The organism is Massilia sp. DJPM01 (assembly GCF_030348125.1).
Taxonomy (GTDB): domain Bacteria; phylum Pseudomonadota; class Gammaproteobacteria; order Burkholderiales; family Burkholderiaceae_D; genus Telluria_A; species Telluria_A frigida.
In genome coordinates this window covers 173,014-288,356 of record NZ_JAQOZV010000001.1, presented here as the reverse complement: position 1 = coordinate 288,356, position 115,343 = coordinate 173,014, and the positions used below count along the sequence as shown (strand labels likewise).

The 115,343-nt window shown below is 64.6% G+C and carries 94 protein-coding genes, 5 tRNA genes and 1 pseudogene (2 of these 100 only partly in view); 72 read left to right on the top strand and 28 right to left on the bottom strand.

Annotated elements, in window-relative coordinates; all coding sequences use genetic code 11:
* The 3 genes from PO883_RS01225 to PO883_RS01215 form a co-directional block, all read right to left on the bottom strand.
* Positions 1-343, bottom strand: partial view of a VapC toxin family PIN domain ribonuclease gene (locus tag PO883_RS01225; RefSeq protein WP_289308151.1) — the 5' portion only. The gene continues 89 nt to the left of window position 1, outside the view; 343 of the gene's 432 nt are visible here — the first part of the coding sequence; it begins with the start codon at positions 341-343; its stop codon lies off the left edge, out of view.
* Positions 334-798, bottom strand: coding sequence for a hypothetical protein (locus PO883_RS01220; protein ID WP_289308150.1), 465 nt, complete (start codon positions 796-798; stop codon positions 334-336). The genes PO883_RS01225 and PO883_RS01220 overlap by 10 nt, the downstream gene beginning before the upstream one ends.
* A gap of 182 nt (positions 799-980) precedes the next feature.
* Positions 981-4,028: a PAS domain S-box protein gene (locus tag PO883_RS01215; protein WP_289308149.1), complete on the bottom strand. Its 3,048-nt coding sequence runs from the start codon at positions 4,026-4,028 to the stop codon at positions 981-983.
* A 402-nt stretch (positions 4,029-4,430) separates the two neighbouring features.
* Between PO883_RS01215 and PO883_RS01210 the strand changes: the two genes are divergently transcribed.
* The 5 genes from PO883_RS01210 to yiaA all read left to right on the top strand — a co-directional run bounded on the left by PO883_RS01210 (position 4,431) and on the right by yiaA (position 9,132).
* A complete protein-coding gene (locus PO883_RS01210; RefSeq protein ID WP_289308148.1) occupies positions 4,431-5,045 on the top strand; it encodes a hypothetical protein in 615 nt (204 codons plus the stop codon).
* Between the two features lie 231 nt (positions 5,046-5,276).
* Complete coding sequence (locus PO883_RS01205) at positions 5,277-7,835, top strand: DUF349 domain-containing protein (protein ID WP_289308147.1); 2,559 nt, start codon at positions 5,277-5,279, stop codon at positions 7,833-7,835.
* Positions 7,835-8,302: a molybdopterin synthase catalytic subunit MoaE gene (moaE, locus tag PO883_RS01200; RefSeq protein WP_289308169.1), complete on the top strand. Its 468-nt coding sequence runs from the start codon at positions 7,835-7,837 to the stop codon at positions 8,300-8,302. Before PO883_RS01205 ends, moaE begins: the two co-directional genes overlap by 1 nt.
* Positions 8,299-8,673 carry a fluoride efflux transporter CrcB gene (gene crcB, locus PO883_RS01195; RefSeq protein WP_289308146.1) on the top strand — a complete coding sequence of 125 codons (375 nt, stop codon included), beginning with the start codon at positions 8,299-8,301 and terminating at the stop codon, positions 8,671-8,673. The genes moaE and crcB overlap by 4 nt, the downstream gene beginning before the upstream one ends.
* Positions 8,674-8,694: 21 nt before the next feature.
* Positions 8,695-9,132, top strand: a complete 438-nt coding sequence (gene yiaA, locus PO883_RS01190; protein ID WP_289308145.1) for an inner membrane protein YiaA — start codon at positions 8,695-8,697, stop codon at positions 9,130-9,132.
* A 38-nt stretch (positions 9,133-9,170) separates the two neighbouring features.
* Here the strand turns inward: yiaA and pepN are convergent, their stop codons facing one another.
* Entirely contained in the window at positions 9,171-11,807 is a 2,637-nt protein-coding gene (gene pepN, locus PO883_RS01185) for an aminopeptidase N (protein WP_289308144.1), read from the bottom strand.
* A 137-nt stretch (positions 11,808-11,944) separates the two neighbouring features.
* Between pepN and clpB the strand changes: the two genes are divergently transcribed.
* Entirely contained in the window at positions 11,945-14,527 is a 2,583-nt protein-coding gene (gene clpB, locus PO883_RS01180; protein ID WP_289308143.1) for an ATP-dependent chaperone ClpB, read from the top strand.
* A 62-nt stretch (positions 14,528-14,589) separates the two neighbouring features.
* Here the strand turns inward: clpB and PO883_RS01175 are convergent, their stop codons facing one another.
* Both PO883_RS01175 and PO883_RS01170 read right to left on the bottom strand, forming a co-directional pair.
* The gene (locus tag PO883_RS01175) at positions 14,590-15,636 is read right to left on the bottom strand and encodes an NF038122 family metalloprotease (protein ID WP_289308142.1); all 1,047 of its coding nucleotides are present in this window, start codon (positions 15,634-15,636) and stop codon (positions 14,590-14,592) included.
* A gap of 340 nt (positions 15,637-15,976) precedes the next feature.
* Positions 15,977-16,513 (bottom strand): response regulator, encoded by a 537-nt coding sequence (locus tag PO883_RS01170; RefSeq protein WP_289308141.1) that lies wholly within the window; start codon positions 16,511-16,513, stop codon positions 15,977-15,979.
* Positions 16,514-16,537: 24 nt separating this feature from the next.
* Here PO883_RS01170 and PO883_RS01165 point away from each other — a divergent pair, with 24 nt between their 5' ends.
* Positions 16,538-17,770, top strand: a complete 1,233-nt coding sequence (locus tag PO883_RS01165) for a hypothetical protein (RefSeq protein WP_289308140.1) — start codon at positions 16,538-16,540, stop codon at positions 17,768-17,770.
* Positions 17,771-18,117: 347 nt separating this feature from the next.
* On the opposite strand, the pseudogene PO883_RS01160 reads toward PO883_RS01165, so the two are convergent.
* Positions 18,118-20,531: pseudogene (locus PO883_RS01160) on the bottom strand (catalase).
* A gap of 182 nt (positions 20,532-20,713) precedes the next feature.
* Between PO883_RS01160 and PO883_RS01155 the strand changes: the two are divergent.
* Positions 20,714-21,682 carry a questin oxidase family protein gene (locus PO883_RS01155; RefSeq protein ID WP_289308139.1) on the top strand — a complete coding sequence of 323 codons (969 nt, stop codon included), beginning with the start codon at positions 20,714-20,716 and terminating at the stop codon, positions 21,680-21,682.
* Between the two features lie 66 nt (positions 21,683-21,748).
* Here PO883_RS01155 and PO883_RS01150 read toward each other — a convergent pair whose 3' ends face one another.
* A complete protein-coding gene (locus PO883_RS01150) occupies positions 21,749-23,014 on the bottom strand; it encodes a hypothetical protein (RefSeq protein WP_289308138.1) in 1,266 nt (421 codons plus the stop codon).
* A 90-nt stretch (positions 23,015-23,104) separates the two neighbouring features.
* Entirely contained in the window at positions 23,105-23,896 is a 792-nt protein-coding gene (locus PO883_RS01145; protein WP_289308137.1) for a helix-turn-helix transcriptional regulator, read from the bottom strand.
* A gap of 101 nt (positions 23,897-23,997) precedes the next feature.
* Here PO883_RS01145 and PO883_RS01140 point away from each other — a divergent pair, with 101 nt between their 5' ends.
* Positions 23,998-25,206 carry an MFS transporter gene (locus PO883_RS01140; RefSeq protein WP_289308136.1) on the top strand — a complete coding sequence of 403 codons (1,209 nt, stop codon included), beginning with the start codon at positions 23,998-24,000 and terminating at the stop codon, positions 25,204-25,206.
* A gap of 949 nt (positions 25,207-26,155) precedes the next feature.
* Positions 26,156-26,650: a ribonuclease E activity regulator RraA gene (gene rraA / locus PO883_RS01135; RefSeq protein ID WP_289308135.1), complete on the top strand. Its 495-nt coding sequence runs from the start codon at positions 26,156-26,158 to the stop codon at positions 26,648-26,650.
* A gap of 66 nt (positions 26,651-26,716) precedes the next feature.
* On the opposite strand, the gene PO883_RS01130 is transcribed toward rraA, so the two are convergent.
* Both PO883_RS01130 and PO883_RS01125 read right to left on the bottom strand, forming a co-directional pair.
* Positions 26,717-27,307: a hypothetical protein gene (locus PO883_RS01130; RefSeq protein ID WP_167084770.1), complete on the bottom strand. Its 591-nt coding sequence runs from the start codon at positions 27,305-27,307 to the stop codon at positions 26,717-26,719.
* 21 nt (positions 27,308-27,328) lie between these two features.
* Positions 27,329-28,405, bottom strand: a complete 1,077-nt coding sequence (locus PO883_RS01125; protein WP_289308134.1) for a cache and HAMP domain-containing protein — start codon at positions 28,403-28,405, stop codon at positions 27,329-27,331.
* A gap of 715 nt (positions 28,406-29,120) precedes the next feature.
* Here PO883_RS01125 and aceA point away from each other — a divergent pair.
* The 3 genes from aceA to PO883_RS01110 all read left to right on the top strand — a co-directional run bounded on the left by aceA (position 29,121) and on the right by PO883_RS01110 (position 33,255).
* On the top strand, positions 29,121-30,419 hold the full coding sequence (gene aceA, locus PO883_RS01120; protein WP_054267231.1) for an isocitrate lyase: 1,299 nt from the start codon (positions 29,121-29,123) through the stop codon (positions 30,417-30,419).
* Positions 30,420-30,656: 237 nt separating this feature from the next.
* Complete coding sequence (gene rlmJ, locus PO883_RS01115) at positions 30,657-31,937, top strand: 23S rRNA (adenine(2030)-N(6))-methyltransferase RlmJ (RefSeq protein ID WP_289308133.1); 1,281 nt, start codon at positions 30,657-30,659, stop codon at positions 31,935-31,937.
* Between the two features lie 67 nt (positions 31,938-32,004).
* Positions 32,005-33,255: an EAL and HDOD domain-containing protein gene (locus PO883_RS01110; RefSeq protein WP_289308132.1), complete on the top strand. Its 1,251-nt coding sequence runs from the start codon at positions 32,005-32,007 to the stop codon at positions 33,253-33,255.
* A gap of 13 nt (positions 33,256-33,268) precedes the next feature.
* Here PO883_RS01110 and PO883_RS01105 read toward each other — a convergent pair whose 3' ends face one another.
* On the bottom strand, positions 33,269-33,952 hold the full coding sequence (locus PO883_RS01105) for a DUF6445 family protein (RefSeq protein ID WP_289308131.1): 684 nt from the start codon (positions 33,950-33,952) through the stop codon (positions 33,269-33,271).
* A gap of 137 nt (positions 33,953-34,089) precedes the next feature.
* Here PO883_RS01105 and PO883_RS01100 point away from each other — a divergent pair, with 137 nt between their 5' ends.
* Complete coding sequence (locus tag PO883_RS01100; protein ID WP_289308130.1) at positions 34,090-35,310, top strand: chemotaxis protein CheB; 1,221 nt, start codon at positions 34,090-34,092, stop codon at positions 35,308-35,310.
* A gap of 112 nt (positions 35,311-35,422) precedes the next feature.
* On the opposite strand, the gene PO883_RS01095 is transcribed toward PO883_RS01100, so the two are convergent.
* The 3 genes from PO883_RS01095 to PO883_RS01085 all read right to left on the bottom strand — a co-directional run bounded on the left by PO883_RS01095 (position 35,423) and on the right by PO883_RS01085 (position 37,445).
* Complete coding sequence (locus PO883_RS01095) at positions 35,423-35,881, bottom strand: nuclear transport factor 2 family protein (RefSeq protein WP_289308129.1); 459 nt, start codon at positions 35,879-35,881, stop codon at positions 35,423-35,425.
* 209 nt (positions 35,882-36,090) lie between these two features.
* The gene (locus PO883_RS01090; protein ID WP_167084754.1) at positions 36,091-36,837 is read right to left on the bottom strand and encodes an SAM-dependent methyltransferase; all 747 of its coding nucleotides are present in this window, start codon (positions 36,835-36,837) and stop codon (positions 36,091-36,093) included.
* Between the two features lie 5 nt (positions 36,838-36,842).
* Positions 36,843-37,445: a Maf family nucleotide pyrophosphatase gene (locus PO883_RS01085; protein ID WP_289308128.1), complete on the bottom strand. Its 603-nt coding sequence runs from the start codon at positions 37,443-37,445 to the stop codon at positions 36,843-36,845.
* A gap of 180 nt (positions 37,446-37,625) precedes the next feature.
* Between PO883_RS01085 and PO883_RS01080 the strand changes: the two genes are divergently transcribed.
* From PO883_RS01080 to PO883_RS00925, 32 genes are all read left to right on the top strand, one after another.
* Positions 37,626-38,123, top strand: coding sequence for a DUF177 domain-containing protein (locus PO883_RS01080; RefSeq protein ID WP_289308127.1), 498 nt, complete (start codon positions 37,626-37,628; stop codon positions 38,121-38,123).
* A gap of 211 nt (positions 38,124-38,334) precedes the next feature.
* Positions 38,335-38,517, top strand: coding sequence for a 50S ribosomal protein L32 (gene rpmF, locus PO883_RS01075; RefSeq protein WP_008449924.1), 183 nt, complete (start codon positions 38,335-38,337; stop codon positions 38,515-38,517).
* Positions 38,518-38,713: 196 nt separating this feature from the next.
* Entirely contained in the window at positions 38,714-39,775 is a 1,062-nt protein-coding gene (gene plsX / locus PO883_RS01070) for a phosphate acyltransferase PlsX (RefSeq protein ID WP_289308126.1), read from the top strand.
* A gap of 11 nt (positions 39,776-39,786) precedes the next feature.
* On the top strand, positions 39,787-40,773 hold the full coding sequence (locus PO883_RS01065) for a beta-ketoacyl-ACP synthase III (RefSeq protein ID WP_289308125.1): 987 nt from the start codon (positions 39,787-39,789) through the stop codon (positions 40,771-40,773).
* A 144-nt stretch (positions 40,774-40,917) separates the two neighbouring features.
* A complete protein-coding gene (fabD, locus tag PO883_RS01060; protein ID WP_289308124.1) occupies positions 40,918-41,865 on the top strand; it encodes an ACP S-malonyltransferase in 948 nt (315 codons plus the stop codon).
* Between the two features lie 55 nt (positions 41,866-41,920).
* Positions 41,921-42,658, top strand: a complete 738-nt coding sequence (gene fabG, locus PO883_RS01055; RefSeq protein WP_289308123.1) for a 3-oxoacyl-ACP reductase FabG — start codon at positions 41,921-41,923, stop codon at positions 42,656-42,658.
* A gap of 177 nt (positions 42,659-42,835) precedes the next feature.
* Positions 42,836-43,075: an acyl carrier protein gene (acpP, locus tag PO883_RS01050; RefSeq protein ID WP_018059410.1), complete on the top strand. Its 240-nt coding sequence runs from the start codon at positions 42,836-42,838 to the stop codon at positions 43,073-43,075.
* Between the two features lie 27 nt (positions 43,076-43,102).
* On the top strand, positions 43,103-44,350 hold the full coding sequence (gene fabF / locus PO883_RS01045; protein ID WP_289308122.1) for a beta-ketoacyl-ACP synthase II: 1,248 nt from the start codon (positions 43,103-43,105) through the stop codon (positions 44,348-44,350).
* Between the two features lie 180 nt (positions 44,351-44,530).
* Positions 44,531-45,028: a protein YgfX gene (locus PO883_RS01040; RefSeq protein WP_289308121.1), complete on the top strand. Its 498-nt coding sequence runs from the start codon at positions 44,531-44,533 to the stop codon at positions 45,026-45,028.
* A 69-nt stretch (positions 45,029-45,097) separates the two neighbouring features.
* A complete protein-coding gene (rpoE, locus tag PO883_RS01035) occupies positions 45,098-45,700 on the top strand; it encodes an RNA polymerase sigma factor RpoE (protein ID WP_054267245.1) in 603 nt (200 codons plus the stop codon).
* Between the two features lie 63 nt (positions 45,701-45,763).
* A complete protein-coding gene (locus PO883_RS01030; protein ID WP_289308120.1) occupies positions 45,764-46,303 on the top strand; it encodes a sigma-E factor negative regulatory protein in 540 nt (179 codons plus the stop codon).
* 250 nt (positions 46,304-46,553) lie between these two features.
* Entirely contained in the window at positions 46,554-48,014 is a 1,461-nt protein-coding gene (locus PO883_RS01025) for a DegQ family serine endoprotease (protein ID WP_289308119.1), read from the top strand.
* 73 nt (positions 48,015-48,087) lie between these two features.
* On the top strand, positions 48,088-48,348 hold the full coding sequence (locus PO883_RS01020) for a glutaredoxin family protein (RefSeq protein WP_167084734.1): 261 nt from the start codon (positions 48,088-48,090) through the stop codon (positions 48,346-48,348).
* A 323-nt stretch (positions 48,349-48,671) separates the two neighbouring features.
* Positions 48,672-50,465 (top strand): translation elongation factor 4, encoded by a 1,794-nt coding sequence (gene lepA, locus PO883_RS01015; protein WP_167084732.1) that lies wholly within the window; start codon positions 48,672-48,674, stop codon positions 50,463-50,465.
* Positions 50,462-51,376, top strand: a complete 915-nt coding sequence (gene lepB, locus PO883_RS01010; RefSeq protein WP_167084730.1) for a signal peptidase I — start codon at positions 50,462-50,464, stop codon at positions 51,374-51,376. Before lepA ends, lepB begins: the two co-directional genes overlap by 4 nt.
* A gap of 17 nt (positions 51,377-51,393) precedes the next feature.
* Positions 51,394-51,801, top strand: a complete 408-nt coding sequence (locus PO883_RS01005) for a DUF4845 domain-containing protein (RefSeq protein ID WP_167084728.1) — start codon at positions 51,394-51,396, stop codon at positions 51,799-51,801.
* A 26-nt stretch (positions 51,802-51,827) separates the two neighbouring features.
* Positions 51,828-52,670, top strand: coding sequence for a ribonuclease III (rnc, locus tag PO883_RS01000; RefSeq protein WP_289308118.1), 843 nt, complete (start codon positions 51,828-51,830; stop codon positions 52,668-52,670).
* Positions 52,667-53,569 carry a GTPase Era gene (gene era, locus PO883_RS00995; RefSeq protein WP_167084726.1) on the top strand — a complete coding sequence of 301 codons (903 nt, stop codon included), beginning with the start codon at positions 52,667-52,669 and terminating at the stop codon, positions 53,567-53,569. Before rnc ends, era begins: the two co-directional genes overlap by 4 nt.
* A 23-nt stretch (positions 53,570-53,592) precedes the next feature.
* Entirely contained in the window at positions 53,593-54,396 is an 804-nt protein-coding gene (gene recO / locus PO883_RS00990; protein WP_289308117.1) for a DNA repair protein RecO, read from the top strand.
* A gap of 34 nt (positions 54,397-54,430) precedes the next feature.
* A complete protein-coding gene (gene pdxJ / locus PO883_RS00985; RefSeq protein WP_289308116.1) occupies positions 54,431-55,186 on the top strand; it encodes a pyridoxine 5'-phosphate synthase in 756 nt (251 codons plus the stop codon).
* A 16-nt stretch (positions 55,187-55,202) separates the two neighbouring features.
* Complete coding sequence (acpS, locus tag PO883_RS00980; RefSeq protein ID WP_289308115.1) at positions 55,203-55,595, top strand: holo-ACP synthase; 393 nt, start codon at positions 55,203-55,205, stop codon at positions 55,593-55,595.
* Positions 55,596-55,621: 26 nt separating this feature from the next.
* Complete coding sequence (gene uvrC, locus PO883_RS00975) at positions 55,622-57,511, top strand: excinuclease ABC subunit UvrC (protein WP_289308114.1); 1,890 nt, start codon at positions 55,622-55,624, stop codon at positions 57,509-57,511.
* 121 nt (positions 57,512-57,632) lie between these two features.
* Positions 57,633-58,217 (top strand): CDP-diacylglycerol--glycerol-3-phosphate 3-phosphatidyltransferase, encoded by a 585-nt coding sequence (pgsA, locus tag PO883_RS00970; RefSeq protein WP_289308113.1) that lies wholly within the window; start codon positions 57,633-57,635, stop codon positions 58,215-58,217.
* Between the two features lie 79 nt (positions 58,218-58,296).
* Positions 58,297-58,372 (top strand) — tRNA-Gly (locus PO883_RS00965).
* A gap of 77 nt (positions 58,373-58,449) precedes the next feature.
* Positions 58,450-58,525 (top strand) — tRNA-Gly (locus tag PO883_RS00960).
* Between the two features lie 53 nt (positions 58,526-58,578).
* Positions 58,579-58,654 (top strand) — tRNA-Gly (locus PO883_RS00955).
* Between the two features lie 54 nt (positions 58,655-58,708).
* Positions 58,709-58,784, top strand: a tRNA-Gly gene (locus tag PO883_RS00950).
* Between the two features lie 64 nt (positions 58,785-58,848).
* A tRNA-Cys gene (locus tag PO883_RS00945) sits at positions 58,849-58,922 on the top strand.
* Between the two features lie 428 nt (positions 58,923-59,350).
* The gene (gene udk / locus PO883_RS00940; protein ID WP_289308112.1) at positions 59,351-59,992 is read left to right on the top strand and encodes a uridine kinase; all 642 of its coding nucleotides are present in this window, start codon (positions 59,351-59,353) and stop codon (positions 59,990-59,992) included.
* A gap of 405 nt (positions 59,993-60,397) precedes the next feature.
* Positions 60,398-60,646: a hypothetical protein gene (locus PO883_RS00935; protein WP_289308111.1), complete on the top strand. Its 249-nt coding sequence runs from the start codon at positions 60,398-60,400 to the stop codon at positions 60,644-60,646.
* 484 nt (positions 60,647-61,130) lie between these two features.
* The gene (locus tag PO883_RS00930) at positions 61,131-62,249 is read left to right on the top strand and encodes an alpha/beta hydrolase (protein WP_289308110.1); all 1,119 of its coding nucleotides are present in this window, start codon (positions 61,131-61,133) and stop codon (positions 62,247-62,249) included.
* A gap of 30 nt (positions 62,250-62,279) precedes the next feature.
* Positions 62,280-63,671, top strand: coding sequence for a hypothetical protein (locus PO883_RS00925; protein WP_289308109.1), 1,392 nt, complete (start codon positions 62,280-62,282; stop codon positions 63,669-63,671).
* Here the strand turns inward: PO883_RS00925 and PO883_RS00920 are convergent.
* Complete coding sequence (locus tag PO883_RS00920; protein ID WP_289308108.1) at positions 63,620-64,009, bottom strand: RNA polymerase sigma factor; 390 nt, start codon at positions 64,007-64,009, stop codon at positions 63,620-63,622. The genes PO883_RS00925 and PO883_RS00920 overlap by 52 nt on opposite strands.
* Before the next feature lie 160 nt (positions 64,010-64,169).
* Entirely contained in the window at positions 64,170-65,153 is a 984-nt protein-coding gene (locus tag PO883_RS00915; RefSeq protein WP_289308107.1) for a triacylglycerol lipase, read from the bottom strand.
* A gap of 336 nt (positions 65,154-65,489) precedes the next feature.
* Here PO883_RS00915 and PO883_RS00910 point away from each other — a divergent pair, with 336 nt between their 5' ends.
* Positions 65,490-66,197, top strand: a complete 708-nt coding sequence (locus tag PO883_RS00910; protein ID WP_289308106.1) for a transporter substrate-binding domain-containing protein — start codon at positions 65,490-65,492, stop codon at positions 66,195-66,197.
* Here the strand turns inward: PO883_RS00910 and PO883_RS00905 are convergent.
* From PO883_RS00905 to PO883_RS00890, 4 genes are all read right to left on the bottom strand, one after another.
* The gene (locus PO883_RS00905) at positions 66,194-67,084 is read right to left on the bottom strand and encodes a diguanylate cyclase (RefSeq protein WP_289308105.1); all 891 of its coding nucleotides are present in this window, start codon (positions 67,082-67,084) and stop codon (positions 66,194-66,196) included. The two genes, PO883_RS00910 and PO883_RS00905, sit on opposite strands and share 4 nt — an antisense overlap.
* A complete protein-coding gene (locus tag PO883_RS00900) occupies positions 67,081-72,675 on the bottom strand; it encodes a PAS domain S-box protein (protein WP_289308104.1) in 5,595 nt (1,864 codons plus the stop codon). The genes PO883_RS00905 and PO883_RS00900 overlap by 4 nt, the downstream gene beginning before the upstream one ends.
* Before the next feature lie 192 nt (positions 72,676-72,867).
* The gene (locus tag PO883_RS00895; RefSeq protein WP_289308103.1) at positions 72,868-73,026 is read right to left on the bottom strand and encodes a hypothetical protein; all 159 of its coding nucleotides are present in this window, start codon (positions 73,024-73,026) and stop codon (positions 72,868-72,870) included.
* A gap of 409 nt (positions 73,027-73,435) precedes the next feature.
* Positions 73,436-73,867 (bottom strand): hypothetical protein, encoded by a 432-nt coding sequence (locus tag PO883_RS00890; RefSeq protein WP_289308102.1) that lies wholly within the window; start codon positions 73,865-73,867, stop codon positions 73,436-73,438.
* A gap of 216 nt (positions 73,868-74,083) precedes the next feature.
* Here PO883_RS00890 and PO883_RS00885 point away from each other — a divergent pair, with 216 nt between their 5' ends.
* On the top strand, positions 74,084-75,013 hold the full coding sequence (locus tag PO883_RS00885) for a putative adhesin (protein ID WP_289308101.1): 930 nt from the start codon (positions 74,084-74,086) through the stop codon (positions 75,011-75,013).
* Between the two features lie 144 nt (positions 75,014-75,157).
* Here the strand turns inward: PO883_RS00885 and PO883_RS00880 are convergent, their stop codons facing one another.
* The 3 genes from PO883_RS00880 to PO883_RS00870 form a co-directional block, all read right to left on the bottom strand.
* Complete coding sequence (locus PO883_RS00880; RefSeq protein WP_289308100.1) at positions 75,158-77,041, bottom strand: DUF3857 and transglutaminase domain-containing protein; 1,884 nt, start codon at positions 77,039-77,041, stop codon at positions 75,158-75,160.
* A gap of 169 nt (positions 77,042-77,210) precedes the next feature.
* Positions 77,211-77,771, bottom strand: coding sequence for a hypothetical protein (locus PO883_RS00875; RefSeq protein ID WP_289308099.1), 561 nt, complete (start codon positions 77,769-77,771; stop codon positions 77,211-77,213).
* An 81-nt stretch (positions 77,772-77,852) separates the two neighbouring features.
* Positions 77,853-81,539, bottom strand: a complete 3,687-nt coding sequence (locus PO883_RS00870; RefSeq protein ID WP_289308098.1) for a DUF4157 domain-containing protein — start codon at positions 81,537-81,539, stop codon at positions 77,853-77,855.
* Positions 81,540-81,974: 435 nt separating this feature from the next.
* Between PO883_RS00870 and PO883_RS00865 the strand changes: the two genes are divergently transcribed.
* From PO883_RS00865 to PO883_RS00835, 7 genes are all read left to right on the top strand, one after another.
* Entirely contained in the window at positions 81,975-84,293 is a 2,319-nt protein-coding gene (locus tag PO883_RS00865) for a TonB-dependent receptor (protein ID WP_289308097.1), read from the top strand.
* Positions 84,294-84,372: 79 nt separating this feature from the next.
* Positions 84,373-85,356 carry a fatty acid desaturase gene (locus PO883_RS00860; protein WP_289308096.1) on the top strand — a complete coding sequence of 328 codons (984 nt, stop codon included), beginning with the start codon at positions 84,373-84,375 and terminating at the stop codon, positions 85,354-85,356.
* Positions 85,353-86,156, top strand: coding sequence for a phosphate/phosphite/phosphonate ABC transporter substrate-binding protein (locus PO883_RS00855; protein ID WP_289308095.1), 804 nt, complete (start codon positions 85,353-85,355; stop codon positions 86,154-86,156). The genes PO883_RS00860 and PO883_RS00855 overlap by 4 nt, the downstream gene beginning before the upstream one ends.
* Before the next feature lie 36 nt (positions 86,157-86,192).
* The gene (locus tag PO883_RS00850; RefSeq protein ID WP_289308094.1) at positions 86,193-86,642 is read left to right on the top strand and encodes a hypothetical protein; all 450 of its coding nucleotides are present in this window, start codon (positions 86,193-86,195) and stop codon (positions 86,640-86,642) included.
* A gap of 7 nt (positions 86,643-86,649) precedes the next feature.
* On the top strand, positions 86,650-88,782 hold the full coding sequence (locus tag PO883_RS00845; protein WP_289308093.1) for a DUF362 domain-containing protein: 2,133 nt from the start codon (positions 86,650-86,652) through the stop codon (positions 88,780-88,782).
* A gap of 11 nt (positions 88,783-88,793) precedes the next feature.
* The gene (locus PO883_RS00840) at positions 88,794-89,864 is read left to right on the top strand and encodes an NAD-dependent epimerase/dehydratase family protein (RefSeq protein WP_289308092.1); all 1,071 of its coding nucleotides are present in this window, start codon (positions 88,794-88,796) and stop codon (positions 89,862-89,864) included.
* Positions 89,861-90,430 carry a hypothetical protein gene (locus PO883_RS00835; protein ID WP_289308091.1) on the top strand — a complete coding sequence of 190 codons (570 nt, stop codon included), beginning with the start codon at positions 89,861-89,863 and terminating at the stop codon, positions 90,428-90,430. The genes PO883_RS00840 and PO883_RS00835 overlap by 4 nt, the downstream gene beginning before the upstream one ends.
* On the opposite strand, the gene PO883_RS00830 is transcribed toward PO883_RS00835, so the two are convergent.
* Positions 90,422-91,714, bottom strand: coding sequence for a hypothetical protein (locus PO883_RS00830; protein ID WP_289308090.1), 1,293 nt, complete (start codon positions 91,712-91,714; stop codon positions 90,422-90,424). The two genes, PO883_RS00835 and PO883_RS00830, sit on opposite strands and share 9 nt — an antisense overlap.
* A gap of 49 nt (positions 91,715-91,763) precedes the next feature.
* Here PO883_RS00830 and PO883_RS00825 point away from each other — a divergent pair, with 49 nt between their 5' ends.
* From PO883_RS00825 to PO883_RS00755, 15 genes are all read left to right on the top strand, one after another.
* Complete coding sequence (locus tag PO883_RS00825; RefSeq protein WP_289308089.1) at positions 91,764-92,318, top strand: phosphatase PAP2 family protein; 555 nt, start codon at positions 91,764-91,766, stop codon at positions 92,316-92,318.
* An 86-nt stretch (positions 92,319-92,404) separates the two neighbouring features.
* Positions 92,405-93,091 carry a hypothetical protein gene (locus PO883_RS00820; protein ID WP_289308088.1) on the top strand — a complete coding sequence of 229 codons (687 nt, stop codon included), beginning with the start codon at positions 92,405-92,407 and terminating at the stop codon, positions 93,089-93,091.
* A 214-nt stretch (positions 93,092-93,305) separates the two neighbouring features.
* Positions 93,306-95,726, top strand: a complete 2,421-nt coding sequence (locus PO883_RS00815; protein ID WP_289308087.1) for a S9 family peptidase — start codon at positions 93,306-93,308, stop codon at positions 95,724-95,726.
* Entirely contained in the window at positions 95,723-96,802 is a 1,080-nt protein-coding gene (locus PO883_RS00810; protein WP_289308086.1) for a dehydrogenase, read from the top strand. Before PO883_RS00815 ends, PO883_RS00810 begins: the two co-directional genes overlap by 4 nt.
* Positions 96,803-96,935: 133 nt before the next feature.
* Positions 96,936-97,106 (top strand): hypothetical protein, encoded by a 171-nt coding sequence (locus PO883_RS00805; protein ID WP_289308085.1) that lies wholly within the window; start codon positions 96,936-96,938, stop codon positions 97,104-97,106.
* 234 nt (positions 97,107-97,340) lie between these two features.
* A complete protein-coding gene (locus PO883_RS00800; RefSeq protein WP_289308084.1) occupies positions 97,341-97,514 on the top strand; it encodes a hypothetical protein in 174 nt (57 codons plus the stop codon).
* 302 nt (positions 97,515-97,816) lie between these two features.
* The gene (locus tag PO883_RS00795; protein ID WP_289308083.1) at positions 97,817-99,460 is read left to right on the top strand and encodes a hypothetical protein; all 1,644 of its coding nucleotides are present in this window, start codon (positions 97,817-97,819) and stop codon (positions 99,458-99,460) included.
* 126 nt (positions 99,461-99,586) lie between these two features.
* On the top strand, positions 99,587-101,071 hold the full coding sequence (locus tag PO883_RS00790; RefSeq protein WP_289308082.1) for a glycosyltransferase family 4 protein: 1,485 nt from the start codon (positions 99,587-99,589) through the stop codon (positions 101,069-101,071).
* Between the two features lie 8 nt (positions 101,072-101,079).
* The gene (locus tag PO883_RS00785; protein WP_289308081.1) at positions 101,080-101,880 is read left to right on the top strand and encodes a galactosyltransferase-related protein; all 801 of its coding nucleotides are present in this window, start codon (positions 101,080-101,082) and stop codon (positions 101,878-101,880) included.
* Between the two features lie 26 nt (positions 101,881-101,906).
* A complete protein-coding gene (locus tag PO883_RS00780) occupies positions 101,907-102,956 on the top strand; it encodes an LLM class flavin-dependent oxidoreductase (RefSeq protein WP_289308080.1) in 1,050 nt (349 codons plus the stop codon).
* Positions 102,953-104,242, top strand: coding sequence for a UDP-N-acetylglucosamine 2-epimerase (locus tag PO883_RS00775; RefSeq protein ID WP_289308079.1), 1,290 nt, complete (start codon positions 102,953-102,955; stop codon positions 104,240-104,242). The genes PO883_RS00780 and PO883_RS00775 overlap by 4 nt, the downstream gene beginning before the upstream one ends.
* Positions 104,243-104,309: 67 nt before the next feature.
* Positions 104,310-106,520, top strand: a complete 2,211-nt coding sequence (locus tag PO883_RS00770; protein ID WP_289308078.1) for a TonB-dependent siderophore receptor — start codon at positions 104,310-104,312, stop codon at positions 106,518-106,520.
* A 33-nt stretch (positions 106,521-106,553) separates the two neighbouring features.
* Positions 106,554-107,054 carry a hypothetical protein gene (locus PO883_RS00765; RefSeq protein ID WP_289308077.1) on the top strand — a complete coding sequence of 167 codons (501 nt, stop codon included), beginning with the start codon at positions 106,554-106,556 and terminating at the stop codon, positions 107,052-107,054.
* Complete coding sequence (locus PO883_RS00760) at positions 107,051-109,153, top strand: peptidase domain-containing ABC transporter (protein ID WP_289308076.1); 2,103 nt, start codon at positions 107,051-107,053, stop codon at positions 109,151-109,153. Before PO883_RS00765 ends, PO883_RS00760 begins: the two co-directional genes overlap by 4 nt.
* A complete protein-coding gene (locus PO883_RS00755; RefSeq protein ID WP_289308075.1) occupies positions 109,150-109,866 on the top strand; it encodes a nucleotidyltransferase family protein in 717 nt (238 codons plus the stop codon). The genes PO883_RS00760 and PO883_RS00755 overlap by 4 nt, the downstream gene beginning before the upstream one ends.
* A gap of 8 nt (positions 109,867-109,874) precedes the next feature.
* Here PO883_RS00755 and PO883_RS00750 read toward each other — a convergent pair whose 3' ends face one another.
* The 3 genes from PO883_RS00750 to PO883_RS00740 all read right to left on the bottom strand — a co-directional run bounded on the left by PO883_RS00750 (position 109,875) and on the right by PO883_RS00740 (position 114,288).
* A complete protein-coding gene (locus PO883_RS00750; RefSeq protein ID WP_289308074.1) occupies positions 109,875-110,477 on the bottom strand; it encodes an HAD family hydrolase in 603 nt (200 codons plus the stop codon).
* Positions 110,474-111,400: a radical SAM protein gene (locus PO883_RS00745; protein WP_289308073.1), complete on the bottom strand. Its 927-nt coding sequence runs from the start codon at positions 111,398-111,400 to the stop codon at positions 110,474-110,476. Before PO883_RS00745 ends, PO883_RS00750 begins: the two co-directional genes overlap by 4 nt.
* Before the next feature lie 134 nt (positions 111,401-111,534).
* Complete coding sequence (locus PO883_RS00740; protein WP_289308072.1) at positions 111,535-114,288, bottom strand: TonB-dependent receptor; 2,754 nt, start codon at positions 114,286-114,288, stop codon at positions 111,535-111,537.
* Between the two features lie 492 nt (positions 114,289-114,780).
* Here PO883_RS00740 and PO883_RS00735 point away from each other — a divergent pair, with 492 nt between their 5' ends.
* Positions 114,781-115,095 carry a YbjQ family protein gene (locus PO883_RS00735; RefSeq protein ID WP_167090228.1) on the top strand — a complete coding sequence of 105 codons (315 nt, stop codon included), beginning with the start codon at positions 114,781-114,783 and terminating at the stop codon, positions 115,093-115,095.
* A 4-nt stretch (positions 115,096-115,099) separates the two neighbouring features.
* Positions 115,100-115,343, top strand: partial view of a YbjQ family protein gene (locus PO883_RS00730; protein WP_289308071.1) — the 5' portion only. Its footprint extends 212 nt past the window's final position; the window shows 244 of its 456 coding nt (coding positions 1-244); the start codon lies at positions 115,100-115,102; its stop codon lies off the right edge, out of view.

Here is a 115,343-nt window from a genome sequence, read left to right as displayed (position 1 = left end):
AATCCTTTTTGTTCCGGGTGATGATCAGCCGCCGCGTTATATTTCCGGTTGCGCGGATGATGGCGTCCAGTAACGGGATCTTCGGCAGACTGCGCATACTCGCGCCACGGATCGCCGCAGCCTCGTGCATGATTGCTTCGTCTGTTTGAATGACTTCGAATCCGCCGCTCACCAGGAATGCGCGCGTGCCCGGCTGCTCCGAAGGCGGCGTCCCCGCAATCAGCTTCATCCAGGTGACGCTGCTGATGGCAGGATTGGTGTAATGACCCAATTCCTGGGGGGCTTCAGGAATGCCATTGAGCGCGTCGATGAGGATGTTGGTGTCAAATAGGACTAGCGCCATTCAGCCCTCGACTCTATTTGGTATTGAAGACCGTCTTTGGGCGTGTCGTCACGATCCTTCCACATGCCGAACGCGGCATTGAGTGCGGCAAGGCGCCTGGCTCGCTCGCTTTGCAACGCGTCATCGGCGGCCTGCGGCCCGCCTGGCGCATCTTGGGGAGGACGTGTGGACGCCAGCGCTTCTTCCGACGCGCCCTGGTCAACGTCCGGATGCGACGCTTCGCTTTCACCGTTGACGTCAATGTCGCAGTTGACCGATGTGCACGCCGGCGCAACAGGCGCACCCGGCGCGGGCGTACCGGAACAACTGAATTGAAGGACATGCTTGTTCTCGACGCTGTTCCCGGTTCCACGGAACGTTGTGACGCAGGTCAAATGGAAATGCGCCGAGAACGATGGCGCCGGCGAGGTACGAGGCCCGCTCCCGGCCAGCCGCTCCTGGCCGTCGTCGTCCAAGGGACCGGCGGCGCAAGCCTGCTCCGTCGCCGGCGTGAAAGCGCAGTCATTTTCGTAAAGTGAGCTCATCTTTTGCTCCCGTTTGTCGATGCGTGCCGACCCAGTCTAGCGCAATTCGGCCAGCACGACCCGGCGCTTCGCGACAAAATTTGAGGGGATTGCCGACGGAGAAAACAAGCCGCTCAGGCCGCCGCGCGCCAGGTATTGCGCCCGGCCTGCTTGGCCTGGTACAGCTGCATGTCGGCCTGCTGCAGCAGCGCGTCCGGTTCGAGCGTGCCGCCGCTGAAGTAGGCCAGCCCGATACTGGCCGAGACCGACACCGTGACCGCGCCCAGTTCGAACGGCGCCCGCATCGCGCTGACGATCTTGGCCGCGATGGCCTGCGCATCTTCCGGGCGCGCCAGCTTTTCCATGATGATGGTGAATTCGTCGCCGCCCAGGCGTGCCACGGTATCGCTGGCGCGCAGGGTCTGCGTCAGGCGCGCCGAGAATGCCTTGAGCAGGGCATCGCCCACATGGTGTCCGTAGGTGTCGTTGACCGGCTTGAAATGGTCGACGTCCATGTACATCAGCGCCATCAGGTGGCCGTCGTCGGCGCTCTCGCGCATGGCCATGCTGAGCTTGTGCAGGAAGCCGGCGCGGTTGGCCAGCCCGGTGAGGGCGTCGACCTGGGCCAGTTTCAGCAAGCGCTTCTTCTCGCGCTTTTGCGAGGTGATGTCCTGGCGCATGACGTGAAAGCCGACCACCGTCACCCCATCCTCGCCCAGTTGCGGAATGTAGGTCACTTCGAGCGCGCGTTCCGCGCGTTCCGCGCCTTCGGCGCCGTCGTGTTCCTCGAACACCAGCGTTTCGCCCTTGAGCGCGCGCAGGATGTACGGTTCGAGCGTGGCGAAACGCTGCTCGCCGACGGTCTGGCGCACCGTCATGCCCGGCACGGCCACGCCGTCGCGTCCGAACTCGCGGTGGTAAGCCAGGTTGTGGAAGCGATAGACCTGGTTGGCGTCGATATAGGCCACCATGGCCGGCAGCGTATCGGCGATGGTGCGCAGGCGCGCCTCGCTTTCGCGCAGCGCCAGTTCGGCTTCGCGCAGGGTGGTGATGTCGTCGATGGTGCCGACAAAACCTTCGATGCGCTCGCCGATGCGCACCGCCGCCACCTTGACCGACGCCCATACCAGGCTGCCGTCGGGACGCAGGCAGCGCACCATTTTCTTGAACGGTTCGGGGTTCCGGCGCTGGTGCAGGAAGATCCCGTTGAGGCTGTCGCGTTCCTCCGGATGGAGCGCATCCTTCCAGCCGCCGCCCAGCGCCTGCTCGCGCGTCAGGCCGCTGATGGTTTCGAACATGCGGTTGACGTAGGTGCAGTTGCCGCGCAGGTCGGCGCGGACCAGGCCGAGCGGGGAGGCGTTGGTGATCGCGGTCAGCTGCGCTTCGCTGTTGCGCAGGTTCTGTTCCTGCTCATGGCGCCGGGTCACGTCTTCGGCGATGCACAAGATGTATTCGATGGCGCCGTCGTTGTCGAACAGCGGCACCGACACCGTGTGCAGGTAGCGCAATTCGCCGTCGGGCCGGCGCAGCGGTTTTTCGGGCAGGTCCAGCGCCGCCGGACTGGCCATCATGGCGCGGTCTTCTTCAGGGCTGAAGAGGGCGAAATCGGGGGCGAAGGCGAGGCAGTCGGTCTTGCCGATCACGTCTTCGGCGGCGTAGCCGGTGGCCGCTTCGGCCGCCTTGTTCCATACCACCATGGTGCCGAAGCTGGCCGGGCGCACGCTCTTGACGTAAATGAGCAGCGGCAGGTGTTCGATGAGCGATTGCAGAAAGCCGCGGTTGCCGCTGATTTCGAGTTCGGCCAGCTTGCGCGCGCTGATGTCGCGCCAGCTGACCGCCACGCCATCCGGAATCGGCACGATCTGGTGGCGGATCCACAGCGCCCGTTCGCCGGGGGCGCGCAGCTCGACTTCTTCTTCGAGCGGGTGCGATTCGAGCAGCACCCGGGCGTAGCGTTTGAGGAATGGCGGGTCGACCTCGCGCGGCAGCAGCGGCAGGATGCCCTGGCCGGTGACGGCGGCGCGCGTGTGCCCCAGCATGGCCGCGCCCTTGTCGTTGATGTCGGCCACGACGAAGTCGCTGATCCTGCCGTCGGCGTCGCGCCGGGCCTTGAGGAACATCACGCCATCGAGGCTGCCCTCGGCGGCCGCGCGCGAGGTGGCCTGGGCGTCGCGCGCGGCGCGCATGCTGGCGCGCAGGCGCGCGCTCTGGCGCATCAGCAGCATCGTCACCGCAGCGATCGCCAGCGTTGCGGCCAGCGCCATCCACAGGTAGCGGATGCGGTGGCGTTCGAATTTTTCCATCGCGGAGCGCTCGGTGATGCCCACCACCGCCACCAGCGCGTAGCGGTCCATGTCGCTGTAGCTGTAGATGCGCGCGATGCGGTCCGGCGGCGCGCTCGGTTCCAGTTCATCGGCAAAGGCGCCGGCCGCCTTGCGCGCACGGAATCCGAGGCGTTCGCCCACGAACAGGCGCTCGCCCACGCGCCCGATGGTGAGCCGGGCGTCGTGCGCCCACAGGAACAGGGCCGCTTCGTCGTCCACGCTGACGCGGTCGTAGTCGTCGACGAAGTAAAGCGGGTCGATCATGATCACGATGGCGCCGCTGAATGCGCCGCTGCCATCGTTGAGGCGGCGCGCGATCTGGATCAGCCACTTGCCGCTGCGCGGCTCGACCACCGGGGTCGCGAACCGGGAGGCGTCGCCGGCGCCGCCCGCGAGCGCCTGGAACCAGGAGGTGGCGGCGATCGGGCCGGGGCCGGCGCGGAAGCCGTTGGCGCTGTCGAGCAGCATGCCGTGGCGGTCGATCAGGGCCATCGGCAGGTTGAGCTTGGCCGGCAGCACGCTGTCGAGCAAGCCGTTGCGCTGGGAGAACTCGGGCAGGCGCAGGGCGCCGTCGGTTTCCTCGTACTTGAGCTTGAAGAGCTGGGTCGCGTGGTCGCTCTGGCGCAGGATGTGGCTGACATGCTCGGACAGCACGCGCGCCAGCGCCTGGCTGGACAGCACCGCGTCGTGATGGGCGGCGCCGCGCTCGACCCCCATCTGGTGAAACAGGGTGATCCACATGGCCGCCACCAGCGACAGCGCGAAGCACGGGAGCAGCAGGACCCGGAACAGGCGCCTGGCTGATCGGCGAAATACGCTGGCGGAAGGAATAGGCGTCCCCAGATGGTTGCTTGGCATCGAAAGAAATGATGTGCGAGGCTGAAAATGCTTGAAATTCGGCCGCACCGTAACTTACATTCTGCGCGCAAATGGCGGCGTTTTGGTTGGCGCACTCAAAAAAATCTTGGGTGCAAGAACAAAGCGTGACGTTTCGTTACTAAATCGGCGCGCCGCCGGTGCCTTGCGCGGGCATCAGGCGGCGACACGTTGCGGATGTGCCTATAAGAAATCACTGATGGGGCACGCCTTGCGCTAGATCAAAGCTGTGGTGTCGGAGTTCTTTACACTGATTTCTCCGGGCTGATGAAAAAGTTCATAAAGAACAACTCCAAGCCTGCCAAAATATACGACTCCAGCCAGGCTCCCCGGCGCTTCCAGCGTGCGGGTCTTGCGCATGCGGGCAACTTTTGAGGAGACCGAATGTTAACGGCGACATATACCCTGGTTGCACTGTCTGTCGAACAAGCGAAGATTCGTACGCAGGTGCAGGAGGTGCAAAAGCTGCTTCACTCGACGTTCGCGCATCAGAATGCGCTTGCCGCCGCGCAGGTGAGTGCCGCCTGCGAGACCGTCAAGCGTTTGTACGAAAATTGCCACTGGCGCAAGATCGACATGTTCCTGGTGCCGGCCATCCGCAAGGCCAGTCCCGCCGCCGACCGCCTGCTGCTTGACCTGGAAGAACTGGGCCGGGCCGCCGGCGACGCGGTGGGCGTGCTGGTGGTGCGGCTCGGCTTCCAGGCGCTTGACAGCTATGCCAGCGTGGCCCAGTTCTGCGCCGCGCTGGAAGCATTTTGCAGCGCCACCCTCAAGCGCCTGGAGCGCGAGGAACACGAACTGTTTCCCATCGCGCGGTCCGTGATTTCCGGCGAAGCGTGGTTTTCCATCGCCAACGAAATGCTCTTGCACGATGCTTACGTGCAAGAACGCAAACCGTCGCGCCAGGCCATCGTCCTGTCCCGGCGCGGGCATGGCGGCGAACACGAGCGCGTGGACGACGGGCGCGAGCGCCGCTTCGCACCGCATTTCGCGCATTAAACGCCATCCACCCGGCCGGCGCAGGCGCGGGTTCCCGGGCCGGCGGGCCTTCAACGTGCCCGCGCCGGGGCAGGATGGCCTGGATTGTTGCTGCCAGGCCCGGTCCGCGCTGATCACCTTGCCCCGGCGGCGCAAGCCACCTGCGGTATCGTGCATGAATACTCCTCCCGATCGCGTGCTTTCCGCGCCATTCTTGCTATGATGGTGGTTTTGAATGGTTGATATCACGTCATGTTCGAATTCCTTTTCAAGCGACCGGCCGACAAGTCCGATACCCCTGCCGGGAAGTCCGTGCAGGCGAGCCCGAATCCAGCTCCGGCAGCCGCGCAGACCAGCGCGCTGCGTGCCCAGCAGGCCGAAAAGGTAGCCGCGCTGGCCGGCGATGAAGCCGCCGCCGTCGAGTTCATCCTGCAATCCGATTTTTCCGAACTGCGCCTTGCCGCCGCCGAGCACGTGCATTCGGCCGCCGCGCTCGAACGCGTGCATGCGGCCATGCGCAATACCGACCGCCGCGTCGCCAAGCTGATGCAGTCTCGCCTGGATGCGCTGCGCCACCACCTGGCCGAGCTTGCGCGCGGCCAGGCCTGCATCGAGCAGGCGCAAACCCTGCTCAAGGACGAGAAGCTCTCGCCCAACCAGGTGGCCGACCTGGACCGCCGCTGGTCGGTGATCGCCGCGCCGGAACTGGCCGCCCAGTTCGATGCCATCCGCGCCCAGCTGGCGCAGCGCCTCGAAGCCCAGATGAGCTTGCAGCGCGCCATGATCGACAGCCTGACTGCCTTGCGCGCCTTGGGCAGCAGCGAGCTGCGCGCCGCCGAGCTTGCGGAGCGCCTGGAACAGATGGCGCAGGCCCACGCCGCCGCGCTGGCCGCGCCGGAACACGGCTCGCTGCCGCGCAGCCTGACCAATGAATTCGCTTCCGAGCACGCGCGCCTGTCCGCCTCGCTGGGCGCGCTGGAGCAGGGCCAGTCGGCCGTGATCGCGCGCGAAACCGCGCTGGCCGAATGGCGCGCCACGCCGCCCGGCGCATTCAACCAGGACCAGCTGAAAAAAGCCTGGCAGCAGTTGCCGCCAGCACCAAAGGACGCCGGCGCCGACCTGCAGCAGCGCTTCGAGGTGCTGCTTGCCTCGCTGCCGGCCGCGGTCCCCTCGGCGCACAAGCCGAAAGAAGCGCGCAAGAACGCGCCCGCGCAAGCGCCCGACCAGCATGTCATCGACACGCTCGACGCCATGGAAGCGGCCCTGCAGCAAGGCTCGCTCGGCAGCGCGGCCGACATGGACAAGATCCTCAAGGACAGCAAGGGCACGCGCCTGACGCCCGCCATGGCCGATCGCCTGGCGCACGCGCGCGCCGAACTCAAACGCCTGTCGGACTGGGCGCGCTGGGGCGGCAACGTCTCGCGCGAGGAATTGATCAAGGCGGTCGAGCAGCTCACCACGCAAAAACTGGCGATGAGCGAACTGGCCAAGAAAGTCGGCAGCATGCGCGAACGCTGGAAGTCGCTCGACACCCTGTCCGGCGCCGCGCCGAAAAGCCTGTGGGAGCGCTTTGACGCCGCCTGCAGCGCCGCCTACGCGCCTGCCGCCGCCCACTTCAAGCACCTGGCAGACGAACGCCACACCAACGCGGCCAAGGCGCAAGCCCTGATCGCCGAAGCGGCGCTCGAAACAGCCAAGCTGGCCGAAGGCGAGAGCGTCGACTGGAAGCACATGGCGGCGACCGTGCAGCGCATGCGCCTGGCGTGGAGCCACCTGGGTGCGATCGACCGCAAGGAAAAGAAGCGCCTCGACCACGAATTCACCGATGCGCTCAACACCTTGCAGGCGCCGCTGGAACAGCAGCGCAAGAACGAAGTGGCCGAACGCGAATCGATGATCGCCCAGGTGGGCGCGCTCGACGCCCATGACCGCCACGCGCTCGACACCTTGCGCTCGCTGCAGGAACGCTGGCAGGAACATGCGCGCGCGGTGCCGCTCGAACGCAAGTCCGAGCAGGCGCTGTGGCAGAAATTCCGCGCCGCCTGCGATGCCGTCTTCGCGCGCCGCAAGGAAAGCGCCAACGCGGCCGACGCCGAACGGCGCAGCCACCAGGAAGCGAAAGACGCCATCAGTGCGCGCCTCGAACACGCCGCCGGCGAGCCTGGCGCCGCCGCCCACGCCGCCAAACTGCTGCGCGACGCGGCCGCCGAATGGAACACCATCGGCGCCGTCCCGCGCGCCAACGAAGCGAAGGTCGAGAAGCGCTACCACGCAGCCATCGGCGCGTTGCAGCACCATGTGGACGCCGCCAAGCGCGACGCCAGCCGTGCCCAGGCCAGCGCCCTGCGCGACAAGCTGCGCCTGTGCCAGGAACTCGAAGCGCAGGTTGCCGCCGGCGGCGTGGATGCCGACAGCGCCGACAGCACCGGCTGGGCCGCGCGCTGGAGCGCCTTGCCGGCGCTGGACGCCAGTTACGAACGCACGCTCAAGGCACGCTTCGATGCGGCGCTGGCGGCGCGTGGCGAAGGCCGGGCCGCCTTCGCCGCGCTGCTCGAAAAGAACCGCGCGCCGCTGCTGCACGAAATCCTGCGCCTCGAAATCGGGGCCGGCATCGACAGCGGCAGCGAGTTCGCGCGCGAGCGCCTGAAACTGCAGGTCGAGACCTTGCAGTCCTCGCTCAAGTCGGGCCAGAAGCCGGGCAACCAGGCGGCCCGGTTCCTGCAACTGTGCGCCACCCCGGCCCTGGTCGACGACCGCACGGCGTCGCGCATCGAGCACCTGTTCACGCGCATCGCCAAGGACGGCAAATGATGGCGGTGCGGGTCCAGACCGCCGACTTCGACCTGAGCACCGAAATGGCGGCCCTGCGCGCGCAGGATGCGCGCATCGGCGCGGTCGTCACCTTTGTCGGCACCGTGCGCGACATGAACGACGGCGCCAGCGTGGCCGCCATGGAGCTCGAACACTATCCCGGCATGACCGAGCAGGCGCTGGAACAGATCGTGGCGCAGGCTGGTCAACGCTGGCCTCTGTACGGCGCGCTGGTGGTGCACCGGGTCGGGCCGCTCGCGCCGCTCGACCAGATCGTGCTGGTGGCGTGCACCGCGGCGCACCGTGGCGAAGCGTTCGCCGCCTGCGAATTCATCATCGATTACCTCAAGACCGACGCCCCGTTCTGGAAGAAGGAGCAAACACCCGATGGTGCGCGCTGGGTCGACGCGCGCGTCACCGACGACGCCGCGCTGGCCAAGTGGACCGCGCATCGGGCTGACAAGTGAATTTTGTCGCCGTCGGCGTGGGAGCCGCGCTCGGTGCGTGGCTGCGCTGGGGGCTGGGACTGTGGCTCGGTGCCCTGCACCCGAAACTGCAGCTCGGCACCCTGGCCGTGAACCTCGGCGGCGGCTATCTGATTGGCGTGGCGCTCGGCTTTTTCGCGGCGCATCCGCAACTGCCGCCCGAGTGGCGCCTGTTCGCGGTGACCGGCTTCCTGGGCGGGCTGACGACATTCTCCACTTTTTCCGGCGAAGCGATGGTGCTGCTCGAACGCGGCGACTATGGCTGGGCGCTGGCCCATTCGGCGCTGCACCTGGCCGGATCGATTACCTGCTGTATCGCCGGCTATGCAAGCTGGCGCGCATTATCAACGTGATGTCAAACCAAGGAGAATTGAATGTCCAAGCAACTGCCGCAACGTCCTACCGGTGCCTTTATCGGCGCGTCCTGGGCGGCCCTGTTCGTCGGCGCCGGTACCTTCCTCATCGGACTGTGGAACTCGACGATGCAGCTCAATGAGCGCGGCTATTACTTCACCCTGCTGATGTACGGGCTGTTCGCCGCCGTGTCGCTGCAAAAATCGGTGCGCGACCGCCTCGAAGGCGTGAAGGTCACGGGCATTTACTTTGCGCTGTGCTGGGTGTCCTTGCTGCTGTCGGTGCTGCTGCTGACGGTGGGCTTGTGGAATGCCACGCTGGCGCAGAGCGAGAAGGGCTTCTATGCGATGTCCTTCGTCCTGAGCCTGTTCGCCGCGGTGGCCGTGCAAAAGAACGTGCGCGACGTCGCGCTGTCGGAAGACACGAAAGACGTGTACTTCGATTCCGACAAACAGTAAAACCACGCCGGGCCGCGTAGCGCGGCCCGGCAGCCGCATCACTGCTGCGGGAACTTCATCGCCTTCCTGACCGCCAGGCAGCGCCGCTCGTTTTCATGCTGGTCGCGCAGCGCGCGCAGGGTCCCTTCCGACAATCCCTTCAACTGCCTGCCGGCCTTTGCCAGGCGCTCGACGCTGGCCGGCGTGCAGTCCTTGGGGATCAGCGTTGCGGCCCAGGTGCGCATGTAGACCGGGCCGGCCGCCTTGTCGAGCGCCGGTAGCTGGCGCAGGCGCTGCGCCGCGCTCATTTCGCTCAGGGCCCGCTGCGCCGGCGGATACAGGTTTTCCATGGCCGTGCGCACGCGCGAAAACGGCAGCGCCGTTTTCAGGTCCATGATCGTGGCCAGCCATTCCTGCTTGACGGCGGCATCGGGCCGGATCACGGCGGCGCGCAGCGCGGCCGCCTGGCCGGTATCGGAATTGTCGCGCGCCTGTTCGGCGGCGAGCAAGGCCCCGCTGCCGGCATAACCGGCGCGGCTGAGCGCTTCGACGATTTTCCAGCGCAGGTCCTGGTCCAGCGGCACGCCGTCGAGCACGGTGCTGCCGTCCAGGACCGATACCAGCCGCTGCTGCGCTTGCGCGGTGGTGGCGGCGTCCAGGTAGGCGTTGATCCAGCGGTGCGTGAAGTTGGCGTTGCCCTTGCTGGCCAATACGCCGCTCCAGGTCATCTCTTCCAGCGCGGCGATGGTCTTTTGCGCGTAGCGCGGCGGCGCGTGCATCACGTCGATATAGTATTTGGCGCCCGCCACCTTGGTCAGCACATCGCCGAGCAGGTTGTAGTTCTTTTCGAGCGGCGCATTGCTTAGTGCCGTCTGGATGAAGCTTTCCAGCGGCAGTTCGCCATCGCGCACGCCGTCCCACAGGCTTTGCCACATCATCGCGCGCAGCAGCGGCTCCTCGATGGCGCCCAGCTGGCTGCTGGCCGTTGCAAACGAGCGCTTGTCCAGCTTGACCTTGACGTAGCCCCAGTCCTGGTAGTTCGGATACACCAGGTCGGGGCAGGCGCTGCCCACCAGCGCCGGCACCGCTGTCACGGCGCCGCTGTAGGTGACCGGCACGGTCTTGCCGGGAACGAGCTTGCCGCCATCGAGAATGAAGGTCGCGACCTGCACGCGCTGCTCGCGCAGGGTCGGCAGCGCTGCCGTGGCGCCCTGGCGCAAGGTGAAGCTGGCGACCTTGCCGGCCTGGCAGCGGTACTCGGCCGCCAGCGTGTTCACGCCGGCCTTGTACAGCCATTGCCTGGTCCACGGCTTGAGGTCGCGCCCGGCGGCGTCGCCCAGGCTGCCGATGAAGTCATCGAGCTGCGCGTTCTTGTACTGGTACTTCACGAGGTAATTGTGCACGCCCTTGCGGAACACTTCCTCGCCCAGCAAATGGCGCAGCTGCTTGAGGGTCGACGCGCCTTTCGAGTAGGTGATCGCATCGATGTTGTCGAACGCGTTTGCGCTCGACGCCACCGGCACCTCGATCGGGTGCGTGGCCGGGCTCTGGTCCTGCACATAGGCTTCCTGCTTGCCTTCGGAATAGAAGGTTTGCCAGGCGCCGGTGAACTCGGTCGATTCGGCCGTCGCCATGGTGGCCATGAAGGAGGCGAAGCTTTCGTTGAGCCACAGGCCATTCCACCATTTCATGGTCACCAGGTCGCCGAACCACTGGTGCGCCATTTCGTGCAGGATCACTTCGGCCAGGCTTTCGCGCTGGGCGTCGGTCATGGCCGCCTTGTACAGGAAGCCGTCTTCGGCGAAGGTCACCGCCGCCGCGTTTTCCATGGCGCCGTACAGGAAGTCCGGCACCATCAGCTGGTCGTACTTTTCAAACTGGTAGGGAATGCCGAAGTAATTGTCGAAGTAGGCCAGACCCTGTTTGGTGTACTTGAACCAGTCGGCGGGCGACACCTGCGCGGCTACCGACTGGCGTGCGAACAGGCGCATCGGATACGGGCCGCTGTTGTCTTCCCAGACCTTGTACGGTCCCGCGTGCATCGAAAAATTGTAGGCGCTCAGCTGTTTGGTGGCCGGGAAGGTCCAGCGCCGCGTGGCGCCGCGCTCCTCGATGGCGCTTTCGCGCCTGGTGGAGACCACCTGCCAGTCGGCCGGCGCGGTCACGGTCAGTTGATAAGTCGCTTTCAGGTCGGGCTGGTCGAACAGGGCAAACATCTGGCTCGCCGCCGCCGGCTCGAAATGCGAGTAGGTGTAGACCTTGCCGTCGACCGAGTCGAGCATGCGGTGCAGCCCTTCGCCATTGGTGCTGTGGGCGCGCTGGTAGCTCACCGCGATGCTGTTGCGGCCCGCCTTGAGGTGGCGCGCTGCAATCGTGATGTAGGCCTTGTTGTACTGGGGCGCTAGCGTCACGCCGTTGACGCTGAGGGCGGTGATGCTGGCCTTGTCCAGGTCGACGGTAATGGGTGCGCGCGCATCGGTCAGGTCGAACTGCAGGGTGCTGCTGCCGCTGAAGGACTCCTGGCCGCTCAGCGTAAAGTCGAGCACATACGCGACATTGGCGATGCGCTTCGAGCGCGCCGCCGCGTCGGCCTCGGTGAGCGCGTCGGCACGCACGGGCGCCGGCGCCGGGGCGGCGGTACAGGCGGCGCTGGCCAGGAGGAGGGCGCCGAGGGCGCGCAAGCGAGGAATAGACAAGGCGGCACCTCAATATAAGTTTCAAGATCGCAAGAGTATCACGGGCAATCGCCTCGATCGGCTTGCGTGCCTTGAAAAAGGCGCGCGCGGCCCAATCTTTCAATCAAGTTAATCGCACTTTTTTGTGGAGCTCGACCATGCGCCAAGACAAAATGACCACCAAACTGCAGGAAGCGCTGTCCGATGCGCAAAGCCTCGCGGTGGGCAATGACAATCAGTATATCGAACCGGTCCACCTGCTGTCGGCCCTGTTGAACCAGGACGACGGCGCCGCGCGCTCGCTGCTGCAGCGCGCCGGCGTGAACGTGGGCAGCCTGACCACGGCCCTGCGCAGTTCCCTGGAGCGCCTGCCCAAGGTGTCCGGCAACGGCGGCCAGGTGCAGGCGGGGCGCGAGTTCGTGGGCGTGCTCAATCTGGCCGACAAGGAAGCGCAGAAGCGCGGCGACCAGTTCCTGTCCAGCGAAATGGTGCTGCTGGCGCTGACCGAAGACAAGTCCGACGCCGGTACCCTGGCGCGCGAAAGCGGCCTGACTCGCAAGGCCCTGGAGACCGCGATCCAGGCCGTGCGCGGCGGCGAGGGCGTGAAGTCGGCCGACGCCGAAGGCCAGCGCGAATCGCTGAAAAAATATACGCTCGACCTGACCGAGCGCGCCCGCCTCGGCAAGCTCGATCCGGTGATCGGGCGCGATGATGAAATCCGGCGCGCGATCCAGGTGCTGCAGCGCCGCACCAAGAACAACCCGGTGCTGATCGGCGAGCCTGGCGTGGGCAAGACCGCCATCGTCGAAGGCCTGGCGCAGCGCATCATCAATGGCGAGGTGCCCGATTCGCTCAAGGGCAAGCGCGTGCTCTCGCTCGACATGGCGGCCCTGCTGGCGGGCGCCAAGTACCGCGGCGAGTTCGAGGAACGCCTCAAGTCGGTGCTCAAGGAACTGGCGCAGGACGAGGGCCAGACCATCGTCTTCATCGACGAAATGCACACGATGGTCGGCGCCGGCAAGGCCGAAGGCGCCATGGATGCGGGCAATATGCTCAAACCCGCGCTGGCGCGCGGCGAACTGCATTGCGTCGGCGCGACCACGCTCGACGAATACCGCAAGTACATCGAGAAGGATGCCGCGCTGGAGCGCCGCTTCCAGAAGATCATCGTGGACGAGCCGAGCGTGGAAGCGACCATTGCCATCCTGCGCGGCCTGCAAGACAAATACGAGCTGCATCACAAGGTGGAGATCACCGACGCGGCCATCATCGCGGCGGCCGAACTGTCGCACCGCTACATCACCGACCGCTTCCTGCCCGACAAGGCGATCGACCTGATCGACGAAGCGGCCTCGAAGATCAAGATCGAGATCGATTCCAAGCCGGAGGTGATGGACAAGCTGGAACGCCGCATCATCCAGCTGAAAATCGAACGCGAAGCGGTCAAGAAGGAAAAGGACGAGGCCTCGCGCAAGCGGCTTGACCTGATCGACGAGGAAATCGTGCGCCTGGAACGCGAGTACAACGATTTCGAGGAAATCCTCAAGTCCGAGAAGGCCATCGTGCAGGGCACCACGCACATCAAGGAAGAAATCGAGCGTGTGCGCCTGCAGATGGAAGAAGCGACGCGCAGCAGCAACTGGCAGAAAGTGTCGGAGCTCCAGTACGGCAAGCTGCCCGAACTCGAAGCGCAGTTGAAGCACGCCGAAGCCGATACCACGCGCGCCGCCGAAAATGCCAAGCCGAAGCTGCTGCGCACCCAGGTCGGCGCCGAGGAAATCGCCGAAGTGGTCTCGCGCGCGACCGGCATTCCGGTCTCGCGCATGATGCAGGGCGAGCGTGACAAGCTGCTGCACATCGAAGAAAAGCTGCACGAGCGCGTGGTGGGGCAGGACGAGGCGATTGTCGCCGTGTCCGACGCGATCCGGCGTTCGCGCGCCGGCCTGTCGGACCCGAACCGCCCGTACGGCTCCTTCATGTTCCTCGGCCCCACGGGGGTCGGCAAGACCGAGTTGTGCAAGGCGCTGGCGGGCTTCCTGTTCGATACCGAGGAGTCGATGATCCGCATCGACATGAGTGAATTCATGGAGAAGCATTCGGTGGCCCGCCTGATCGGCGCGCCGCCCGGCTACGTGGGTTACGACGAAGGCGGCTACCTGACCGAAGCCGTGCGGCGCAAGCCGTACAGCGTGATCCTGCTCGATGAAGTCGAAAAGGCGCACAGCGATGTCTTCAACGTGCTGCTGCAAGTGCTCGACGATGGCCGCATGACCGATGGCCAGGGACGCACGGTGGACTTCAAGAACACGGTGATCGTGATGACCTCGAACCTGGGATCGCACAAGATCCAGTCGATGGACAGCGACGATCCGGGCGTGGTCAAGCTGGCGGTGATGGCCGAGGTGCGCTCGCACTTCCGGCCGGAGTTCATCAACCGGATCGACGAGATCGTGGTGTTCCATGCGCTCGACGAGAAGAACATCGGCGCCATCGCCAAGATCCAGCTCAAGCACCTGGAACAGCGCCTGGCGAAGATGGAGATGACGCTCGATGTCTCGGAAGAAGCCTTGCAGAAGATCGCCGAGGCGGGCTACGACCCGGTGTATGGCGCGCGGCCGCTCAAGCGGGCCATCCAGCAGCAGATCGAAAATCCGCTGTCGAAGCTGATTTTGTCGGGACGCTTCGGACCCAAGGACCAGATCCCGGTGCGGGTCAGGAACGGCAGCCTGAGCTTCGAGTAAGCAGGCGGCGGGTAGTCAAACAGGCGCGGGCGGGCAGGCAGCCCGTCCGCGCCTGTTGTGGATCAACGCTTGCGGCGCACGCCGACCAGGCCTGCCAGGCCAAGCATGAAGAGCGCAATCGCGCCCGGCTCGGGAACCACGTTCCAGCCGATCACGTCAAAATACTGCACGTCCAGCGGCGACAGGCCGAGCTTTTCGCCACGGCCGGCGGTCGGGTCGAGCAGGCCCAGATGCATGTCGTCCTGCCAGTGGCTGGCTTGCTGGCCATCGCCATAGGTCGAGCCGGTGGAGAAGGTCGCCAGGGTGTTCTGGCACTTATCGAGCGAGAAGTACTTGGTGCGCGTGTCGGCCGACCAGTCCAGGTCCGCCGCCTTTTTCTTGCTGTGGTCCGAGCAGCGATACAGGTCGCCTGGGGAAATGTAGGTGAACTCGGCGTCGGCATAGTCGCCGTCGCGGTTGTAGTCGAGCACGTCGACGCCGCTGATGAAGCCGAGCGCGTGGCCGATTTCGTGCGCGGCCACGCCGATGAAGTCGAAGGCCTTGCCGTCGACGCCATTGCTCGGATCGAAGTCCCAGCTGAACAGGCTGCTGAAATTGATTTCGCCGTCGGAGATGTCATCCTTGGCGTCGGCCAGGCCGAGCGCGCGCGCGTTGGCGCGGGTCATGCGGATGTTGCTGTTGTTGTCATCGCAGTTATCGTCCAGGAAGGGCGTGGCGCTGCCGATGCCCGACGGGTTGGTGCCGGTGCCGTTCATGATCACGTTCAGGCAGCTGCTTTTCGACAGGTTGGCCACGGCGGTCTTGTCGCTGATGCTCCAGGCGTCCTTGGCGAGTGCCTTGCGGTAGCCGTCGTAGCTGAACAGTTCCTGGGTCGAGCCGGTCGAACCGAGCACGCCCGGATCGAGCGCCATGAAGCCGATGTTCAGGTTGACCTGTACGTTGTCATGCAACACATTGGTCCAGCGCGCGGCAGCGGCCTGGAAGCCGGCCAGCGCCAGCGGATCCATGCCGGGCGCGGGCGTGAAGTTGATGACGAGTGCCTGGGCCGAGCCCGCGTATGCGCACAGGAGGACCGGCGCGATCTTCAGTAGACGTTTTAAAGTTTTCATTTCCGCTTTTCAAGGTGTCGCTGATTGGAATCAGACTATTAATATATTTTTCATCACGCTTCATGCTGAGCAGCATTGCATGGATGAGTTACTCTCAAAAACGTATGCTAGAGAGCAAGTTTCGTGCCAGAATGTTAAGCCCTTGTTACTAAAGATTAAATTTTTCCAGAGGCGGGATTTGACAGTTCGACTGTAAAGATTTCCGACAGTCAAGGAGGGTAGTGGCAGGGTGGGTGAGCCGGACAGGACGGCTGGCCCGGAATGCAAAAACCGCCCTTCCCGCAGTAGCAGGAAGGACGGTTTTCGGTCGGGGCAAGGCCCCCGGTCTAGCGCTGGGGAATCAGCCGCGGCCCTGGCGCATGAAGCGCTGGATGTGGTCAATCATCACGGTATCCGAATACGGCTTGCCAAGCAACACATCGACGCCGGCATCGGCGGCCTTGGTCTGGTAGCTTTCTTCGGCACTGATCATGATCACGGGGATGTGCGCCGTCAGCGGGTTCTCGCGCACGTGGCGGGTCAGCTCAAAGCCGTTCATGCCGGGCATTTCAACGTCGGTGATCAGCACGTCGGGCATGCGCTCGGCGATCTGTTTCATCGCATCGAGACCATCTTCCGCCATCGCCACCTGAAACTGATTGTTGACCAGCAAGCGGTTGGTTTTCACGCGCACGACCTTGGAGTCGTCCGCGATCATGACCACCGTGTCGGCAGCGGCTTTCGGCTCGATCACGCGGGCCGGGGCGGCCGGGGCGGCTGGAGCGACTGGAGCGGCAGCTTGCTGGCGGGCCGCTTCTTCCTCGGCCAGGCGTGCTGCGGCGCTGCGCTGCGCGTCCGCCTGCGCTGCCTGTTCGGCAGCGAGCCGTAGCGCTTCCACACGGGCAGCCTGTTCGGCTTCCGCTTGTGCCGCCTGCGCGGCTGCAATACGTTGCGCCTCGATGCGTTCGGCTGCGATGCGCGCGGCTTGTTCGGCGGCGACGCGTTCCGCTTCAAGGCGGGCGGCTTGTTCGGCGGCAATGCGTTCCGCTTCCGCCTTGGCGGCCTGTTCTGCTTGCAGGCGTGCCGCCTCGGCCTCGGCGCGGCGCTGTGCTTCGATGCGCGCGGCCTCTTCGGCGGCAAGACGGTCGGCTTCGATGCGTTTGGCTTCTTCAGCGGCAAGACGGTCGGCTTCAATGCGTTCGGCTTCTTCGGCGGCAAGACGCTCGGCTTCGCGGCGCGCCGCATCGTCGGCGGCAATGCGGTCAGCTTCGCGCTGGGCCGCTTCAATCGCGGCGCTGCGTTCGGCTTCCAGCTGGGCGGCATGTGCATCGGCCAGGCGCTTCGCTTCCAGCTGCGCGGCGTGCTCGTCGGCGATGCGCTGCGCTTCCAGTTGGGCGGCGTGCTCGTCGGCGATGCGTTTTGCTTCCAGCTGCGCGGCCTGTTCATCGGCAAGGCGTTGCGCTTCCTGGCGCGCCGCTTCCTCGGCGGCTTGACGTTCCGATTCCAGGCGCGCAGCGTCGGCAGCGGCAATGCGTTCGGCTTCCAGACGGGCCGCTTCGGCGGCGGCAATGCGCTCGGCTTCCAGACGCGCGGCTTCGGCGGCGGCGCTGCGTTCGGCTTCCAGCCGGGCCGCTTCGGCAGCGGCAACACGCTCGGCTTCCAGGCGCGCCGCTTCGGCTGCGGCGATGCGCTCGACCTCGACACGGGCCGCCTCGGCGGCAGCGATGCGTTCGCCTTCGATGCGTTCGGCTTCGATCACCGCAAGACGCTCGGCCTCACGGCGCGCATTTTCCTCGGCAATGGCAAGGCGCTCCAGGTCGAGGCGGGCGGCCTCGATCACCGCTTCGAGGCGTTGCGCTTCGGCGTCTGCGGCACGCTGCTCCGCTTCGCCTGCCAGGCGTTCTTCTTCCAGCGCGGCCAGGCGGTCCAGTTTTGCCTGTTCCTCCGCGGCGCGCGCGGCGACGGCGGCGAGGCGTTCCGCTTCCAACCGTTGCGCGTCCTCGGCGGCTTCCTTTTCAGCCTGGAGGCGGGCAAATTCCTTGGCCTGGCCGGTATCCTCGAGCATGGTCGGTTCATCACGCTGTTGCAGCGCTTTGATTTCGCGTTCGCGCAACATGTGGACGACGACACGGTAGGCCACGTAGAGGAGCACTAAGATCAAAACGCCAATGCCGACATTTGTTTCGTAACTTGAAGTAAACACGCGAACAGCTCTCCGTCGTTACCTTTTTTCAAGGCAATTGGTTAATAAAAGGCGATCTTGGTTGTAGGCAACAATGATACACCGGCGCGCGGCAGAACACGAAGGATGGTTGTAAGCATTCGTGTGTTCTTGTTCTGCAACAGGCCGGCGGGGAGTCTGATAAACGGTGATTTGGTATTGGTTTTTGCTACTTCTTCAGTGCTTTTTACATAGTGTATGCACAAAGCGCATATCACGCCACCATTTTGCGCCGTACAAAAAAGCCGGCGCGTAGCCGGCTTTACCACACACGCTGTCGCTTACACGGTTGGCGGATCGGTTTCGCGCGCAAAAGTGCGGTGCCCTGCGAGGGCTGTCTTGAAGCGCTGGAGCGCTTGCGCCGCCAGGCTGGCGCTGGCGTGGACAATGCCGGGATCGTCGCTGCCGTCCGGCAAGGTTTGCGGGATCGCGGCCTGGGCCAGCACGGCGGCGCCCGTGCCGATGGCAAGGATCGGCTTGCCGTGGCGGTACTGCTCGCGCACGAAGTCGATCACGCGCGGGTCGCGTCCGAGCGCGATGGCGCCATCGTCCCCTGCCGGCAGCACCATCGCGTCGTACACCACCGAGGGGCTGGCTTCGACGGTGATTTCCACATGCAGGGGCTGGCCGTCGAGCGAACCGACCTGGCCGAGCCGCTGGCCTACCAGGCGCGGCACGGCGCCATCTTCCAGCAGGGCGGTATAGATGGCGCGCGCCAATGCGCCGTCCGTGCCGGAGGCGACCAGGATGGCCACCTGGCGCGTGCGGATGCCGGCCACGCCCGGACGGCTGAGCAGGGAGAGGGCGGGCGAGGGCGCATACGCCGGCAGCGGCAGGGTGGTGGCCAGCGGCAGCGGCGGCGGCACGGCGATGCCCAGGCCCGCCGCCACGGCGCGCGCCAGGGCCGCATCGACATTGACCAGGCCGGCCACCATGCGTATCCGGATCGCCAGCGTTTCCACGCGCGTCAGCTCGAAGCGGAAGGCGTCGATGATATGGGCTTGCTCGGGCGCGCTCTGGCTGATCCAGAACAGGCGCGCTTGCGAATAGTGGTCGGCGAACAGTTCGGGCTTGCCGCGCAGCTTGTTGCCGATCACCGCGTCGGGCATGCTCACAAAACCGGCGCGGCCACCTGGAAGGGGCAGCCGCCCGCCAGCGAGTTCGGCTCGTAATTGACCCGGCCGCGGTTGATCGTTTGCCGGTGAACGCCTTCGCGCTGGTTGTTGTGCACCTCGGCCAGCGGCGCGTTGATGGGGATTTCGTGGAAGTTGGGGCCGCCCAGGCGCGTGATCTGGGTATCCGGATAGGAATGGTTGCGGCCTTGCAGGATCGGGTCGTTGCTGAAGTCGATGGCGGGAATAATGTGCTGCGTGCAAAATGCCACTTGTTCGGTCTCGGCAAAGAAATTGTCCGGGTTGCGGTTCAGGACCAGTTTGCCAACCGGGAACACCGGGACCAATTCCTCGGGGATCAGCTTGGTCGGGTCGAGGATGTCGAAGGGGAAGGTGGCGGCTTCCTCTTCGGTGAACACTTGCAGGCCCAGTTCGTACTCGGGGAAGTTGCCGGCCTCGATAGCTTGCCACAGGTCGCGCCGGTGGTAGTCGGCATCGACGCCGCGCAGCTTGAACGCCTCGTCCCACACCAGCGAGTGGGTGCCCTGCAGCGGGGTCCAGTGGAATTTGCACAGGCGTACGTCGCCCTTGGCGTTGATGAGCTTGAAGGTGTGCACGCCGAAGCCTTGCATCATGCGGTAGCTGCGCGGGATGGCGCGGTCGGACATGATCCACATGAGCATGTGGGTGATTTCGGGGCTGAGCGAGGCGAAATCCCAGAAGGTGTCGTGCGCGCTGGACGCTTGCGGCATGCCGTGGTGCGGTTCGGGCTTGATGGCGTGGGCCACATCGGGGAACTTCATCGGGTCCTGGATGAAGAACACCGGGATGTTGTTGGCCACCAGGTCCCAGTTGCCTTCGTCGCTGTAGAACTTGACGGCAAAGCCGCGCACGTCGCGCGCCGTGTCGGGCGAGCCGCGCTCGCCGGTGGCGGTGGAGAACCGCACGAACACCGGGGTACGCTTGCCCGCATGGGCGAAGGGGGCGGCGCGCGTGAGCTGGCACAGGTCCTGGCAGGATTCGAAGTAGCCGTGCGCGGCCGAACCGCGCGCGTGCACCACCCGTTCCGGGATGCGCTCGTGGCCGAAGTGGGTGATTTTTTCGCGCATGACGAAGTCTTCCAGGGCGATCGGGCCGCGCAGGCCGGTCTTGAGCGAGTCCTGGTTGCTCGACACCGGAACGGCCTGGTTGGTGGTCAGGCGCTGTTCGGTATCGTCGGCGCGCACCCGGTCCAGCGAACTGTTCAGGGCGTTGTCGCCCAGATGCGCGGTGCCGGCGCCGACCTTGGGCGAGGCGACGTTGTCGGTGCTGGTGCTGGCCGTGGCCAGCGGGGTCGACGCCGCATACGCTTCGCCGCTGTGGGGCGTGCGCGCCGCAGCGCCGTATTCGAGCGCTTTGGTGGCGTTGAAGGGCCGCTCATCGGCCAGGTCCGCTTGGCCGCCGGCTTTGTCGAGCAAGCGCTCCGCAGTGGGATTGGTGCTGCCCAGGCTGCCGGGCAGGGTCGGGTCCGAGGGACCCGCGACGGTGCTGAAGATGGAACCTGCGCCGTCGGTGGACGGTCCGTTTTTTTTACGTGTGACCATGGATTTCCTCTTTGAAAGAGTGGGGCCGTCGCCCCTGGCCTGTCGAGTTTGCATCGCTGCCGCTGCGCGGGATTGATCGCCAGCAGGCGATGCGGCGCGGGAGATCAGGGCGCTTTCATGGCGTGCGCGGGATGGCGGCCGGTGGTAGTCTGTCGGGCTGGTGGATCACGTGGAGAACTTGCATGACGATATTGTCGGATACTTGCCGCGACTTGCTGAGGCGCAGCCGGCGCTACGGGCCGCTGTATGGCGAGCGGCTCGCCAATCACTTGCCGATGACGCTGATCGCGCTCGAGCGCATGGGCGCGCCGGCCGACGCCATGCAACGCGCGTTCGACGTCAATGCGCGCCGCCTGGAGGCGCAGGATGGCGATATCGGCGCGGTGGCGGATGCGCTTGCGTGGCTGGGCAAGGGACGCAACGCCGGCGGCCTCGAGCGCTTTTTCCAGGAGAGCGTGCGCCGCGACGGCCTCGACGCCGTATTGCGCGGCTGGGTGCCACGGCTGTTGCCGGGCGTGTCGGCGTCGGCGTTTCATTGCCTGATCCGGCTTGCGTACGCCATCGATGCCGATGACCTGGACGAAACTTGCGCCGCGCTGGCCTACTGGGTCATGGAATACGTGACCCTGGATCTGGCGCCGGACCAGGTGGACGAGGCGCCGGCCACCATCGCGGCGCGCCTGGCCCGTGCGGTGGCCGGCCATGCGCCGTGGGATGGCATCATCATCGACCACATGCGCCAGGCGGCACGCCATCCCGCCGTGGCCGGCACGGCGATCCAGCCGGCCACGCTCGACCTGCGCCAGGTGGCGCTGTTTGCGCTTGGCGCCTACCATGCGCAGGAAAATTTCACGCTCTTGCACACTGTCACGGCTTGCCATGCTTTCCGGGTAGTGGCGCCGTACGCGGGCGACCCACGGCAGGCGCTGCGCTATCTGTGGGAAGCGGTGGTAGTCGCGAGCCTGACAGTCGAGCCTGCACCTGGGGGCACGCCCGCGCCCGCTGCGGGGATTGACTGGCAAGCGTGCATGGCGCAAGCTGCGCGGGCCACCGATGCGCACGTCGTCAAGTTGTGCTATTCGGCCTGGTGCGAGTCGCTTGTCTATGGCGACCCGCGCTACCTGGCGATTGCGGCGCGCAAGCTCGCGTGACTGGCGCCGACTTGAGCGGCTTTGTCAGCTGCCGGAACCCGGCGCTGCGTTCGCCGGCGGCCCGGCTCAACGCGCGATGATGTCGCCCACCAGGTCGCCTTTGAGCACCAGGGTCGAGCGTCCGTCATCGCCCAGCAGGAACACGCCGCGTCCGTTTGAGTACAGGATCTGTCCAGCCGGTGTGATGTCGTAGGACGCCACATTGCTCGCCAGCACGCGATCATCGCCCGAGCGGTTGCGCTGTACCAGTTGCCAGCTGGCCGGTACCAGCGAGGGCACGCCGGCCACCATGTTTTCGCTGCGCAGGGCTTTCTCGGCATCGATGCGCTTGCCCTTGAGGATGATGGCCTTCACGTCGGCCTGGGCCGCTGGTCCGCTGGCGCCGGTGAGCGGCTTGCGGCTGTACATGATCGAGAAGAAATTCAGGTAGTGGAACACCGCGCGCAGCAGGCGGAACGGGAACAGTAGGGTATCGAGCAGGATATTGCCGCTGCTGTATTGCGGCACCTCGTACGGACGGCGGATGAACAGCAGTTCGCCCGTGCTTGTTACGCGCGGATGCAGGAAGTCGGTGTTGGCCTCGTCCAGTACCGTGTCCAGCTTGCCCGAGCGCAGGTCCAGCTTCTGGATGGTGCTGTGGCCGAGCGCAACGATCATGCCCTGGCCGTCGCGCGCCAGTCCGGCCGACTGGTAGACGATGGTGTCTTCGTCGCACCAGGCCGGCGCCGAATCGGCCGTGTCGCCGCCGGTCAGCTCGCGCAGCTTGTTGCCCTGTACGTCGAGCGTGGCGATATTGGTGATGCTGTCCTTGGACGAGGAGGTGCAGACCAGTATGCCGGTGTCGCGGTTCAGGTTCAGGTCGCTCAAATCGAGATGCTGGCGGTGCACGATGCGCGTTTCCACGCCCGTCTCCAGGTTGAGGGAAAACAGGCCGCCGATGCCCGCGTCGCTCAGGAAATACAGGATGGCCTGATGCTGGTCGAACTGGGCCGAGGTATAGCGGATGCCATTGGCGGCGTCGCCGAACTGCTTCATCTGGCCGTAGGCGCCCACTTCGAAGCTGGTGTTTTTCTTCCACGAATTGCGCTCGTTGCTGCGCGCCAGGCGGTCTTCGATCTCCTGGATGTAGGGGCTGTGCAACTGGCGCAGCGCGCCGCCGTCGGGCTGGTAGAACAGCTTGCCGTTCGAGATGTACGCCACCCCGATGCCGGACAGGTTGGCCGAGCCGGCGGCGCTCGCGGTGCCGGCCGCAGGCTCTTTCGGCGCATCCGTCACGCGGTAGAACAGGACGACCAGGCAGACGAGCAGCGCAAAACCGATAAGTAAAACCACCAGAGAACTCCTAAAATTGGGGACGACAGGGAAGCGCCCACTATACGTGCTTAATACTGATCAGAAATACACTATTTGTCACGGCGCCGTTCAGCGCGGGTTATCGTCGGCAAAAAAAGCGCTCGGCGAGCTGCCGAAGGTTTTCTTGAACATCGCCGAAAAGGCCGACTGGCTGGCGTAGCCAAGTTCCCCGGCCACCTGCGAGAGCGGCATGCCGCGCGCGATCAGGGGCGCGGCGTGGGCCAGGCGCACCTGCTGGCGCCAGTGGCCGAAGCGCATCCCCAGCTCGCGCTCGAACAGGCGGGTCAGGGTGCGCTCGGAGGCGCCGACCTGGGCCGCCCACTGGCCCAGGGTCAGCTGGCAGGACGGGTCCGCGATCAGGGCCGCGCACAGGGCGCCCAGGCGTTTGTCCCGGGGCAGGGGCACGCGCATGGGACGCGTCGCCGAGCCGGGCAATTCGTCGAGGATCAGCTCGGCCAGCAAGTGCTCGCGCGGCCCCGGGCCGGCCTGCCCGAGCGCGATGATCAGCTCGCGCAGCAGCACCGACACGGTCAGCACCCGGCATTCGTCGCCCTCGAACGGCGCGCGCGCGGCCAGGATGCACAGCGGGCGCAGGCGCGCCGTTTCGAGCACGTGGATGGCGTGCTCGACATTGGGCGCAATCCAGATCGCGCGCAGGGGCGGCACGATCCAGCTGCTGCCGGGCGTGGTCACGCGCAGCACCCCGCTCAGGGCGAAGGTCAGCTGGCCCCAGCGATGCTGGTGCGGGGCCAGCCACTGGGTGACGTCGAGGTCGCGCGCCAGGGCGCGCACCGGGCGCGCCAGCGTCGGTTCGAGTCCGGCCGGCTGCCAGCGGGTATGGGTCAGGATGGTCAGGGTCATGCGCATGCGATTGGCGGATTTGCGACAAAGTATGGCTTCCTGTCTCAAAACTGTCGACGGTTTTTTACTTACACTGGAGTTTGCTCATTCAAGGATGCTTCATGAACACACCTACCCTGCGCGAGGATGCGCGCGTCATCGGACTTGTTTCCCTGGCTCACGGCGTATCGCACTTTTATCACCTGATCCTGGCGGCCCTGTTTCCGTGGCTGAAACCCGCCTTCGATCTGTCGTACGCCCAGCTCGGCTTGCTGATGACCGTGTTCTTCGTCGTCTCCGGCGTCGGCCAGGCCTTGTCCGGCTTCGTGGTGGACCGGGGCGGCGCGCGCCGGGTCCTGTTTTGCGGGCTGGCGCTGCTCGGCACGGCGGCCCTGGTGCTGGCCGGGGCGCACACCTATGCCATGCTGGCGGCCGGTTCCATGCTGGCCGGCCTGGGCAATGCCGTATTCCATCCGGCCGACTACACCTTGCTGAACCAGCGCGTCAGCCGCGCCCGCATCGCCCACGCCTTTTCGCTGCACGGCATCAGCGGCAACCTGGGCTGGGCGGCCGCGCCCGCGTTTTTGGCCGGCATCGCCGCGCTGGCCGGCTGGCGCGTGGCGCTGCTGTCCGCGTCCGCCATTCCCTTCGCCACGCTGGCGCTGCTGTTCGCCCAGCGCGCCCATCTGCATGCCGATCCGGCTCCGGTGCAGGCGGCCGGGGTGGCGCAGGATAGTTCGTTCGCCTTCATGAAGCTGCCGGCTGTCTGGATGAGCTTCGGCTTCTTTTTCCTGACCGCCATCGCGTTGGGCGGCATCCAGAGCTTTTCCTCGGCCAGCCTGGTAGCGCTGTACGGCATTTCGCTGGCATCGGCCACCACCGCTTACACCGCCTACATGCTGGCCTCGGCCGGCGGCATGGTGCTGGGCGGCTTTTTGGCCGCGCGCGCCCAGCGCCACGACCGCACAATCGCCCTGTCCTTCATCTGCGCCGCGCTGATGGCGCTGCTGGTCGGCGCGGCCGTGGTGCCGGGCTGGATGGCGGTGGTGCTGATGGGCGGCATCGGCCTGGCGGCCGGCGTGGCGGGTCCCTCGCGCGATTTACTGATCCGCGCCGCGGCGCCGAAGAACGCGACCGGACGCGTGTTCGGCATCGTCTATTCGGGCCTCGACAGTGGCCTGGCGCTCGGCCCGCTCCTGTTCGGCACCATGATGGATGGCGGCCACCCGGCCTGGGTATTCGGCTGCATCGCCCTGTTCCAGGTGCTGGCGATCGGCACCGCCCTGACCGTCGGCGGCAGCAGCCGCGCGCCGCAGCTCAAGCAGGCCTGAGGCGGCGGGGTGCAGGCGCTCTGCCGGAAGCAGGGCGTAGCGCACCCGGTACGGCTTGAAGCCGAGGATGGTCTTGAAGCGCCGCAAGCCCTCGGACGCGCCGAACCAGGTGTCGTACATGGCGTAGCGCAGGCCGCGTTCGGCGATCAGCAGGCTGACGATTTCGACGATCATGAAGTGCATGATGCCGTCATTGTTGCGGTAGCCGAGCAGGCGCGAGAACAACGCAAAATTGCCGTAGATACCCAGCTCGCAATACGCCATCAGCTTGCCGGACTTGTCGAGCACGCCGTAATAGCGGTAGTGCGCGTGGTCGGTGTAGTGCGCGCTGCGGTCCTGGTAGCTGGCGGCCATGGGCCGGCCCTGGCGCTCGGGCATTGACTGGTTGATGGCATGGATGTCGTCGGCGTAGCGGTTGCGCTCGATGCTGGCGAAGCGGTAGCCGCGCGCCTGGGCGCGGCGCGCGAAATGGCCGCCCCAGTTGCGTGCGCCGATCGATGCGCGGTATTCCGCGGGCGTGCCGAACTGGTCAATGTCGACCAGGGCCGCGCCAATGGTCTTGTGGCCGATGATGCGGTAGCGCGGGTGGCGCCGTGTGAAGTTGCGGTAGGCGGCGCTCACCTCGGCGGGCGCCAGGGCCGCGTCGAACTGCAGGTGGGCGTGCGGTAATTTGGCGATGGCGGTGACGATGTCCCACAGGCGCCGGAGCTGTGACAGCGTGCTGAGCATGCATGCCCCCTTGTCGAGAAAGAGGGGTCGATTATCGCGCCGCGGCGCTTGCCCGTCTGTCCTGTTTGCAGCGCGCTTGTGGCACATCACGCGCGCCGCGAATGCCTTGCCGGGACGGGAACCGGAACGCCGCCGCCACGGTCGAAGCCACGTCAGCAGAGCGTGGCGCGCCGATGGCTTAAAATCGTTCTCATTTCCACTCTTTTGCGAGCGAACCGACATGACTTTTACCACCACCGACCTGTGCGACGACCACCCCGAACTGCTGGAAGACGGCCGCCTGGCCGTGCTGCCGCCCCTGTTTACGCAGTACGGGCGGCACGTGCGCTTTTGCGGCAGCGTCACCACCCTCAGGGTGTTCGAAGACAATGCCCTGGTGCGCGCCACCCTCGAAGCGCCGGGCAACGGCAATGTGCTGGTCATCGATGGCGGCGCCAGCCTGCGCCGCGCGCTGGTCGGCGGCCAACTGGCGCTGCTGGCGCAGAACAATGGCTGGAGCGGGATCGTGGTCGATGGCTGCGTGCGCGACAGCGACGAAATCAATGCCTGCGCCATCGGCGTGCGCGCGCTCGCTACCCATCCGCGCAAAAGCAGCAAGCTGGGCGCGGGCGAACGCAATGTGCGCATCTGCGTCAGCGGGGTGGCGGTGCGGCCGGGGGATTGGTTGTATGCCGATGCCGATGGCATCGTGGTGGCGCAGCAGAAGCTGGCCTGAGGCGGGCGCGAAGGAGGAGCGCAACGACACTGCGCGCGGCGGCTTGGCCGCCGCGCGCAGGCTTGCTTAGAACGCGGGCATGTCGAGCGCCTTGGCGACGTCGATCTTGAACTTGGCGGCCTGGTCCTCGTTCGGAATTTCCTTGGACAGGGCCATGACCACGGCGCGCACATCGGTGGCGCCATCGAAATGGTCGCTGCAGACGATTTCCGCCATCGGTCCGACATATTTCACCAGGCACTTTTGCAAGGTGGTCTTGATGTCGGCCGTGAGGCCGGGCGTGGCGGCAGGACGCGGCGCGGCGGCGGCAGGGCGCGCTGCTGCACCGCCCAGTACGCCGCTGCCAGGCAAGTCGTCCAGGGTACCGTCGAGGTAGCCCAGCACGATCTCGGTCGGCCAGTCCAGTCCGTCAGCATTGACGATGCCGGCCTTGTCCAGGGTCAGGCGCGCATTCTGCATGGTGCGCATGATCGCCAGCCCATCGCGGCCGCGGCGGCCGCGGCACAGGATGAAGACGATCTTGCCGCCTTGCAGGTGGACCTGGGCCATGCGGTTGTCGTCGCTGATCAGCAACGCCGTCCCGGTGACCCGTTGCGAGCAAAAGCTGGCGATCTGGTCGACCACATCGATAAACGGAATGAAATCCGACTGTGACATATTAGTAACCCCTCATCCGTATCAAACCTTCTTACGCAGGCGATCCATTGCCAGCTGGATGCTGACGCCGAGACGATCAATGGCACGGGCCAGCGAGCCGATTTCATCGCCGCGGGCCGTTTGCGGGATATTGACTTGCAGTTCGCCGTTGCTGAGCTGACGGGCAATCGCGGTCAGTTCGTTGATCGGGCTGGTCAGTGCCTTGCCGAGGAAAATCGCCACGCCGATGACCAGCGCCATGGTGACGGCGATCAAGATGCGCGCTTCGCGTTCCATTTTGTTCATCGTTGCGAATGCTTCATCGTAATCTTGTTCGATCAGCAAAGTCCAGCCCTGTGGCAGTTTGCGCATGAAACCGATCACTTTGCGATCTTCCGAGGTGTACACGGTCGGGGCATCGGCGATGCCGGCCACCTTGAGCGCCGGGTAGGCACTGAAATCTTGCAGCGCGGTACGCACCTTGGAGGCATCGCCGTGGGCGATCACCTTGTGGCTGGCGTCGAGCAGGATGGCGCGGCCGGTTTCGCCGATGCGGGTATCGGTCACGATCTTGGAAATGTCGGTCAGGTACATCGACATGGCCAGCACGCCGACCAGGGCGGCGTCGGCATTGCGGATCGGGGTGGCCAGGATCAGCGCCGGCTTGCCGCTGGTCTTGCCGATCACGACCTGGCGGCCCACTGGCTGGCCCTTGATCACTTGCTGGAAGTAGCCGCGGTCGCCGTACGGGGTCAGGGCGCCGCCGTCATTGCGGCCGACGTTGGTGCCGTCCGGCAAGATCGTAAACATCAGGTACGACCATTCGTAGGTCGCGCCGGTGGTGGTCAGGATCGGATTTTGCAGCTCGGCCTTCATCGAGATCATGTCTTTCAGGCGGGTGGTCTGGGCCATCGCGCGCAGGTTGGTGTCATCCCAGGCGTTGATGCCGGTGGCGACCGTGTTCATGGTCGAGACCAGGTTGGTCGACACATTCTCGGTCAACTCGCGCTGCGCCGCGCGGTTGCCCATATACCACAGCGTGCAGAGCGGAATGAGCGTGACCGCGAGCAAGGTAATGAGTACTTTGTGAAAAATATTAAGATTAAATTTTGAGTTCATGAGGTGCATTCGTAATGTAGGTCTGCTTGACGTGGCAGATCGTCCAGCGCATCGGACATCAAGATACCGATGGCTGGGCCGGCACTCAACAGGGTGCCGGACTTTTTATATTTGGCAACCATCTCGCTCGTTCTGCCGTGCGGCGAGATCGATATTGCGGAGGTATTGCTTGGTAGGATTGCACTGTCTGCCATGGTCCGCGCCGCAATCTGTTGGGAGAGGTGGGGGCGGATGACGACAGCAGTGATGCAGGGTTGCCCGTAAGCACATTATTATACCGGGCTTTACGAAAGACATGTGTTTTAGGCGGATTCTCGTTGTTTTTCGTGAGAATTGCCCGTGCGTGTGTCTTTGCTGCAACACTCTGGCGCCCGCTTGTTGGTGTCGCGGAAACTCGTGGCGCGCGTCGCGTAGCGCGCCGCCTGGCGCGCCACTTGGCGCGGCGCCCATCGCGGGCGTCCACAGCCCGGCGATTTCATCAGGCGCGCATGCCATTTCACAATGCAAAACGGTGCCGCAATAAAGCGCCCTCGACCGCTTCCATTTAGAGAAATTTCATTTCGTATCGCGGGATGTGATTTTCAAGCCATTGATTTTAAACGAATTTAATTTAGTTATATGTCTTATATAAGAGTGTTGTTGCAGCGCGCAAAACGGGCTATGATTTGTCCAAGGCATTTCGTTTCTTAACTCGGCTTTCAATTAGGAGAACACCATGGCAACTCGTGAACAGCAAGTAGCAGACCTGCAAAAAGATTGGGACACCAACCCACGCTGGAAGGGTGTGGTACGTAACTACACTGCAGCCGACGTGGTGCGTCTGCGCGGCTCGCTCAAGATCGAGCACACCCTGGCCAAGCGCGGCGCGGAAAAATTGTGGGATTTGGTGAATAACGAGCCTTTCGTCAATGCGCTCGGCGCCATGACCGGCAACCAGGCCATGCAGCAGGTCAAGGCTGGCCTGAAAGCCATCTACCTGTCCGGCTGGCAAGTCGCAGGCGACGCCAACGTCGCTGGCGAAATGTATCCCGACCAATCGCTGTATCCGGCCAACTCGGTGCCGCTGGTCGTGCGCCGCATCAACAACACCTTCCAGCGCGCCGACCAGATCCAGTGGTCCGAAGGCAAGGATGACATTGATTACTTCGCACCGATCATCGCCGATGCGGAAGCCGGTTTCGGCGGCGTCCTGAACGCCTACGAACTGATGAAGTCGATGATCGACGCGGGCGCCGCCGGCGTGCACTTCGAAGATCAGCTGGCGTCGGTCAAGAAATGCGGCCACATGGGCGGCAAAGTGCTGGTGCCAACCCGTGAAGCGGTCGAAAAGCTGACCGCGGCACGCCTGGCAGCCGACGTGATGGGCACCTCGACCCTGGTGATCGCCCGTACCGATGCCGAAGCGGCCGACCTGCTGACGTCCGACGTGGATGACAACGACCGCGAATTCTGCACCGGCGAGCGCACCGTCGAAGGTTTCTACAAAGTCCGTCCGGGCATCGAGCAAGCCATTTCGCGCGCCATTGCCTACGCGCCGTTCGCCGACCTGGTCTGGTGCGAAACCGGCAAGCCGGACCTGGCCTTCGCCAAGCAGTTCGCCGACGCCGTGCACGCCAAGTTCCCAGGCAAGATGCTCGCTTACAACTGCTCGCCATCGTTCAACTGGAAAAAGAACCTGGACGATGCCACCATTGCCAAGTTCCAGAAAGAACTCGGCGCCATGGGTTACAAGTTCCAGTTCATCACCCTGGCCGGCTTCCATGCCCTGAACTACGGCATGTTCAACCTGGCGCACGGCTATGCGCGGCGCCAGATGTCGGCCTTCGTGGAACTGCAGGAAGCCGAATTCGCCGCCGCCGACAAGGGCTTCACGGCCGTCAAGCACCAGCGCGAAGTCGGTACCGGCTATTTTGACGCCGTCACCCAGACCATCCAGCAAAACCAGAGCTCGACCACCGCGCTGCATGGTTCGACCGAAGATGAACAATTCTTCGACGAAAAGAAAGTAGCTTAAACGCTATTGATCCGCGGCGCTTCCACAAGGGGCGCCGCCAGCGGGATGGCCTGGAGACGGGCCATCCCGCGCCCCCACGGGTGGAAACGCACAGCGCCTTCCCCCTTGTCCGCCCCTGCTCCAGGGTGCGCGGCCAAGGGGGAGGGCGTTGTGCATTTACGCGCTTTTTGCGTCCGCACCGTCTTTATAGAGGATAATGGCGGCTCAGATCCCCCTTTTTTATGGAATACCCAAGCTATGTTGAGCTACCGCCACGCCTTTCACGCGGGTAATCACGCCGACGTCCTGAAGCATTTCGTGCAGATTCAGCTGCACGAGTACATGAATCAGAAAGACACGGCCTACACCTATATCGACACCCACTCCGGTGCCGGCGTGTATGCGCTCGATGGCGGTTACGCGTCCAAGAACGCCGAATACGAAACCGGCATCGGCCCGCTGTGGGAGCGCAATGACTTGCCCAAGCCACTGGCCGACTACGTCAAGCTGATCAAGGAACTCAATCCGAGCGGCAAGATGCGCTATTACCCGGGTTCGCCGTACTGCGCCGACAAGGTCATGCGCGAGCACGACAAGCTGCGCCTGTTCGAGCTGCATCCGGCCGACAGCAAGATCCTGGCCGATAATTTCCGCAAGGTCGAAGCGCACGCGGCAGCGCAGGGTGAGCGCCCGAGCGCGCGCGGCCGCCGTGTGCTGATCGAACGCGGCGACGGTTTCCACGCCCTCAAGACCCTGCTGCCGCCGCCATCGCGCCGCGCGCTGGTCCTGATCGACCCGCCGTACGAAGACAAGCAGGATTACCGCAAGGTGCGCGACGCGCTCGACGATGCGCTGGTGCGTTTCCCGTCCGGCATCTACGCGATCTGGTATCCGGTATTGCAGCGCATGGAATCGCGCCAGTTCGCCGACAAGCTCAAACGCCTGGCGGCCAAGGAATGGCTGAACGTCACGCTGACCATCACCACCCCGGGTCCGGATGGCTTCGGGCTGCACAGCAGCGGCATGTTCATCATCAACCCGCCGTACACCCTGGAGCCGACCTTGCGCCAGGTCATGCCTTACCTGGTGCAAGTGCTGGGCAAGAATGCCGATGCCACCTACGTGATCGAAAAAGGCACCCAGGTGACCGGTACCGCCAGCGCCCGCACCGGCGCCAACGGGGCTGTGCGCATGCCGGTCGGTAACGCCCGCAAGGCCAGTCCGACCGCCGGTACAGGTAGCCTGCGCCTGCCCGGGCAAGCGCCTGCCGGCACCCCCGGCCAGGCTGGCGGTGCGCCGCGTGCGCCGGCCGTCAAGCGCCCTGGCGCAGGTTCGGCCGGCTCTGCAGTCGGCCTGGCCGGCAAGAGCGGCCGCCCTGCCGGCGCTGCCACCGGCGTGGCCGGCAAGAGCGGCCGCCCTGCCGGCGCTGCCACCGGCCTGGCCGGCAAGAGCGGCCGCCCTGCCGGCGCTGCCACCGGCGTGGCCGGCAAGAGCGCCCGTCCCACCGGCCCGCGCAACAGCGGTCCGCGCCGTCCCTAGGCGTGGCGCCGTAGTATAGTCATCGCAGGAGGCGCCGCAGCCGGCGCCCCTGATTTCCGGATTTCCCATGCCTATTGATACCGTGGCCGAGCTGGCGCTGCCATCCGACGATTTTTTCCTCGCGCGCCAGCCTATTCTCGGACGCAACCAGCGACTGGTTGCCTTTGAACTCTTGTTTCGCAGCGCAGGGGGTGGCGACGCGAATGTGACCGATCACGCTGCCGCCACGGCGGCGGTGATCTCGCACGCGTCCCAGCTCGGCATGGCCAAAGTGGTCGGCGAGCGCCTGGCGTTCGTGAATGTCGACGAGATCGTCCTCATGAGCGACTTCGTGCGCTTCCTGCCGCACGACAAGGTGATTCTTGAAATCCTGGAAACCGTGCGGGCCACGCCGGCCGTGATCGCGCGCGTGCGCGAACTGAAGGAGTTCGGCTTCAAGTTCGCCCTTGACGATGTGGTCGGCCAGTCGGAGGACGTGCGCAAGCTGGTCGACCTGGTCGACATTATCAAGATCGATGTGCAGGCCGTGCCGGCGCGCACCCTGCCGGCGCTGGTGGCCGCGCTGAACGGACGCAACAAGAAGCTGCTGGCCGAAAAGGTCGAGACGGTCGAGGAATTCGATGCGTGCATGGCGCTCGGCTTCGAGTTTTTCCAGGGCTATTATTTCGCGCGTCCGGCTATCTTGAGCGGCAAGAAAATCGCGCCATCGGAACTGGTCATCCTGCGCCTGCTCGACCTGATCAATTCGGACGCCGACAATGCCGAGATCGAGCGCGCGGTCAAGCGCGACGCCCTGATCAGCCTGAACCTGCTGCGGCTGGTCAATACCCCGGCGGCCGGCGCGCGTGGGCGCATCGATTCGCTGACCGAGGCGCTGTACGTGCTGGGACGCCAGCAATTGCAGCGCTGGCTGCAAATCCTGCTGTATGCCAAGCCGGGGGCGGCGGTCGAACTGAATTCGCCGCTGCTGCAGATGGCCACCACGCGCGGCAAGCTGATGGAACTGATGACGCAGAAAGTGCAGGGCGCCAGCGCCGAGACCGGTTTTACGGTGGGCATCATGTCGCTGATGGATGCGCTGTTTTCGATGTCGATGCAGGATATTCTCGGCACCGTGGTGGTGGCCGACGAAGTGCGCGCCGCACTGCTGGAGCGCGAAGGCGTGCTGGGCGACATGCTGCGCGTGGTCGAGCTGCTGGAAACCCCCAGGCGCGGCCCGGAACTGGCCAGGTCGCTCAAGGCGCTCGGCCTCAGTGCCAAGCTCATGCGCGAGATCGAGATGGAAGCCTTCGGCTGGGTGAACGAGCTGGTCGCCTGAGCGGGTGCGGCCCCTACGCCATCCAGAAAAACACGATCGTCATGCGCCTGTCGGCCTGCTCGAAGCCGAAATAACCGGTGGCCGAATGCACCAGGTTGCCCCGGTACAGCAGGATGCGGTTGAAGCGGTTTTCGATACGGATTTCTTCCTGCCAGGCATCCGGCGGCAAGGCTTTCACGCCCAGCGCTTCGCGCAGGTTGGCGTGCGGCGGGCTGCAGATATTGCCGCCGAGCGAACCGTTCGGATAACGCAGGCGAAAAAACGAGGTGCCGCAGGTGGGGTCGGGGTCGGGCGTGAGGTAGATCACGCAGGCGTAGCGGCACAGCTTGCGTGAATCGGTATGCGGGCGCGCTGCGGACTCGTCCATGCCCACCAGTTGCACGTGATTATGATTCAGCGTACTGCCCTCGGGGGTCGACTCTTGCCACAGGCGTTTGGCGCCGGTGACCTTTTTAACCCATGCTTCGACATACGCCATTTCGTCCGGCGTGAGCGCGTTCGGGCTGCGCATGCCGGGCCAGGGTTCGGCGCGGTGCGGCGCGCCCAGCTGCCACTCGGTCTGGCCGTAGCAGCGCTGCGAAATGGCCAGTGCATCCGGTAAAAAATCATCTTGCACCCAGTAATCGCGCCCTTCCTGCGGCCTGCGATACGTCAGCGTGGGCAGTTTCAGCGGGGCGGACTGGGATGGTCGGAGCATGCGGGCATTTCCTCTGCGAGTGGGGCGGATGGCAAGGCTGGTGCGGTGCAGGATAGCACCGCGCCCGCGTGCTGACAATCGGGGCGTGCGGCGCGTTTTCTCGTGTGGAAACAGAAGCCGCCACGCATGGCGTTGGCATGGCGATCTTGCCGCTGATTGGCCGCGATCCAGTCGCCGGAGGTGATCGTCACGACAGGGGCGACGGAAACGATGACCTCGTCACCGGCATCTCCATCACCGCGCTCTTGCGCGCTGCCGGCGCGTCTTGTATGGCATCATTCCTGACGGCACCCCTGCATTGGCACACCACGGGAATTCTGATGACGGCAGCACCCACGAAAAAAACGGCGAACGCGGATTCTGCGACGCGACGGAGCGACTTCCCGGTCATCGTGATCGGTACCTCCGCCGGCGGACAAAGCGCCCTGAGCTCCCTCATTGCGCAACTGCCGGCGGATTTCCCCGCCGCGATTCTGATCGTCCATCACATGGCGGCGACCAGCTCGAACGAAGCGATGTTGCGCGTGCTTGCCGACAAGGGGAATTTGCCCTGCAAACAAGCGGTACAGCACGGAGTCATCAAGAGCGCTTGTATTTATCTGGCGCAGCCGGATCACCATCTGATGATCTCGCAAGGCAAAACCCTGGTGACCAAGGGCGCGCGCGAAAACCGGGCGCGGCCCGCGATCGATCCCCTGTTCCGTTCCGCCGCCGTAGAATTCGGGAACCGGGTCATCGGTGTCATCCTCACCGGCTATCTCGACGATGGCACGTCGGGCATGGAGGTGATCCGGCGCTGCGGTGGCATCTGCATCGTCCAGGACCCGGCCGACGCCGCGTATCCGGACATGCCGCAAAACGTGCTCAATCATGTCAAGGTCGATCACTGCGTGCCGCTGGCGTCGATGGGCAGCCTGCTGACACGGCTTGCGGTTCCCGAGCGCGCAGCACGCATCCCTGTTCCTGACGATGTCGCCGTTGAGGCAAAGATTGCCCAGCGCGTGTTGAGCGACCTGGAATCGGTCGAGTTCCTTGGTGCGCAGGTGCCGTTCAACTGCCCCGGATGCGGCGGCGTGTTGTGGCAAATGAAGATTGGAAACCATGTACGCTTCCGTTGCCATACCGGTCACGCGTACACGGCGGCAACGCTGCTGGCGGAGCAGACGGCGAAGATGGAGGAAACCCTCTGGGTAGCCTTGCGCATGTTCGAAGAGAACAAGAATCTGCTCGTCAGGATGGGTGCGGAAGGCAGCGCCAGTCCATCCTATGTCGAGCGGGTGGAGCAAGCGAACATCCATATCCGGCGCATCAAGGCGATGCTGCACTCCAATACGGCCAACACCGATCCTCTTCCTTAGAAGCCCGATCGTTGGGCAGTGCCCGCGCGCCGGCACGGTGGTATTGACAACTGTCCGGCAGCTTCCGAAAACGGGACGGGGATCGTGTCTCACAAGCACGCGAACAACAAATTTATTTTTTGCTGACCTGGCGTGCCGTGTCATGGTACTGCCAAAGTACATTGACGATCTTCCACTCGCTGCGCTGGTTCTTATACAGGTGCATATAGTCAATCCACTCGTCGGCGGTCAGCTTGACGGTTGCCACGCGCTGGTCGACATCGAGGATCTTGATGTCCACCCGTGGCTTTGCCGGGAATTTCGTGCCGTCCTTGTTGTAGGTCCCGGCAACCTTGACCATGGTGTCAAAGTCGGTTTTCATGATGAATTCGGTGCCGTCGGCCGCCTGCCAGTACGTGCGCTTGGCGAGCTGGGGGTCAACGCCGCGTTCCATGCGTGCCGGATCGGTCGTGTGTTGCGACTCTATATAGTCGCGTACCGCGCGTTCGATCAACTGCGTATCGCTGGCATCGGCTGCCTGTGCCAGCAGTGGCGATAGCGCGATCAAAAGAAACATTAAAGAGCGTTTCATGGGCAACCTTGTGTGTTGGATAACACAAGCATGAAAACACAAAACTTGGCCCCATGCAATGTAAAGCGGGCCCCGGCCGGCAAAACAATCCACGCCAGGATGTCAGCGATGGCTGTGCCACTGCTGACAGCGGAACAGCGCCGTCCTGTCTTGCCGGATTTCTCGCTCTGGTGGGGAACGCGATGACCGGCCATCGCGTCGCTGGCAGCTTACGCCAGCAGCAGGAACACGGTCGGCTTCTTGTGGAAGTCGGGCGCCTTGCCGGCCGCCAGCAGCGACTTCCATTTGCCGCCGTTCAAGGTGCGGATCGATTCGGTCGGCAGGCTCAGGTCGGTTGCAACGCAGATCAGCGTACCCGGCTGGCAGGCGCCGACCAGGGCTTCGAGCATGGCGCCGTTGCGGTAGGGCGTTTCGATCAGCAGCTGGGTTTGCTTTTCGGCGCGCGAACGCGTTTCCAGTTCCTTGATGCGCTTGGTGCGCAGGGCCGCGTCGGTCGGCAGATAGCCGTTGAAGGCAAAGCTCTGGCCGTTCAAGCCGCTCGCCATCACGGCCAGCAGCAACGACGACGGCCCGACCAGCGGGCGCACCTGGATGCCGCGCTCGTGCGCCAGGCGCACCAGGTCGGCGCCGGGATCGGCCACCGCCGGCACGCCCGCTTCCGACACCAGCCCGCAATCACGACCGGCCAGCAGGGGTTCCAGCAGGCCTGCCAGCGCTTGCGCCGGGGTGTTCACGTTCAGTTCGGCGATCTCGATTTCCTGCAGCGGCTTGGCCAGTGGATGGCGTACGGCAATCAGTTTCAGGAAGCCGCGCGCGGTCTTGGCGTTTTCGGCGACAAAATAGTCGAGCCGCGCGGTCAGCGCCTGGACTTGCTCAGGGATGATGTGCGCGAGCGCGTCGCTGGCCGGGTCGGCTGCGCCGAGGGTGTTGGGGATCAGATATAAAATGCCGGGCATGATACTCACTGTTGAAAGAAGGTAAAACCGGCCTGGCGCAGCATGCCGGTCAGGGCGATCAGGGGCAGGCCGGTGAGGGCGGTCGGGTCGGTGCTGTCGATGCGTTCCAGGATGGCGATGCCGAGCGCTTCGTTCTTGGCGCTGCCGGCGCAATCGTAGGGCTGTTCGATGCGCAGGTAAGCGTCGAGTTCGGCATCGGGCAAGTCGCGCACGGTGACGAAGGTTTGCACATTCTCGACCTGGGCCGTGCCGCTGCGCCCATCCCACAAGCACAGCGCCGTGTGGAATACCACGCGCCGTCCGCGCATGGTCTGCAATTGGGCCAGGGCATTGGCGTGGTTGCCGGGCTTGCCGATCTGCTGGCCGTCGAGCGTGGCCACCTGGTCGGAACCGATGACAACGCTGCCCGGCGCGCGTGCCGCCACCGCTTCGGCCTTGGCGCGCGCCAGGCGCAGCGCGGTCGTCTCGGGCAGCTCCCCGGGCAGCGCCGTTTCATCGATATCGGGCACCAGCACCTCGAAGGGCAGGCGCAGGCGCTCGAGCAATTCGCGCCGGTAAGCGGAACCCGATGCAAGAATTAGCCGCGCTGCGGTGGAAGTTGGTATCATGTCGTACCTTGGTGCTGTTGGCTGGCCCTGTCAGCGGGCGCAGCGGGATTCATCTGGTGGGCACGGCATTGCCGCGCCAGCAACAGCGCGCGGGTCCTTGCCCAAATAATCGCGCTAAGTCTTTGACTCGACAACGAGAAGCCTGTTATTATCGCAGGTTTTCCGGGGAAAATTTCTGCAATGAGTGCTTTTGTCATCGACGCTTTTGAGTTTTGTCGAAGCAACGGCCATCGCGAGGGCGTCACGCCTGTCGCTGAAATGAGCCGGTTGAACAAGGATTGTGCCGACCAGTCGGGCCAGATCGCCTGGACCATCGATGGGTCGACCAGCAAGGTGGGCTATCCGCAACTGACCTTGTCGGTCTCTGGCACGGTCCAGCTGGTATGCCAGCGCTGCCTGGCCCCGTACGCTTACGAGATGGATTCGTCCACCGTGCTGATGCTCGGCAAGGATGACGAGCATGCGGACGAGATCGAGGAAATACTGAACGACGAGAGTATCGACGTCATCGTCGGCAGCCGCGAATGCGATGTGCGCGACCTGTTCGAGGACGAGGCCTTGCTGGCCCTGCCGCAAGTGCCCAAGCACGAGGTGTGTCCGGACAATAAGCTGCTCGATGCGGTCAAGTCCGACAAGCCCTCGCCGTTTGCGGAACTCAAGAACCTCAAGCCTGAGTAGTCGCGCTGCGACGCAGGGCAAGGTTGAAATGCAGAACAAGCAAGTGTAAAGAACGTGTCAAACGCGTGTTGTAGTCGAGTATGGCATTGGTAGTAAAGGTAGGACGGCGTTAAACATGTCGGCAAAGAGTTTTGCCGCTGGGATACTCGATTCGCATGTATTTGCTGATCGATTGTGTTAGAATTTTAGAACTTATGTATTAGGAGTCATCATGGCAGTTCAGCAAAACAAGAAATCCCCTTCGAAGCGCGGTATGCACCGTTCGCACGACTTCCTGGTCGCGCCACAACTGGGTATCGAGCCAACCACCGGTGAAACGCATCTGCGTCACCACATCAGCCCTAACGGCTTTTACCGTGGTCGCAAAGTTCTCAAAACCAAAAACGACGAGTAATCGACGTTTTAGTTTGAGTAAGATGAAAGCGGTGCAACGACTTTTTTGTGCGTCGCACCGCTTTTTCTTTGTCACCGGCTGCAAACCACCTTTGCACACCGTCATTTCGAATTACGCAGACTCTGCTTGGCGCTCGCCCACTTCCAGATCGCATCCTGCCGCCACACGCTGTTGAGTCGCGGTACGAATCCACAAAATGACAATTAAAATTTCCATTGACTGCATGGGCGGCGATCATGGCCCCTCAGTTACTATCCCCGCAGCACTCTCTTTCCTCAACAGCGAACCCGAAGCAGAAATGATTCTGGTCGGCTTGCAGGACGAGTTGCGCGCAGAACTCAAAAAACACAAAGCCGACAGCCATCCGCGCCTGTCCATCCTGCATGCGTCCGAAGTGGTGACGATGGACGATCCCATCGAAATCGCCCTGCGCCGCAAGAAGGATTCGTCGATGCGCGTGGCGATCGAACTGGTCAAGGACGGCAAGGCCCAGGCCTGCGTGTCGGCCGGCAATACCGGCGCCCTGATGGCCGTCTCGCGCTATGTGCTCAAGACCATGGCCGGGGTCGACCGTCCCGCCATTTGCTCGATCCTTCCCAACCAGAAAGACGGCCCGACCTATATGCTGGACCTGGGCGCGAACGTCGACTGCGAGCCGCATCACCTGCACCAGTTCGCCATCATGGGCTCGGTGCTGGTCTCGGCCATGGAAGGCATCAAGCGTCCCACCATCGGCTTGCTCAATGTCGGCACCGAGGAAATCAAGGGCAATGAAGTGGTCAAGGCCACCGCCAAGCTGCTGCGCGAAGACCACGAGCGCGGCTCCCTGAATTTCTACGGCAACGTCGAAGGCAACGATATCTTCAAGGGCACCACCGATATCGTGGTGTGCGACGGTTTCGTCGGCAACGTCACGCTCAAGGCGGCCGAGGGACTGGGCCGCTTCGTCAAGGATGCCCTGACCACCGAGTTCAAGCGCAATCCGCTGACCATGCTCGGAGCCATCATCGGACGAGGTGCCCTGAAGAAATTTTCCAACCGTTTCAATCCATCGCGCTACAACGGCGCCAGCCTGCTCGGTTTGCGCGGCCTGGTGTTCAAGAGCCACGGCGGCGCCGATGCGTACTCGTATGAGTGGGCGATCAAACGCGCCTTCGACGCGGCAAAATACAATGTGCAGGAGCAGCTCTCGGCCATGATCGCCGAATTGATGCCCCGCACGCCTGACCCGGAAGTGCCAGGAATAACCCACTCGTAGGACGGCTAGCAATGACCTTGTACAGCAAAATTATCGGCACCGGCAGCTATCTGCCGGCCAAGCGCGTCTCCAACGGCGACCTGACCGAGCAACTGGCGGCCAAGGGCATCGAAACCTCGGACGAGTGGATCGTCTCCCGCAGCGGCATTTCGAACCGGCATTACGCAGCGCCGGACGAGCTGTCCTCGGACCTGGCCGTGGCGGCCGCCATCAAGGCGCTCGAGATGGCCGGCAAGCATGCCGAGGAAATCGACCTCGTCATCGTGGCCAGCTCGACCCCCGATTTCCATGGCAGCTTTCCCAGCACCGCCTGCATCGTCCAGCGCAAGCTCGGCATGCATAACAACAGCGCCGCTTTCGACGTGCAAGCCGTCTGCAGCGGCTTCGTGTATGCGGTCTCGGTGGCGGACGCCTTCATCAAGTCGGGTGCGCACAAGACCGTGCTGGTGATCGGCGCCGAAGTCTTTTCGCGCATTCTAGATTTCAACGACCGCACCACCTGCGTGCTGTTCGGCGACGGCGCCGGTGCCATTGTCCTGACCGCGTCGGACCAGCCGGGCATCCTGTCCACCAAGCTGCACGCCGACGGGCGCTATTCGGATATCCTGAGCGTGCCGGGCACCCTGGCCGGCGGCGTGATCGCCGGCAGCGGCTTTTTGTACATGGATGGCCCGGCGGTCTTCAAGCTGGCCGTCACTGTCCTGGAACAGGTCGCCAACGAGGTGCTCGAACACGCGCAGATGACGGCCGACCAGGTCGACTGGCTGGTGCCGCACCAGGCGAATATCCGCATCATGAAAAGTACGGCGAAAAAGCTGGGCTTGCCGCTCGATAAAATGGTGGTCACGGTCGACCAGCATGGCAACACCTCGGCCGCCTCGATCCCGCTGGCGCTCGACATCGCCGTGCGCGACGGCCGCATCAAGGCCGGCGACAATGTCATGATGGAAGGCGTCGGCGGCGGCTTCACCTGGGGCGCCGTGCTGGTGCGCATGTGATGGGTTCCGGCGCGGCGGCGCCCGGCGCGGGAACGCCCGGGAGCGCCGCCGGCGCCAGTTCCTTCGCCGTTTCTTTCATTCTTGCCCGCACCAGTCCTTGGTGCGGATGACGCCATAAAAAACAAAACAGGAGGACATCATTCCATGAGTAAATTCGCGTTCGTATTTCCCGGCCAGGGTTCGCAGGCCATCGGCATGCTGTCCGGCTTCGCCGGCAACCCGGTGGTCGCGCAAACCATTGCCGAAGCCAACCAAGCGCTCGGCTTCGACCTGGGCAAGCTGATTGCCGACGGTCCCAAGGAAGAGCTGGACCTGACCACCAATACCCAGCCCGTCATGCTGACCGCCTCGGTGGCCGTGTACCGCGCCTGGATCGCGGCCGGCGGCGCCGTGCCGTCGGTCGTGGCCGGCCACAGCGTGGGCGAGTATTCGGCCCTGGTGGCGGCCGGCGTGATCGCCTTCAAGGATGCGGTGCCGCTGGTGCGTTTCCGGGCCCAGGCCATGCAGGAAGCGGTGCCGGTCGGGCAGGGCGGCATGGCCGTCATTCTCGGCCTGCCGGCCGGCGAGGTGCGCGCGATTTGCGCCGAAGCAGCTGCCGCCAATCCGGCTGAAGTGGTCGAGGCGGTGAACTTCAACGAACTGACCCAGATCGTGATCGCCGGCCACAATGGCGCCGTCGAGCGCGCCTGCGAACTGGCCAAGGCCAAGGGCGCCAAGCGCGCCATGAAACTGGCGGTGTCGGCCCCGTTCCACTCCTCGCTGCTCAAACCAGCGTCGGACCGCCTGCGCGCGTATCTGAAGGATGTGCCGTTTGCGGCGCCGCGGATCGACTTGATCAACAACGTCGACGTGGCTATCCTGAACGATCCCGAAGCGATCAAGGATGCGCTGGTGCGCCAGGCCGCCGGTGCGGTGCGCTGGGTCGAAACCATGCAGAAAATGGCTGCCGGGGGCGTCACCCAGGTAATCGAATCGGCGCCGAGCAAGGTGCTGATCGGCATGGCCAAGCGCATCGATGCGCAACTGGTGGGCGAGGCGCTGGTGGATCAGGCTTCGCTGGAGCGCGTATTGAGCAGCCTCAATCAGGCTTGATCAAGTTGGTGCAGTATCGCAGGGCATCGCAGAACATCAGAACAAAAGGACAGCAATGAAACTGGAAAATCAAATCGCCCTGGTCACGGGCGCGTCGCGCGGCATCGGCAAGGCCATCGCACTCGAACTGGCCCGCCAGGGCGCGAAAGTGGTTGGCACCGCCACCACCGAGAGTGGCGCGCAAGCCATTTCCGCCTATCTCGCCGAATTCGGCGGCAAGGGCGCGGTCCTGAACGTGACCGATGCCGCCGCCTGCGCCGCCGTCGTGGACGAGGTGCAAAAGGGTTTCGGCAGCCTGTCGATCCTGGTCAACAATGCCGGCATCACCCAAGACCAGCTGGCCATGCGCATGAAAGACGAGGAATGGGACAGCGTCATCGCCACCAACCTGTCGGCGGTGGGGCGCCTGTCGCGCGCCGTCCTGCGCGGCATGATGAAAGCCAAGCATGGGCGTATTATTAACATTACCTCGGTGGTCGGTTCGGCCGGCAATGCGGGGCAAATGAATTACGCGGCCGCCAAGGCCGGCGTGGCCGGCATGAGCCGGGCGCTGGCGCGCGAAATCGGCAGCCGCAACATCACGGTCAACTGCATCGCTCCCGGCTTCATCGATACCGATATGACCAAGGCCTTGAGCGCCGAGCAGCACAGCGGCTTGCTGACCCAGATTCCGCTCGGCCGCCTGGGCGCGCCGGAAGACATCGCCCACGCCGTCGCCTTCCTGGCGGGGCCGCAAGCGGCGTACATCACGGGCACGACCCTGCATGTGAACGGCGGAATGTATATGAATTGATGTTGAATGCCTTGGCTGATCCCATTTGCGGGCCTGCGCACGGATCAGATAAAGGGAATTCTCGTCATTTAGCAGTACGTTCGGTGGAATTTGCGGCAGACACCGAAATTAGTTTTTCACCGCGCAAACCTGATAAAATGCGCGCACTTTCCGTAACACACACAATGGAGCCATAACATGTCGGATATCGAACAACGCGTTAAAAAAATCGTCGCTGAGCAACTGGGCGTTGCAGAAGTAGACATCAAAATCGAATCGTCGTTCGTTGACGACCTCGGTGCGGATTCCCTCGACACCGTCGAACTGGTGATGGCACTGGAAGACGAATTCGAAATGGAAATCCCTGACGAACAAGCTGAAAAGATCACCACCGTGAAACAGGCAATCGACTACGCCACGGCGCACGTCAAGGCCTAAGTTTTACAATTTTCTCGGGAGAATCGCTTGAGCCGTTCACGAAATCGTCGTGTCGTCATCACCGGGCTGGGCTGCGTTTCACCAATCGGCAACACGGTTGCCGAGACGTGGAGCGCGGCACTGGCCGGCAAGTCGGGCATTGCCAACATCACCAGGTTTGATGCGCAGCCTTTTTCGACCCACTTCGCGGGCGAAGTCAAGGGTTTCAATATCGAGGATTACATCCCTGCCAAGGATGCCCGCCACATGGATACGTTTATCCATTACGGCATGGCGGCGGGTATCCAGGCAATGCAGGATTGCGGGCTGGTCGTCACCGAAGCCAATGCCGAGCGCATCGGGGTCATCATCGGTTCAGGCATCGGCGGCTTGCCGCTGATCGAAGACACCAAGGAAGAATACGCCAAGCGCGGTCCGCGCCGTATTTCGCCCTTTTTCGTGCCGGCCTCGATCATTAATATGATTTCGGGCAACCTGTCGATCAAGTACGGCTTGCGCGGTCCCAACCTGGCCATCGTCACGGCCTGCACCACCGGGCTGCACAGTATCGGCGCGGCTGGCCGCCTGATCGAGTACGGCGACGCCGACGTGATGATTGCCGGTGGCGCCGAAGCGACCATTTCGCCGCTGGGCCTGGGCGGTTTCGCCTCGGCACGCGCGCTGTCGTCGCGCAACGACGACCCGGCCACCGCCTCGCGTCCGTGGGATATCGACCGCGACGGTTTCGTGCTGGGCGAAGGTGCCGGCGTGATGGTGCTCGAAGAGTACGAGCACGCCAAGGCGCGCGGCGCGAAAATCTACGCCGAACTGCTCGGCTTCGGCATGAGCGCCGACGCCTACCACATGACGGCCCCGGTCGAAGACGGCAGTGGCGCCAGCCGCTGCATGCAGTCGGCCCTGAACAATGCCGGCATCAATCCCGACCAGGTCAACTATGTCAATGCGCACGGCACTTCGACCCCGCAGGGCGATGTGGCCGAAGTGCAGGGATTGAAGAAGACCTTCGGCGCCCATGCCGGCAAGCTGGTGGTGAACTCGACCAAGTCGATGACCGGCCACCTGCTGGGCGGCGCCGGCGGCCTGGAAGCCGTGTTCACGGTGCTGGCGATGCATCACCAGATCTCGCCGCCGACGATCAATATCTTCAACCAGGACCCCGCTTGCGACCTGGACTTCTGCGCCAACACGGCGCGCGAGATGAAGATCGATATCGCGGTGAAGAACTCGTTCGGCTTCGGCGGCACCAACGGCACCCTGGTCTTCGGCAAGGCTTGAGCCGGAACAATCCTTGGTGCAATGACGCGCAGGAAAAATTTCGCGTCGTAGCATGAACTTTCGGCGTCCGCACTTGTCTCAAGTGTGGGCGTCGATGAAACGCCGGCGGCTCTCGCCGGGGTCCGATTTGCCCAGTGCACCATCACGCACTGGCGCCCCGCAGCACCTTTCCTACTGATTATGTCGATTGCGGTTTCCGCCTGCATCAGGCCGTCGCGTTCCTTGCGTCTGGTTTTGCTGGGCTATGCCGCGCTCAATCTGGCCGTTGCTCTTGCGCTCGTCTGGCGCTGGGCAGCGGGCATTGGCGCGGCCAGCGTTTTGCCGGCATTGTGCGCTGGGGCTTGCGCCTTGGCAGCAATGCTTGCATGCAGGGCATCAGCACAGGGGGAAATGCGGCGCAGGATTGATATTTCTGGACTCGGCGAGATTCGCCTGACGGTACAACAGAGCTTGGGCGCAGTACCGGCCCGGGCGGATGTGCTGCAATTGCTTCCCGGATCGACTCTCTGGCCGCACAGCCTGCTCCTGCTGCTGGGCTCACCCGGTGGCAAGCTCGTCAGTGTGCTGCTCATCTGGCCGGACAGTTTGGCTCGCGAGCAATTTCGGATGTTGTCGGTGGCCCTCAGGGTCATTGCCGGGCGGGACAATAAATTTGTCGGAAATAACAAAATACTTTGAACTTATTGCAAGCGGCCAACTCTATAGACAGTGGGACGGGCCGCTGCTGCAGCCAAGAGGGCAGGGTCAGTGACGACAGAACGCGAGTGTGATCAACTGCTGGTTGAGCGCGTCCAGGCTGGCGACAGGCAGGCGTTCGACCTGCTGGTCAGCAAATATCAGCGCAGGCTGATGCGGCTTGTGTCGCGCCTGGTGCATGATCCGGCCGAGGCCGAGGACGTGGTACAGGAAACATTCATCAAGGCGTATCGGGCCTTGCGGCATTTCAGGGGGGATTCCGCTTTCTATACCTGGCTGTACAGGATCGGAATCAATACGGCGAAGAATTTTCTCGTCACCCAGGGCAGGCGCGCACCGACGTCGACCGAGTCGGATGCGGAGCGCGCCGAAGCGTTTGACGATGCGGACAGCTTGCGTGACATCAACACCCCGGAATCGGTGTTGGCAAGCAAGCAGATCGCTTATACGGTCAATGCCGCGATGGAGGCGCTGCCGCACGAATTGCGGAATGCGATTGTCCTGCGCGAAATTGAAGGGTTGAGCTACGAGGAAATAGCGGAAGTCATGTCATGTCCCATCGGCACGGTGCGTAGCCGGATTTTCCGGGCGCGCGAAGTGATTGCGGAAAAGTTGAGGCCTTTACTCGACATGCCGGTTGACAAACGACGTTAAACGTAGCGATGATCGCTCTAATCGGTTAACTTTTGGTCACACTCAACAGTGATGGAAATACTGATGGACACCCCGAAAAAAGTCCGGGAGCAGATCTCGGCGTTCAGCGACCACGAACTGTCGCCGTCCACCTTGCCTGACGCGGCCCTGCATTCGGTCGAGGGCCAGCACGCGTGGGACCTTTACCACCGCATCCGGGACGCCATGCGCGATCCGGGCGGGCCCGCCTTGTCCGGGGACTTCGCCAGCAAACTGGCGGCGCGCCTGGCAGCCGAGCCGCCGCCCGGCAAGCGCGTGCTGCGCGCATCGAGCGCGGCCCTGGCGCGCCGCGCACCGCCCGCCGTGGCCGCCGGTGCGGCCGGGCCGGTGACCGGCATCAGCGAGGCGGCGGTGGCCGATGCCGCCATCCCCGTGAGCGGCAGCGACGCCCCCGATGCCCCGGACGCGATCGCTGTCGCGGAACCGGTGAGCGAGGCCATCACCGAACCGCAGCCAGACGGTGTGAGCGCCAGCCGGGATGCCAAGGCCGATGGCGCGGCCGATGGCATGGCCGATCCCAAGGCGGTCAGCGCGGCCAAGCCGGCCATCGCCTCGGTGTCCTGATTCTATCGCAGCAACCCGGCCAGCCTTGCCTGGCATGCCGCCCGCGCCGGCCGATGGCGCCGCAAGCGGCGTCCGCTACGGCGTCCGCCATGGCGTCCGCCATGGCGTTTCGGTCGAGACCTGGCCCCACGGCGGCGTTTTCAGGCAAACCACGCGGCGGCGGACCGGCGGCCGACACCCGCCGCGACAAGGTTGGCGTTTTGGCTTACCATAACGTCAATCTTTATCCGATTCCCCCTATCCGACCACCATGACACTTTCCGCTGGCAGCAAGCTCTTCTCCGCTTTGTTCATCGCCGCTGCCGCCCTGGGCGCCGTCCCGCAGGCTGGCGGCGCCGCCCCGGTGGGGGTGCCGCTGGTGACTGGCTTGCCCGATTTCACCGACCTGATCGACAAGGTGGGGCCGGCGGTGGTCGACATCCGCACCACCGAAAAACTCAAGCCCGGCGAGCGCGCCCCGACCGAGGATGAATTGCTCGACCTGCTGCGCCGCTACCATGGCGCCCAGGACCCGCGCGGGCGGCGCGCGCCCCAGCCGCCGCTGCCGGCCCCGTCCCAGGAAGATGAAGTGCAGCGCGGCGTCGGTTCCGGCTTTCTCATGTCGGCCGACGGCTATGTGCTCACCAACGCCCATGTGGTCGACGGTGCCGACGAAGTGCTGGTCACCCTGACCGACCGGCGCGAATTCAAGGCCAGGGTACTCGGCTCCGACAAGCGTTCCGACGTGGCCCTGCTCAAGCTCGACGCCCAGCAACTGCCCAGCCTGACTATCGGCGACTCCGGCAAGATCCGCGTCGGCGAATGGGTGATCGCGATCGGCTCGCCGTTTAATTTGAACAATACCGTCACGGCCGGCATCATTTCGGCCAAGTCGCGCGATACCGGCGATTACCTGCCGCTGATCCAGAGCGATGTGGCGGTCAATCCCGGCAACTCGGGCGGCCCCCTGATCAATATGCGCGGGGAGGTGATCGGCATCAACTCCCAGATCGCCACCTTGTCCGGTGGCTATAACGGCATTTCCTTTGCCGTGCCGATCGATGAAGTCATGCGCGTGGCCGAGCAGCTCAAGAAAAGCGGCAAGGTCACGCGCGGGCGCCTGGGCGTCGAGATCGATGAACTCACCAGGGAGGTGGCCGAGGCGCTGGGCCTGGACCAGGCGCGCGGGGTCGAAGTGGTGCGGGTGGAGGCGGGCGGTCCGGCCGACAAGGATGGGATCAAGGTGGGCGACATCATCCTCAAGTTCAACGGCCAGGAAATCGATCGCAGCGGCGATTTGCCGCGCCTGGTGGGCGCCACGGCCGTGGGCAGCAAGGCTGTCGTGACGGTCTGGCGCCAGGGCCGGCAAAAAGAGATCACGGTGGGCATCGTCACCCTCGACGACGACAAGGCCGCGCGCAAGCCCGGCCCTAAAAAGCCGGCCCCGGACCAGCCCGCGAACGCGCTGGGCCTGCACGTGTCGGACCTGAGCGAGGCGCAGCGCAAGCAATTGCAGATCGACGCCGGCGTGCTGGTTGACGCCAGCGAAGCGTTGGCGGCGCGCGCCGGCCTGCGCCCGGGCGACCTGATCCTGCAACTGAACAATGTCGAAGTCAAGGATGCGAAACAGTTCAATGCCCTGGTCGGCCGGCTCGACACCAAGAAAAATGCCGTGGTGCTGGTACGGCGCGACGATGCCACCCAGTACGTGGTGATCCATCCCAAGACCTGAGGGACGCCCTGGAACGCCCATGCCCGCCGGCGCCCCCTGGCCGCCGGTTTTTCCTTTTTAACAACGCGATGCCATGATTCGATTCACCCTGTATTCCCGCAGCTACTGCCACCTGTGCGACGACCTGCTCGACGCCCTCAACGCCCTGCAAACCGACACCCTGCGCTTCGCCGTCGAGGTGATCGACGTCGATGCCGACCCGGCCCTGGTCGAGCGCTTCGACGAACTGGTGCCGGTCCTGTTCGGCGACCCGGCCGCCCCCGAGCTGTGCCACTACTTCCTCGACGAGGCGGCCGTGCGCGCCTACCTGGCGGCATCGCCTGTGTTGATTTAACAATGTTTACACGGAATTCGGCAATAGACCGGCTTTCTACCCTGAAATCCGGTAAAATGCGGGGGGGCGGAAATAGCTTCTGTCCTGAGCTTGACAGCTTCTCTCGCTTGATAAGGCGCTCGCCTGGGGATAGCCATGCCCCCCACGGAGCGCTTTTTTCGTATGGGGCGGCGTCGTCCACTACGGCAAGCCCGCACAGCAAGCTGGTGCAGCAAGCTGGTGCAGCAAGCTGGTGCAGCAAGCTGGTGCAGCAAGCTGGTGCAGCAAAGAGCGCGCGACCATCCCGAATGTCGTCCTTCCCTACTTGGTTTTGAATTGCATTAATGAACAACATACGTAACTTTTCCATCATTGCCCACATCGACCACGGCAAATCGACCCTCGCCGACCGTATCATCCAGATTTGCGGCGGCTTGTCCGACCGCGACATGGAAGCCCAGGTGCTCGATTCGATGGACCTGGAGCGCGAGCGCGGCATCACCATCAAGGCGCAGACCGCGGCCCTGCATTACAAGGCGCGCGACGGCCAGGTGTATAACCTGAACCTGATCGACACGCCCGGCCACGTCGACTTCAGCTATGAAGTGTCGCGCTCGCTGTCAGCCTGCGAAGGCGCGCTGCTGGTGGTCGATGCCTCGCAGGGCGTGGAAGCGCAGACCGTGGCCAACTGCTACACCGCGCTCGACCTGGGCGTGGAAGTGGTGCCGGTTCTGAACAAGATCGACTTGCCGCACGCCGATCCGGCCAATGCGATTGCCGAGATCGAAGATGTGATCGGGATCGATGCGACCGACGCCGTCAAGTGCTCGGCCAAGAGCGGCCTGGGCGTGGAAGACGTGCTCGAATCGCTGATCGCCCGCGTACCGCCGCCAAAAGGCGACCCGGACGCGCCGCTGCAAGCGCTGATCGTCGACTCGTGGTTCGATAACTACGTCGGCGTGGTGATGCTGGTGCGCGTGATCAACGGCACCCTGAAACCGAAAGAAAAAATCCTGCTGATGGCGTCCGAGTCGGTGCAGCTGGTCGAGAGCGTGGGCGTGTTCAGCCCGAAATCGCAATCCCTGCCGCAAATTTCCGCCGGCCAGGTCGGTTTTGTCATCGCCGGCATCAAGGAACTCAAGGCCGCCAAGGTGGGCGACACGGTCACCCACGCCGCCAAGCCGGCCAGCGCGCCGCTGCCAGGCTTCAAGGAAGTCCAGCCGCAGGTGTTCGCCGGCCTGTTCCCGGTCGAAGCGAACCAGTACGATGCGCTGCGCGACTCGCTCGAAAAGCTCAAGCTCAACGACGCCGCCCTGATGTACGAGCCGGAAGTGTCGCAGGCGCTGGGCTTCGGCTTCCGCTGCGGCTTCCTCGGCTTGCTGCACATGGAAATCGTGCAGGAACGCCTGGAACGCGAATTCGACATGGACCTCATCACCACGGCGCCGACCGTGGTGTACGAAGTGATCATGCGCGACGGTTCCCTGATCCGGGTCGACAATCCCTCCAAGATGCCGGACCCGTCCAAGATCGAGGAAGTACGCGAGCCGATCGTCACGGTCAATCTGTACATGCCGCAGGAATACGTGGGCTCGGTGATCACCCTGTGCATCGGCAAGCGCGGCGTGCAGATGGACATGAGCTACCACGGGCGCCAGGTCAAGCTGATCTACGAAATGCCGATGGCCGAGATCGTGCTCGATTTCTTCGACCGCCTCAAGTCGACCTCGCGCGGCTATGCCTCGATGGATTACGAGTTCAAGGAATACCGGGCGGCCGACGTGGTCAAGGTCGACATGCTGATCAACAGCGAAAAAGTCGATGCGCTGGCCATCATCGTGCACCGCGCCAACAGCCAGTTCCGTGGCCGCCAGGTGGCCGCCAAGATGCGCGAACTGATCCCGCGCCAGATGTTCGACGTGGCGATCCAGGCCGCCATCGGCGCCACCGTCATTTCGCGCGAAAACGTGAAGGCGCTGCGCAAGAACGTGCTGGCCAAGTGCTATGGCGGCGATATCAGCCGCAAGAAGAAATTGCTTGAGAAACAGAAGGCCGGTAAAAAGCGCATGAAGCAGGTCGGCTCGGTGGAAATTCCACAAGAAGCATTCCTGGCAATTTTACAAGTGGACGATAAATGAACCTGCAGTTTATCTTAGGGAATTTTGCACTGATCCTGTTCGTCTTGATGGTGATCACGGGCATCGTCTGGTGCCTGGATGTGTTTCACTTCGCGCGCCAGCGGCGTGCCGCGGCCGATGCGGCCCTGGCCGCCTTCGACGCGCGCAATGCCAAGCTGAGCGCCGAAGGCATCAAGGTCGACAGCACCAGCCGCCAGTCGATCGAAGCGGCCATCCTGCGCCAGCCGACCTGGATCGAATACTCGGGCAGCTTTTTCCCGGTGATCGCGCTGGTGTTCATCCTGCGCTCCTTCCTGTACGAGCCGTTCAAGATTCCCTCGGGTTCGATGGTGCCGACCCTGGTCATCGGCGACCTGATCCTGGTAAACAAGTTCACCTACGGCATCCGCCTGCCGGTGCTGAACCAGAAAATCATCGATGTCAACGATCCCCAGCGCGGCGACGTGATGGTGTTCAAGTATCCCGACGATATGTCGCAGGATTACATCAAACGGGTGGTCGGCATTCCCGGTGATAAAATCATCTATGAAAACAAGCGCCTGACCGTGAATGGCCAGGAACTGAAGTACACGGCGCTCCCCGAATTTCTCGACGACGAGTCGCCCGTGTACCATAAGCAATACACGGAAGACCTGACCGGCGTGCAGCACCGCATCCTCAACGATGACGGCAAGGCTGTCTACAACCTGGACCAGGTCAAGAACTTCCCGAACCGGGAAGGCTGCACCTATACCGTCGATAAATTTACTTGTATCGTACCTCCCGGCAATTACTTTATGATGGGCGATAATCGGGACAATAGCTCCGACAGCCGTTACTGGGGCTTCGTCCCGAATAAGAATATCGTGGGCAAGGCGTTTTTTGTCTGGATGAACCTGGGTAGTCTTGGCCGCATCGGCAGCATTCATTAACGTCAAAGGGATTTACTATGTACGGATCGAAACCGGTCAATCTGGCAAAACAGCAGGGCGTCTCCTTGTCGGGCCTGATTTTTTTGCTGGCAATCATTACTTTTATTGCCATGTTTGCCATGAAAGTCTTCCCGACCTTTCTGGAATACCGCGCGGTCCAGGCCGGCATCGTCTCGGCCAAGAAGGTCGAGGGGACGGTGCGCGATATCCAGCTTTCCTTCGACAAGCATGCCAACATCAACCGCATCGAATCCATCAAAGGTACCGACCTGATCATCACCAAGGATACCGGCGAGACCCAGGTCGCGTTTGCCTACACCGCCCGCATCCCGCTGATCACCAATGTCACCCTGCTGATCGATTACGCCGGCACCACCGATCCGAGCGGCAAGATTCCTGAAAAACCAGCCGAACCCATCCGTTAAGGCAGTCCAACCAAGAAGTCCGACACATGAATCTTCAGTTATTGCAAACGCGCTTAGGATATACGTTCCAGGATGCTGGCCTGTTGCAGCAAGCCTTGACGCACCGCAGCCACAGCAGTTTGCATAATGAGCGCCTGGAATTCCTCGGCGATTCGATCCTGAACTGTGTGGTGGCGTCGGTGCTGTACGAGCGCTTCAGCGCCATCGACGAAGGCGACCTGTCGCGCCTGCGCGCCAACCTGGTCAAGCAGCAATCGCTCTACGAAATCGCCCAGAAGCTGGAATTGTCGCAATTCCTGCGCCTGGGCGAGGGCGAGCTCAAGTCCGGCGGCTTTCGCCGGCCCTCGATCCTGGCCGACACTCTCGAAGCGCTGCTGGGCGCGATTTTCCTCGACGCCGGCTTCAATGCCGCGCGCGACGTGATCCGCGCCTTCTATATCCCGATTCTCGACTCGGTCGACCCGCGCACGCTCGGCAAGGATGCCAAGACCTTGCTCCAGGAATTCTTGCAAAGCAAAAAAATCTCGCTGCCGACCTATAACGTGGTGGCCACCCATGGCGCCGCGCACAGCCAGGAATTCGAGATCGAATGCCTGGTGCCCAAGCTCGGCATCCAGGTCTACGGCCGTGGCGGCAGCCGCCGCGCCGGCGAACAGGCCGCCGCCAAGCTCGCGCTCGAAGTGGCCGAGCAAGCCTTGCTGAAAACCCCGCCGGCCGGCCGCAAGGCCAAGCCGCGCGCCGCCCAGCTCAAGCTGGCCGGCATCGCCACCATCCAGAGCGACGCCGAGCCCGACGCCGACGACGACAGCACGCTGCCGGTCGACGCCAAAACCCCTCAACACCTGCATCCAGAAACGAAATCAGCATGAATACCACAACTACCCCAGACACCTTCCGTTGTGGCTATATCGCCATCGTCGGCCGCCCCAACGTGGGCAAATCGACCCTGATGAACGTGCTGATCGGCGCCAAGGTCTCGATCACCTCGCGCAAGGCCCAGACCACGCGCCACCGCATCACCGGCATCCAGACCGTCGATGACGCCCAGTTCATCTACGTGGACACGCCGGGCTTCCAGACGCGCCACTCGAATGCGCTCAACAAGACGCTCAACAAGACCGTCACCAATACGCTCATTTCGGCCGACGTGATCCTGTACCTGATCGAAGCGGGCACCTTCGGCCCGGCCGACCAGCAGGTGATCGACCTGCTGCCGACGGATGTGCCGTGCATCCTGGTCATCAACAAGTCGGACCGGGTCAAGGACAAGGCGGCCCTGATGCCGTTCGCCCAGCAGATCGCGGCCAAGCATGATTTCGCCGCCATCGTGCCGGTGTCGGCCAAGCTCAAGTTCCAGCTCGACGGCCTGCAAAATGAAATCAAGCGCCTCCTGCCGGAAAACGCGCCGGTGTTCGGCCCGGACGATATTACCGACCGCAGCGAAAAATTCCTCGCTTCCGAAATCGTGCGCGAAAAGCTGTTCCGCCTGGTCGGCGACGAACTGCCGTACACCAGCACCGTCCTGATCGAAAAATTCGAGCAGGAAGGCGACTTGCGGCGCATCTTCGCGGCTATCCTGGTCGAGCGCGACACCCATAAGTCGATGGTCATCGGGAACAAGGGCGCGCGCCTGAAAGAAGTCTCGACCCAGTCGCGGCTGGACATGGAAAAACTGTTCGGCGGCCCGGTCTACCTGGAAATATGGGTCAAGGTCAAATCCGGCTGGGCTGACAATGAAGCGGGCCTGCGCGCCTACGGTTACGAGTAAGCGCGGAGCAGCTCCGCCCCCGCATGCCCACCAACGACGCCGACCTGACCGTCGCCGTAGCGGCGAGTGCGGCGCCGCCGCAGCCGGCGCCTGCCAGGCGGCGTGTCCCCCAGCGCGGCGAGCGGGTCGGCGGCCAGCCATCGTTCGTGCTGCACAGTTATCCCTACAAGGAAACCAGCCTGATCGTCGACATGTTCACGCGCGACTTCGGCCGCGTGGGCCTGGTCGCCAAGGGCGCCAAGCGGCCGCTGTCGAAATTGCGCGGCGTGCTGCAAACCTTCCAGCCGCTGCAAGCGGCGTGGAGCGGCAAGTCCGAACTGCGCACCCTGATCGACGCCGAGTGGGTGGGCGGCATGCTCCCTTTAGAAAAGACCGCGCTGCTGTGCGGCTTCTACCTCAATGAACTGCTGGTCAAGCTGATCGCGCGCGACGATCCGCACCCGGCCCTGTTCGACCACTACGTCTCGACCCTGAACCAGCTGGCCCACAACGAACCGGCGCCTATCGTCTTGCGAAAATTCGAACGGGCCTTGCTTAAAGAGACGGGCGTGGCCGCCGACCTGACGCGCTGCACCAGCACCCGCGCGCAAGTCGAAGCCGATGGCGAGTACGTGGTCGATCCCGAGCGCGGCGCGCGCCTGGCACGCGAATCGGACAGCTGGCCGGCGGTGAGCGGCAAGACCCTGCTCGACATGGAGCGCGAAGATTACAGCGACCCTGTCACGCAGGCGCAGAGCAAGGTGCTGATGCGCTTCCTGCTGGCCCACCAGCTGGGCGGATCCCCCCTGAACACGCGCCAGATCCTGATCGACCTGATGCAGTTATAGATTACCCATCCAACCAAGCAACCGAGCAACCATCATGAGCTTCCTCCAACCGAATGGCCCGGTCATCGACCTGGGCGTGAACATCGACCATGTGGCGACCTTGCGCAATGCGCGCGGCACCGTCTATCCGGACCCGCTGCGCGCGGCCATGCTGGCCGAGCAGGCCGGCGCCGACGTGATCACCCTGCACCTGCGCGAAGACCGGCGCCACATCAAGGATGCCGATGTGATCGCGCTGCGCCCGCAACTGATGACGCGCATGAACCTGGAAGCGGCCGTCACGCGCGAAATGATCGATTTCGCCTGTTCCGTGCGCCCGCAGGACGTGTGCCTGGTGCCCGAGCGGCGCGAGGAAGTGACCACCGAAGGCGGCCTCGATGTGATCCGCTACTACCGGCAAGTCGAAGCGGCCGTCAAACAGCTGCAAGGCGAGGGCATTCGCGTCAGCCTCTTCATTGACGCCGACCAGGCGCAGATTGGCGCGGCCGCCGACATGGGGGTGCCGGTGATCGAACTGCACACCGGGCGCTACGCCGAAGCCGGCGACGGCGAACTGGAGCACGAACTGGAGCGCATCCAGAGTGGGGCCCGCTTTGGCGTCTCGCGCGGGCTGAAGGTCAACGCCGGCCACGGCCTGCACTACCAGAACGTGCAGGCCATCGCGGCCATCGCCGATATCGGCGAACTCAATATCGGCCACGCGATCGTGTCGCATGCGCTGTTTGCCGGCTTCGAAAACGCGGTGCGCGAGATGAAGGCCATCATGGTCGCCGCGCGCCTGGCGGCATAAGCCCCGCGCCGCGCAGATGATCTACGGGATCGGCACCGACATTGTGCAGGTCGCGCGCATCGAGGCGGCACTGGCGCGCAGCGAGCGCTTCGCCACCAGGATCCTGGGCGAGGATGAACTGGCGGTATTTCGCCAGCGCCGCGCGCAGAATGCGGTGCGCGGGGTGCGCTACCTGGCCACCCGCTTCGCGGCCAAGGAGGCGTTCTCGAAAGCGATCGGCCTGGGCCTGCGCGCGCCGATGGCCTGGCGCAGCGCGCAGATGCTCAACACGCCGGCCGGCCAGCCCGTCATGGTGTGCAGTGGCGCGCTCGACGCCTTTATGCGGCAAAATGGGCTCAGTGCCCAGGTGACGGTAAGCGATGAAGCCGAATACGGCGTCGCCTTCGTGATCGTTACCCGGCAAGCCTGATTTAATTGACCCGGATTGATGCTGCAATGACCGATGTGATTTCCAACGCAAGCCCCGATGCAGATACTGGCGCGGCCGTCGCCGCGCGCGAACAGGTGCTCGCCACTGTCGCCAAGCTGCCCAACCTGCCGGGCGTGTACCGCTATTTCGACGCCCTTGACGCAGTCCTGTACGTGGGCAAGGCGCGCGACCTCAAGAAGCGCGTGTCGAGCTACTTCCAGAAAAACCTGTCGAGTCCCCGCATCGCCATGATGGTCGAGCGCATCGCGCGCCTGGAAACGACCGTCACGCACAGCGAGGCCGAGGCGCTGATCCTCGAAAATAACCTGATCAAGACGCTCAAACCGCGTTTTAACATCCTGTTCCGCGACGATAAATCGTACCCCTACCTGAAGATCAGCGGCCAGGACGTGCCGCGCATGGCCTACTATCGCGGCGCGGTCGACAAGAAGAACCAGTATTTCGGGCCGTTCCCGAGCGCGTGGGCGGTCAAGGAATCGATGCAGATCCTGCAGAAGGTGTTCATGCTGCGCACCTGCGAGGACAGCGTGTTCTCGAACCGCACGCGCCCCTGCCTGCTGCACCAGATCGGCCGCTGCAGCGGTCCCTGCGTGGACCTGATCACGCGCGACGACTACAAGATCGACGTCGACAACGCCGCCCGCTTTTTGCGCGGGCGCCAGAGCGAAGTGATGGCCGACCTGGAAGCGAAGATGCACGCGTTCGCGGGCGAACTCAAATTCGAGCAGGCCGCCGCCGTGCGCAACCAGATCCAGTCGCTGGCGCGCGTGCTGCACCAGCAAAGCATGGAAACCGGTGGCGACGCCGACGTCGACATCATCGCCGTGGTGGTGCAGGGCGGGCGCGCCTGCGTCAACCTGGCGATGGTGCGCGGCGGGCGCCACCTGGGCGACCGCGCCTACTTCCCGACCCAGGTCAGCGACGCCGCCGCGATTGCCGAAGGCTCGATCGACGTCGAAGTGCTGGCCGCTTTCCTGGCCCAGCACTACAGCGAAAAATTCATCCCCGGGGTGCTGATCCTGAACATCGAATTCGACCAGCCGGCCCTGATGGTGGCGCTCACCGAGCAGTGCGGGCACCGCATCAACCTGATTTTCCAGCCGCAGGGGCAGCGCCGCCAGTGGCTGGAAATGGCGCACAAGGGCGCCGAGATTTCGCTGGCGCGCCTGCTGTCCGAACAGGGCTCGCAGCAATCGCGCACGCGCGCGCTGGCCGAAGCGCTGGCGCTCGACGCGACCGACCTCGATGCCCTGCGCATCGAGTGTTTCGACATCAGCCACACGCAAGGCGAGGCGACCCAGGCCTCGTGCGTGGTGTTCCATCACCACGCCATGCAGAACGGCGAATACCGGCGCTACAACATCAACGGCATCACACCGGGCGACGATTACGCGGCCATGCGCCAGGTGCTGATGCGCCGCTACGAAAAGGTCGCCAATGGCGACGGCATCATGCCCGACGTGGTGCTGATCGACGGCGGCAAGGGCCAGATCGAAATGGCGCGCCAGGTGTTCGCCGAACTGGGCCTGGATATCTCGCTGATCGTCGGCGTAGCCAAGGGGGAAGGGCGCCGGGTCGGCCTGGAGACCCTGATGTTCGTCGACGGGCGCGCCTCTCAGGAACTGGGCAAGGAATCGGCCGCGCTGATGCTGGTCGCCCTGATCCGCGACGAGGCGCACCGCTTCGCGATCACCGGCATGCGCGCCAAGCGCGCCAAGACGCGCCAGACCTCGCGCCTGGAGGAGATCGAGGGCATCGGCGCCAAGCGCCGCCAGAAGCTGCTGGCGCGCTTTGGCGGCCTGCGTGGCGTGGTCGACGCCAGCGTCGAAGACCTGATGTCGGTGGAAGGCATTTCGACCCAGCTGGCCGAAGAGATTTACAAGCAGCTGCACTGAGCGTCATTGAGCGGCCGTGCGCCGGCACCGGCGCGCACGGTCCAAACTGGTTAAAAGATCATTAGCAAGGTAGACTAGCGGCGCAAGCATCTATCAACGCTTAACCAGTGCGCCCGCCTCTATGCCCTTTAATATCCCGATTCTCCTGACCTGGTTACGTGTAGCCCTGATTCCCCTCGTTGTGGGCGTGTACTACCTGCCGGCCCACTGGCTGCCGCGCTCCGACCAGGATACCGCGGCCACCCTGGTGTTCGTGGTCGCCGCCGTCACCGACTGGTTCGATGGCTTCCTGGCGCGGCGCTGGAACCAGACCTCGGCCTTCGGCGCCTTCCTCGATCCGGTGGCCGACAAGCTGATGGTGGCCGGCGCGCTGCTGGTGCTGGTGCACCTGGACCGGGTCGAACACTTCATCGCCTTCATCATCATCGGCCGCGAGATCGCCATTTCGGCGCTGCGCGAATGGATGGCGCAGATCGGCGCATCGCGTTCGGTGGCGGTCAGCTCGATCGGCAAGATCAAGACCGCCGCCCAGATGACCGCCATTCCGCTGCTGCTGTGGCATGACATGCTGTTTCGCGTCGTCGACACCCAGCGCCTCGGCGAATACCTGATGTACCTGGCCGCCGTGCTGACCGTCTGGTCGATGTTTTACTACATGCGCCTGGCCTGGCCGCTGATCAAGGAAAAGGGCGGCATGATGGATTGATGAAGTAAAACCGATCCAGCCTTGACAGCCTGTCCAGATCCTCTATAATGCCGCCCTGTTGTGACGATGTTGTAACAAAGCGGGAGTAGCTCAGTTGGTAGAGCGCAACCTTGCCAAGGTTGAGGTCGAGAGTTCGAGACTCTTCTCCCGCTCCAGATACTTGGAGAAAACGTCGTCAGGTTGTCCTTGAAATGTTGCCTGGTTTCTGCGATAATCATTGTCTTGAAAAAATGCGGGAGTAGCTCAGTTGGTAGAGCGCAACCTTGCCAAGGTTGAGGTCGAGAGTTCGAGACTCTTCTCCCGCTCCAGTTTCTGGATCTGGCTTTAAGTGGCGGTAAGTAGTAGAATGCAGGACTCCAATGCGGGAGTAGCTCAGTTGGTAGAGCGCAACCTTGCCAAGGTTGAGGTCGAGAGTTCGAGACTCTTCTCCCGCTCCAGTTTTCTGGATTTGCTTGCAAGTGGCAGTAACGGGTAATATGCAGGACTCCAATGCGGGAGTAGCTCAGTTGGTAGAGCGCAACCTTGCCAAGGTTGAGGTCGAGAGTTCGAGACTCTTCTCCCGCTCCAGAATTCAAAGGGAAGCATCGCTTCCTTTTTTGTCACCCTCCAAAGGGTGGCGCAGCAAGTCTCTGGCGAGGTAGCAAAGAGGTTATGCAGCGGCCTGCAAAGCCGTTTAGACGGGTTCGATTCCCGTCCTCGCCTCCAGAACATGTGTTAATAAATAGCCCACCGCGATGTGGGCTATTTTTTGTCCAGGTTTTTGTTTTCATGTCGCGGCGGCGGATCGTGGCCATGGCCAGGAACATGTGGAAACTCACGCCTGCAAAAAAAAGGGAAAAGGCCAAATACATGTGGGTCTTTGTGAGTCCGCCACTGCCATCCTGCGGCAGTGCGAATGTACTTGAAAGAAGGGCTAATAGCCTGAAAATTTTTTAGGGCAAGGCGATGGCGCTTCCGTATTCCCCATGTCGTTGCTTCCAGTGGCGGAATCATATAAGGAAGACCAGCGACATCGCACCGCTCCGACAGGTCCGGTCCCAGACCTGCTGTAAAGGCGGACTTTGGAAACATAATGAGCCAGCTTCAGCGCCTTTACCCCTGTCGGTTCGATCGCCGCTCCGGTATCATTCGGTATGAATAAGATTTCTTTCCCTCCGTTTGTCATTGGTGTCGCTGGCGGAAGCGGTAGTGGCAAGTCAACGGTGACCCAGCAAGTACTCGCTTCGTTCGGTGCCGATATGGTGTCGGTCGTGATGCAGGATGACTATTACTGCGACCAAACCGATCTCACTCCCGACGTGCGCCGCAAGCAGAATTACGACCATCCGCAGGCATTCGACTGGCCACTGCTGGTACAGCACATCCAGGCCTTGCGTAATGGCGAGCCGATCGACATGCCAGAGTACGACTTCACGATCGACAACCGCTCCGACAAGACCATTCGAGTCAAACCTGCCCCGGTCATCGTGATCGAAGGCCTGTTTGCCTTGTATGACGCGGACTTGCGCAAAATGATGTCGCTCAAGATCTTTGTCGACACCGCTCCCGATGTCCGCTTCATCCGCCGCATGCAAAGGGATATTACCGAACGCGGCCGCTCGGTCGACAGCGTCATCGGCCAGTACCTGGAAACAGTACGGCCGATGCACAAGCAGTTCATCGAGCCGACCAAGCGTCACGCCGACGTCATTTTGCCTCACGGCGCCAATGGCCCGGCAATCGATGTGATCACGACCAAAGTGGCGAGCGTCATCGGCCAGTTGAAGCGGCCCTGACCTGAATTCCTCGATTGGCTCGGCATCTGCTGCTGCCGAGCCATGATGTCACGCGCCCGCGTACGCTACTGTGCGCAGCGGTGTGCAGGTCATCGAGGCGCTGGCTAGCGCAGGTACCTGCCTGTACCTGGACGATGACCGTCCCACGGGCAGGGCCGGATTTGCGGACGTCAATGGCGTCGCTGGTTGTCGCCTGCGTTCACGGTCGCGGGGGGGGGGGGGGCTGACCGGCCCGGTGAGTTCCAAGAAGCGGGCAGTCCATCTTGATCGTACGAACAATGCCGGCGACCGTCAGTTGCCGCTCTCGAGAACGCCAGATGCTGGGCATCATCAGCGCTATCCTGAATTTTGATGGAACCGACAGCTGGATACGTAGCGTGAAGCTATCCGCGCCTGGGGTGTGCAGTGTTCCTGACTGCTGCTTACGTGATGGTAGCCGAGCCATTCGGCGAGCGCATGCGGCAGCCCATGCGCCCCGGCGCCGCGATCTGCGACACCCGCTTCGGATTCGACTACGATCGTCCGCTGGCCGATACGCGCCTATTGTGGGGCGGCCGTAGCTCCACGCTCGAGCGCAGCGGCGCCGCAGTCGCAGGCCTGCTGTATGGCGACATGCTGAAGGGGGTATCCGTAGCTGCAAGGCGCCAAGCTTGATTACGCCTGCAGCTGCGTGATGAGCTTCTGCCGCCAAACGATGCGGTAGCTGGGCCGCGTGCCGGAAGGGTCCTGGTACGGGATCGGCTTTGGCGGCCTGGCATTGCGCTGTGCACGCTGGCCGGCGGCGTGCTCGCTGCTGCCATCAGCGGCGACCGCGCCGTCCTGAACGCCTTGGCAGTCGGAACTTGCCGACCACGGGTGGTCCGGCTGGATTGGTGGCCGCCCAACTGGCGCACTGATACGAGGTGCTGCGCGACTGCTTACGTCAGTAATGCTGTGCCGGATCGGCGAGTGACGGCCGTCGAGACAGCGCGGCAGTTGTCAGTCGGGCCGTCGACCGGGGAGCGAGCGTATCAATGCGATTTAGGTAAATGCGCAATTTGTGCAAAAGTGACAATTCGTTAGATTTTTGGCATTTATTTCCCTCAGAATAGTTCCACTGCAAATGACTCCGAATTAGAAATATAACTAAGGAGAATTTATGGAACTGGCGCGTTATACCAAAGGCCGCGCCGTGGCGCGCCTTGCTTCCCTTGTCGTCGCCGCAATCCTTGGTGGCTGCGCTGGAACCCACCTCATTCCCCCTGCCGATTATGCTGAAGCATCCGAGAACAATGCTCTGCGCGTCGTGTTCGATCAGGATGGAAACATCTATCCCCGCACGGCAGACCTGATCGACTGGGTGGATTATCGGCAGCCCTTCTGGGAGCCTCTTCTCGGCAATGGATTTCAGCTGACCGCGTTGGAAGGCAAGGGTGTCAAACTCTATGCAGCGCTGGAAATGTCGGTTACAAACGACATCATTACCCGGCTGAACAAGCGTCTGGCATCGAAAAAAATGCTGATTGTGCTCATACACGGCTTCAACAACGATTTCAGCTTCGCCGCAGGTAACTTTGGCCTGATGAACGCGCGAATCGATCCGGCCGTCCGCGAACAGGCAGCGCTGCTTGAAGTATTCTGGGACGGCCTCGATCCCCGCCGTGATGGGCTGTGGGAGATGACAGCGGTGAGCTTCTGGCGCAAGGCGCTGACCTATTCGAACCGGGCCGGCATTCATGGATTGCGCACTATCCTCAATGGCGTCGACAAGGACGTGGATGTACGCTTCGTCACGCACTCGCGCGGCATCGGCGTTGTTATGTCGGCGCTGGCCGATCCTGTCTTTGACCGGCATATTCACGGCACGCAGGCCGCACCCCTGCACAATCCCCATCTCCGATCGATCAAAATTGCGGCGTTTGCACCGGCCATCGGTAACGGTCATCTCGATTGCGACCTCAACGAGCAGCTAACGAGGCATCCGGTGGAGCTGTTTGCCGGTATCAATCGAAGCGACTTTGCGACCTCGAAACTTGGCCTGTTCCCCGCCGAAATGTATGGGGCGTCAAACCTGGGCAGCGATGTCGACTATGTGCGCCGCCAGATCAAGATGGACAGGAAGAATTTTCGCCTGCGCGCGTTTGAATTTACGCACGGCGCAAAACATGGCTTGTCACACTACTTCGCGAATGATGAGCTGACGACATGTATGTTCGGCCTGCTCGACCTCCGAAAGCGTGTGGCCGACAGTTGTTCTCCTGAAGTCCTTGCAAACTGATGCATTTCCAACCATGCACTGAAAGTGCCCATGAAAGCCGCTCCTCTCCTGCTTTGCCTGGTGCTTGCCGCCTGCAGCACCACCGATAACGATTACGACAAATACGCCGACAAACACTCCGCATTTCAGCTGGTCGAACGCGCCAAGTTTGAGCCGATCAATCTTGTGTCGTTGATTCGCGGAACGGAAGGGCGTATACGCAAAATCCACAAGATGAGCGCGCTGGAACAAATGAGGGAGGACGATGCTGCAGCTGCTGAAATCGATGGGACCTTCCGCGACTTCGCCGATCTGAACCGGAATACGGGTGACGTCGGACGTGCCCGCCGCAACGAAATCCAGGAACGCATCCTCGGTGCCTCGGACCAGCGCTGCAATGATTTCAAAACGCTGCTGCAAAAGAAACAGGCGAACGTCAGTTTCCTCACCGGGCTCACCGCCACCGGTTCGTCTGTTGCCGCAACGATAGTCACCAACGTCGATCGTTCCAAGCTGCTCGCTGGCATTGCCGGCATGGCCAGCGGCTACCGTGCGGAGTACAGCCAGGCATTCTTTGCCAATGCTGCGATCCAGGTGGTCGTCGCCGGTATCGATTCGCGCCGGCGCACTGCGTACGAACAGATCCTGCTGGCACGCAAGGACAGCTTAGTCGCTTATCCGCTCGAAGCGGCCGTCAAGGATGGGATTCGCTACCACGGCCTGTGTTCCACCGTTGCTGGCCTGCAGGAGGCGGGGGAAGCCGTGCGCTACTACAATGAGCCTGGACTGGCCGCCGCCGCACGCACGATCGCCCGTTCCAAGATGCTGGTCGACTTGCAGGGGGCAAATGCCGATGAGGTCATCGACAAACTGACCAAATGGCAGAACATCGTTCCGGCCGAGCGCTATCTGGCAGGCAATCCACTGGGCGCGACCGCGGCCGAAGAAAAAGGCGGCGCACAGTCGTTGCTGGACCATTTCGAATCCAGCCTGATCCGCTTGCAGCGGCGATCCGATACGCTGACGGCGCTATCGAAAGAATTTGAAAGCGATCCTGAATGGAAGCGGGATATTGCCACGTCAAAGGATATAGTGAAGCCGCTCAAGGCTTCGCTGGAAGGTCAATGCCGGCCAGAGCTCATTTTGAAAGCGACGGATTTGCTCACCTCCAAGGCTGCGCTGGCTGCAGCGCCGGACGGCGACCCGCAGCGCGCGCTCGAGGTCCAACTTGCGCAGCAGAATGCAGATCTGAGCAAAGCGAGTTCCGATTTTGTGGTGGCAGGCTACATAGAGAGGGCCAGCGCGGTGGAAACCGCGCTCAAGGCGCTCGGCTCGCCGATCGTCAAGGACAAACGGCCGGCCGTGACGGCGGCCCTGGCCCGGCTCAATCGCTACGCGCCGACGATTGTGGCGAAATGCGCTGTCACTAAAATCGAACAATAGGCCGGTTTATCGCTGCAAGCAGGCGGGTGCGCCCTGCTGCGCAGCTTTCCGCCGAAGATACGCGCGAACTTCGACGTCGTGGGCAGCAGCAGCGCCGTGCCGAACAGCGATGCGGGCAAGGTGCGCTGCGGCGCCCGGTCGCCTGCGCCCGACATCACCTGCACGAAGGCCGCCTGCACCACATCTTCCGCCTCTTCATGGCAGCCGGTATAGCGCATCACGAAGCCGACCAGCGGATGGCGGCAATGCCTGAACAGATGCGCCAGACCGGCATGGCCGACGCCGTCGGCGGCACTGCGGGATGCGCCACATGTCAATTCACATAAAAAGCCTTGCATGACACTGCCTCATTCACCCAAGCATCCGGCGACAGGTTTTGGTAGCGCTTTCCATTGACGCCGGAGAATACGCCGGTTTCCTTTACTTTCGCGCAAGTTTCATGCGCTAACCGCCGCGCGGCCGGACGCCAGCCGGTGAGCCAACTAGCAGCCGCGCTCCTCAGCGGGCCGCCTCGCCGAACAGGCGCGTCAGCAACTGGCCGAATTTTTCCATCCGATCCGGCTGGGTCGGCTTGATCACCCCGTGTTCCTGCAAGACGGCGATCAGCTTGACCGGCCCGGTGCGGTTGTTGCCCACGATTTCGACATGGCCCGCCTTGACCTCGACGATGCTGACCAGCGGGTCGCTGTCGACGGCCGGGTTGCGCTGCTCCGCCAGCGAAAAAATCGCATCCGATTCGACGCAGGTGCCGTTGCTGACGCGCCGGCAACTGCCGCTTTCATCGGTCATGATCTTGAGAAAGTCCTTGACGCGCGGATCGAGCGGGCCGGGTTCGCGGATGAAGGGCGACGTATAGGTAATTTCCGACCATTTGTCGCCCGTGACAATCTGGCAGATCGGCCCGACCAGTCCCAGCGAGAGCGTCTTCCACAGCGGGCTGCCGCAATGGCGCGCCGCCGCAATGCCGCCGAACGGTCCCGAGACGGTCACCAGGCGCAGTTGCAGATCCTTGCCCTCGATGGCATCGGGCTTGCTGACCGACATCGCGTTGCGCGCGATCAGGGCGCCCTGGCTGTGGCCGAGCACGGTAATCTGCTTGTTTTCCATGTTCCGCGCCAGCTGGCCGAGCGCCGCATCGAGCTGGCCGGCACTGACCCGCAAGCTGTCGCGGTCGTTGTAAGTGAAACACGCGGTCTGCTGGCCGTGAAAGGCCAGCACCTGGGCCATGCCCCGGTAGCGCCCGGCCGAGCTGAAACAGCCATGCACCAGCACGGTGACCGGTTGCTGGGCGTTCAGCTTCAGGGTGTGGTCGCCACTGTCGGTGCACTGGCTCAGGCCGGGAATACGCATGCTGACATTGGCCGGCGGCAAGCGCGACCCATCGATCGTCAGCAGCGCCGGCTCGTCCGCCGCCGGCGTGGCGCAACCCGTCATCAGGCCAAGGGTGGCAATGGCCGTGGTCGCTGCGAGAATTTTCATCATTTGTTATTCCAGGGTAAGTACGCGTAGGCTTCCGAGTGTAGCCGATCGCGCCAGCGCCCGGGTCAATGGCTGCGTACCAGGGCGCAAATGTCCGCGCAAATCACGCCACGGCGGGGCCCCGCCGCGCTCGCGCGCCAGATGTGCACGGATAGCCACGTAAATAAATTACCTATGGGAAAATAAAACTGTTTTGGTGTATCATTTCTTGTCGACAGAACCTTGTCCTGATCAGTGGTGGCGACAATGCGGCCGGGCGTACATTTTCTTGCGGCATGGGCGGGCGGCTTGGCCCTGCTGCTCTGTTGCGGCGCGGCAGCCGCAGGCTCCGCCAGCCCTGTGCCCGCCGATCCCACCCGCGTGATCCGGCTTTCCTCGCTCGAATGGCCGCCCTACACCGGCGCGTCGCTGCCGCGCCATGGCGCCACCACGGCGGTGATCGCCGCCGCGCTGGCCAGCATGGGTTACCGCCTGGAAGTGGCTTATTTCCCCTGGAGCCGGGCCACCGCCCTGGTCCGCCACGATTCTCCCTTTGCCGGGTATTACCCGGAATACCTCTCGGCCGACCTGGCCCGCGAGTTTCTCGTTTCCGACCCGATCGGCACTGGTCCGCTCGGCTTTGCCTACCACGCCGCCGCACCGGTCCGCTGGGACAGCATGGCCGACCTGTCGAAGTACCGGATCGGGGTGGTCGAAGGCTATGTCAATACGGAGCAGTTCGACACGCGGGTGCGCCAGGGAAAGCAAATGGTCGATCCCGCCGTGAACGACAAGCAAAACCTGCGCAAGCTCGCCGCCGGGCGCGTGCCGCTGGTGTTGATCGACCGGCGCGTGTACGCGCATCTGGTCCTCAACGACGCCGACCTGCGCCCGCTGGCGCCGCTGCTGCGTTTCCATCCACGCCTGCTGGAAGACAAGAAGCTCTATATTTGTTTTCGCCCCAACGCCGAGGGCGAGCGGGTGCGCACGATTGTCAATGCGGGCTTGAAGCGGATCGATATCGAGGCCGTGCTGGCGGCGGCCCTGGGCGCCGGCGGCGCGAACTAGGAGGGCGCCACGGCGATGCAATTGCGCCCGCGCAGCTTGGCCGCGTACAAGGCGCCGTCGGCGCGGTGCAGCAGGCCGGTCATGTCGGCGGCACCGGCGATGCTCACCGAGGCGATGCCGATGCTGACCGTGACCGCGATCTCGCCGTACGCGGTCGGCACGCTGGCATCGGCCATGGCGCTGCGCATCCGTTCGGCGACGATCAGGGTGCCTTCGGGATCGCAGTCGGGTAGCACCGCGAGCAGTTCCTCGCCGCCATAGCGCCCGAAGGCGTCGTAGGTTCGCAGCGCCGCTGCCATGCGCTGCGTCGCTTCGCGCAACACCTCGTCCCCGGCCAGGTGGCCGTAGGTATCGTTGATGCGCTTGAAATGATCGAGATCGGCGAAGATCACGGATAAGCATTCCGGCGTCCTGGCGCGCCGTGCGATTTCCTTTTGCAGCAGGTCGAGGATGGCGCCGCGGTTGAAGATGCCGGTCAGGGCATCGCGCGTGGCTTGCCTGCGCAATTCCTGCTCCAGGTCGACGATGCGGCGCCCGGCGCGCACCCGCACCCGCATTTCCTCGGCGATGAAGGGCTTGGCGATGTAGTCGTCGGCCCCGGCGTTCATCGCCGCGACGATGAATTCGGTCTCGGTGCGCGAGGTCAGCATGATCATGTAGACATAGCGCTCCATGCCGGCCTGGCGGATGTTGTGGCAGACGTCGATCCCATCCCGGCCCGGCATCATCCAGTCCAGCACCGCCAGCAAGGGGCCGTCGGCCTGGCGCAGGATCGCTTCGGCGCTCAGGCCGTCGGCGGCGACCACCACCTGGTAGCCCCATTCGGACAGCACGTCCTGCAGGTACAAGACCGAAATTGGATCGTCGTCCGCGACAAGCACTTTCATTGCTTCAGTTCCAGGGTCGTGGTCAGCGTGGCGGACAATTCATCGATGCACAGCGCCAGGTAGCGTGCGGCGCCGTCCAGGCTGTCGGCGCTGGCGCCGCTGCCGGGGCGCGCCATGCTTTCCAGCGCACCGGCCGCCTGCACGGTGACGTCCCCGCTCAGCGTCGCGGCGGCCCCCTTGACGCGGTGCGCGGTGCGTTCCAGCAGGTGCGCATCGCCCGTCCCCAGGCCGCTTTGCAGGTGGCGCACGAGTTCGGGCGCGGTATCGATGAACGATCTTGCCATGAGAATCAATAAATCGCGTTTCCCGCGCGCGCGTTCCAGCGCCAGTTCGCGGTTGAAGATGGCGGTGGCGGCCGGGAGCCCGTACGCCGGCTGCCCGTATGCCGGCTGCCCGTATGCCGGCTGCCCGTACGCCGGGAGCCCGTATGCCGGGAGCCCGTACGCCGGGAGCCCGTATGCCGGGAGCCCGTACGCCGGGAGCCCGTATGCCGGCTGCCCGTACGCCGGCTGCCCGTACGCCGGGAGCCCGTATGCCGGCTGCGTGTGCTGCGGCGCCGGCGCTGCCGGCCCGGGCGGGTATTCCGGGCCCGGCCACGGGCGTTCGAGGCAGGTATACAGATCGAGCGGCTCGATCGGTTTCGACAGATAGTCATCCATGCCCGCCGCCAGGCAGGTCTGGCGGTCGCCCTCCATCGCATGGGCAGTCACCGCCACGATATGGATATGCGCGCCGGAAGCGGCCTCGCGCCGGCGGATTTCGGCAGTGGTCTGGTAGCCATCCATTTCCGGCATCTGGCCATCCATCAGGATGGCGTCGAAGCTGCCTTCGTCCAGCATCCGCAGCACTTCGACGCCATTGCCGGCAACGGCAAAGGTGTGGCCGCGGCTGCGCAGCAGCTCGGTGACCAGCATCTGGTTGACCGGATGGTCGTCGGCGACCAGCACCCGCAGGCGCTTGTGCGCGGGCGGCACCGCCGCCACCGCCGCCGCCATCGCCATTGCCATGTCGTGCGGGCCGGGTACGGCGGGGCCGGCGGCGCCGCTCCTGACGATCCCCATCAGCGCGTTGAACAGCTCGGAATGCCTGACCGGCTTCGTGATAAATGCCGTCAAGCCGGCCGCCAGCCCGGCTTGCAGCGCGGCGCCGTCGTCTTGCGCAGGCAGCATGACCACGATCGCGGTGGACGCCAGCCCGGCGGCGCCCAGGCTGGCAGCCAGCGGCGCGGCGCCGCCGGCCGCCAGCGAGGCGCTGCAGATGGCTGCGCAAAACGGCTCGTCGTGCGCACCGTCGCGCTCCAGCTGGCGCGCCAGTTCGGCGTGGCCCCGCACCAGCGCCGGGCGCATTTTCCAGCTGCGCAGCAGGTTGACGAGGATCTGGCCGGAGGTGGCATTGTCGTCGATGACCAGCACCGGCTTGTGCTGCAGCCCGGCGTCGCCCGGCCCCTGGTCCGGCGCCGCCGGGCGCTGCGCAAGCTGGACCGAGACCGTGAAATGGAATTGCGTGCCCACCCCGGGTTCGCTGTCGACCCACAATTGCCCGTCCATCAGGGCGACCAGCTGCGAGACGATCGCCAGTCCCAGCCCGGTGCCGCCGTATTCGCGCGTGGTGGAGGCATCGGCCTGGACGAACGATTCGAAGATATGCTCTTGCTGCTGGCGCGACATGCCGATCCCGGTGTCGCGCACGCTGAACTCGAGCTCGGCGTAGCCGGCATGGCGCGCGTGCTGGCTGACCGTCAGCACCACTTCGCCGCGGGCGGTGAACTTGATCGCGTTGCTGGCCAGGTTGATCAGGATCTGGACCAGCCGGCCTTTATCGGCGACGATGATGGCCGGCACCTCGGGCGCGATGTCGAAGGCCAGTTCCAGCCGCTTTTCCGCCCCCGCCGCCAGGGTCCGGAAAACATTGGCGATTTCTTCGCGCAGGTCGAAAGCGACTTTTTCCAGGACCAGTTTTTTGGCCTCCATCTTGGAAAAATCGAGGATATCGTTCAACAGGCGCAGCAAGGAGTCGGCCGACGACTGGATCAATTCCATATACTCGCGCTGCTGGATCGATAGTCCGGTTTTCAGCACCAGCCGCGTGAAGCCGATGATGCAATTCATCGGCGTACGGATTTCATGGCTCATGTTGGCCAGGAATTCGCTCTTGGCTTCGTTGGCCGATTCCGCCTTGTGTTTGGCTTCCTGCAACTGGATTTCGAATTTCTTGATCGAGGTAACGTCATGGTCGGTGCCGCGATAGCCGAGCAAGGTGCCGTCGCGGTCGAGTACCGGCACCGCCGACGATTCCAGATAGCGGTCGCTGCCGTCCCGGTGGCGCCAGCGGATCAGCCAGCTGCTCCAGCCCTCGCCGCGCCGCTGCAGCTGGCGCAAGCGCTCGGCCACCATGGCCCGTTCGTCCGGATGCACGTAGCGCAGCATGGTTTTGCCGGTCAGTTGGTCGGGCTCGTGGCCGAGCATGGCCTGGACCGCCGGGTTGGAATAGCGGATGCGGCCATTCCTGTCGAGCGACCAGATCCAGTCCTTGGTGGTCTCGACAATCGAGCGGAATTTTTCCTCGCTCAGCCTGAGCTGGTCTTCCGTCTGTTTGCGATGGGTGATGTCGTTATACAAGCACAGCAGGTGGGGCACGCCGGACAGCTCCACCAGGTCGGCCGAAAACAGCACGCTGATCTCGGCGCCGGCGCCCGTTTTCATGGCCGCTTCGCAGTCGTTGATCGATCCTTCCCGGCGCAGCCGCGCCATCATCGACTGATGCACGCCGGGCGCCGGCCAGTAATCGAGCAGGGAAGCGGGGCGGGTCAGCAGCAGGCCGCGCTCCTGCCCGATCAGCTCGCAAAATGCATCGTTCACTTCCAGGAAATGGCCATCGGCCATGCTGCTGACGGTGATCGCCACCGGACTCATGCTGAAAATCTTCGAGAAGCGTTCTTCCAGCTGGCGCATGTGTTCCTCGACCTGCTTGCGCTCGCTGATATTCATCATGGCGCCGATCATGCGCACCGCCGCGCCGGCGCCGTCGTAGATGATGTAGCCGCGGTCGTGCACGTGGGCGTAGGTACCGTCGGCGCACCGGAAGCGGTATTCGCCCGTCCAGTAGCGCCCGCCCGTGTGGATTTCATGCTCGACCGCGCTGGTAACCCAGTCGCGGTCGTCGGGATGGATCTGGTCGACCCACCACTGGGCCGGCGAGATGTCGTTGGCCACGGTGTGGCCGAAGGTATGCGTGATGCCGGCGTTCCACCAGATCCGGTCGGTGCCGAAATCCCAGTCCCAGACCGTATCGTTGGTGGCGCGTGCGACCAGGTTGAACCGCTCCAGGGTTTTGCGCAGGTCATCCTCGGCGCGCTTGCGCTCGCTGACATCGACTCCCACCATCGCATACGAACTCGGTTCGCCCTCCTGGTGCGCGATCCGGACCACGGAAAACAGAAAGGGGACCATGCCGCCGGCGCGGTTGCACAAGTCAAGCTCACCGCGCCAGGCCGCCGTCGATGCTTCCAGGAATATATCCGGCAAGCGGGCGGTATCGCTACCGGGACCAGTGAACCCGGCCATCGACAAGCCGTCGCAGTCTTCGTCCGCGCCGATGCCGAGCAAGGCGCGCCCCGCACCGTTGAGATAGAGGATGCGCTGCGCTCCGGAGACGAAGGCCACCAGGTTCGGCGTGGCATCGAGGAAGGCGCTGAAGCGCGAACTGACTTCGGATGCCTTGCGCTCGTCGCTGACATCGCGCAGGATCGCCACCGACATGCGGCCGCCTTCGTGGCGCGCCTCGCGCACGGCGATATGCAGGGGGAACAGGCTGCCATCCTTGCGTTGCGCGGCCACCTGCGCGCCGTGGGCGCCGTCCGGCGGGGTGGGGATCAGCAGCGTCAGGGGCGCGCCGAGGACCTCCTGCGCCGCATGCCCGAACATGGCGGCCGCAGCCGGGTTGATCGATCTGATGTTGCCGTTCTCGTCGATGGTCAGCAAGCCTTCGGCCATGTTGTCGACCACGGCCTGGAGCTTGCCTTCGCCCGCGCGCGCCGCTTGCCTGGCCGCCAGCAGCGCCGCGATCAGGGGCGAGACTTGCCAGTGCAGCAGCAACATGCCGCAGATGAACAGCACTGCCAGCACCGTCACCATGGTCGAGATTTGGGTGCGGATCGGCTCGTACAGTTCGACTGCATCCTGCTTCACCACCAGGCCGAGCGCGGTGGAGCCGATCGGCCCGTAGGCGGCGATCACCATCCGTGCGCGGTAATCCTTGGCCGCGATCAGGCCGGTTTTGCCATTCAGGGCATGGCTCATCGGCAGGTCCTGGCCGTTGCGCGTGCGCGAGGTCGCGCTAAAGCCATGCGCGTTCAGGCGGCTCGGCAGGCAACTCATCCGCTGCCCGGGCGCCGCCGCGCAAATGGCAATATCGCCGCTGTCTCCCAGCAGCGCGGCATCGGCCAGCAGGGTTTGCACGATGGGCAGCTTGCGCTCGGCCAGGATGGTGCCGATGACGGCGCCATCCTTGCGCACCGGCACCGCGATTTTCAGGATCGGGACCGTCGACCACAGCAGTTCTTGCTCATCGTTCAGGCGCAGGCTGATCGGCGCGCTGGTATCGGGGGCGCCGGCGCGCAGCAGGATGGTGCCGTCGGGGCTGGTCGCGGCCACCGAGGCGTATCCGTCGCCGAGCAAATGCTGCGCCAGGTCGGCCGCGCTCGCCGCGTGATCCGGTGCGCCGGGACGGCGCGCGTATTCCTTGAGCAGGGCGGGGTCGCTGGCGAGCGAACGGGTCTGCAGAATCGTGTTTTCCAGCACAAAATTCAATAACTGGGCGCGATTTGAATGTGCCGCGCTCATGTTCAGGTGCAAGGCCGCTTCGGTGCGGTGGGCCGACATGACCGAGCTGCTCATCCCGGCCGCGAGCGCCATCGACAGCAGGATGATGGTGGCGATCGCGGTAATGCGCGTGTCGCCGCGTTCGCGGCTGGCGCTGCGCTCCGTGACGCTCTGGTACCAGCCCAGCCATAGGGCGCTGCCCAGCAGCAGAAAGCCGAAAGCCGCGTGCGGCGCCATCCCGACGAAACGATACCACTCGTAGAGCAGGTCGAGCTTGAGCGAATGGCCGGTCACGCCGACGATGCCGAGCGCAACCAGCGCGAGGCACAGCAGCTGGACCAGGCGGTCGGCGCCGCCGTTCGCGTCCTGCCGGTTTTGCAGCAGGAGGCAGACGCCGGCCAGCCAGAAGCCGCCGCAGGACAGCGGCGACATGCGTCCGGGATGCGGGTTGGGGTCGCTCAGCCACACGTCGACGAACAGCGTGTCGACATGCAAATTCACGCCGATCAGATTTTGCAGGCCGACCACGCCGGCCACGGCCAGCATGGCGATGGCGGCGCAAGTGCGTGCCATCCGCGCGCGCCGCCCGGCAACGCTCAGGGCGGCCCCGGCAAACACGAAACACAGCGCGGTATTGAACACCATCGCGATGGCGCCGGGGACGAGCTGCACCAGCACGCTCGAGTGCAGGCCCCAGCCTGCGATCACGGCGATGCCCAAGAGCAGCACCAAAGCGCCAAGCAAACGTTGCAGCTGTGAGAGTGTCAACACCGTGGCCTTTCGTGACGTTGGGAGCTGCGCTCATCACGGGTTGGCGCGGACAGGCAACCCGTTACATCGCCAACTGCCGGGACGCGCACAGCGCCGTGCTGCAACGCGGCAGTGCCCGAAACAGTGTTTTTTTAGCGACACTTGGTCGACTATACCAAGATCGTTCACGGCGTTCTGCAGGTTTCTGATGAGTTAGTCAAAAAAACCACGACCGGCCGTCGCCTGGCGCATCTTTCCGGCCGTGCGCGTCGCCGCAGGCGGAACGCCGGCCTGCCTTTTCCGCAGTTGCTGCGCTCGGGATTGTTTGGCGCGTTCGCCTTTTTTACGCAGGAACATTGCTGCAATTGCCATGCCTGGCTTCAGGCGTACGGCACGCGCGCGTGTCCTTTGCCATGCCAGCATTGAAAGCGACATCGTTCCCGTCCCACGGCGCACCATGAGCGGCTCCGCTCATGGTGCGGATGGCGGCCGCTCGCCCCGGCGTGCGTCTGCCGATGCAGGGCGGGCCACCACGGCGAGGTGCTTGAAGTCCGGGAGCGCAGCGGAGCGCAATGTCCTCCCGCTCTCGCCCATGCCGCAAATCGCCTCGCAAAAAGACTTTTCCGTGGTGCTCTGGAGCGGCACGCCTGCGTGACTGCGGCTTGCGCGCCTGGCATGCCATGCCCAAATTGAAAACCATGAGTTACAAAATCTCCGATTGACAGGAAAATAACTCTTTCGTATACTCTTTGCGTTGCAAAAAATTTAATGTTTAGTATTGTTACATGTTAAACATGCCGAGCATTGCAGCTGAGTTCGCTTTGTTTGTAGATTCGTGGTATCCGCCCGGCGCGGATAGAAGATCGAAATGCAAGTACAGAACAGAAGGGTTGCAATGGCTCAGCCAGCGCTCCGGATGCACGCCATCCACATTCACTTCCTGATCCACCACGCCGCTGCGCCGGCTGGCCGGCTGACGCGCGCCCGCGTCCACTATCGGCTTCCTTGCAAGCGCCGTGTTCCCTTGATGCGCCCGACCGCGCCGGGGTTCGCGGCGCTCCCACATGCACGTCCGCGATGCGCCGGGCGTGCAGACCCGATCAGCATGGGAATTGTCAGCGATGCCACCAGACTCCAGTTCCGACCGTACCCCGCCGGCAGCGTCGCCGGCCTGAGGGCGGACCTGATCGACGATCTGCTGGTCGTGGTGCATTCCACGGCGGCGCTTTCCTGAGGCGGCGCGATTCAAGAGACTGCCAGGGTCACGCCGATGATCGGCGTGGCCCTGGCAGTGCGCTAATTTTTCTAATTATCCTTCGCCGTCCTGACCGGCCCAGCTAATGTTGATCCGCTGGGTACGGATGTGCTGAAGGGCCGGGGCAGTGTCCAGACCTCTCGCCGTCCCTGCTATCACATTGGAGAAATTGACATGCCCAAAGCAAAACGGACGACGCTTGGCAAAGGCTGGCACAGCTACCATATCGGCAGTGAACAATCGACGAAGATCACGTCTTATATCGTTGCACATGGCGCTTACGCGAAAAAACATGGCACAGTCACCTGGACACTGCCTGAAGTTCCCTTGTACTTCTACACTATGCATGGGCACTTTATGTGGATAGCTCTGGAAATCTACCCTGTTATTGGCGCGACCCAGGTAAAGCTGCCCACGTCGATTTGTGGGGGCGGTGAAGTGTGGAACTACCAGCTCTCGTCATTTGACGAAAAGCAAAGTGAGGCTGCCATCACATGCCTGGAAAACCGGGATTGTCCGGCCGGCGAACGAATGGAAATCATCACCCTCGAAGCAAAATCGCGCAGCTGCCTTGGCGTGCTCTTGAATGTTCTCAGAAGCAGGAGGTTGTCCTCGGATTCCTCCAAACTCATCGAGGAAGCCGGTCTTGAATGGAAACTTCACTTTTTGGCTTGCCGGTCCGATGCCGGCGCCGTCGCTGAAATCGGAAAACGATACGAAGCCGATTCAATGAAAACCGGGGCGCAGACAATCGGCCAGACGAACGCGCCGCGGCCTTTGGGCTATTTCGACAGCGCTAAGGTCATCGCTGCGGCTGCGCAGTTACGCGCGCAGGTGCCCGCATTGATGCAGGTGCACCTGAACGAGGAGGTCAGGAAGCACGAAGCCGACATGCAGCGATATCCGGTGAGGCATCCCGATCATGCTGTATTTTTGAGGGAAAAAATTCAGGTGTATGAGTCGGTGAAGAATCTGAATCTGGCGGCACAGGCCGATCTGGCAAAAGCGTATTGCGAAAATATGAATCAGTACGTGATCGCCCGCGATTTCCTGGACGTGGAAAAACCGGATATTGCATGGCGCACGATGGGCCATGCCGGATAAGTCCGGCATGCGGCGCGCGTCGGCCTGGCGCAGCGCAAGCGGAACGGGCAAAAAAAACGCTCACCGCCATCCCTGGCCGTGAGCGTTTTTTCGAACTGCGCAAACCGGTGCGGACGGCCTGTCCCGCCCCGCGATGGCCGCCAGTTATTTATAGACGACTTGCGCCTTCAGGTTGGGCAGCACTTTCCTGGAAAAGGCCTTGTACTCGGCCGCGATGGCCGGCGCGCACACATTGCCGCGCGTGTGGTCGTCCACCTCGCGCGTGACCGTCAGCTGGTTTCCCTTGAGGCGATAGCTGGCCTTGTAGCTGATGTTGGCCGACTTGACCGCCAGGTTATCGGGCACGGCCAGCACTTTCATCTTCTTGGGGAAGGTGAACACGTATTCTTCCACGCTGGCCCCGTTGGAGCAGGCAAACTCGGTCAGCGTTTCTTCATCGTCCGATCCGGCCGCCACAAAACGCGCCACCGGCGAGCTGCTGACGAACACCGGATGAATGACAAAGGCGCCGGCGCCGGGGAACTGGGTGAAATTCTTGAACTCGAAACTGGCCTTGTAGTTCAAGGTATTGATCAAGGCGGCCGGATCGTCGCTTTCAAACTTGCCCGTGCCGATGTAACCCATGCCCTTCAACACGTTCTTGACCATGTTTTCCATGGTCTCCTTGCCGGCGCCGCGCAAGCCCTCGCGCAGGCCGAGGGCGTACTGGCCCTTGAGCGCCACGTCCACGCTGCCGGTCACGGAACCGTCATCGTTGATCTTGATGCGCGTTTTCATGGTCTGGAGATTCGATCCCGCTGGGGCGGCCGGAGTCCTGAGGCCTTCCTTGAAACCGTCGACCATCAAGGCTGGCTTGTCCTGCGAACTGTAGGGCAGCATGCCGAATGGGGTGGAGTCCGAGGTCGAGTCGACGAACAGGTCGAACGCCGGCAGGTAGTTGATCACGTGATTGACGCGCGATACCACCGGCACCTTGGCCAGCCGATAAGCGCTGCCGGCGTTGATCAGCGCTTGCGTGCTCTCGATCTTCCTGGCCGCCAGCAGCGCTTGCAGCAGCGTGGCGTGGTCCTTGCAATCGCCCATCTTGTTTTTCAGGATGAAGGCAATGTCGTGCGGGACCACGGCGCCGGTGCCGATGCAATTGCCGGCATAGGTGATGTTGGTCGATACCCAGTCGTACAGGGCGCGGGCGGTGTCGCGCGGGGTCTTCTGGTCCTTGGCGATCTGGTCGGCCAGCGCCTGGACTTCCTCGCTGACGGCCGCTTTCGGCGTGGCGCGCGCGCCGTAGGCCCGGGCGATGTCGGCATACGAGGTGAAGGTCGAAAACGCCAGTCCCGGCAGGGTGTCGACGTCGAACACCGAGTAATCGTTACGCTTGTCCTTGAGCGGCACCTTGTTGGTGAAGGTCCACGACAGTTCCTTGCGGCCGTTGGTTTCGGTGCTGGAAGCCGGGGTCAGTTCGTGCACGTCGAGCTGGGCCGCGAGCGTGGCCGGATAGTCGAGCGTGATCCTGGCGTCGTCGTAGGCGGTGTCGCGGCTGAAATAGTGAACGATCGAGTACTGCTTCGGAAACATCGGTTCGGTCTGGGTCAGCTTGTACGAAAAACCGACGGTGTCGCCAACCGCCACTTCCGGGAACACCACCGTGAGCGTGGTGCGGTCGGAATACACCGGCGCATCCTTGGCGTTGCCGGTGTTGGTCACCACCTGGTAATTCGATTTGGGCGCGTCGATGCGGCGGCCATCGGCCTTGATGGTGTACGCGCTCAGCACTTCGGCTTTTTCAATGCTGGTGCTGTATGAAATCGAGGCTTCCTTGGCGCTGGCCAGGGCTTTTTCCTTGAGCACTTTCATGGCCCAGTCGTGCGTTTCGGTGCTGGTGTAGTCGTTGTTGAGCGAATACTTGACGTGATAGCGGTCCAGGCGGGTGTACAGCTCCGCCGGTTCTCCGGCCGGGGCGGGGCTGGCCGCGCTGGCGGGCAGGGTCAACATGAACAGTGCGGCAGTGTGCAGTAATCTGGCTTTCAAGTGTTTCTCCACGTGGATTCGAGCGTTCTCACAACAAATTGTTGTTTGCATGAAAGCATTATAAACCGGCAAGATGGGCTTGCAAATTGAGCAGTTGAATATTTTTCTATTTGGCAGGTTTTGCAAGTTTTTTCGATACGGTTCAAGCTGCTGATTCGTTGCGATAGATTTAATGGCTTGGGGCGCTCAAGGCCTGAACCACGCTCACGCGCGCACAGCGCAAGTTCTCGAACACCTTGATGCGCCCCTTGAGCGGCCACCAGTCGTACAGGAAAATCTGTACCGGACGCCACATCGCCACCCAGCCGACGATGGTCAGGCTTTCATGGGCAATCTTGGCGCCGGGGCCGGGCAGGAAGCTGCTGATGGCTTCGGCCAGCAGCAGGCAGGCGATGACGAAGACCAGGCCCACGCCCAGGCTGAGGCGGCCCAGCCGCAGCAGTTGCCCAAGTTCGCCCCGGACCAGTGCGATCTTGTAACCGTAGTAATTGTGGATGGCATCGCCCACCAGCGCGCCTGGGTCGCTCTCGTCCGGTAGCTGTTCGACATGGATGGTCAGGTGCATGTGGCTATCGTGCGGCAGCGACAGCGCCCAGTTCTCGATGTAGGCCTCGCACGCACGGTCGAGGTCCTTGTTCAGGAAGGGAGCCGGATCGAGCGAATTGAACAACTGGCGCAGCTCGCGCACGCGCAGGTCGAGGGTGTGGGTGGGATGCTGGCTGATCTGCATGGGGCGCGTTTCTCCTTGGTCGCTGCGGACCGTCCGGCGCGTGCCGCTCGGCCCATTCTACCGTGGGCACCTCCGCCGGCCTTATTTCTTGCTGGCGTCGGCCAGTTTGCGCACCTCGGCCTCGTCGATTTTCAGGCCTTCCTGCAAGGCGGCCAGCGGCTTGGCAAGATCGTCCGTGCCGAGCACATGGCCGATGATGACCATCAGTTCATCGAAGTCGGCAATCTTGAGGTGATTGAAATTCTCCCCGAACTTGCTCGGTTCCGCTCCCCACAGGCGCGTCATCAGCGTGGCGAATAGTTCCCGGGCCGGGTTGCCATCGCCCAGCGCGTTCACGGCCAGGCGCGCGCCGGTAAAACCCTTGCGCAGCAGCGCGTAATCGTGGGACACGTCGCGCAAAAGGTTCTTGGCGAGCTTGGCGATCTCGGCAAACGCAGTCTGGATCGGTTGCCGTACCGGATCGGGCAGGGTGCGGATCGTGTGGGCGATTGCGACGATGCGCTCGGTGCCTTTGCGGGTATAGGTCAGTTTCTTGCCCAGATAGCGGGCCGAGTCGAAACTTGAGCTCACCGTGCCGCCTTCGCTCTGGCGCGCGCGGAAGTTGGCGCCCGGCTGGACGTTTTCGAGCAGGGCGATATGCTGTTCGCGCAGCGCCGCCGTGTAGCCGGCGGTGGACACCACGTTATGGGTCAGGCCCTGGCCTTGTCCCTGGCGCAGCAGGTTGACGATGGTGAGCGGGCCGCAACTGGTGCCGTCGATTTGCAGCACGCGGCCGGCGTCTTCCACCTCGGCGCCCGGGAACACGGCGCGGATTTCCGCCAGTACGGCGCCATCGATGCTGCGCAAGCCGCGCAGCGGATCGAGGTAGCGCACGATGGCCGGCGGCGCCCCGACGATATCGCGCCCCAGCACGATCACGATGCCGACCCAGTGGTAGTTACCGATATTGAACGGTACCAGGATGGTGCGGTCGAGCGCGCGGTTGCCCGGCGTGGTTTCGCTCAGGCGCTGCTGCAACTGGCCGGGATGCATATTGTCGGTTGGCGGAACGATGGTGATGCCCGGCAGCGCCAGGCGCGCCACTTCCGCATCCAGGATGCGGTACATGTCCACGTCTTCATACTGGTAATCGGCGTTGGCGGCGGCCTTGACGGAGCCGCCGCTGGCGCCCTTGGCAGCGCCTTTGTCGCCCTTGGTGCCGCCCATGTCGCCGAGCGAAAACGAGGCCAGGTCGAAGCTGGTGAGCGGCTTGCCGCTGTCGGCCTCCGGCACGTCCAGGACGCGGCTGAATGTGCCCGATTTCAGCCTGGCGAGCTCGGCCGCCACGCTTTTGGCGGCAGTCAGTTTGGCGTTCTTGCCCAGGCCGCTGGCTTTCCAGCTCAGCGGATAAGCCCGCTCGACGACCTCCAGGTGGTTGGCGACCACGGTCAGCAAGGCTTTCGGCGCGACCACCTTCACGTCGAGCAGGGCGATCAGGGCCGCTTTGAGTGACCTGGCGCTGGCAGTGATCTTGCCACGTTCGTAGCCGAGCAGAAAGCCGCGCGCCTTGCCTTCGCTCTTGCCGCCGGTATCGGTCGCTTCCAGCGTCGCGCCGGGGATGCTGTTGGTGTAGTTCAGCAGCGACTGCACGGCCAGCTGGAGCAGCGAGATGCGCATTGCCGGGGTCGCTGCGCTTGTCATGCCGGCCTGGTGCTGCGTGAAGCCCTTGAGGGCCGCGTCGCGCTGCGCCTCGCCGGCGCTGGTATCGCTGAATGCGCGCTGCATGCGCGTGCTGCTGGCTACCGCTTCCTCCCACAGGGCCAGCAGGATGTCGCGGCAATGCTCAGAACGCTGGTTCACCAGCGCGGCGCGGATCCGGTCCAGGTGGGCGATCCACGAGGTGGTGTGGGCACCCATCGAGCCGCCGATCAGTGGCGAGGCACTGCGGCCGGCAAAGCGGATATCGGTGATCACGTCCTTCTTGTCGAGCCGGACCTGTACTGCCGGGCCGCCCCAGGTGATGGCGTCGGCTTCTTCTTCCTCCACCTGATCCTCGTCCGCGTCCTGTTGGTCCTCGTCCTCGTCCACGTCTTTGCTGCCGTCGTCGCTCGTGACGTGTTGGCGCGCCGTCGTGCCCAGCGGCGCGACCAGGGCATCGGTGCCGACCCGGTCCTTTTTGAGTTCCGCGATGTACTTGCGGATGACGGTAATCTGCTCGTTGGCGCTGTTTTCCTCTTCCACGGCGGCGGCGATGCGGCCGCGGATTTCGCGCCGCTGCTTGGTCGCGTTGCCTCTCTGGACGAGCAGATCTGCCCGCTGTGTCTGCTGAACCACCTGCTTGGCGGCGATCCGCTTCTGCAGAAAGGCAATGTCGCCCTCCCATTCCTGGAGCATGCGCGGCAGAATGGTTTTGGTCATGTCCGCTTTCAGGACGTCGCGGTCTCCCATTTTTGCCATGGTGCGCGGGAAGCTCTGGTACATGGTGACCAGGTGGTGCTCGATCATCGAGCGCACGCGCGCGAACGGGGACGAGCCGTGGGCAAAGCCGGAGCCGGTGTTTTCCAGCATGGTCTGATCGAGTTCGGCCGCCACCAGCGCCGCCGCGCTGGCATCGAACAGGCCCAGGAAAGCGGCGCTGAACGCGTCCTTGTCCACGACGGGCTCCGTGCCTTCCGATAAAGCCGATTCGATGCCGCGTATCACCCCCAGCGGCGCCGACTCGCCCTTGCCTTTCCCCGCGCCGGCCTTGTATTTGGCCGCCACGTTGATGGTCGACAGGGGAATCAGTTCGACCACGTCCAGGTAGGTTGAAATCAGTTCCTGCATCTGCGATAGCGCGAACGCGCCGACCTGCTGGTCCGGTTTGACGTCGAGCAATTCCAGCGGTGAGGGCAAATCGTTGCGCAAGGTGCGCATGCGCGTCCAGGCCTTGAGCAGCTTGGCGCGCTGGGCGGCGGGCATGCTCACCGTCAGCTTGAAGCCCGGCATGTCCTGGATGCCGTTGATGAATTCGTCGAGCCGGGCCAGCGCCTGCCAGAAATTTTGATTGTTGAGCGCGATCACGACACCGAACTGGCGCGCCGAGAAGGCGGTGAGGTGGTCGCCCGACGATGCACCATAGGCATTCGGCGGACGTCCGACGATGTGCACCGTCACCGTGTTGGTGGCGCCCAGTACGACCTGGGTGGCAATGCGCTGCACCGGCTTGCGCCCGTGCAGGGACAGCGGGCGCAAGCCGCAGCTCGCTTGCGGGGCCTGGAGCGCCTTGAGCCCCATCGTATCGGCCTCGCGCTCCAGGGCGGCGTCATCGTTGACGGGCACGCCGCCCTTCATCTGCAGGGTCGGCGCGACCCGGCCCTGGGCCTGCTGCACCACATGCCAGGCTTCGTGCGGCAGGTGCTGTTCCTGGCCGGGGGCGAGGTGGATGTCGGTGCCCTGGGCATAGGCCAGCGCCTGGAGCTGGGCCGGCCGGTCCGAGTTGTAATGCACCGTGACCTGGTCCATCGACATGCCGGACAGCGCTTCAATGCCGCTCTTTAACTGGTGCGGCAAGCCGCTGCGGTTCACCGCGCGCGCGCTGGCGCTGGCCTGGGCCATCCCGGCCAGCCGGCGCTGTAGCGCGCCCTGCGCGCTGGCGTTGGCGAGGTCGGCGAGCTGGCCCAGGCGTTCCGCCTGCGGACCGGCCAGCGTGCCGGCCGCGCCAGGCTGGCCCTCTTGCCGCGTGTCGGCCACGCTGCGCTGCACGGCATCCTGGTTCGACGGGGCTGGCAGGGATGGCGCTTTTTGCATGGTGTCCTTGTTGATGGAAAACCGAAGGCAGACTGGCGGCCCGGCGCAAGATCGATGTCAAACGTGTCCATTGTGAAACAGCATACCTTGCCGTAAAAACCATGTAAATAAGAACCAACTCGCATTGCTTTTGCATGCGTGCGCACAGGTGGGAAATTGACATTGTTGTCAAAATGATCGATCATTCCGGCGCCTCATTCCCGGCGGCAGGCAAGGACACGCGCAGCGCGCGCCCGTTCCCGCCTCAAGCCCCGGCCCGCGATGACGATGCCCCCGCTATTCCAGTTCAGCCGATCGGCGCCTGCGGGCGGGTGCGCCCCATCCGTCCCGGCTAACATTTCCAGATAACTAAAGTCGGTAATCTTCGTGTTCAGGCATGGATGGCATCGATATACTTTTTTCATGCAGTATCAAAAAACAGATTGGACAATAGCAATGGGTAAGCAGTTGATTGCACATGGAGCGCTGGCGATGTTGTCGCTGGGCGTGATCGGCGCGGCGCAGGCGCAGCAGGTGGGCACGGACGCCGCCGCGCGCGCCGCGGCGCGCCAGGCCGCCGGGAACAGCGATTCCGACCAGGTCGAGCGCGTCGAGATCACCGCCACGCGCGCCGTCAACGCGGTCGACGTGCAGCAGGTGGCGGCGGCCATCACGGTGCTCCAGCCGGAAGGGCTGGCCAAATTCGGGCTGGGCAACCTGAGCGATATCGCGCGCCTGGTACCCGCCATGAGCGTGCAGGAGCAGGGGCCGGGCGTGAACAACATCACCATGCGCGGATTGGTGGTGCGCGGCATCGTGCCATCGGAAATCCAGGATTCCTCGCTGGTGGCGGTGTATGTGGATGAGATGCCGGTCACCCTGAAATCGGGCAATCCGGACCTGCGGGTGCTGGACCTGGAACGCATCGAAGTGCTGCAAGGCCCGCAGGGCACCCTGTTCGGCGCCAGTGCCATGGCCGGCGCGGTGCGCCAGATCACCCGGAAGCCCGATACCAACGACCTGTTCGGTTCGGTGGAAGCGGTCGGTTCGCGCACTGGCGGTTTCGGCGGCAATAACCACAATCTGCGCGGCATGCTCAACCTGCCGCTCAAGGACGCGGTGGCGGGCCTGCGCCTGACGGCCTACAGCGGCGCCGATTCGGGCTACATCCGCAACGACTTCAATGGCGCCAGCACCAACGCCGTCTCGACCAACCAGGGGCGCGCCGCCTTGCGCATCCGCGCCCAGGCCGGCCTGGTGATCGACGCCAGCGTCACCGCCTCCAACATCAAGGGCGGCATCAACGATGCCTACGGCAAGCTGGCGCCGTTCACCACCTATGCGCTGCTGCCGCAAAAGAGCAACGATGCGCTGCAACTGGTCAACCTGGCCGTGCACTATGACCTGGGCGGCGCGCAGCTGGTGTCGTCGACCTCCTATCTGCACCGCGATACGCAATACGCCACGGCGGCCCAGTATCCGGCCACCGCCTTCATTTTCGGCGGCAAGAATCCCCTGATGGCGTCGGCGTACACGATCGATAACGCCATCACCGATTTTGCCCAGGAACTGCGCCTGAACTCGCGCGATGGCGGCCCGTTCAAGTGGACTGCCGGCGCCTTTTTTGAAACCGGCAAGCGCAAGCTGCGCCAGGAGCAGCCCACCGCCGGCTTCGATGCGCGTTTCGGCGAGACCCGCCATTTCCCCGGTTACAGCTCGCAGGCGAACGACCTGGCGACCACGCCCGACAATTATTTCTCGGGCCGCCAAGACACCCGTTCGCACCAGGTCGCGCTGTTTGCCGAAGGCACGTACACCGTGCTCGACAAGCTGGACCTGACCGCCGGGCTGCGCCTGTTCAAGGGCACGCAGGATTTCGACCTGCATTTCAGCGGCCTGTTCGGCAACCTGGTGGGCGCGACCCCCGCCGCCCCGACCGGCAGCCCGGAAACGAGCAGCAGCAGCGCCACCGCCCAGGGCGCCAATCCGCGCTTCGCGGCTGCCTATCGGATCGACCGGCAACACATGCTGTATGCGAATGCGGGCAAGGGTTTCCGCTACGGCGGCAACAACCAGCCGGTGCCGTTCAATTTTTGCGGCGTGAACGCGCCGGCCACCTTCGCGCCCGACAGCCTGTGGAGCTACGAAGCCGGTTCCAAGAATACCCTGTTCGGGCAGCGCATGACGCTCAATGTGAACGCTTACCTCAGCAACTGGAACGACGTGCAGGTGTTCAACAAGTTGCCATGCACGTATTACTTCACCCAGAACGCCGGCAAGATCCGCAGCCAAGGCGTGGAACTGGACACATCGGTCAAGCTGACGCGGCAGGCCAGCATCGGCTTGCATGCGGCCTACAACCATGCGTACGCCAGGGATGCGGTGATCACCGGCATCGCGGCGCAAAACATCCCGGCTGGCGCGCGCACCCCGTACGCCCCGCGCGTGGCGGCCAGCGCCACTGCCGGCTACCGCGTTCCGCTGGCCGGCAGCGATGCCATTAGCCTGGCGGCCAGCTATGCCTACAAGGGCCGGGCCTACACCAATTTTGCCGCCGCCCAGGGCAGCTATGCGGAAATACCATCGTCGAACACGCTCAACGCCAGCGTGACCTACCTCACGGGCGGCATCGAAGTGGGCTTGTTCGGCACCAATCTTACCAACGGCAACAAGGTGAGCGATGTTACCACCAACAGCATCGCCATCCAGCCGGGCGACACCTTGTTCATGGCGCGTCCCCGGACAGTCGGCCTGCGCGTCAAAGCGCGGTTCTGATGGCACGGCGTTGCCGTGCATCAACATCCAGCCGTCCACAGCCACCCACAATGCCAGTACGGGCAATCAAGGATGACTGATGCAATCACGACTGGCACGGCAGGCGCCCTCGATCTACGTGGATGCGGCGCAGCAGGGGCAAATCAGTGGCGAACGCGCGCGCTGGCTGTGGCGCGCCGAGTGGCCCACCTGGCTGCTGATCGTGGTGATCCACGGCGGCTGGCTGGCCACGCTGGCCTGCTGGCGCGAACTGGGCAGGCCGGGGGCGACTGCGCTGATGATCTGGTGGTGCGCGTGGTACATGTCGCTTCAGCATGAGTTGATCCACGGCCATCCCACCCGCTGGGCGGCGCTCAACCGCCTGTTCGGCACCATGCCGTTGGCCGTGTGGTATCCCTACCGCCTGTATCGCGACAGCCATCTGCGCCATCACGTCGATTTCCACCTGACCATGCCGGCGCTCGATACCGAAAGCCATTATGTGTCGCCGGCAACGTGGGCCGGCCTGGGCCAGCCGATGCGCTCGCTGCTGTGGATGAACAAGACCTTCTGGGGACGGATGCTGGTGGGGCCGGCCATGGCGATTGGCGCGACCTGGGCGCACGCGCTGCGCGAGCCGCTGCGGGGCAATTGGCGGAATGTGCCGATGTGGCTGGGTCATGTGGCCCTGCTCGGCGCCATGCTGTGGTTGGTCGAGGCCGTATTTGGCGTGGCGGCGCTCTATTATGTGCTGGCGATTTCCTATCCGGCCCAGTCGCTGGCGATGATCCGCTCGTTCTACGAGCACCGCCCGGCCGAAGAGCACAAGCAGCGCATCGTGCTCAATGAAGCGGGATTTGTGTTCCGCCTGTTATTCTTGAACAATAATTTTCATCTGGTGCATCACGATGTGCCATCGCTGCCGTGGTATCTGCTGGGGCGGGTGTATCACGCGCGGCGCGCCGCGTACATTGCGCGCAGCGGCGGTTTTTATGTGCGCGGCTACGGTGAGCTGATGCGCCGCTTCGGCGTGAGGCCGGTCGACGCCCCCGTTCATCCCCATATGCCGGAGTCCAGTCCATGACATGGAAAGCCGCGTTCCCCATGTATGAGCTGTCGGCCGGGATCAGGGCAGGCTACGACGCCCTGTTCGAGGCGCTGCTGGGCGCACTGCGCGTGGATGGTTTCGGCGCCGCCGTCGAACTCGAACGCGCACCGGCATTGCCGGAATTCTGGACGCGCCCCGACATGCTGCTCAGCCAGACTTGCGGCTATCCATACCTGACCCGGCTGCGCGGCCGGGTCGCTCTGCTGGCCACGCCGGCGTACGCGTTTCCCGGCTGCGAGGGCAGCGATTATTCGAGCGCCATCGTGGTGCGCGCCGACGGCGCCATCGGCGCGCTGGCCGACGCGCGCGGCTGCATCGCCGCCGTCAACGACATCGATTCCAACAGCGGCATGAACGCGCTGCGCCATGCCGTGGCCGCGCTGGCGCGCGAGGGGCGCTTCTTCGGCGCGCTCAGATGGTCGGGCAGCCACCGCGCCAGCCTGGCGCTGGTGCGCGATGGCGCGGCCGACCTGGCGGCCATCGATTGCGTCACGCTCGGCTATCTGCGCCGCGAAGAGCCGTCCAGCCTGGATGGCCTGGCGATCCTGTGCCACTCGGCGCCGTCGCCGGCCTTGCCGTTCGTGAGCGGCGCCGCCGTTCCCGCTGCCGTGCGCGCGTGCCTGCGCGGCGTCCTGCTGGCGCCGGCGCCGGAACTGGCCGGCCTGATGGCGGCACTGTCGATCCGCGCCTTCACGCCATGCGGCGACGACGACGATGCCCGCATCGGCGCGCTCGCTGCCGAGGCGCGCGCCTGTGGCTATCCGCAGCTGGCCTGACAGTGAAATCGCGTAGGGTTTGACATAGATCAATGCTTGTTCATTGACATCAACCCGCTGCGAGTGCGCTGCCCGAATTCAGATAGCATGGAAGCAGCGCATGCTTATTGCGCCGAGTTAATACTTCACTTCGATCAGGTCGCCTATTTGATAATGGAGAGCATCATGGCCGTCGCTCTTGATGAAATTACGAATGCCGCAAAAACGACATTGCAGAACTCCGCCAACCGCTATGGGCGCTCCGCAGTCGAATATGGCCATGCCTTGCTCGATTTCGGCAGCGGCAACTGCGGCGCCGGCGACGTGGCAAAGGCTGGCGTCGAGCTGGCGCTGCGCGGCGCGATGGGCGCCGTGGAAGACACCGTCCGCTTCGGCACCGCCTATGTGAACTGGGCGTATGCGCTGGTGGGCATCGGCCATGCGCTGGCGGCGACCGGCGTCGCCCCGCCTGTCAAGGCGGCGCCGCCGGCCGGCGTGGCCGGGTAACGCGCCGATGCCCAGGAAAACCGCTCCGGCGCCCGCTGCGCCGGTGCTCATCATTGCCGAGGACGCCTCCGCCAGCCCGGCCGAGTTGCTGCGGCTGGCATTGCGCCAGCCGGGCTGCCTGCCCGCCGTGCCGGACGCGAACAAGAACAGTGCGCTGATCCTGCTCGACCTGGCCGCGTTCGCGCCCGCCAGTCCGGTGGTGGTCGGGCGCGAACTGGTGGAAGCGCTGCTCGACCTGCTGGCCGCCGACGGCTGGCGCAAGCTGGCGATCGGGTCCAGCGCCGACAGCGCCAGCACCTGGCTGGAGAACCGCGATGTTGCCGTGCTGGCCGACCTGCTCGGCTACCAGTACGTGACCGCCAACGGCACGCCCTACGACATCATCGATTTGTCGGAACAGCTGGCCGACGCGCCGGCCGCCGGCGACCCGTGGGCCGGGCGCCTTGCGCGCGCCTGGACCGGGGCCGAGCTGCGCATCGTGTTCGCCAAGTGCCGCACCGACCAGCACGATAACGTCGCCCTGTGCCTCAATACCCTGCTGTACGCGTTGCCGCTGGCCGACAAGGATGTCCATTACCGGCTGCGCACCGATCCCTGGCTGGCGCTGCTGCCGCTGCTGGAAGCCAGCGCCCCGCATGTCGCCATTGTCGACGCCTGCGGCGCGGCGCACGGCTCGGGCGGCTTGCAGGCGCCGCGTGCGCTGGCGACCCACGCCATCATCGCCGGCAACGATGCGCTGGCGGTCGACTGCGCCAGCGCCGTCAAGATGGGCGCCGATCCGGCCAGTTCGCCGCTGATCGCGGCGCTGATTGCGCGTGGCGGCCGTCCATCGCTGTCGGGCCTGGCCGGCTCGCTGGCGCCGTTTCCCGGCTTTCTGTTGCCCGATCCGATGCTGGTCGAAGCCACGCGCCAGCGCCAGCGCTCGCCCACCTTGCTGCGCCTGACCGCGCCGTGGCTGCAACAGGTGGACAGCGCCTTGTTTCCCTTCAAGCATGCGCTCGACGCCAAATGCAACCAGGCCATCGCGCCGCGCCTGGGCCGGCTCGACGACGACCCGTCCGCCAGGGCGCTGCTGGTCTACGCCAACTGGGTCCTCGGCGCGTGGGCGGCGGCGCTGGACGCCGCGCACATCAGTGGCGCCAAGGACAAGCTGCTGCGCAAGGAGGCGCCCGTATCCCCGGCCACGCTCGCATGCAGCGATGCCGATTTCCTGGCCATGGAGCGCGAGCTGGATGAGCTGCGCGGCTGGCTGGCCACGCCGCCGGACACCGCCGGGCCCTTGCGCTGGCGCCGCATCGAGCAGGCGGTGCTGTTCGAGTACCAGCGCGAATTCCCCGTGCCGCTGGCCGAATTCGCCAACCGGGTCGACATCGCCCGATCGATCTCGTACATGAACGATTACATCGGCGGCGAACTGCGCGTGCTCACGCGCGACAAGCAGGGCCGCCCGCTGCATCAGGCCGAACGCAATGTCTACCTGCCGCAGCCGAATTACGTGGCCTGGTGGGGCGGCAAGGAAATCGATGTCTCCAAGATCGAAAGCGTGCACTACGGCGACGACGAGCAGCGCATGGCCTGGAAAACGGTGTATTCCGAGAACGCGTCGGCGCTGTACGACGACGGCATCATCACCTTTGCCGCGAGCGCCGGCGGCACCCGCGTGAGCGTGTTCGGGCGCCAGCTGTTTGCCCTGCCGCCCTTGCTCGACAGCTTGCAGCTCGAGCGCTATCCGGAACTCAGGGAGCACCTGACCGAACACGCCTACAGCACTTTTTTTGCGCGCACCTTTTCCAATTTCGACGCCTTGCTCGAAGGGCGGGAGATCGCCATCGGGGTGGCCTGGCATGTGCCGGCCACGCCGCACGACAGCGCGCCGCGCCCGGTGGACACGCTGGCCAGGCTGGCGGCCGGACTGGGCGAGCTTGCCGCCACCGTGTTCGCGGGCGTCTTGCAGCCGCACGCGGCGCAGGGCCAGCCGCGCATCGACGGCGCTGGCTTTGCCCATTTCGACGCGCCCGCCGCCATAGCGGAGCCGCCAAACGCGCTGAGCGCCTGGGTGGGCGGCTTCTGGCACGGCTATGGCGAGGCGCTCGCCCGTGATCTCGGCAAGAGCGTGCACGCGCTCTGGCCGCGCAGTTGAGGGGAGGGGAGATGCGCGCACTGGTGACCGGAGCGAATGGCCTGATCGGCGCCAATCTGTGCCGCGAGCTGCTGCTGCGCGGCTGCGAAGTGCGCGCCATGACGCGCGCCGGCAGCGACCGGCGCGCCTTGCACGGCCTGGCGCTGGAGCACGTCGAGGGCGATATGTTCGCTACCCCCGCCAGCCTGGCGGCGCTGTGCGCCGGCTGCGATGTCGTCTTTCACGCGGCAGCGCGCTTCGCCTATAGCGGCATCAGCGCGGCCGAACTCGATCGTACGGCCGTGGGCGGCACCAGCAATATGATCGCGGCGGCCGCCCTGGCCGGCGTGGGGCGCGTGGTGATCACCTCGTCGTCCGTCGTGTTCGGCGCGTCGACGGCGCCGCTGGCGCGCGACGAGCATGGCGGCCCGGACGACGGCTTTGTCGAGCCGCCCTATGTCCAGTCGAAAATCAAACAGGACCGGCTGGCCCTCGCCCTCGGGCGCGACCGCGGGGTCGACATCCTGCTGGCTTGCCCGACCATGTCGGTCGGCCCGCACGCGACCGTGCTGGGGCCGTCGAACGGGGTCATCGTGTCCTACCTCAACGATCCGCTGCGCCTGACCTATGCGGGCGGCTGCAATATCGTTTCGGTGCGCGACGTGGCGCACGGCCACTGGCTGATCGCCACGCGCGGCATCCCGGGCCAGAGCTACATCCTCGGGTCCGAGAACCTGGAATGGAACGCGATCCATGCCGCCATTGCCGGCCTGTGCGGGGTCGACAGCCCGCGCCTGGAAGTCAACCACACGGCGGCCTATCTGGCGGCCTCGTACGAGGAAGTGCGCGCCCGGCTGCAAGGGCGCGCCGCGCTGACCAGCCGCGAACAGGCGCGCATGATCGGCCGCTATTACTGGTACGAGCATGGCAAGATCGCGCAGCTTGGCTACGCGCCCATGCCGGCCCGCGCCGCGCTGGCCGAGGCCTGCGCCTGGCTGGCGGCCAGCCCGCACATCAGCCGCGAAGTGCGCACCTCGATGACCCTGGCCGGCGAGGTGCACCGGGCGCGCGCCGGCTTGCCATCCACCCAGGAGTTGCAATGACACCTTTTCATAGCTTTACCATGGTCAAGCGTCCGGTCGACCAGATCTGGCTGGTGATGCGCGATCACCTGGCCGAGCTGGCGGTCCAGCTGGACGATCTCGATTCCATCGTGCAGCTCGAACGCAGCACCGGCAGCGATGGACGCCTGCTGCTGGTGAACCGCTGGCAAGCCAGGCAAACCATTCCGGCGCTGCTGCGCGGGGCGCTCGGCGGGGACGTGATTTCCTGGGTCGACCGCGCCCGCTGGGATGACGCGGCCCACGTCTGCGAATGGGCCATCACGCCATCGGTGCTGCCCGAGCACATCGAATGCCGGGGCAGCACGCGCTACGAGCCGGCCATGGCCGGACGCGGTACGCGCGTGACCTTCGACGGCAGCTTCACGCTCAAACCGGGATTCTTGAACCGCCTGCCGGCCGCGTTCGAGCCGGCGATCCTGAGCCTGGTCGAGAATATCGTCTCGACCCTGATCCCCCGCAATTTGTCCAAGGCCATCAATGCCGCCGGCGAGTTCAGCGCTGCGCCAGCGCCGGGCCAGGCGCTGGCGCCGCCGGCCTCACCCTAGCAGCCAGGCGTGGTGGAAGCCCAGGCGCGGATCGGCCAGCGCCGACATCCACGAAAAATACGTTTGCAGCGGGGGCATCTCAACGCGCAGGCGCAAGGTTCCGCTAGGGTAGTCGTAGATCGTGATGTGGTTCAGTCCGCGGTTGGCCGTGAACAGCAGCGACTGGCCGGCCGATAACTGGCAGCCATAAATGGAATCGAGCAAGGACTTGCGGGACACTTGCAGCGCGCCGAGAAAGTGCTGGCTATTCGAAAAGAAATTTCCACGGGTGAAAACGTCGGCGACCTGGGATGCCACCTCGCGCGGCCGGTTCAGCTGCGCCGCGGCGTCCGGGCGTTCGTCGACCAGCTGGCGGTAGCTGGCGAAGGTGGCCAGGTCGATGGCGATCACGTTCTGGCTGCCGCCGTTGCAAAAAATCAGTTCGCGATCGGACAGGCAGACGTCGGAATTGATGTGCGCCGGTATCTCGCGCCCGGCCGCCCAGTGGCGCAGCACCTGGCCGCTGGCGGCGTCGATTTCAAAGGCATATTCCTTGCGAAAGGCCATGGCCCATTCGTGATAATCGACATGATCCTGCGGCAGCACGCGGAACGAGACGCCGTAAAACCGGTCCTCGCTCGGATGCACGGCCACGTGCCAGCAGGTGGCCGGCAAATCGACCACGCGCACCGCCATCGACGCCAGGTCGAGGATGGCGACGTGGCAGGCTTCGCCGTCGCGGCCGTCGTGCGGGCTGTCCATCGAACCGAGCACGATGTAGCGGCCCGATGCACAGCGCTTCATGCCGTGCGGCAGCTTGAGCTGGTGCGCGCACAGGCGTTCGCCGTGCTCCAGCGCATCGATGGAAAAGCGGTAGAAGTGGGCGCCGATCACGGTGATGAATTCCGTGTCCGACATCCAGACCAGATGGGTCGACCCTTGCAGCGAGGAGGGCGGGCATTCATAGCGCAGGGTCGACACGCGGCCGATTTCGTCGAGCGTGTGGGCGTCGTAGAACAGCAGGTGCTGGCCGGCATTGCCCAGGAAACCGATGGTGCCGGACGGGTTGACCGACACCGCGTGGCCGGCGGCGATGCCGTCGTAGTAGCGCACCTTGTAGGCGTAGCCTTGCGACACCTGGTCGAACAGGAACAGGCAGACCCCGGCCATGCCTTCCAGGCCATTGGCGCCATTGCCATCCAGGGCGATGTGGAAGCGCTGGCTGTAGGCCCGGCCGGTGGGGTCGGACCAGGCCTTGGCGGGGGTGTCTTGCAGTTCCATTTCTTTGTGAGGATGCGTCAACATGTTTCTTCCTTTTCGTCGGCCCAAGCAATCACACACTTCGGAAACAATCGTGCTGGCACCCACCAGCCGCTGGCGCTGCACCCTGCTGCGGGCAGGGCGGCTGGAGTTAATTATTGTACAACGCATCGTGCCGCTTGCGCGCTACCGCATCGTCCGCTTTACAACGAACATCATCAATCTGCTAGGTAACGGCTGGGTGTATGCACCGCTGGCCGGCGCCATTTTCCTGGCGCAGATCCGGCATCCGGTGGCGGTGTTGCAGGCGGCGCTGCTGTCGACCCTGATCGCGCACCTGTTTTACCGTGTGCTCAAGCAGCGCGTAGCGCGCCTGCGTCCGTTCGAGCGCGACCCGGCGCTGCGATCGCTGACCAAGGTGCTGGACAAGTATTCCTTCCCGAGCGGGCACTGCATGACCCTGACCACCGCGCTGGTGCCGATCGCCCATGCGGCGCCCGCCACGCTGCCGCTCGCGGCCGGCGCGCTGGCGCTGCTGGCGCTGTGCCGCCTGATCGCGGCGCATCACTATCCCAGCGATGTGCTGGCCGGGATCGGCCTGGGCGCGGCGATTGCGCTTCCGGTATCGGCCTGGCTGGTGCCGGCGTGATGCACGGCGCCGGCGTCACGAACGGCACGGCCGGACAGCGCTGGCGATTATGATAGCGCTCTACCCCGCATACAACAGGAGCTTGAGTGAACAAGGCGATTCGACAAGGCGGCAGCATGCTGTGCGCGTGCATGCTGCTGGCCATGGCGGCGGAAGCGGCCCCGGCGGCCGGCCTGCGCCTGGAGTGCAGCGACAGCGGCGACGCCGCGAAGGAGGCGGCGCGCATCAGGGCCGCGGCGGCGGGCGTGGTCACGCGCACCTCGCAGCGCGCCTTGCGTGTGCAGGCCGGCGGCAAGACGCTGGCCTTTGCCGACGAGCCGCCGTACGACGACCCCTACGGCGGGATGCGCTACGCGTTCTGCGCCCGCAAGGAAGGCTTCATCCTGGTCCTCGCGGGCGATTTTTACCTGGGCACGGGTAAGCTGATCAACGAGGCGACCGGCGCGCTGACGCCGGCCGGCGAGAGCGTCATGCTCTCGCCCGACAGGCGCGCCTATTTCGCCAGCGCGCAGCCGAATGGGCTGGACGGCTCGTCGTGGGCCATTTATGCGCTCGACGGGCGCCAGTCGTGGGAGGGATACAATTTCCTGCCTCATCCCGTCAAGCCTGGCCACATGGCGGCCACGCTGGCGGACCAGCGGTGGGAAGCGAACGGCGAGTTCAGTACGCTGGCAAGCTGCTTCTACGGCAAGAGCGCACCCTGGCGCGTCAAGCTGGTCAAGTCCGACGGCGCCTGGGATTGGCGGCCCAGGCGGACCTGCCCCGACGTGTGAGCGTTGGCCGGACCGCCGCCGGCTCAGCCGTGACGGGCGTGTTTTCGCGTCCGCGAACCGGGGCGGCGCTCGCCATGCCCATCCTGATTCATATGCAATATTTGAAAATTGACATTGTTAACAATATGTACGATGATTTCAGGTACGCTGATTGACAGCGCGGCCAGGCGCCTTATTGTCGGGTCGAGGCGACTATCATGAATGACGTTCGACGATGAGATTGTATTTTTACCTGTGTGCGGGCGTCCTGCTCCTGCCCGTATCCGCCACGGCGAGCTCCGCCGACGCCACGGCGCCGGGCTACCGGCAACCGAGCGCACCGTTGCAAGCCATCGTCGCCGCGCCGCGTCCGCCCGCCGTCATCGGCGGTCCGCAACGGCGCACGGTCGCATTGCTGGAACGGCCCGCCCGTCCGGCCCTGCAAGAGCTGCCCAAGGCCGGCATCAAGCTGGCCGGCCTGAGCATCGATCGCGTGCATTTCGCCGGCGCCCAGCCCGCCTTCGGTCATGGGCTGGCCCTGCTTACCGTCGCCGACGGCCGGCAGCGCCCGGTATCGGGGCTGCCGCCAGGGGCGCGCATCGCGCATGCGGAATTTTCTCCCGATGAGCGCTGGATCGCGCTCTCGCTGTGGCACGACGGCAAGGTCCGCTTGTGGCTGGTCGAGGTGGCGGCGGCGCGCGCCCGGCGCTTGCTGGAGCGGCCGCTGAACACGGTCGTGAGCAATGGCTTCGGCTGGCTGGCCGGCTCGCGTACGCTGCTGGTCAGCCTGGCGCCCGAGGGGGCCGCGCCGGCGCCGGCCGTGATTCCGGCCGCCGCCCCGGCGATCCAGGAAAGCTTCGCCGGCAAGCCGGTCCAGGTCAGCGCCGTCGCCGATGCGCTGCCCGGCGCGCGCGCCGCCCAGATGCTCGGCTGGTACTTGCAGCGCCAGCTCGCCAGCGTCGATGTGTCGGGCAAGCTGGCCCTGATCGGCGCCGCCGGCCCGCTGCTGGCCGCCACCCCTTCGCCCGACGGCAACTTCATCCTGGCCAGCCGCTTGCAGGCGCCGTTTGCGCCCGCCGTGTCGGTGTTGCGCTGGGCCCGCCGCGATGAACTGTGGGATCGGCGCGGGAAGCTGGTCAAGGTGCTGCATGACAGGGCGCTCAACGATCGTCCCGTGCAGGACCGCGATGCGGTCGAGGCCGGACCGCGCGACTTCGGCTGGCGCGCCGACGCCGCAGCGGCCTTGCACTGGAGCGAGGCGGGCGACGGCGGCGATCCGCGCAGCGAGGCCGAGTGGCGCGATATCCTGTACCAGCAAGACGCGCCATGGCGCCAGCCGGCGCGGGTGCTGGCGCGCGTCAAGGGCCGCATCAACGAGGTGGCCTGGGGCAGCGATGCGCTGGCGGTGCTGACCGAAACCTGGTTCCAGCAAGGCGAACGGCGCACCTGGCGCCTGCGTCCGCAGCAGGCCGATGGCGCGCCGCAGCTGATGTTTAGCAGGAAGATGGAAGACCGTTATGGCGACCCCGGGCGGCCCATGAAGCGCGCGCTCGACAATGGCGAGCGGGTCCTGCTCACCAGCACCGATGGCGCATCGCTGTTCTATGCCAGCGCCGGCGCGAGCGAGGAGGGCGACCGTCCGCAGCTCAAGCGCTACCGGCTGGACGACGGCGAAACGAGCACCTTGTGGCGTTCCCAGGCGCCGTATTACGAACGGGTGCTGGTCATGCTCGACCGCGATGGGCGGCGCTTCGTGACCCAGCGCGAGAGCCGCGACGAGCCGCCCAATCTGTTCGTGCACGAGGAGGGCGCCCCGGCGCGCGCGCTGACCTCGGTGGCGAGCCCGTTCGCGTGGATGAAGGCGGTCGAGGTGCGCGTGCTGCGCTACCAGCGCGCCGACGGGGTGGCGCTGGGCGGCAAACTGTATCTGCCGGCGGGCTACCAGAGCGGGCGCGATGGCCCGCTGGCGGTGCTGATGTGGGTGTACCCGCGCGACTTCCAGTCGCGCTCGGCGGCGGCCGAGGTGCGCGATTCCGCGTATCGCTATGCCGACATCGATCCCCTCAGTCCGCTGGCCATGGTGCGTCTCGGTTATGCCGTGCTGGACAACCCGGGCATGCCGATCGTGGCCGGGGAGGGCGCTGCCGCCAACGATGCTTACCTGGCCCAGCTGACCGCCTCGGCCGAGGCGGCGGTCGACGAGCTGGTGCGTCTCGGCGTGGCCGACCGCAAGCGCATCGCCATCGGCGGACACAGTTACGGCGCCTTCACGGTGGCCAACCTGCTGGCGCATACCCGCTTGTTCGCCGCAGGCATTGCCGAGTCGGGCGCGTATAACCGCAGCCTGACCCCGTTCGGTTTCCAGTTCGAAAAGCGGACCCTGTGGCAGGCGCCCCAGGTGTACCAGGCCATGTCGCCGTTTCACCACGCGCACCGGATCGCCACCCCCTTGTTGATGATCCACGGCCAGGCCGACAGCAATCCCGGCACCATGCCCCAGCAAAGCGAACGCCTGTTCCAGGCCTTGAACAGCATGGGCATCGAAGCACGGCTGGTCACCCTGCCGGACGAAGACCATGTGGTGCGCGCCGCGGAGTCGGTTTCGCACGTGCTGTGGGAGCGCGAACGCTGGCTGCAGCGCTTCCTGCGCCCATGAGCCGCTCCGCGATCGTGCGCGCGCGCGCGCCCCTGCGCCTGGGCCTGGCCGGCGGCGGCACCGACGTCTCCCCGTATTGCGACATCTACGGTGGGCAGGTGGTCAATGCCACCATTGCCCTGTATGCGCACGCGGAACTGGCGCCCGCCGGGGACCATGCCTGCCTGCTGCGCTCGCTCGACCAGGGATGCAGCATGCAGCTGGGCGGACCCGAGCCGGTCCAGGCCGTGCCGGCGCTGGTGCTGCACCAGGCGGTGTACCGCGAGATGATCGCGCGCTATCACGGCGGCAAGCCGCTCGCGCTCAGCCTGAGCACGCGCTCTGACGCGCCGGCCGGTTCCGGCCTCGGATCGTCCTCGACCATGGTGGTGGCGATGATCCATGCCTTCTCGGTCTACCTGGCGCTGGACCTGGGCGCGCACGAGATCGCGCAACTGGCGTTTCACATCGAACGCGTGGTGTGCGGCTTGCAGGGCGGGCGCCAGGACCAGTTCGCGGCAGCCTGCGGCGGCTTCAACTTCATGAGCTTCCCCCCGGGCGGCGCGGCCCGGATTGCGCCGCTGGACGTGCCGGCGCCGCTCACGCGCGAACTGGCCGCGTCCCTGGTCCTGTGCTACACCGGCATGTCGCGCGCCTCGGCGCGGATCATCAGCGACCAGAGCGAGAACATTCGCCAGGGTGCCAGCGCCGCGCTGGAAGCGACCCACGCGCTCAAGCTGGAGGCGACCTCGATGCGCGACTGCCTGCTGGCCGGCGATATGCAAGGCATCGTCGCATCCATGCACACCGGCTGGGAAAACAAGAAGAAGCTGGCGCGCTCGGTGTCGAATCCGCACATCGACGCCATGTATGCGGCGGCGCTGCGGGCTGGCGCGCTGGCCGGCAAGGTGTCGGGCGCCGGCGGCGGCGGCTTCATGATGTTCCTGGCGCCGCCCGGACGGCGCGCCATGGTGGGCCGGGTGCTGGCGGAGATGGGCGGGCAGGTGAGCCGCTGCCGCTTCGACGAGGCCGGCAGCACGGCCTGGCGGGTCGGCGCCGGGGTGGCCGATAGCGCCCTGCTGGCGGCGCCGGCGTGAAGCGCGCGGCATTTATTGCTAATTATTAAAGCTTGACGGATGCTTATAACTGCTTAGAATGCAATGGCACTCTCAACCGAGAGAATGCGGTGCATGGCATTGGCCATGCGATCAATCTTGTTTAGGAATGACGATGAAAAAAATTATCGCTGAATTGAATCGCGACGAAGCCGCCGGCGTCGCCGGCGGCGCAACGCTGACCGAAAAACTGGTCAAAGTGCGCGACTGGGATGCCAGTGTCATCGAAGGCTGCTGCACCCAGGATTGCTGCAACGATCAAATGAGGGACGCTGCCTGGGAATAATTCCCCGATTGGCGTAAGCCGATGCGGGCGCTCCCGGTCCGGGAGCGCCCGCATCCTGCGTTCAATGAGCGGCATGACTGCCGGTTTGTGCGCGCGCCCGGCGATGCCATATGGTGGAACGGGAAAGCTTGACTAGCGGTTAAAATTGTTTAGAATACCTCGGCGTTCTCGTCCTTAAAACGGGAATGCGATGCATGGAATTGGCCATGTTATCAATGATCTTCCGGAGTGAAAATGGAAAAAATTATTGCTGAATTGAACCGCGCCGACATCGCCGGTGTCGCCGGCGGCGCAACCCTGACCGAAAAACTGGTCAATGTGCGCGACTGGGATGCCAGCGTCATCGAAGGTTGCTGCACGCAGTCGTGCTGCGAACAGCCGTCCGACGGCAGCGACGCCTGGCAGTAAAGCGCGGGTTCTGATGTGTGCGCGCGGCGCCGGTGGTCCAGGCGCCGCGCCATTCCGGTGGCGGGCGCCCGGTTGGCGGCGCCAGCTTGCGCCGCGCTGCTAACCACGCGGTTGCCAATGACGCCACACTGAACCCCAAGGTGAATGGCCTGTCCAGGGTTGCTGCCCGGAGCCGGCCAGCGATAGCGACCGCAGCCGCTGCGAGTAATTCCCGCCATGGCCGGCGCTGCCGGCCTTCGCGAATACGGTCAAGCGTTGCCGTGGATTGCCCGACTATTGAGAAGTTAATTGAAAGATTACAGATGACCGAAACCCGTTATTGGTGGCCCCTCGAATTGAGCGCTGAGCTGGAAGACGAACTTGCCGCTCACAAGATCCGGTTACGGGATTTTCCGGTGCAATTCGACGCCGGCCTGTCCAGGCAGGTCGAACGCTCGCTGGTCGATTTCCTGGCCAGGCCGGTCCAGGCGATCGTCGCGCGCGACAGCCTGCCGTATCTCGGCCACGTCTTTGTCGGCTGGGGCAATGCCACCGTGAACGGCGCGCCGCTGCTCGACCGGGTGGCCTCCTTCGTCCACCAGGACCCGTCCGGCAAGCCGTATATCTATCAGTGCCATCCGGAGGGTGACTTCCATCCGTGGCAAACCTTCGCCTATACCATGATGGCCGGGATCGATCCCGAGGCGCGCGTCGGCGCCTTGCCGTTTACCCTGCGCGAGATTGCCCAGCATTCGACCGTCATCCGCACCTCGGCCATGGACGACCTGGGCCACCTGATGTACGCGCACGCGGCGCTCGGCTTGCCCGACACGCTCACCTTCGAATTCAACGGCACGCCGCTGACCTTGGCCGACATGATGGAGGAGGCGATCAAGGCGCACCATTTCGGCCCGTTCTATGTGTGCCGCAAGTTCCACCTGACCGAGGGCCTGTGCGCGATCGCCGCCACCTATCCGGCCTTTGCGCGCTACCAGCCGGTCGCCCAGAAATTCCTCGACGGCCAGCTCGAAGTCATGCTGACCCTGTCGCTGCTGGTGGCCCAGCTCGAAGCGGTCGCCGACGCTAGCCTGACGATGGACCAGAGCCGCATTCCGGCCCTGCGCAAGGCCATGCTGATCGGCGCCTTGCTGGAGAACCACCTGTACTCGGCCGGCCATGTGATCGAACTGGCGGCGCTGGCCATGCGCATGGGCTATCAGGTCAGCGACGTCCATCGCAGCGCGATCCACCATCTGCTGAACCACTTCAACGGTTGCGTCCAGCGTTCGATGACCCGTTTCGCCCCCACCGCCGCGTTCCTGCCGCTGGGCCACTACCGGCGTGCCATGTCGCTGTACGCCAACCTGCACGCCGCCGCGGCCGGCCAGGATAGCGCCCCGCGCGCGGCGCTGACCGGGTATTGGGCCGATTTCGATGCCAGCGAGGGCACGCTGCCCGAACTGCCGGCGGCCCCGGTGGACGCGCTCTACAACCGGGCCGCGCATTCGGCCAAGGTGCGCCCCTTCTTCCAGTCGGTGCTCGATGAATTTGCCCAGGGTAATTCGACCGGGATGGACCTGTACGGCGGCTTCGACCATTTCCGGCGCCTCCATCCGGACGGCTGGCCGCGCCAGATGCATTTCGAGTTCCTCGACTATGCCGACCGCGTGGGCGTCGAACTGCACTTCGAAAATCCGGACCTGCTGCCGCTGATGGATGCGGTGGCCGCCGCCATTCCTGCGCTCCAGGAAAAGTTTCCCGGGATTGAGGTGCATGGTTTGCGCCGCGTCGACCGCAGCCAGGCCAAAATCCGCCTGTATCACGATGCGGCCACCGGGCCGGTCGACATTTCCAAGTCGATGCAGGAATTTGTCGCCTTCATGAGTCCGATCGTCTCGGCCGAATTGCACAATCCGGCCCACGGCATCCAGCGCAGCCGCCTGGACGCGAGCGCGGCGGCCCACTAAGCCCCACGCCGTTCGGCCCACGCCGTTCGGCCCACGCCGTTCGGCCCACGCCGTTCGGCCCACGCCGTTCGGCCCACGCCGTTCGGCCCGCGCCGTTCCCCTGCCATCGACTCCATCGAGGAATGCATGTTGCACCAGTTTCCCCCGCTTGCGCTGGCCACGGCCGGCCTGTCGGCCCATAAATGGCCCAGCGTCACGCGTACCGCGCAGTTCTATCGCGACGCCCTGAGCGCGCTCACCCCGGAACTGCTGGAGCTCGACGAGGCCAGCGCCGCGCCGCACGGCGTCAAGCTGCTCTTGAATTTTTCCGGCAACACCGGCTGGGACCTGGCGGGCGGCGAGCGCGACTTTCCCTGCCTGTTCGGCATGCACGGCGGATGTGTTCTCAGCCGCAAGTTCCTGCGCGAGCGCTTGCCGACGCTGACCTCGCACGATGGCTTGATCGTCAATTGCAGTTCCGACGCCGAAGTCATCCGCAACATGCTGGGCGATGCCACGCCGGCGCTGGAATTGCTGCCCCTGCCGGCCGATACCGGCTTGTTCACGCCGGAGGGGCGCGCCGCCGCGCGCGCGCAGCTCGGTTTGACCGAGCAGCATTTCTGCATCGGCATCGTGGCCCGGCTGCTGCCACAAAAAAATATTCACGGCGCCCTCGACGTGGTGCGCGAGCTGGTGCGGCGCCATCCCGGGCACGCCATCCGGGTCCTTATCATCGGCAATTTCTGGATCGATTACCGGGTCCTGCGCTTTAGCGAGAGCGCTTATTCGGGCCAGCTCAGGAGCCTCATCGGCGAGTACGGCCTGGACCAGGTAGTGAGCTATCTGCCCGCGTCGCTGGCCGATGCCGAACTGGCCGCCGCCTACCGCGCCTTCGACGTGCTGCTGCACCCGACCAATTCGATCGATGAAAACTTCGGCTACGCGCCGGTGGAAGCCATGGCCAGCGGGGTTCCCGTGGTCGGCTGCGCTTACGGCGGCCTGAAAGATACCGTCATCGATGGCGTCACCGGCTACCTCGCACCCTCGTGGCTCAGCCTGGGCGGCCTGCGCGAAGACCGCGCGGCGCTGCTGCATGGCCTGGAAGCGCTGCTGACCGACCGCGCCCATGCCAGGAGCATGGCCGCCAACGCGCGCCGCCACGCCGAGCAGGGCTATTCGCGCGCCCACTGCACGGCCGTGCTGCAAGATATCGTACGGCGCAGCGCCGCCAACTGGAACCAGCCCGGCCGCCGCGCGCTGCAATTGCGCGCCGCGCCGGACATGAGCGCCTACGACCGCCATCTGAAGCCGGCGGGCGAGCCCCTGTCCGAGTTCGCCGCCTCGATCCTGGATTACACCAGCCGCACGCCGCCGACCGCCGGCCCCGATTGCGTGCTGCAGGCGTATGCGCCGCACCGCGGGCGCGCGGATGGCGCCATCGTGCTGGACAACCCGGCCTGGCCGGCCGCCTACCACGCCACCCCGCTGCAGCGCGAGCTGCTCGAGCGCAGCGCCGCGCCGCTGGCGGCCACCGACTTGCTGGCCGCGACGGGATGCACCTTGCACGATCTCGACGAGATGCTTGCGCTGGGCATGCTGATCACCCGCAACGGCACGGCGGTGCAGGCATGACGCCGTGCATGTCGATCGTCATTGCCTGGCGTAACCGCGCCGAGCTGGGCGCCACCCTGGCCGCCAACCTGGTCGTCGCCGCCGCCTGGGACGCCGAGTTCGTCGTCGTCAATTACGGTGGCGATGCGGCCGCGCTGGACGCCTTGCTTGCGCCATTCGAGGACGCGCCGGTACGCCTGCTGGAACTGGCGGCGGATGGGTTCAATAAATCGCGCGCGCTCAATCTCGGCGTGCATGTGGCGCGCGGCGAGTACCTGCTGCTGCTCGACGCCGATGTGATCCTCACCGAGTTCGACGTGGCGCGCGCCATGGCCGAGACGGATGGCGGCGGCTGGCTGACCTTGGGCAAGGTCCGCGAATCGGTGCCGCCGAGGCGCCAGCGCGGCCGGATTGCCGAATATGCCAGCAGCCTCGACATCGTGCTGGACGACGGGCGCCGCGCGCGCGTCGACACCAAGCGTCATTTTTTCGAGGATGGCGCGCGCTCCTGCCCCGGCATCATGTTCCTGCGCCGCGCCGACCTGCTGGCAATCGGCGGCTTCAATTCGCTGCTGGTGGGCTGGGGCTGGGAAGATGTCGACGTCCATGTACGGCTCGGGCTGGCGCTGGGACGCCCGGCCAGCGGGCTGGGCGAGGGCGTGCATCTGAGCCATGGCGACGAGCAGCGCTTTTTCATCGGCGACAGCCCGGGCGCCAACAACCAGCGCAACCAGCAAATCTGCATGGGCCTGTACGACGCCGGCCAGTTCGAGGGCAGCTACGCGCAGGATGTGGCGGCCTTCACTTACCGCGCCGGGCAGCCGGCGTGAACCCGGCCGCACATGGAGTGCCGACAATGAACGAGACAGAGACCATGTTCGCCGCTCCGGCCTTGTCGGTGCTGGACCTGGTGCCGATCACGGTCGGCCAGTCGCTGGCGCACGCGCTGCGCAGCACGCGGCGTCTGGCGCAACAGGCCGAAGCCCTTGGCTTTGGGCGCTACTGGCTGGCCGAACACCACAACGCCGCCGCCTTCGCCAGCGCCGCCACCACGGTGCTGATGGGCTATGTGGCCGAGGGCACCAGCACCATCCGGGTCGGCGCGGGCGGGATCATGCTGCCCAACCACGCGCCGCTGATGGTCGCCGAACAGTTCGGCACACTCGAATCGCTCTATCCGGGCCGCATCGACCTGGGCGTGGGACGCAGCGCGGGCGCCGATCCGGTGGCCGCCGCGCGCCTCAAGCGCGGCACCGAGCCGCGCCCGTTCAGCGCCACGCTCGCCGAGCTGGGCGCGTATTTCGAGGAAGCCGATGCGGCCGCCGGCGTGCGCGCGGTGCCGGGCGCGGGATTGTCGCTGCCGCTCTACATTCTCGGCGGCAGTCCGGCCGCGGCCGCCTTTGCCGGCGAGCGCGGCTTGCCGTTCGCGTACGCCGGCCACCTCAAGGATGACGCGGCGCCTTCGCTGGCGGCCTACCGCGCCGCCTTCCGGCCTTCGGCCGCCCACGCGGCGCCGTATGCGATGCTGAGCATCAACGTGATCGGCGCCGACAGCGCCGCCGAAGCGGCCTGGCTGGCCACCTCGCGCCAGCGCCGGCTGCTGGGCGCACTGCGCGCTCGCCCGCTGCCGCTGCAGGCGCCCGCCGCCTTCGACCAGGACGGGCCGACGGCGGCCGAGCAGACCGCGCTCGGCGCGGCCCTGGGCGCCAGCATCGAGGGCGACCATGGCGCGCTGCGCGCCGCCGTCGGCGCCATCGTCGCGCGCTGCGCACCCGATGAACTCTTGATCAATACCGAAATCCACGACCTCGCAGCGCGCCTGCGCTCCTACGAGATCGTGGCCGAGGCACTCATGCCGCAGCGCACTGCGCCGGCACGCACCCATCCACCCACGGAACCACGATGAAGATTCACGACCCCTCCCGCCTGCAGCGGATCGTTGCGCAGGCGCGCGAGCTGGGCCAGCCGGTGTACCTGCTGGTGATCGCCACCAAACCCTGCTATATCAAGCTGGCCTCGCTGGTGAAGGAATTGCGCGAGCGCGCGGCGCCGGCCCTGATGGTCGACGCCGGCCAGCATTACGACGTGGTGCTGACCGGCGCGGCCCAGGAGTTCGGCTACCTGAGCGAGATCGATGTCTTTCTCGACATCCGTGGCACCATCCTCGGCCGCACCGCCGCCCTGGCCACCCAGGTCGAGCGCCTGCACGGCTACCTCCAGGCGCAGTCGGAGACGACCCGTTTCATCCCGGTGGTGTCGGGCGACACCTCGACCTCGGGCACCTTTCCTGTGTTCTGGTATCTGCACACCGGCATCCGTTCGATCCATGTCGAAGCCGGGCTGCGCAGCCTGTCGCCGTTCGCGCCGGGCCAGCCGGTCGCGCACGAGACGGTGCTGGCGCAGGCCGATTTGGCATGGCGCGTGGAGCCGGACGAGCCCTTTCCCGAGGCGCTCGATTCACGCCTGACCTCGGTCGCCTCCTCGCTGCTGCTCGCGCCGGTGGGGCGCAATCGCGACAGCCTGCTGCGCGAGGGCTACGCGCCTGCGGCCATCCGCATGAGTGGTTCGCTCAGCGCCGATGCGGTGCGCCTGGCGGGCGCACAGGGCGGCAGCGACCAGCTGGCCCGCCTGTATCCGGGCCTGGCCGGCAAGCGCTGGCTGCGGGTCGACCTGCACCGGCGCGAAAACATGTCGCCGGCACGCCTGAACAGCGTGGTCGATGCGCTGTGCCGGCTGGCCGGGCAGGGCTTGCCGGTCATTTTCATCCTGACCAACCAGTTCAACTTTGCCCAGGAACGCCATCCCGAGCAGCAATTCCGCCAGCGGCTCGAACGCGGCGGCGTGCATTGCCACCCGCTGTGGCCCTCGTATGTGGACGTGATCGCCTTCCTGCGTTCGCCCGACTGCCTGGCCATCTACACCGACAGCGGCGGTTTGCAGGAAGAGGCGAATATCCTCGGCGTGCCCTGCATGACGTGCCGCTATTCGACCGACCGTCCGGAAACCATTCTCGATTGCCGCAGCAACCTCTTGATTCCGCCCGACAGCGCCGAGCTGGTCTACCGCGCCGTGCTGCACTGCCTGGAGCAGGGCCGCGCCGGTGCCTGGCGCGACCTGGGACAGAGCTTGTACGGCGAGCACGTGGCCCGTACCATCGTCGACCACCTGCGCGATAGCGTGTCCATTCAATAACAGGCGCGGCCGGCGTGCGTGCGCGCTGCCGCGTTTTTACTCCCTTACCTGACTTGCCATGACGATCATGAAATTTTCCCAATTCCTCAGCCCGCCCGTGCTGGCTGCCATGGTGCTGTGCGGCGAGGCCCAGGCGCAAGACGCCGCGCCCGCCGCGCCGGCGCCCTCCGCCGCTGCGCCCGCCAGTCCCGCCGCGCCTGTCAGCGCCGCCCCCGGCGCCGTGCCGCAGGTGGAAATTGCCGCCAGCCGCAACGAGGACCGGCGCCAGTCCAGCACTTTCCGCCAGGTCCTCGGCACGGCCGAGCTGGTGCGCTATGGCGATGGCAGCGTGCTCGACGTGCTGCGGCGCCAGCCCGGGATCGTCGTCAGCGGCGTGCCCGGACGCAAGGGCGGGGAACTGAGCATGCGCGGCCTGGGCAGCGGCTATGTGCGGATCCTGCTCAATGGCGACCCGGCCCCGCCGAATTTCTTGCTCGACAATCTGTCGCCCGATGTGGTCGAACGCATCGAGATCATGACCGTGCCCACGGTCGACATGGGAACCCAGGCGATCGCCGGCACCATCAACATCATCCTCAAGCGCAGCAGCGGCAAACGCCAGATGCAAGTGCGCGCCGGCGTATTCCACGACAACGACCGCACCAAGCCCCAGCTGTCCGCCACCTATGGCGACCAGGACGAATCGCTGGCATGGCTGGTGACGGCGTCGGCGCGGCGCATGAGCGCCGACGAACCGTTCCTGACCCGCACCGAGGGCGGTGGCGAGGATGGCCCCATCCTGCGCCAGCTGGAGCAGTACAACGAAGACCGCGGCTGGAACTGGAGCGTTGCGCCGCGCGTGACCAAAAAGTTCGGCGGCGCCGATTCGCTGACCTGGCAAGGCTATGTGTCGGGCCTGGTCTACGACAGCGCCGGCTATGGGCGCACCGCCTTTTTGCAGGGGCCGCCGACGGCGCTGGCCAACGAAGACTACACCAGCGAAGGTTCGTCGCTGACGGTGCGCAACAACCTGAGCTGGCTGAGCACCTTGAGCGCCACCAGCAAGCTGGAAGTGAAAGCGGGCGCGACCCTGGTTCGCTCGGACGGATCGAGCGCGGTCGATTATGTCGACGGACAGCGACGCGTGCTGAACCGCCAGGATCTCGCGCGCGATAACCGCAACCGCAGCCTGAGCGCCTCGGCCAAGCTGCGCAACGCCTACACGGACAAGCATGCCTTCGTCAGCGGCATCGAGGTCCAGCATGACCGCGACCAGGTCGACCGCAGCGACCTGATCGATGCCGTTTCGCGGCTCGACCAGACCGGCAACAATTTCCGGGTCAATAGCCGGCGCCATGCCCTGTACGCCCAGGATGAATGGGACATCGCGCCGCGCGTGGCCGTCTACCTCGGCGTGCGCTGGGAGCGGGTGGCGCTGCACAGCGCCAACAACCTGGGGCGGGAAGTCGATTACGCCAAGGCGATGCTGAGCCCGGTATTGCAGACAGTCTGGCGCTTGCCCGACACCAAGTCCGACCAGCTGCGCCTGGGGCTGGCGCGCACCTGGCGCATGCCGCAGGCCGACAGCCTGATCGCGGGACGCACGCTGTCGGTGATCAATACCGTGACCCGGCCCGACACCAGCGGCAACCCCTACCTGCGGCCGGAACGGGCGCTGGGACTGGACCTGGCCTACGAACACTACCTGAGCCAGGATGGCCTGGTCAGCCTGGGCCTGTTCGTGCGCCGGATCGACGACGTGACCCTGACCCAGACCGTGCGCGAGGATGGGCGCTGGGTAGCCCGTCCCACCAACAGCGGGCAGGCGCTGGCGCGCGGCATCACGCTCGAAACCAAGTTCAAGCTGCCGCAGCTGGTCGGCGGGGCGCCCGCGGTGGAGCTGCGCGGCTCGCTCTCGCGCACCTGGTCGTCGGTCGACGCGGTGCCGGGTCCGGACAACCGGATCGGCAACCAGGCGCCGCTGTCGGTCAATGTCGGCGCCGATTACGCCTTCAAGTCGGCTCCCGTGTCGGCCGGCGCCACGCTCGGCTTTATCCGCAACGGCAGCGTGCGCATGTCACGCTACGAAACCTCCGCCGAGTCCAACAAGCGCGTGCTCGAAGGCTATGTGCTGTGGAAGATCCAGCCCAAGGCGCAACTGCGCCTGAGCGGATCGAACCTGCTGCATGAAGACGATGTCAAGCGCTCGGGCTATGTTGGCGATACACTGTGGCAAACCAAGACGGTGACGTCCCCCACCTACACGGTGCTGCGGGCTATCCTTGAATTGAAATTCTGAGTCGCGCCGCCCAGCGGCCGATTCGCAGGAGCGATGATGTTGGATATGTACCGCCAGGAAGCCATGGCGGCCAGGCAGGAAAGCGCGTATGGCGCCATGCTCGAACTGCGGCCGTTCCTGTTCCGGGGCGCGTCGCTGCTGATCGTGGTCCTGGCGCTGTTGCTGATGGCATCCTTGATGCTGGGGCGTGCCGCCAGGACCGTGCAATTGCCGGTGGTGGCGCTGGCCGGGGACAGCGTGCCGCCGTACGCCGTGCGGCTGGCGCTGGCCGGTCCGGCGCCGGCGTTCCAGGCCGGCCAGCAGGCGCTGCTGCGGCGTGCCGGCGCCCCGGCGCTGGCCGTGGCCGGCAGCGTAGCCCGGTTCCAGGCCGGCACGCCGGTACGCGTGCTGTTTAGCACCGATGCGGTCCAGGCGGCGCAGCTGGCGCTTCTGCTCCAGGGCGGCGCCGAGCTGCGCCTCGAACTGCCATTGCCGGCGCAAACCTTCGGACAGTGGCTGCTCGGCCTGGCGCAGCGGCGCGGCGGGCCGCGGTGAGCCGCTGGCGCACGCTGTTCGGACGCGCCCGCGCGCCCGCGCCAGCGCTGGTCTTGCAGTCCGAGGCGGCCGAGTGCGGCATCGCCTGCCTGGCGATGCTGGCCAGCTTCCATGGCTACCAGATCGACCTGGGCACCCTGCGGCGGCGCTATTCGCCGTCGCCCAAGGGCATGCGTCTGGTCGAGCTGATGGACATCGCGGAACAGATGGCGCTGTCGGCGCGCGCCGTCAAGCTCAATCTTGCCGCGCTCGACCTGCTGCAACTGCCCGCCATTTTGCACTGGGACTTCAACCATTTCGTGGTGCTGACCAAGGTGGGCAAGGACAGCGCCGAGATTTTCGACCCCGCGCGCGGCCGCGTCACGCTGGCGCTGTCCGAACTGTCGCTGCACTTTACCGGCGTGGCCATGGAAGCGCGGCCCATGCCGCACTTCCAGGCGCGGCGCGAGCGGCGCAGCATCGGCTTCCGGCAACTGCTGGGGCGGGTGAGCGGCTTGCGCCGCCAGGCGCTGCGCATCGTGGCGCTCTCGCTCGTACTGGAACTGTTCAGCGTGCTGGCGCCGCTGTTCATGCAACTGGTGATCGATCACGCGGTGCTGGCGCGCGACACCACGCTGGTGCTGCAACTGGCCCAGGCCTTCTTCCTGCTGTTGCTGGCGCAGGTGGCGATTGCCGCCTCGCGCAGCTGGCTGATGACCTACCTGGGCACCCACCTCAACCTGCGCCTGATCGGCAACCTGTTCCATCACCTGCTGCGCCTGCCCATCGAATTTTTCGAGCGCCGCCACCTGGGCGACATCGCCTCGCGCTTCGACTCGCTCAATACCATCCAGCGCACCCTCACCAACGGCTTCCTGGCCGCCATCCTCGATGGCGCGATGGCACTGGTGACGCTGGCGATGATGTTCTTTTACAGCGCCACGCTATCGTGCGTGGTGCTGGCGGCGGCGGCTATCTACGTCGTGCTGCGCATCAAGCTGTACCGGGCGTACCGGATGTCGACCCAGGAACAGATCGTGTGCGCCGCCCGCCAGCAGAGCCAGTTCCTGGAATCGGTGCGCGGCATCCAGAGCATCAAGCTGTTCGGGCGCGAGCAGGCGCGCGGCAGCACCTGGCTCAATTCGGTGGTGGCGACCTTCAACGCCAGCTTGCGCACCCAGCGCGTGAGCGTCAGCTTCCAGCTGCTCAATACCCTGCTGTTCGGGATTGAAAACATCATCGTCGTCAGCGCCGGCGCCACGGCGGTCATCGATGGCGCCATGTCGGTGGGGATGCTGTTTGCCTTCGTCTCGTTCAAGCTGCAATTCGTTGGCCGGCTCGGCAGCCTGGTCGACAAGGTGACCGATTATTCGATGCTGGGGCTGCACCGCGAGCGGGTGGCCGATATTGCCCTGACCGATGCCGAAAAGACCGATGGCGACCCGCAGCGGCAAGGCCCGTTCGAGGCCGGCATCGAACTGGTCGATGTCGGCTACCGCTACTCGCCGGCGGAGGAACCGGTGCTGCGCCACGTCAACCTGCGCATCGCGCCGGGCGAGTGCGTGGCCATTACCGGGCCGTCCGGCTGCGGCAAGACCACCCTGATGAAGATCATGCTGGGCTTGCTGCAACCGAGCGAAGGCCAGGTGCTGGTCGGCGGCGTGCCCTTGCAGCAGATCGGCTTGCAAGCCTGGCGCCGCGCGATCGGTTCGGTGATGCAGGACGATACCCTGTTCGCCGGCTCGATTGCCGAGAACATCAGCTTTTTCGACAGCGACGTCAACCCCGGCGCCATTGCCGATGCCGCCAGGATGGCCGACATCGATGGTGATATCGAGAAAATGCCGATGCGCTACGATACCTTGATCGGCGACATGGGCAGCTTGCTGTCGGGCGGGCAACGGCAGCGCCTGCTGATGGCGCGCGCCCTGTACCGCAAGCCCAGGCTGCTGTTCCTCGACGAGGCGACCAGCCACCTGGACGCCGGGCGCGAGGAAACGGTGAACCGGGCGATCCGGGCCTTGCCGCTGACCCGCGTGATTATTGCGCACCGGGCCGAAACGATACGGATGGCGGACCGGGTGATCAGTTTCCCCCTGGCGCTGGGCGAGGCCGCATGAGCGCGCTGCCACGGGTGCTGATCCTGGCGGGCGGCAAGGGCACGCGGCTGGGCCCGGTGCTGGGCGGCTTGCCCAAGCCGATGGCGATGGTCGGCGGGCGGCCATTTCTTGCGCATTTGATCGAGCGGCTGGAGGCGGCCGGGTTTACCGAGGTCACCTTGTCGCTCGGCTATCAGGCCGACTGCATCGTGCGCCATTTCGGCGCGCGCCATGGCGGCGTGGCGCTGCGCCATGTGACCGAGCCGAGCGCGCTGGGCACCGGCGGGGCGATCGCGCTGGCCCTGGCGGGGCAGGGCGGCGCGCCATGGCTGGTGATGAACGGGGATACCTGCTTCGACATCGATTACCACGCGTTTATCGCTTGCTGGCGCGCGCGCCCGGCGCACCTGGCCATCGCGCTGACCGAACTGGCCGATTGCTCGCGTTATGGACGGGTGGTGGTGCGCGCCGGAGAAGTGGTCGACTTCGCCGAAAAGCAGCCCGGGGCGGCGGGGGTGATCAATGCCGGCCTGTATCTGCTGACCGAGGATATCTTGCGGCCGTTCGCGCTGCCGCCGCACTTTTCCTTCGAGACGGAATTGCTGCAAGCGCACTGCGCGGCGCTGCGGCCGAGCGCCTTCGTGGCGGAGGGCTATTTTATCGACATCGGCGTGCCGGAAGACCTGGAACGGGCGCGCAGCCAGATGCCGCTGCGCGCGCCCGGCCCGGGCTGACGGTAGCGTCAGCCGGCGTGCGCCAGCATCGCGCGCGCGGCCTGGCCCAAGTCCGCGTAGCGGGCGTGGGCATGCTTGCTCGCGGCCTGTTCCGGGCCGATCATGAAGCTGGGCATGCCGGCGCCCTGACCGGCCAGCATGTCGCTGTCCTGGTCGCCGAGCATGAAGCAGCGCGCCGGGTCCAGCGCCCATTTTTCGATGGCGTGCAGCAGCATGCCAGGCTGCGGCTTGCGCCAGGCGCACGCGGCCGTGTAGGACGCCAGCGTGCCGTCGCGGTGGTGAGGGCAGCAATACAGGGCGTCGAGGTGCACGTCCTGTTGCGCGAATTGGGCCAGCAAGGCGTCGTGGATCTGCGCCAGGCGCGCGGCGCTGAACAGGCCGCGCGCCACGCCGCTCTGGTTGGTCACCATGATCAGGCGAAAGTGCGGCGCCAGTGCGCGCAATGCCTCGATGACGCCGGGAAGTAGTTCGATGCCCGCCACGGCCGACAGATAGTGCTTGTCCCTGATCAGGACGCCGTCGCGGTCGAGGAAGACCGCTTGCCTGAGGCTGTCGCGCCGAGGCTGGGAGCCGAAGGCGGTCACCTGCTGGATGTCTGGCGCCAGCGTCATGGTGTTGCGTCCTCCGGGCTGGCGTCGGCGCTCGCCAGCAGGCCGACCAGTTCGGCGCGCGCGCGCGGGCTCAGGAGCGTGGGCGAGAAATGCACAATCCGGGCCGCTTCCGCGATGGCGGCCTTTTTGCTTTGCAGCAGATGGGGAAAGCTGGCGCCGTCCGAACCGAGGCACCATTTGCAGGCTTCGAGCGGATCGTCGCGTTGCAGGTAGCGCTGCAAATCGCCGAACAGATTGGGATTGTCGCGCATCATGACGCCGTCGGCCTGGCGGTTGTCCACCACCTGGCCGCAGGCGCCCAGGCGTTCGCCCAGGATCGGGCTGCGCGGGCACATGTAGTAGCGCCCCTCGGCGAAGGTGTGGCAGCTCCAGTCGGCGCGCGGCTTGCAGCGCTTGTAGATTTCCCGCACCAGGGCCGGATCGTCCAGCGGCGCGCTCAGATGGGTTTCCTGGAAGTTTTCGTAGGCGTTGATTGCGAAGGTGAAGCCGAATTGCTGTGCCTTTTGCGCCAGGTCCTCGCGCGTGTAGCGCAGGCGCACGCGCGGGTAATGGCTGACCTCGATGGAATCGACGTTGCTGAAGAACTCGTCGGACATGTTTTCCAGGCCGACGCCATTGGTCAGCACGCACACGTGCCTGGCCACGCCGCTGGCCTTTGCCAGTTTCAGCAGTTCCACAAGGGCCGGATGCAGCAAGGGTTCGCCGCCCACCAGGAGCAGCTTGTGCACGCGCGCGGCGCTGCCGAGCGCCGCCAGGTCCAGCGCGAACTCCTCGGGCGAGAGCAGTCTGGCGGGCCGGGCCGGGGAACCGTGCACGCAGCCCTTGCAAGTGAGGTTGCAGTTGAAAGCGACCTGGACTTCCACCTTGCGCAAATAAATCAGTTGATCCTCAATCACATAGCTCAGCGCTGCCGTGTCGTTCATCGTATTTTTTCCTTGAACAGGCCGGGGGACGCGCGCGGCGGCGCGTATTCCGGCAACCGTCTACTCTAGCATGCAGGGAAACTTTGAAAAAGAAAAACATTGGCGAATATACACTTTCGCGCCCTGCCATGTGGCTAGCGGAACGCGTAGTTCACGCTCGCATAAAAGCGCCGTCCGCGCGGGTCGGTGTAGCTTGGGTCGTAGCCGGAAATGAAGAAGTTGGCCTGGTTCGAGTAAGGCGGCGCCTTGTCGAACATATTCTGCACGCCGGCGCGCAGTTTCAGGTTCTTGCCCCATTCATAGGCCAGCGACATATCCCACAACGAGTACGCTTTCACGCGGTTGGCGGCGACCACGCTGCCGTCGTCGATGTTGATGGCCGAATTCTGGTCGTCGTAGGATGCCGAAAAGGTGTTCGACACCGTTGCCGACAGCGGCCCCTGTTCCCAGTCCATGCTGACCGTGTGGCGCCAGCGCTGCACCACGCTGTCGGTGACGAACTTGCCCAGGTTGCTGATGTACGGGTCGCCCGGGCTGGTCTGGATCTTCGAGTTGAGCACGTAGGTGCCGTTCAGGCGCCCGCCGAAGCGGCCCAGGGCGGTATTCGCGCCGCGCAGGTTGACCACCAGGTCCAGGCCGCTGGCGAGCTGGGCGCCGCGGTTTTCCTTGTGCATCTCGATGTAATCGATGTCGCCGTCTTCGTCGCGGTGCACCAGGCTGCCGTGTTTGCCCAGGTTGCCCAGGATGATATCGTCGCCGATCTCGCTGATCAGATCGGTGCGCTTGATTTTCCAGTAGTCCAGGCTGGCGTTCCAGTGCTTGCTCGGTTCGATCACCAGGCCGGCCGAGAACTGGCGGCTGCGCTCCGGTTTCAGGTTCACATTGCTGTAGCGCCGGGTTTCCCAGGCGTCGGCACAGTCGGCGTAATTGTTCTCGACCGTGGCGCAGACGACCGGATCGGGCAGGATGGCGGTATTGCCGTACACGGTCGGGCGGTACAGGTCGGACATCGATGGCGCGCGGAAACCCTTGCCGGCCGAGGCGCGCACCGTGAGCGCCTTGTTCGGGGTATAGGCCATGCCGATTTTCGGGCTCAGGGCGCCACCGATCTGCTGGTAGCGGTCGTAGCGGGCCGAGAGCTGGCCCTGCCACTGTTTGGTGAACGGCGCCAGCACTTCGCCGAACACGGCAACCACCTTGCGCCGGTCGCTGGTGGCCTTGCCGCCTTCGGGCGCGGCATCGTTGTTGATGTTGTCGCTCATCAGCAAGGCCGATGGACGGAAATCGGTGCGCTCGCGGCGCGCTTCGGCGCCCACCGCCACGCCCAGGTCGCCGCCGGCCAGGGTCATGAGCGAACGCGAGGCCTTGACGTCGAACGCATCCATGGTGCCGCGCGCGCGCCGCACCACATCGTTGACCTGGATATTGTTGAGCAGGGCCACGCCTTCGGCGCTGGACGGGCCGAAGGGATTGATCCTGCCGTCGGCGATGCCGGCCAGCAGCTGGTCGTACAGCACATAGCCGTGGGTATCCTTGTCCTTGACCGTGCTCACGCTGTGGTTGTAGCCGGCGTCGTAATCCCAGCCGGCCGCGCTGCCGGACACGCCGAGCACGTAGCGCTGGCTTTCGCTGGTCAGTTCGCTGGTGCGCATGCCGGCTTCGTTCAGGCGCATGCGCAGCTGGATTTCACCCGGGATGTCGTCATCGAGCTGGTCCAGGCCGCTATTGGCCAGGGCCGGGATCTTGCGGTAATCGATGTAGCCGATCACGCGCGCCGACGAGCCGACGTAGCTGGTGCGCGAGCGGCTCAGCGCCACTTCGGCGTAGGCCTGGGTATCGGCGCCAAGCTTGATCACGCCGCGGCTGAGCAGGTTCTGCTTGGTCGACTTGGGATACAGCTCGGTGTCGCCCATGTAGTCGTAGGTGCAGGCATCGACCCCGCCGCTGCCGGCCGGCAGGTACAGATTGGCTTGCGGCGCGCAGGCCGGGATCGACAGGTTGATCTGGCGGTTGGTGATCGGGCGGCCGTTGAGCAGGAAACCGGTTTCCTGCAAGTGGTCGCGCTGGGCCGGGGTCAGGCGGATATTCGCCGGGCTGGTAAAGCTCGACAGCAGATGGCCGAGCCGCTGCGGGATCTGCAGCTCGCTGACGAACTTGCGCTGCGAGGTGTTGAGGCGCTCGGTACCCTGCACGTCGAGCACGGCGAACACGTTGTAGCCGTCTTTTTCCAGTTCGCCCGAGCCCAGGCTGAGGCTGGCGGCGCGCTTGCCGGCCCCGCCTTCTTTCGTGCCGAGCACGTAGGCGTTCGCTTCCACGCCACGGAAATCCTTGCGCGTGATGAAGTTGATCACGCCGCCGACCGCATCGGTGCCGTACAGGGCCGAGGCGCCGTCGAGCAGCACTTCGACGCGCTGAATGGCGGTGGCCGGGATGTTGTTCAGGTCGACGCCGGTATCGTCGCCGGGCGAGGCGAAGTTGGCCATGCGGCGGCCGTTGAGCAGCACCAGGGTGGACGAGGTACCGATGCCGCGCAGATTGGCGCTGTTAAAGCCGCGCTGGTCGCCACCGACGTTGATGCTGGCGCCATCGGTCAGGCCGCCCACGTTGGACGAGATGCGCGCCATCAGTTCGGCGGCGGTGGTGACGCCAGCCTTGTCGATTTCTTCGCGCGTGACGATCTGCACCGGCAGCGGGGTGTCGGTTTCAATGCGCTTGATGGCCGAACCGGTAATTTCCACCTTCTGCATCGGGGCGTCGGGCGCCTGGGCCGACGCGGCGCCATGGGCCAGCAGGCCGGCGGCCGCGCCCGCGTGGAGCGCCAGCCGGACGGCGCGCGTCAGGCGCGCAACGGGGAGGGGATGACAATACTGGCGATAGGGCTTGCGCATGCTGGAGGCTCCGTGGGGGATAAGGGGATAAGGGGATGACGGGGGATTGCGGTGCAGGCGGGTGGACCGGCGCCTGGCGCCCGGCGCGGGGCGCCAGGGCAGGGCAGGCTGGGAGGTCGTCCGGGTAAATAATGGATGTTGTTTTCCCTGTCTGACGCATGTGAGTATTTAACAAGTTTTCCACTGTACGCACAACGTGGCGAAAGCTCAATAGTTTCCTTGGCCAGCTGGCGGCGCGATTTTCCGGGCAGAGGGCGCTGCGGCGCCCCGTGGCACAGGGGCGCAAGGCGCCAGGCCAGCAACGCCGGTGCATGTGGTTCGCATAAGCTGCTGCGTCCGGACGTGGAGCGGCGCTCGCTGGCGCATCGAAGCTGTTGTGTTTTTGCCCAGTGCGCATGCGCCTTGGGTAGGGCGGCGATGCCGAAAAGCTTTGAAATTAGCAAGTTTGCAACTATAATTAATGCCCATCCAAAGTAGCAAGAAAGTTAATCCATGTTAATGACGAATATCGAAACCATCCCGGGCAAGTCCATCCTCACCTGCCACGGCGTGGTATCGGGCAGCACGGTGCGGGCCAAGCACGTCGGGCGCGACATCATGGCCGGCCTGAAAAACATCGTCGGCGGCGAGCTCAAGGGCTACACCGAACTGCTCAACGAATCGCGCGACAGTGCGATCGAACGCATGCAGGCACAAGCTACCCAGATGGGCGCGAATGCGATCGTCAACGTGCGTTTTTCGACCTCGTCCGTTGCTGCCGGCGCTGCCGAAATCTATGTGTACGGCACCGCCGTCACCGTGGGCTGACACAATGGGTGAATTAGTCGCCATCGGACTGTGGCTGGGGCTGGTTGTGATCGGCTATATCTTCGGCCGCGCCGCCGAGGCCAAGCATTACCGCTCCATCCACAGCCGCGAAAAAGCGTGGCTGCATCTGCCGTCTACCTCGCTCAAGACCCTGCTCGACCCGGCCCGTCCGGTCGAACGCAGCGAGCTGGTATATGGCAACGTGGTCGTCTCGATCGATTACTTCAAGCAGGCTGTGCTGGGCTTGC

Coding starts and splice junctions, on each gene's coding strand:
- PO883_RS01215 (WP_289308149.1), bottom strand. CDS start 4,028: ATGCCAAGCAACCATCTGGGGACGCCTATTCCTTCCGCCAGCGTATTT.
- PO883_RS01210 (WP_289308148.1), top strand. CDS start 4,431: ATGTTAACGGCGACATATACCCTGGTTGCACTGTCTGTCGAACAAGCG.
- PO883_RS01205 (WP_289308147.1), top strand. CDS start 5,277: ATGTTCGAATTCCTTTTCAAGCGACCGGCCGACAAGTCCGATACCCCT.
- moaE (WP_289308169.1), top strand. CDS start 7,835: ATGGCGGTGCGGGTCCAGACCGCCGACTTCGACCTGAGCACCGAAATG.
- yiaA (WP_289308145.1), top strand. CDS start 8,695: ATGTCCAAGCAACTGCCGCAACGTCCTACCGGTGCCTTTATCGGCGCG.
- clpB (WP_289308143.1), top strand. CDS start 11,945: ATGCGCCAAGACAAAATGACCACCAAACTGCAGGAAGCGCTGTCCGAT.
- PO883_RS01175 (WP_289308142.1), bottom strand. CDS start 15,636: ATGAAAACTTTAAAACGTCTACTGAAGATCGCGCCGGTCCTCCTGTGC.
- PO883_RS01155 (WP_289308139.1), top strand. CDS start 20,714: ATGACGATATTGTCGGATACTTGCCGCGACTTGCTGAGGCGCAGCCGG.
- PO883_RS01145 (WP_289308137.1), bottom strand. CDS start 23,896: ATGACCCTGACCATCCTGACCCATACCCGCTGGCAGCCGGCCGGACTC.
- PO883_RS01140 (WP_289308136.1), top strand. CDS start 23,998: ATGAACACACCTACCCTGCGCGAGGATGCGCGCGTCATCGGACTTGTT.
- rraA (WP_289308135.1), top strand. CDS start 26,156: ATGACTTTTACCACCACCGACCTGTGCGACGACCACCCCGAACTGCTG.
- PO883_RS01130 (WP_167084770.1), bottom strand. CDS start 27,307: ATGTCACAGTCGGATTTCATTCCGTTTATCGATGTGGTCGACCAGATC.
- PO883_RS01125 (WP_289308134.1), bottom strand. CDS start 28,405: ATGAACTCAAAATTTAATCTTAATATTTTTCACAAAGTACTCATTACC.
- aceA (WP_054267231.1), top strand. CDS start 29,121: ATGGCAACTCGTGAACAGCAAGTAGCAGACCTGCAAAAAGATTGGGAC.
- rlmJ (WP_289308133.1), top strand. CDS start 30,657: ATGTTGAGCTACCGCCACGCCTTTCACGCGGGTAATCACGCCGACGTC.
- PO883_RS01110 (WP_289308132.1), top strand. CDS start 32,005: ATGCCTATTGATACCGTGGCCGAGCTGGCGCTGCCATCCGACGATTTT.
- PO883_RS01105 (WP_289308131.1), bottom strand. CDS start 33,952: ATGCTCCGACCATCCCAGTCCGCCCCGCTGAAACTGCCCACGCTGACG.
- PO883_RS01100 (WP_289308130.1), top strand. CDS start 34,090: ATGGCGATCTTGCCGCTGATTGGCCGCGATCCAGTCGCCGGAGGTGAT.
- PO883_RS01095 (WP_289308129.1), bottom strand. CDS start 35,881: ATGAAACGCTCTTTAATGTTTCTTTTGATCGCGCTATCGCCACTGCTG.
- PO883_RS01090 (WP_167084754.1), bottom strand. CDS start 36,837: ATGCCCGGCATTTTATATCTGATCCCCAACACCCTCGGCGCAGCCGAC.
- PO883_RS01085 (WP_289308128.1), bottom strand. CDS start 37,445: ATGATACCAACTTCCACCGCAGCGCGGCTAATTCTTGCATCGGGTTCC.
- PO883_RS01080 (WP_289308127.1), top strand. CDS start 37,626: ATGAGTGCTTTTGTCATCGACGCTTTTGAGTTTTGTCGAAGCAACGGC.
- rpmF (WP_008449924.1), top strand. CDS start 38,335: ATGGCAGTTCAGCAAAACAAGAAATCCCCTTCGAAGCGCGGTATGCAC.
- plsX (WP_289308126.1), top strand. CDS start 38,714: ATGACAATTAAAATTTCCATTGACTGCATGGGCGGCGATCATGGCCCC.
- PO883_RS01065 (WP_289308125.1), top strand. CDS start 39,787: ATGACCTTGTACAGCAAAATTATCGGCACCGGCAGCTATCTGCCGGCC.
- fabD (WP_289308124.1), top strand. CDS start 40,918: ATGAGTAAATTCGCGTTCGTATTTCCCGGCCAGGGTTCGCAGGCCATC.
- fabG (WP_289308123.1), top strand. CDS start 41,921: ATGAAACTGGAAAATCAAATCGCCCTGGTCACGGGCGCGTCGCGCGGC.
- acpP (WP_018059410.1), top strand. CDS start 42,836: ATGTCGGATATCGAACAACGCGTTAAAAAAATCGTCGCTGAGCAACTG.
- PO883_RS01040 (WP_289308121.1), top strand. CDS start 44,531: ATGTCGATTGCGGTTTCCGCCTGCATCAGGCCGTCGCGTTCCTTGCGT.
- PO883_RS01030 (WP_289308120.1), top strand. CDS start 45,764: ATGGACACCCCGAAAAAAGTCCGGGAGCAGATCTCGGCGTTCAGCGAC.
- PO883_RS01025 (WP_289308119.1), top strand. CDS start 46,554: ATGACACTTTCCGCTGGCAGCAAGCTCTTCTCCGCTTTGTTCATCGCC.
- PO883_RS01020 (WP_167084734.1), top strand. CDS start 48,088: ATGATTCGATTCACCCTGTATTCCCGCAGCTACTGCCACCTGTGCGAC.
- lepA (WP_167084732.1), top strand. CDS start 48,672: ATGAACAACATACGTAACTTTTCCATCATTGCCCACATCGACCACGGC.
- lepB (WP_167084730.1), top strand. CDS start 50,462: ATGAACCTGCAGTTTATCTTAGGGAATTTTGCACTGATCCTGTTCGTC.
- PO883_RS01005 (WP_167084728.1), top strand. CDS start 51,394: ATGTACGGATCGAAACCGGTCAATCTGGCAAAACAGCAGGGCGTCTCC.
- rnc (WP_289308118.1), top strand. CDS start 51,828: ATGAATCTTCAGTTATTGCAAACGCGCTTAGGATATACGTTCCAGGAT.
- era (WP_167084726.1), top strand. CDS start 52,667: ATGAATACCACAACTACCCCAGACACCTTCCGTTGTGGCTATATCGCC.
- recO (WP_289308117.1), top strand. CDS start 53,593: ATGCCCACCAACGACGCCGACCTGACCGTCGCCGTAGCGGCGAGTGCG.
- pdxJ (WP_289308116.1), top strand. CDS start 54,431: ATGAGCTTCCTCCAACCGAATGGCCCGGTCATCGACCTGGGCGTGAAC.
- acpS (WP_289308115.1), top strand. CDS start 55,203: ATGATCTACGGGATCGGCACCGACATTGTGCAGGTCGCGCGCATCGAG.
- uvrC (WP_289308114.1), top strand. CDS start 55,622: ATGACCGATGTGATTTCCAACGCAAGCCCCGATGCAGATACTGGCGCG.
- pgsA (WP_289308113.1), top strand. CDS start 57,633: ATGCCCTTTAATATCCCGATTCTCCTGACCTGGTTACGTGTAGCCCTG.
- udk (WP_289308112.1), top strand. CDS start 59,351: ATGAATAAGATTTCTTTCCCTCCGTTTGTCATTGGTGTCGCTGGCGGA.
- PO883_RS00930 (WP_289308110.1), top strand. CDS start 61,131: ATGGAACTGGCGCGTTATACCAAAGGCCGCGCCGTGGCGCGCCTTGCT.
- PO883_RS00925 (WP_289308109.1), top strand. CDS start 62,280: ATGAAAGCCGCTCCTCTCCTGCTTTGCCTGGTGCTTGCCGCCTGCAGC.
- PO883_RS00920 (WP_289308108.1), bottom strand. CDS start 64,009: ATGCAAGGCTTTTTATGTGAATTGACATGTGGCGCATCCCGCAGTGCC.
- PO883_RS00915 (WP_289308107.1), bottom strand. CDS start 65,153: ATGATGAAAATTCTCGCAGCGACCACGGCCATTGCCACCCTTGGCCTG.
- PO883_RS00905 (WP_289308105.1), bottom strand. CDS start 67,084: ATGAAAGTGCTTGTCGCGGACGACGATCCAATTTCGGTCTTGTACCTG.
- PO883_RS00895 (WP_289308103.1), bottom strand. CDS start 73,026: ATGGCAATTGCAGCAATGTTCCTGCGTAAAAAAGGCGAACGCGCCAAA.
- PO883_RS00890 (WP_289308102.1), bottom strand. CDS start 73,867: ATGCACCACGACCAGCAGATCGTCGATCAGGTCCGCCCTCAGGCCGGC.
- PO883_RS00885 (WP_289308101.1), top strand. CDS start 74,084: ATGCCCAAAGCAAAACGGACGACGCTTGGCAAAGGCTGGCACAGCTAC.
- PO883_RS00875 (WP_289308099.1), bottom strand. CDS start 77,771: ATGCAGATCAGCCAGCATCCCACCCACACCCTCGACCTGCGCGTGCGC.
- PO883_RS00870 (WP_289308098.1), bottom strand. CDS start 81,539: ATGCAAAAAGCGCCATCCCTGCCAGCCCCGTCGAACCAGGATGCCGTG.
- PO883_RS00865 (WP_289308097.1), top strand. CDS start 81,975: ATGGGTAAGCAGTTGATTGCACATGGAGCGCTGGCGATGTTGTCGCTG.
- PO883_RS00860 (WP_289308096.1), top strand. CDS start 84,373: ATGCAATCACGACTGGCACGGCAGGCGCCCTCGATCTACGTGGATGCG.
- PO883_RS00855 (WP_289308095.1), top strand. CDS start 85,353: ATGACATGGAAAGCCGCGTTCCCCATGTATGAGCTGTCGGCCGGGATC.
- PO883_RS00845 (WP_289308093.1), top strand. CDS start 86,650: ATGCCCAGGAAAACCGCTCCGGCGCCCGCTGCGCCGGTGCTCATCATT.
- PO883_RS00840 (WP_289308092.1), top strand. CDS start 88,794: ATGCGCGCACTGGTGACCGGAGCGAATGGCCTGATCGGCGCCAATCTG.
- PO883_RS00835 (WP_289308091.1), top strand. CDS start 89,861: ATGACACCTTTTCATAGCTTTACCATGGTCAAGCGTCCGGTCGACCAG.
- PO883_RS00830 (WP_289308090.1), bottom strand. CDS start 91,714: ATGTTGACGCATCCTCACAAAGAAATGGAACTGCAAGACACCCCCGCC.
- PO883_RS00815 (WP_289308087.1), top strand. CDS start 93,306: ATGAGATTGTATTTTTACCTGTGTGCGGGCGTCCTGCTCCTGCCCGTA.
- PO883_RS00810 (WP_289308086.1), top strand. CDS start 95,723: ATGAGCCGCTCCGCGATCGTGCGCGCGCGCGCGCCCCTGCGCCTGGGC.
- PO883_RS00805 (WP_289308085.1), top strand. CDS start 96,936: ATGAAAAAAATTATCGCTGAATTGAATCGCGACGAAGCCGCCGGCGTC.
- PO883_RS00800 (WP_289308084.1), top strand. CDS start 97,341: ATGGAAAAAATTATTGCTGAATTGAACCGCGCCGACATCGCCGGTGTC.
- PO883_RS00795 (WP_289308083.1), top strand. CDS start 97,817: ATGACCGAAACCCGTTATTGGTGGCCCCTCGAATTGAGCGCTGAGCTG.
- PO883_RS00790 (WP_289308082.1), top strand. CDS start 99,587: ATGTTGCACCAGTTTCCCCCGCTTGCGCTGGCCACGGCCGGCCTGTCG.
- PO883_RS00785 (WP_289308081.1), top strand. CDS start 101,080: ATGTCGATCGTCATTGCCTGGCGTAACCGCGCCGAGCTGGGCGCCACC.
- PO883_RS00780 (WP_289308080.1), top strand. CDS start 101,907: ATGAACGAGACAGAGACCATGTTCGCCGCTCCGGCCTTGTCGGTGCTG.
- PO883_RS00775 (WP_289308079.1), top strand. CDS start 102,953: ATGAAGATTCACGACCCCTCCCGCCTGCAGCGGATCGTTGCGCAGGCG.
- PO883_RS00770 (WP_289308078.1), top strand. CDS start 104,310: ATGAAATTTTCCCAATTCCTCAGCCCGCCCGTGCTGGCTGCCATGGTG.
- PO883_RS00765 (WP_289308077.1), top strand. CDS start 106,554: ATGATGTTGGATATGTACCGCCAGGAAGCCATGGCGGCCAGGCAGGAA.
- PO883_RS00755 (WP_289308075.1), top strand. CDS start 109,150: ATGAGCGCGCTGCCACGGGTGCTGATCCTGGCGGGCGGCAAGGGCACG.
- PO883_RS00750 (WP_289308074.1), bottom strand. CDS start 110,477: ATGACGCTGGCGCCAGACATCCAGCAGGTGACCGCCTTCGGCTCCCAG.
- PO883_RS00745 (WP_289308073.1), bottom strand. CDS start 111,400: ATGAACGACACGGCAGCGCTGAGCTATGTGATTGAGGATCAACTGATT.
- PO883_RS00740 (WP_289308072.1), bottom strand. CDS start 114,288: ATGCGCAAGCCCTATCGCCAGTATTGTCATCCCCTCCCCGTTGCGCGC.
- PO883_RS00735 (WP_167090228.1), top strand. CDS start 114,781: ATGTTAATGACGAATATCGAAACCATCCCGGGCAAGTCCATCCTCACC.